Below are 115,343 nucleotides of genomic sequence, written 5' to 3'. Positions count from 1 at the left end.
TTAAAATAAATATGTTGTTGATTTATAGGGATAGCTACAATTGATGGTTGGATTATAGTCTAACTAGTCATAACTAACAAGAACTTCATTTTCAATGAGGAAAGTAACAAGGAAGATATTAGTAAGACTCAAGGTATGAGTATATAAGTATAATTTTAATGGTATTAATGATAAGATAAATTGTTGTAAGCCAAACAGTTTTAGCTAAAGGAGCGACGCATGTAATGGGATTTTTATCGAAAATTGTTGACGGCAATAAAAAAGAAACGAAACGCTTAGGTAAACTTGCAGATAAAGTACTCGCGTTAGAGGAAGATACTGCATTATTAACTGATGAAGAAATTCGTGAAAAAACTAAAGCGTTCCAAAAAGAATTATCCGAAATTGATGATGTAAAAAAACAAAATGATTATTTAGATAAAATTTTACCTGAAGCATATGCACTTGTACGTGAAGGCTCTAAGCGTGTATTTAACATGATACCTTATAGAGTACAAGTTATGGGTGGTATCGCGATTCATAAAGGCGATATCGCTGAAATGAGAACAGGTGAAGGTAAAACTTTAACAGCGACAATGCCAACTTATTTAAATGCGCTGGCCGGTCGTGGCGTTCACGTGATTACAGTCAATGAGTATTTATCAAGTTTTCAAAGTGAAGAGATGGCTCAATTATATAATTTCTTAGGTTTATCTGTTGGACTTAACTTAAATAGTAAGTCTACTGAAGAAAAGCGTGAAGCATATGCACAAGATATTACTTATAGTACTAATAATGAACTTGGCTTCGATTACTTAAGAGATAATATGGTGAATTATGCTGAAGAAAGAGTTATGCGTCCATTACATTTTGCAATTATTGATGAGGTCGATTCTATTTTAATTGATGAGGCGAGAACACCTTTAATTATTTCTGGTGAAGCTGAAAAATCTACATCATTATACACTCAAGCTAATGTATTCGCTAAGATGCTCAAAGCAGAAGATGACTATAATTATGATGAAAAAACAAAAGCCGTTCATCTAACTGAACAAGGTGCTGACAAAGCTGAGCGTATGTTTAAAGTAGACAATTTATACGACGTTCAAAACGTTGAAATCATTAGTCATATTAATACTGCATTAAGAGCTCATGTAACGTTACAACGCGATGTGGATTATATGGTTGTTGATGGCGAAGTACTTATTGTGGACCAATTTACAGGACGTACGATGCCTGGACGTCGTTTTTCTGAAGGATTGCACCAAGCTATCGAAGCTAAAGAAGGTGTTACGATTCAAAATGAATCTAAGACTATGGCATCTATTACATTCCAAAATTACTTCAGAATGTATAACAAATTAGCTGGAATGACTGGTACTGCAAAAACTGAAGAAGAAGAATTCCGCAACATATATAATATGACAGTAACTCAAATTCCTACGAATAAACCTGTCCAACGTGTTGATAAGGCAGATTTAATTTATATTAGTCAAAAGGGTAAATTTGACGCAGTAGTTGAAGACGTAGTTGAGAAGCATAAAAAAGGACAACCTATCTTATTAGGTACCGTGGCAGTAGAAACATCAGAATACATTTCTAATTTACTTAAAAAACGTGGTATCCGACATGATGTATTAAATGCGAAAAACCATGAACGCGAAGCGGACATCATTGCAAACGCTGGTCAAAAAGGTGCTGTAACCATTGCGACAAACATGGCTGGTCGTGGTACAGACATCAAACTTGGCGATGGTGTTGAAGAACTTGGTGGACTCGCTGTTATAGGTACTGAACGTCATGAATCTCGTCGAATTGATGACCAGTTACGTGGTCGTTCAGGACGTCAAGGTGATAGAGGTGACAGTCGTTTCTATCTATCACTTCAAGACGAATTAATGGTTCGTTTTGGTTCAGAACGTTTACAAAAAATGATGAATAGACTTGGTATGGACGATTCAACTCCGATAGAGTCTAAAATGGTTTCAAGAGCTGTTGAATCTGCTCAAAAACGTGTAGAAGGTAACAACTTTGATGCGCGTAAACGTATCCTTGAATACGATGAGGTGTTACGTAAACAACGTGAAATTATTTATAATGAACGTAACGAAATTATAGATAATGAAGATAGCTCTCAAGTAGTCAATGCTATGTTACGTTCAACATTACAACGTTCAATTAACTATTATGTTAATGAAGATGATGATAATCCTGATTATGCACCGTTTATAAACTATGTGAATGATGTCTTTTTACAAGAAGGAGACTTAGCGGAGTCTGAAATCAATGGTAAGGATTCTGAAGACATCTTTGAAGTTGTTTGGGCGAAAATAGAAAAAGCTTATGAGCGTCAGAAAGAAAAATTAGGCGATCAAATGAGTGAATTTGAACGAATGATTTTATTACGTTCTATCGATAGTCACTGGACAGATCATATCGATACAATGGATCAATTACGTCAAGGTATTCACTTGCGTTCATATGCACAACAAAACCCTCTTCGCGATTATCAAAACGAAGGCCATGAACTGTTTGATATTATGATGCAAAATATTGAAGAAGATACTTGTAAATATATCTTAAAATCAGTAGTACAGTTTGAAGATGATATTGAACGTGAAAAAACAAAAGATTTAGGTGAGGGTAAACATCTAACTGCTGAAGATGGTAAAGAAAAAGTAAAATCTCAACCCATTGTAAAAGGTGATCAAGTAGGGCGAAACGACCCATGTCCATGTGGCAGTGGTAAAAAGTACAAAAATTGCCATGGACAAGCATAAATCAACACTAAATGTTGCAATGTTCAATAATAAAGACTGAGGCATATTCTAATGGCTCGGTCTTTATTATTATTTTCTTGATACTAATGTCGTGACTTCAAACTTTTTAAGTTTGAATGTTAATTTTCATAAAGATGAATTTCATGTAAGATATAGTATGATAAATGCTAAAAGCGCTAAACATTCAGTAATAGGAGAGAAAATCAATGGAATTATCTGAAATTAAACGTAATATAGACGAATATCAAAATAATTTAAATCAAATTAGGGGGTCTCTTTGACTTAGAGAATAAAGAGACTAATATCCAAGAATATGAAGAGATGATGGCAGATCCAAACTTCTGGAATGATCAAAATAAAGCTCAAGAAATTATAGATAAAAATAACGCTTTAAAGTCGATAGTGAATGGGTATCACAATTTAGCCAATGAAGTTGATGATATGAGTGCAACTAGAGAATTGTTACAAGAAGAATATGATGAAGATATGAAAGAAGAACTTGAGAATACTGTCATTCAATTTAAAGATAAAATGGATCAATTTGAATTGCAATTACTTCTGGATGGGCCACATGATGCAAATAATGCCATACTTGAACTTCATCCAGGCGCCGGAGGAACTGAATCACAAGATTGGGCGAGTATGTTACTAAGAATGTATCAACGTTATTGTGAACAAAATGGCTTCAATGTTGAGACGGTGGACTATTTACCGGGTGACGAAGCAGGCGTAAAAAGCGTAACGCTATTGATTAAAGGTCATAATGCTTATGGTTACTTAAAAGCAGAAAAAGGCGTGCACCGATTAGTCAGAATCTCACCATTTGATTCCTCGGGTAGACGACATACGTCGTTTGCCTCTTGTGACGTGATTCCAGATTTCAATAATGATGAAATTGAAATAGAAATTAATCCGGATGATATAACGGTTGATACCTTTAGAGCTTCAGGAGCTGGTGGTCAGCATATTAACAAAACAGAATCAGCGATCAGAATTACTCACCATCCTACAGGTATTGTAGTCAATAACCAAAATGAACGTTCGCAAATTAAGAACCGAGAAGCAGCAATGAAAATGTTAAAATCTAAGTTATACCAACTAAAATTAGATGAACAAGAACGTGAAATGGCTGAAATTCGTGGTGAACAAAAAGAAATTGGGTGGGGAAGTCAAATACGATCTTATGTTTTCCATCCTTATTCAATGGTTAAAGACCATCGTACAAATGAAGAAACTGGTAAGGTTGATGCAGTCATGGATGGCGATATTGGGCCATTTATAGAAGCTTATTTAAGAAAAGAAATGGACAATGAAGAAGTTTAATAATTTAAGTTCCTCATTTATTAGTGTTAGTGACTAGTAAATGAGGTTTTTAATTTAATAAACATTAAGTAGGTAATGTTTTGTGTAATAAAATATCTAATAATAATATGTAATATGCAATTTATAATATTACCACATATAGTTTCAAACTTAGAAAAGTAACCCTTTACACCGTTATTGTAAAGATAGTTAGCGTTTTATATCGTGTTTTTGTAATCATTCTCTTTTTACTGTTATATTACATCGCTATAACATTAAACATCTCAAGCTTGGGGTGTGCTATATTTGAACTTGTAAATTTAAGAACAAACTAGCAAAGGAATGACAACTAGATGAAAAAAACGCTAACTGTAACTTTAAGTTCGATTGCAGCATTTTTTGCAATCAACACTGCAGCTAACGCTCAAGAATCAGAGGCGTCTCAACAGGACGTAAATTCACCAGACGTTGTTACAACGAATCAATCTAATTTAGGAACATATATAGTTAAAGCAGGAGATTGTTTATATAATATCGCAGTAGAACACGGCATCACTTTAGAACAATTATATACATTAAACCCAGGAATCCAACCGCTTATTTTCCCTGGTGATAAAATAGTTGTTTCAGAGAGTGGCGTTAATCCATCACAATTTGAAAGTGAAGAAATCTCTATTCCGCAAACTACATTTGAGTCAACTTCAACTGATGAATCAGGTGTTACTTATGAAAATTATGAAACACCAATCAATTTTTCTCAAACTTCTTATGATGGTTTAAGAAGTATTTCGAATGCAGGTAACCTATATACTGATGGACAATGCACTTACTATGCATTTAATCGTCGTGCTGAATTAGGAAAACCAATTGGTAGTTTATGGGGCAATGCTAGCAACTGGGCAGCATCTGCTAGCCAAGCTGGATTCAATGTAAATAACACACCTGAAGTAGGAGCTATATTCCAAAGCGCTCCTGGACAAAATGGTGCTGGTGCGTATGGACATGTAGGCGTTGTTGAGTCAGTAAATCCTAATGGTACATTAACTGTTTCTGAAATGAACTGGAACGGTGGCGTAAACGTTAAATCATATAGAACAATTTATAATCCAGGTTCTTACAATTATATTCACTAAAAGACTAAATTATAAAAGTGAAAAAGAAAAAATTAATATATGTATTTTAAACAAGGCTGTAACAGTGTTTATTGTTACAGCTTTTTTATTCAAGTTACACTATATGTCATCAACTTAATAAGTAAGCGATTTAAACTCTTATTGAAATTTAATTATCAAACAAGGATATTCTAAGATATATGCAAACTAGAATCTCTTACCTTTATAAAAAATTAATATATAAAAATATGAATTTACTTTCAATAATAAAATGGATTGATATAATAACTATAAGTAATTAGACAAATTTCGTTTACAGGGAGGTATCGTGATATGGGTGTACATCAATATTTTAAAAGACTTTCTGATTTAGAAAAATTAATAAGACTACCGGGTAAGTTTAAATATTTCGAACATAATGTCGCTGCCCACTCATTTAAAGTGACTAAAATTGCCCAGTATTTAGCAACTGTTGAAGAATATTATGGAAATGAAATCAATTGGAAAAGTCTATATGAGAAGGCGTTAAATCACGATTTCGCGGAAGTTTTTACCGGTGACATTAAAACCCCTGTTAAATATGCAAGCAGAGAATTAAAGAAACTATTCTCCCAAGTAGAGGAAGAAATGGTAGATACATTCATAAAAGAGGAGATTCCTGAACAATATCAAAAAGTATACAGAGAACGACTACAAGAAGGTAAAGATGATTCTTTAGAAGGTCAAATTCTCTCAGTGGCAGACAAAATTGATTTATTATATGAAACTTTTGGAGAAATTCAAAAACGTAACCCAGAACCTTTATTCTTTGAAATTTATGAAATGAGTCTAGAGACAATTATTCAATTTGATCATTTAAATTCAGTAAAAGACTTCATAGATAATGTTATTCCTGAAATGCTTACAGAAAACTTCATTCCAAGAACTGAGTTACGTGAAACGACTATGACAATCTTAAATAGAAGAAATGGGTGACGATAATGATTTGGTATGCATGTGCCGCCTTTTTTCCTTGTATATTAGTGGTATTATTTAGTGTTGTCACTAGAAGTAAATGGATAGGTACATTATTAACGCTAATATTAATAGGTACTTCGATTTATAAAGGTTTATTTCATAACGAATGGATTATATTTATAGATGTAGTGAGTCTTCTAGCAGGTTATTTAATCATTGATAAATTGAAATTTCATAAGAATCAAGATGATTCTAGTTAGGAAATATCAATATATAGAAAGCGTAAACAAATCTTTTGAAGGTTACAGAAGATTGTTTTATAGTATCTTTAAACGAGAAAGACTTAAATTAAATAACTTTTTAAACAAGCATGGTGTTTCACTATGTTTGTTTTTATTTTCAAAAAATCTCAAGCGAACAAACGTTTGCTTTAGTCGTTATAAATTTGTTAGAATAATACATAATGAAACTTAAGACTATAAACGTGAGTGTTAAATTTTAAATGAGTGAGAAATTAAATAGGAGGCGTATGTCAGAATGGTTGAACATGTTCCATTTAAGTTGAATTCTGAATTTGAACCACAGGGGGATCAACCTCAAGCGATACAAAAAATTGTTGATGGTGTGAATAATGGAAAACGTCATCAAACTTTACTTGGTGCGACAGGAACAGGTAAAACATTCACTATGAGTAACGTCATCAAAGAAGTCGGTAAACCTACATTGATTATTGCACACAATAAGACATTAGCTGGGCAACTTTATAGTGAGTTTAAAGAATTCTTCCCTGAAAATAGAGTAGAATATTTTGTAAGTTATTACGATTATTATCAACCAGAAGCTTATGTTCCATCAACTGATACTTTCATAGAAAAGGACGCCTCCATCAATGATGAAATTGACCAATTACGTCATTCGGCTACAAGTGCGTTATTTGAACGCGATGATGTAATAATTATTGCTAGTGTAAGTTGTATTTATGGTTTAGGTAATCCGGAAGAATATAAAGACTTAGTAGTTAGCGTTAGAGTTGGAATGGAAATGGATCGCAGTGAATTGCTACGAAAATTAGTAGATGTTCAATATACACGTAATGATATTGATTTCCAACGTGGTACTTTTAGAGTGCGTGGAGATGTTGTAGAGATTTTTCCTGCATCTAGAGAAGAAATGTGTATTAGAGTAGAGTTCTTTGGAGATGAAATTGATCGCATCAGAGAGATCAATTATTTAACTGGTGAAGTGATACGTGAACGTGAACATTTTGCTATTTTCCCAGCCTCTCACTTCGTAACTCGTGAAGAAAAGATGAAAGTTGCAATTGAACGAATTGAGAAAGAATTAGAAGAAAGACTTAAAGAATTACGCGATGAAAATAAATTATTAGAAGCTCAGCGACTTGAACAGCGCACGAATTATGATCTCGAAATGATGCGTGAAATGGGCTTCTGTTCAGGTATTGAGAATTATTCTGTTCACCTTACATTAAGACCTTTAGGCTCTACACCTTTTACATTGCTTGACTATTTTGGAGATGATTGGCTTGTAATGATTGATGAATCACACGTTACTTTACCACAAATTCGTGGTATGTATAACGGTGACAGAGCTCGTAAACAGGTGCTTGTAGATCATGGGTTCCGTTTACCAAGTGCACTTGATAATAGACCTCTAAAATTTGAAGAGTTCGAAGATAAAACTAAACAACTTGTATATGTTTCTGCTACACCTGGACCTTATGAATTAGAACATACTGATGAAATGGTTGAACAGATTATTCGTCCAACTGGCTTACTCGATCCTAAAATCGACGTTAGACCAACTGAAAATCAAATTGATGATTTACTCAGTGAGATTCAAGAACGGATAGATAGAGATGAACGTGTGTTAGTAACAACATTAACTAAAAAAATGAGTGAAGATTTAACCACATATATGAAAGAAGCGGGTATTAAAGTTAACTATTTACACTCTGAGATTAAAACATTAGAACGTATCGAAATTATTCGGGATTTGCGTATGGGAACTTATGACGCTATTGTAGGGATTAACCTGTTGAGAGAGGGTATTGATATACCTGAAGTGTCTCTAGTAGTTATACTTGATGCTGATAAAGAAGGATTTCTACGATCAGATCGTTCTTTAATTCAAACAATAGGTCGTGCTGCACGTAATGATAAAGGTGAAGTTATTATGTATGCAGATAAAATTACTGATTCAATGCAATATGCAATTGATGAAACGCAAAGACGTCGAGATATTCAAACGGCGCATAATAAGGAACACGGTATAACTCCTAAAACGATTAATAAGAAAATACATGATGTTATTAGTGCTACAGTAGAAAGTGATGAAACTAATGATCAGAAACAAACAGAACTACCTAAGAAAATGACTAAAAAAGAAAGACAAAAAACTATTGAAAATATAGAAAAAGAAATGAAAAAAGCAGCTAAAGATTTAGACTTCGAGAAAGCAACAGAATTAAGAGATATGTTATTTGAATTAAAAGCAGAAGGGTGACGTTTAAATGAAAGGACCGTCAATAGTCGTTAAAGGCGCACGTGCACATAATTTAAAAGGAGTAGATATTGAGCTACCCAAAAATAAACTTATTGTCATGACTGGACTTTCAGGCTCTGGTAAGTCTTCTTTGGCATTTGATACGATTTATGCAGAAGGACAAAGACGATATGTGGAGTCTCTAAGTGCATATGCACGTCAGTTTTTAGGACAAATGGATAAGCCAGATGTTGATACAATTGAAGGTTTATCACCTGCCATTTCTATTGATCAAAAGACAACTAGTAAAAATCCACGATCAACTGTTGCAACTGTAACTGAAATCTATGACTATATACGTCTGCTTTATGCACGCGTAGGTAAACCTTATTGTCCGAACCATGGAATAGAAATAGAATCTCAAACTGTTCAACAAATGGTGGATAGAATTCTAGAACTTGAAGAACGTACAAAAATCCAACTACTTGCACCTGTAGTATCTCATAGAAAAGGAACACACGAAAAATTAATTGAAGATATAGGTAAAAAGGGTTATGTACGCTTACGTGTCGACGGAGAGATTGTAGATGTCAATGAAGTGCCCGAACTTGATAAGAATAAAAATCATACTATTGAAGTAGTTGTCGACCGCTTAGTCGTTAAAGATGGAATTGAGACGCGTTTAGCAGATTCAATTGAAACGTCTTTAGAACTAGCGGAAGGTAACTTAACTGTTGATGTCATTGATGGTGATGAACTAAAATTTTCTGAAAATCATGCATGTCCTATTTGTGGATTCTCAATTGGTGAGTTAGAGCCAAGAATGTTCAGTTTCAATAGTCCATTTGGTGCATGCCCAACATGTGATGGTCTTGGTCAAAAACTAACAGTAGACATGGATTTAGTTGTTCCTGATAAAGATAAATCATTAAATGAAGGTGCAATTGAACCATGGGAGCCTACAAGTTCGGACTTCTATCCAACATTGTTAAAACGCGTATGTGAAGTCTATAAGATCAACATGGATAAACCATATAAAAAGCTGACAGATAGACAAAAGAATATCTTGATGCACGGTTCTGGAGATAAAGAAATTGAGTTTACTTTCACTCAACGTAATGGGGGCACACGTAAACGCAAAATGGTATTCGAAGGGGTTATTCCTAATATCAATCGACGCTACCATGAGTCTCCTTCTGAGTATACCCGTGAAATGATGAGCAAGTACATGACAGAACTTCCATGTGAAACGTGTCATGGTAAACGTTTGAGCCAAGAAGCTTTATCTGTCTATGTTGGCGGTTTTAATATTGGTGAAGTCGTGCAATACTCCATTAAAAATGCTTTGAATTATTATGAAAAGATTGAATTAAGTGAGCAAGACAGAGCGATAGCAAACCAAATCCTTAAGGAAATTATTTCAAGATTATCTTTCTTAAATAACGTAGGTTTGGAATATCTTACTTTAAATCGTTCATCTGGTACTTTATCAGGTGGGGAAGCACAACGTATTCGTCTTGCTACTCAAATAGGTTCAAGACTAACAGGAGTATTGTATGTATTAGATGAACCTTCAATTGGGCTACATCAAAGAGATAATGATCGCCTAATTAGTACATTAAAAGAAATGAGAGATTTAGGAAATACGTTAATTGTTGTTGAACACGATGATGATACGATGAGAGCAGCAGATTATTTAGTAGATGTAGGTCCAGGTGCAGGGAATCATGGTGGAGAAATTGTTTCAAGTGGTACACCTGCTAAAGTAATGAAAGATAAAAAATCATTAACTGGACAATATCTTAGTGGCAAAAAACGTATTGATGTACCCGAACATAGACGAGAAGTAACTAATAAGAAAATTAGCATAAAAGGTGCTAGAAGCAATAATCTTAAAAACGTCGATGTTGAATTTCCTTTATCAGTAATGACTGTTGTTACTGGAGTGTCTGGTTCTGGTAAAAGTTCATTAGTTAATGAAATTTTATATAAATCACTTGCCCAAAAAATTAATAAATCTAAAATAAAACCTGGAGATTTTGACACAATTGATGGTATTGATCACCTCGATAAGATTATTGATATTGATCAATCTCCAATTGGTAGAACTCCACGTTCAAATCCAGCCACTTATACAGGCGTTTTCGATGATATTAGAGATGTCTTTGCTCAAACGAATGAAGCTAAAATACGTGGTTATCAAAAAGGTAGATTTAGTTTCAATGTTAAAGGCGGACGTTGTGAAGCTTGTAAAGGTGACGGTATCATTAAAATAGAAATGCATTTTTTACCAGACGTTTATGTACCATGTGAAGTGTGTGATGGTAAACGTTATAATCGAGAAACCTTGGAAGTAACTTATAAAGGTAAAAATATTGCCGATGTATTAGAAATGACTGTTGAAGAAGCAACACATTTCTTCGAAAATATTCCAAAAATTAATCGAAAGCTTCAAACACTTGTTGATGTCGGCTTAGGTTATATTACTTTAGGACAACAGGCGACAACTCTTTCAGGTGGTGAAGCTCAACGTGTAAAATTAGCCTCTGAATTGCATAAGCGTTCCACAGGACGTTCTATTTATATCCTTGATGAACCTACAACGGGGCTGCACGTTGATGATATTAGCCGTTTGTTAAAAGTTTTAAATCGATTAGTAGAAAACGGTGATACAGTTGTGATTATTGAACACAACTTAGATGTAATTAAAACTGCAGATCACATTATTGATCTTGGACCTGAAGGTGGCGAAGGCGGGGGTACTATAGTTGGTACTGGTACTCCGGAAGAAATTGCTGAAAATAATGACTCTTATACTGGAACATATTTAAAACCTGTTTTAGAAAGAGACAGTATAGAATAAATAGCCAATTAGTAAAGATAACGCTTCAAAGTTTTAGTTAACCTTTACTAATGCTAACCAACTTTGATAGGCTAGGACATTAATATTGTCCTAGCCTTAATTCTTTATCATGATGATAGCTTTTAAAATTAAGATATATTCATTGTAAGTTTTTAATTCTTATTAACCATTGCAACAAGTCCATAGCTAATAAAGTTTTTTCTAAAGTATTTATTGAGATATGCAAGTTAAAGTGAGTGTTTTATAACTTTAATACAAGAATTCAAACCTATAATTTATTAATGGTTAAAATACTCACCTCAGATGTTAAAAAAATTTAACATTCATATATTTAAGTTAATGGTTATTTAAGAATATTTTAAAAGTTAAATCGTCATTTTAATATAGATTGTGAGTTCATTTTTGATATGATAATAGAATAGAGAATAGATACGAAGGGATATTATAATTTGAGGTGAACCCATGTTAACAACAAAAAGACTGGTTAATACACTTAATCTAGATTTAATCGCTGGGGAAAAAGGCTTAGATAGACCAATAAAAAATACGGATATATCACGTCCTGGTCTAGAAATGGCAGGCTATTTCTCTCACTATGCTTCAGATAGAATTCAATTGTTAGGAACTACTGAACTATCTTTCTATAATCTACTTCCTGATGATGAGAAAGAAGGAAGAATGAGAAAATTATGTCGACCTGAAACTCCAGCAATTATTGTGACGCGAGGATTGGAGCCCCCTGAAGAATTAATTTCTGCAGCAAAAGAACTAAATACACCTATTATTATTGCTAAAGATGCTACGACAAGTTTGATGAGTCGTTTGACTACATTTTTAGAGCATGAATTAGCTAAAACCACATCTTTACATGGAGTACTCGTCGATGTTTATGGAGTAGGTGTATTAATTACAGGTGATTCAGGTATAGGTAAAAGTGAGACTGCATTAGAATTAGTTAAACGTGGTCACAGACTTGTCGCTGATGATAATGTTGAAATTAAAGAAATCACTAAAGACGAATTAATAGGCAAACCACCTAAATTGATTGAGCATTTACTTGAGATTCGAGGACTGGGAATTATTAATGTTATGACTCTATTTGGTGCAGGGTCTATTTTGACTGAGAAACAAATTCGTTTAAATATTAATTTAGAGAATTGGAATAAAGATAAATTATATGATCGAGTTGGACTTAATGAGGAAACTTTGAAAATCCTCGATACTGAAATTACTAAAAAAACAATTCCTGTAAGACCTGGACGAAATGTTGCCGTAATTATTGAAGTTGCAGCGATGAATTATCGATTAAATATAATGGGAATTAATACAGCTGAAGAGTTTAGTGAGCGTTTAAATGAAGAAATCGTTCGCAATAGTCATAAAAGTGAGGAGTAGTACGAAATGGGTTTAACTCTAGGATACATTGATCCAATTGCTTTTAGTATTGGACCTATACATGTTCGTTGGTATGGAATTATTATCGCATGTGGTATATTACTGGGTTATTTTATTGCACAAGCTGCACTAAAAAATGTTGGCTTACATAAAGATACATTAATAGATATTATATTCTATAGTGCTATATTTGGTTTTATTGTGGCACGTTTATACTTCGTGATTTTCCAATGGCCATATTACATGCAAAATCCAGGTGAAATACCGAAGATATGGCATGGAGGTATAGCAATCCACGGTGGTTTAATTGGTGGATTTATTACAGGTGTTATCGTATGTAGGTCTAAAAATCTACACCCGTTACAAATCGGTGATATTGTAGCGCCAGGTATTATATTAGCTCAAGGTATAGGTAGATGGGGTAATTTTATGAATCATGAAGCCCATGGTGGACCTGTATCGAAGGCGTTTTTAGAACACTTACATTTACCGGATTTTATCATTAGAAATATGTATATCGATGGTCAGTATTATCATCCTACATTTTTATATGAATCTGCGTGGGATGTTCTCGGTTTTATAATTCTAATTAATTTGAGGAAACATCTAAAAATAGGGGAAACGTTCTTTATTTATCTTATTTGGTATTCAATTGGCCGATTCTTCGTTGAAGGACTGCGAACTGATAGTTTAATGCTTACAAGTCATATTAGAGTTGCACAACTCGTATCAGTCATTCTTATCGTTGTTAGCATTATTCTTATTGTATATAGAAGAGTTAAGTATCAACCTTCAACTTTTAAAAATTCTGGACCACTTCAATGGCCAGGTAAAAGGGCGTAGTGTGTATGGTGAGACGATTAAACAAACAAAAACGTTTCTCCATAAACCCTCTGTGGCAAGTTTATAAAATAGTGAGATTTCCTAAGGTTTTTAAACAAACTATTATTATTGAAATTTCTCGTTTTATACCAAGCATGCGTCTAAAACGCTCTATTTATCGCAAGTTTTTAAAAATGGCTATAGGTCAGAATACAGCATTTGCATATAAAGTTTTACCTGACTTGTTTTATCCAGAGTTAATTTCTGTTGGCAACAATAGTGTTATTGGTTATAATACAACAATATTAACGCATGAAGTACTTATTGATGAATGGCGACAAGGTAGAGTCACCATTGGGCATTATACATTGATTGGTGCGAATGTAACGATTTTACCAGGAGTTAGAATAGGAAACCATGTAAAAGTCGGAGCTGGTACGGTCATCACTAAAGATATACCTGATTATAGCTTTGTATTTGGTAATCCTATGCATATAAAAGTTGATAGAGGAGGTGACAATTAATGGCACGTGAAGACAATAAGATAATACCAATGATTTTCGACGAAACTTTTTACCGCAAAATGGCTATACAAAAATGGCAACAACAAGATTATAATAAAGCAGCAAATTACTATAGCAAAGTGCTCGAATTGTCACCTGAAGATTATGATATTCAATTACATTATGCACAATGTTTAACGAAAATAAATTTAGGTAGAAAAGCAGAGCAAATATTTTACGAAAATATTGTAAATGATTTTCATGTTGCAGATAGTTTCTATGAGTTAAGTCAATTAAATATAGAGTTGAATGAACCAAACAAGGCATTCTTGTTTGGTATTAATTATGTACTTTTAACAGATGATCAGGACTTTAGAGAAGTACTAGAAAAGACATTCGAAGTGACCTATACAAGTGAACATAAAATTGAATTAGAAGCACAATTATTTGCTACACAATTATTATTCCAATTTTTATTTTCACAAGGACGACTGAATGACGCGCGAGCATATATTCTAAGTCAAGATGAGCATATTCAATCCCATCGTGTTATACGTAATCTGCTTGCGATGTGCTATCTTTATTTAAGTGAATATGAAACAGCTAAAGAGATGTTTGAAGCGTTATTGAGTGAAGATAATTCAGATGTTCATGCCTTATGTCATTATACACTTTTACTTTATAACACAAATGAAATGGAGAAATATAAGAGGTATCTTAAAATATTAAACAAAGTTGTACCTATGAATGATGATGAAAGTTTTAAACTAGGAATTGTATTAAGTTATTTAAAACAGTATCAAGCATCTCAAAATTTACTTTATCCTCTATATAAAAAGGGTAAGTTTTTATCCATTCAAATGTATAATGCATTGAGCTTTAATTTTTATTACCTCGGAAATAAAGATGAAAGTGTAGAATTATGGAATAAATTACTACAGATATCTAAAGTAGATGTTGGTTATGCGCCATGGGTGCTTGAGGAAAGTAAATCTGTTTTTAACCAACGCATTCTTCCACTATTATTGGATGACGATAGTCATTATAGACTATATGGAATCTTTTTATTAAATCAACTCAATGGTAAAGAAATTCTTATGACAGAAGAGATTTGGTCAATCTTAGAATCAATGAATGATTATGAAAAATTATATCTAACGTATCTGGTACAAGGATTAACATTAAATAAATTAGATTTTATTCACAGAGGTATGTTGAAATTATATGAAATGGATTATTTTAAAAACGATACCTCACTATTTATTGACTGGATTGATCAAGCTGAAGCGATTATCTCTGAAAAAGTTGATTTAGCAGAGGTAGACAGATATTTAGCTGCATTTGTATATATGCACTATAAATATACCAATCACGCTATGACTAAAAAACAAATTATTGATTCTTTTGAAGTCACACGATATAAATTAGATAAAACCATTGCTTTTATTTTGAGCATATAAATTTAAGAAATAAATGGTATAGTATATAATGCGATAATGATTAATAACTAGGAGGCATTAAAAAATGACTGAAGTAGATTTTGACGTAGCCATTATCGGCGCAGGTCCTGCCGGTATGACAGCAGCAGTTTATGCATCTCGTGCAAATTTAAAAACAGTTATGATTGAACGTGGTATGCCAGGTGGTCAAATGGCCAACACTGAAGAGGTAGAGAACTTTCCAGGATTTGAAATGATTACGGGTCCAGATTTATCTACGAAAATGTTTGAACACGCGAAAAAATTTGGAGCAGAGTATCAATATGGAGATATTAAATCTGTAGAAGATAAAGGTGACTACAAAGTAATTAACTTAGGTAATAAAGAAATTACGGCTCATGCAGTGATTATCTCAACTGGTGCAGAATATAAAAAAATTGGTGTGCCTGGGGAACAAGAACTTGGTGGACGTGGTGTAAGTTACTGTGCTGTGTGTGATGGTGCCTTCTTTAAAAATAAACGATTATTTGTTATTGGTGGTGGCGACTCAGCAGTTGAAGAAGGAACATTCTTAACTAAATTCGCTGATAAAGTAACAATCGTTCATAGAAGAGATGAATTACGTGCGCAGAATATTTTACAAGAACGTGCTTTCAAAAATGAAAAAGTTGATTTCATTTGGAGTCATACTTTAAAAACAATCAACGAAAAAGATGGCAAAGTAGGATCAGTAACTTTAGAATCTACTAAAGATGGTTCGGAAGAAACGTACGATGCTGATGGAGTTTTCATTTACATTGGAATGAAACCTTTAACAGCACCATTTACTAATTTAGGAATCACAAATGAAACAGGATATATTGTCACTAAAGCTGATATGAGTACGAATGTCCCTGGAATCTTTGCAGCTGGTGATGTTCGTGATAAAGGATTACGTCAAATTGTAACTGCAACGGGAGACGGTAGTATTGCAGCTCAAAGTGCAGCAGATTATATCACAGAGCTTAAAGATAAATTAGAAGCTTAATCTACACAATCACATGTAGCTAGGACATTGATGTCGACAAGTAGTCGCTATCAATCGTTCTAGCTTTTTTGATTAATAAAGAAGATTCCTTTAGATATACTAGTATGATAAGATTAATTTAATTATATGAAGTAAGAGCGAAGAACTTAAATGGTGGTGACTTTAAAAAGTGAAAAATAGCGAAAATGAAATTGTTAAAAGTGAATTATTAGTTGTTACAGGCATGTCAGGAGCGGGTAAATCACTAGTGATACAAAGTCTTGAAGATATGGGGTTCTTCTGCGTAGATAATTTACCACCAGTTTTATTACCCAAATTTGTAGAACTCATGGAACAAGGAAATCCTTCTTTACAAAAGGTGGCAATTGCCATTGATTTAAGAGGGAAGGAGTTATTTAAATCTTTAATTAAAGAAATTGATATCATTAAAAGTCGTAATGATGTTATCGTAGACGTCATGTTTTTAGAGGCTAAAACAGAAAAACTTATTTCTCGTTATAAAGAATCAAGAAGAGCACATCCATTGAATGAAAATGGACAACGTTCTCTTATTGAAGCAATTAATGAGGAGAGAGAACATCTTTCTGAAATTAGAAGCATTGCAAACTTTGTTATCGATACGACGCTATTAAAACCTAAGGAATTAAAGCATCGGATCGCTAAATTTTATTTAGATGATAATTTTGAAACGTTTACGATTAATGTTACCAGTTTTGGTTTCAAACATGGGATTCAAATGGATGCTGATTTAGTATTCGATGTAAGATTTTTACCAAATCCATACTATGTAGAAGAACTACGCCCGCTGACTGGTCTTGATGATCTGGTCTATAACTATGTAATGAAATGGAAAGAAACTGAGATTTTCTTTGATAAATTAACAGACCTCTTAAAGTATATGATTCCAGGTTATAAAAAAGAAGGAAAGTCACAGCTTGTTATTGCTATAGGATGTACAGGCGGTCAACACCGATCAGTTGCTTTAGCAAAACGTTTAGGCGAATATCTTGATGAGGTTTTTGATTACAATGTCTATGTGCATCACAGAGATGCTCATATTGAAAGTGGAGAGAAAAAATGAAACAAATGAAAGTAGTACTTATCGGAGGAGGAACAGGCTTATCTGTTCTAGCAAGAGGATTAAGAGAATTCCCTATAGATATTACTGCTATTGTTACTGTCGCTGATAACGGCGGAAGCACAGGGAAGATTAGAGATGTTATGGATATACCTGCTCCAGGTGATATACGTAATGTTATCGCAGCGCTTAGTGATTCAGAATCAACGTTAACTCAACTTTTTCAATACCGTTTTGATGAAAATAAAGTCGACGGCCACTCACTAGGGAATTTGGTTATTGCAGGGATGACAAGTATAACTAATGATTTCGGTCATGCGATAAAAGAACTTAGTAAAGTTCTCAATATCAAAGGGCAAGTTATACCATCAACAAACACAAGTGTTCAATTGAATGCGGTCATGGAAGACGGAGAAATTGTTCGTGGAGAAACCAACATACCTAAAACAAATAAAAAAATAGATCGCGTCTTTTTAGAACCCGGGGATGTTGAACCTATGGAAGAAGCGGTTGAGGCTCTAGAACATGCAGATTTAATCGTTCTTGGGCCTGGTTCGTTATATACAAGTGTTATCTCTAATTTATGTGTTAAAGGGATTTCTGAAGCATTACTTCGCTCTAATGCACCAAAACTTTATGTTTCTAACGTAATGACTCAACCAGGAGAAACAGATAATTACGGTGTTAAAGAACATATAGATGCAATTTGCCAACAAGTCGGTGAAGATTTTATCGACTTTGTGATATGCAGTAATGAAAATTATAGCAAAGACGTTTTACGTAAATATGAAGAAAAAAATTCAAAACCAGTAGAAGTTCATAAAGAAGAGCTAAAAAACAAAGGTATAAGAGTTTTAACAGCTTCAAATTTAATTGAAATTTCTGACGAACACTTCGTACGCCATAATACTAAAATTTTATCAGGTATGATTTATGAGCTTGCACTAGAATTAACAAGCACAATTCAGTTTAACCCTAATGATAAACATAAATAGTGTTAGTGCAATATTTGTTATGATATGATAGCTTACGTGTGTTTTATCAAAGTAGTGTAATGTAATCTCTATGTCGACCATACATAGATCAAAATAGAGTTGATTTAGGAAGGAATGAGTATTCTATGAGCTTTGCATCAGACATGAAAAATGAATTAACACGTATTGAAGTTGATGAAGCAAATGCTAAAGCAGAGCTCAGTGCATTAATTCGTATGAATGGCGCACTTAGTTTATCTAATCAACAATTTGTAATTAACGTACAGACTGAAAATGCAACGACAGCACGACGAATATACTCTCTTATTAAACGAATTTTTAATGTAGAAGTTGAAATATTGGTTCGAAAAAAGATGAAACTAAAAAAGAACAACATCTATATTTGTCGTACAAAAATGTTAGCGAAAGAAATCTTAAATGATCTTGGAATACTTAAAGAGGGCATCTTTACCCATGAAATTGATCCTGACATGATTAAAGATGACGAAATGAGACGAAGTTATTTAAGAGGAGCCTTTCTTGCTGGTGGCTCAGTAAATAATCCTGAAACATCTTCTTATCATCTCGAAATCTTCTCGCAATATGAAAGTCACTCAGAAGGTTTGACTAAATTAATGAATAGTTATGAATTAAATGCAAAGCATCTTGAACGTAAAAAAGGTAGTATTGCTTATCTAAAAGAGGCTGAAAAAATTTCGGATTTTCTTAGTTTAATAGGTGGTTATCAAGCGTTACTGAAATTTGAAGATGTGCGCATTGTTAGAGATATGAGGAATTCTGTGAATCGGTTAGTAAACTGTGAAACAGCGAATCTAAATAAAACAGTGAGCGCAGCCATGAGACAAGTTGAGAGCATACAACTTATTGATCAAGAAATTGGTTTGGATAACTTACCAGACCGATTGAGAGAGGTAGCTAAATTACGAGTTGAACATCAAGAGATATCATTGAAAGAATTAGGTGAAATGATTTCAACTGGGCCAATATCTAAGTCAGGTATGAACCATCGACTAAGAAAACTTAATGAACTTGCAGATAAAATACGTAATGGAGAACAAATCGAAATGTAAGCATAGGTATTTTTGAAATAAATTCAAAAATACCTCATTTATGTTTAGAAGAGCAGGGTCATGTAAAATTTCATGAAACTACGTTTTATATCGTGTTTTATTAATAGACAAGACAAAAAAGAACGCCGTCATTACAGCGTTTTAAATAAAAAAATTGTGTGTAATTTAAAGTTAAAAGCCCCCTCGAGAGGAATTGAACCTCTATTATAAGAACCGGAATCTCATGTGTTATCCATTACACTACGAGGGGTAAATGAGGATAGAAACATTTTTCTGTACTAATAATAGTGATAACAGTACAATGAAAACGATAATTCTAGTTTACAAATCTTATAGTTAAGCGTCAAACTGAATTTTTAAATAGTAAGTTCAAAATTTTGACCATTTTTGACTTTTAAGGTAAAATAAAATTCAACAGTTATTAAAGGAGGAAAAATAGATGAATTTAATTCCTACAGTTATTGAAACAACAAATCGTGGTGAACGCGCATATGATATTTATTCCCGTTTATTAAAAGACCGTATTATCATGTTAGGTTCTCAAATTGATGATAATGTAGCTAATTCAATTGTATCTCAATTATTATTCTTACAAGCTCAAGACTCTGAAAAAGACATCTACTTATATATCAATTCACCAGGTGGTAGTGTTACAGCAGGTTTTGCTATTTACGATACAATTCAACATATTAAACCAGATGTTCAAACAATTTGTATTGGTATGGCAGCATCTATGGGATCATTCTTATTAGCAGCAGGAGCTAAAGGTAAACGTTTTGCATTACCAAATGCTGAAGTTATGATTCACCAACCTTTAGGTGGTGCACAAGGTCAAGCGACTGAAATCGAAATTGCTGCAAACCATATCTTAAAAACTCGTGAAAAATTAAATCGTATTTTAGCTGAGCGTACAGGTCAATCAATTGAGAAAATTCAACAAGATACTGATCGTGATAACTTCTTAACTGCTGAAGAAGCAAAAGAATATGGTTTAATCGATGAAGTCATGGAGCCAGAAAGTAAATAATTAAAAGCTAGAATATCTTTTAGTTAATTTTCTGTCACACTGTCTACAAAGTTACTAACTTTGTGGGCAGTTTTTTTATGTAGTTTTAGCTCAAGGCGTATTCTCGTTATAGGTTTCTTAAAAAATATTTCAATTAAAAAATTGCTTAGAGTGGGTGGAAAAAATCAACATTCAATACTTATAAAAAAAGAGACAACGATATTGTGAAAATTAAAAGTTGAGTTAACATGTTCAACTTGTTTATAAATCACAAATCATGTCTCTTAATCATTTTATTGCTTAGTGCTTCTTGTCTTTTATAAGTAATCGAAAAACTACAATGAATAATGTTAAACCTACAATTGTAAAGAGTAATGACATTAATATCATTGCAATTGTGTGATCAAATGCAAATATTCCATTCAATATTAATAAAATACTAGCAATAATTAACAAAATATAAGTTAATTGATTGTCTTTCATTTTATAAACCTTCTTCGTACGTTGTAATTTCTTAGGCTTTAACTAAATCATCTAACGCATTCTTTAAATTGTTAAACTTAAACTCAAAGCCAAGTGCGTGTAACTTATTTGGTAAAACCTTTTGAGTGTCTAAAACAACTGTTGACATTTCTCCAAGAACTAAACGCATTGCTAATTTTGGCGCCCAAGTTTCATGAGGTTTATGCATTGCTCTAGCTAAAGTATATCCAAATAAGTTTTGTCTTTCAGGGATTGGTGCTGTTAAATTGAAAGGACCGTGTGCATCTTTATTATCTATAGTAAATATAATACCTCTGATTAAATCATCTATGTGAATCCAAGAATACCATTGTTGACCTGAACCTAATTTACCACCTACATAAAAACGGTACGGTAATTCCATAGTTTGTAACGCTCCACCAGTATCAGAGAGAATAAGTCCAAATCTTCCTAAGACTACTCGTGTTCCGAAATCTTTAAATTTATTAGCGAAACGTTCCCATTGGTAAACAATATCTGATAGAAAATCAAAAGGTAAAGTTTGATATAATTCTGTATAACTATAATATAAATCAGGAGGATAATATCCCATAGCACTCGCGTTAAATAAAACTTTTGGTTTTTGAGTACGGCTTTCAAATAACTCATATAAAGCTTGTGTAGACTGAATACGACTAACCATCATGACTTGTTTATGTGATTTAGTCCAGCGTTTATTGAGCGTTGCACCTGCTAAATTGATAACTACATCTATATCAGGAACGTCATTTTGCCAGCCTTCTTTTGACCAATTGACGTAAGTAATTTTAGATTCATTAGATGTTTTATCTTGTCGGGTTAAAATAGTAATATGTGCATCCGTTTTTTTAATTTCCTTTACTAAATGTGAACCTACCATTCCAGTTCCACTAGTAATTAAGTATTGTTTCATCATTTCACCTCATTTTAAAAATAAAAGCGCTTACCTTATTGATAGTGATTATTAATATTCAAAAATTATACATTTTTTAGCCAATAAGATGTCAAATACTTTTATGAATTTGCATTTAAAATTAAAACATTTCAGTTATAATGAAATTGTACCTTCGATAATTAATTAAACATCTCTTAATTAGTATGAGTATACCCCATAATATACTAACGAAGGTAAATTTTGACTCCCTTTAGTAGTGGATCCATGCGAGCAACGTATGGGTCCTTTTTTATATTTTAAAATACATAAATCACTTTTTACAGAAAATGATTTCAATAGATTTTAAAGTCTCTTTAATTGTTTGATTAGTTTAATTTAAGGTTATTATCTATTAGATTGATGTAATATATTATTACCCAAGTAACCATTTAATTATTACAATGAGGGCTATAATTAATAATGTGATTATAAATCCAGCAATATGATTTGACTTACTGTCTTCATAATTATCATTTTTAATCATCATGTATTTCAAATTATTGTGAGATTTTTTATTTTGTGAATTCTCATTATTAAAGTCATACATTTAATCACGTACCATTCATGTTAAGTTTAGATTAAGAAATTAAAAATATAGTGTTTACTTATGAGTATGATGTTATCATATAAAAAATAGGCAAATGAAAACATACAGTTTTTAGTAAATTATAATTAATTGCTTTTAACTAGTAGTTAGTTCATTATATAAAGTTGAATTATAACTATATATTTCATTCAACTATAGTTATAAGGAAGGTTTTTTATTTTCAAAATGAATTATTGAACAATAAATATCGTAAAAATGAGCATAAAAAACAAACTTAAATTTTATTATATATGAATTCCTAATAATTGAAAGAGAGGTAAGTAAGGAATGAGTGGTTTGGCAAAAATAATTAGTACCATCATAGTATTACTTTTATTAATTGGCTTAGCATTTGGAATATTCTCTTTTGTAGACAGTTCTAAAAAAGCTAATGAGCGTCTTAACAGTGATAAAACTGAACAAAATGATAAGAAGAAAGATGACAAGAAAGATAAAGATCAAGATAAAGACAAAGATAAAAATAAGGATAATGACAAAGACAAATCTAAAGATACTAAAGTAAACAAAACACAACAAGCTCCGCAACAAACACAACAGACTCAACAAACGCGTCAAACACAACAAACACAAGAGACACAACAAACAAAGCAGTCAACACAACAAGCTCCAAGCACATCTGAGAAGACACAACAGACACCAACTCAACAAAGAAACACTCAAGAAAAGCAAAAAACTAAACAACAAAAGGCAGAACCACGCTCATCACAACAAACTCAAGAAGCACAAACAGATGAGAAGACAACTGAGCAGTCTAAGTCAGAAAGTAAAAATGATAATAAAACTCAAGAACAACCTAGTTCAGAAGAGAAATCATCATCTCAACAGCCTAGTTCACAACAATCAAGTTCACAACAACCAAGTTCTCAACAGGATAATAGAAAACAACAATCGCAATCAAATAGTAATACTAGCAATAGTAGTAATCAATCTGTTCAAAAAAACACGAGTCAAACTCAACAATCTAGTAATCAAAGCAGTAGCACTCAGGAACGTTCAAGTAATCAAAGCTCATCTAATAATAGCTCACAAAATTCAAAAGAAGATTAAAAAATTAAGCCAACGTCCTTTAATAAGGATGTTGGCTTTTAATATATTATTTAGAATAACCAATATACTAACCAAGATAATAAAAAGGAGATGAACATGATTGAAAAACACCCTATAGTACATCCACAACCTGTATGCGTACATCCATAAGAATATGTTTTCTTAATTATTCTTTCATCCTCAAATTGATAATCTTCATTGGTATGTTGATTTGATTTAAAATATTCATCATCTTTATAGCGCATATCGCTTGGGTCTATCACTTCTACTTTTTCGTTTGAATCTTTATTATTCTCATTTGTCATTTTGTATCCCTCTTCATGAAAAATCTTTGTCAACAATTTTAATTATAATTGAATTAATCAAGGATTTAAAACAGATGATTATATTTAATATAGCTTGGGTAAAATTATCTCGTAAAGGTAATAAAACAATAATTTAAACCTTTTGGAGCTCATAATGAACACTTCAAGGATGTAAACGTTTTATTATCAACTTTAATAATTATTAATAAAAATATGAGTTAATTTGCTTGCAATTTATTATACGCAATAGTACTATTGCAAGTGTAAAGAGGTTAATTTTTGTCCCAGGTGGGACTTAAAAAGTCAACCCATGGTTGTGAGTAGCCCCTCGATTACCTTTTTATAAAGATATAAGGAGGAAGGTAGTAGTGAAAGACTTAATAAAAGTTCAGCAAAAGCTCATACCTGACCTTGTTGACAAGATGTATCGACGTTTTTCGATTTTAACTACTATCTCTCAAAACCAACCAGTGGGTAGAAGAAGTTTAAGTGAACACATGGACATGACTGAAAGGGTCTTAAGATCTGAAACAGACATGTTGAAAAAGCAAGAATTAATTAAAGTTAAATCAACCGGTATGGAAATCACTCATGAAGGTACTGAAGTGTTATCGCAACTCAGTGATTACTTCAATGTTTATAGTGATGACCACAGAATGGCTAGAGCGATTAAAGAAAAGTTCAACATTAAAGATGTTCATGTCATTCCAGGTGATTCAGATTCGAATCAAACAGTTAAAAGAGAAATAGGAAGACAGGCTGGTCAGTTACTAGAAAGTATTTTATATGAAGATGCAATTGTTTCTGTAACTGGAGGATCCACGATGGCATACGTAAGTGAATCTATTCATTTACTACCATTTAATGTTTTCTTTGTTCCAGCTCGAGGTGGACTAGGTGAAAATATGGTCTACCAAGCAAATACTATTTCTTCTAGTATGGCTCAACAAGCTGGTGGATACTACACAACATTGTATGTACCAGATAATGTGAGTGAATCTACATATGACACTTTGATGTTAGAGCCATCAGTGATTCATACGTTAGATAAAATTAAACAAGCAAATGTTACAATTCACGGTATTGGTGATGCGCTGAAGATGGCGCATCGACGTCAATCACCAAAAGAAGTGATTGATAAACTTCAACATCATCAAGCCGTTGGAGAAGCTTTTGGATATTATTTTGATGCTCAAGGCAATGTGGTTCATAAAGTTAAAACGATTGGGCTACAATTAGAAGACCTTGAGAGTAAAGATTTTATCTTTGCTGTAGCAGGTGGACAATCTAAAGGAGAAGCAATTAAAGCTTATCTCTCTATTGCTCCAGACAATACTGTATTAATCACAGACGAAACTGCAGCGAAAGTTATTTTACAATAGTAATAAAAAGTTTAATACTTTTTAAATATCATTTTTAAAGGAGGCCATTATAATGGCAATTAAAGTAGCAATTAATGGTTTTGGTAGAATTGGTCGTTTAGCATTCAGAAGAATCCAAGATGTAGAAGGTCTTGAAGTAGTAGCAGTTAACGACTTAACAGATGACGAAATGTTAGCTCACTTATTAAAATACGACACTATGCAAGGTCGCTTCACTGGAGAAGTTGAAGTTATCGATGGTGGATTCCGTGTTAACGGTAAAGAAATTAAATCATTCGATGAACCAGATGCAAGCAAATTACCTTGGGGAGACCTAGACATCGACGTAGTATTAGAATGTACTGGTTTCTACACTGATAAAGATAAAGCACAAGCTCACATCGATGCAGGTGCTAAAAAAGTATTAATCTCTGCTCCAGCTACTGGTGATTTAAAAACAATCGTATTCAACACTAACCATGATGAATTAGATGGTTCTGAAACAGTTGTATCAGGTGCTTCATGTACTACTAACTCATTAGCACCAGTTGCAAAAGTTTTAAATGATGAGTTTGGTTTAGTAGAAGGTTTAATGACTACTATCCATGCTTATACTGGTGACCAAAATACTCAAGATGCTCCTCACAGAAAAGGCGACAAACGTCGTGCTCGTGCAGCAGCAGAAAACATTATCCCTAACTCTACAGGTGCTGCTAAAGCAATCGGTAAAGTTATTCCAGAAATCGACGGTAAATTAGACGGTGGAGCTCAACGTGTTCCAGTTGCTACAGGTTCATTAACTGAATTAACTGTAGTATTAGATAAACAAGATGTAACAGCTGATCAAGTAAATGAAGCAATGAAACAAGCTTCTGACGAATCATTTGGTTACACTGAAGATGAAATCGTATCTTCTGACGTTGTAGGTATGACTTACGGTTCATTATTCGATGCTACTCAAACTCGTGTAATGACTGTTGGTGACCGCCAATTAGTTAAAGTTGCAGCTTGGTACGACAATGAAATGTCTTATACTTCTCAATTAGTTCGTACATTAGCTCACTTAGCTGAACTTTCTAAATAATTGAAGCATAGTGTATAAGCACGTAATTCAAGTTATTTAAAGTACACATGTCGAGAGAGTAACTCTCTCAAACGTTCATAATTTGATTAGTGCTCTGTACTGTTTAATTAGATATATAAGCTTATGAGTAAGCGGGGAGCACAAACGCTTCTCCGCTTATTTTTATATAAAGTTTTCCTATTTAAAGGAGGAAATTAATAATGGCTAAAAAAATCGTTTCAGATTTAGATTTAAAAGGTAAAGTAGTTCTCGAACGTGCAGACTTTAATGTTCCGTTGAAAGATGGAGAAATCACTAATGATAACCGCATTGTTCAAGCGTTGCCAACGATTAAATACATTATTGAACAAGGTGGTAAATTAGTATTATTCTCTCACTTAGGTAAAGTGAAAGAAGAAAGTGATAAAGAAGGTTTATCTTTAAAACCAGTAGCAGATGATTTATCTAAAAAATTAGGTAAGGAAGTTACTTTCGTACCTGAAACACGTGGAGAAAAACTTGAAACTGCTATCAAAAATTTAAATGAAGGCGATGTATTATTAGTTGAGAATACTCGTTTTGAAGATATTGATGGTAAGAAAGAATCTAAAAATGATCCTGAATTAGGCAAATATTGGGCATCATTAGGTGATGTATTCGTTAACGATGCATTTGGTACAGCTCACCGTGAACACGCATCTAACGTAGGTATTTCTACTCATTTAGAAACAGCAGCTGGTTATTTAATGGAAAAAGAAATTAAATTTATTGGTGGAGTTGTTAACGACCCACACAAACCAGTTGTAGCTATCCTAGGTGGTGCCAAAGTTTCAGATAAAATTAATGTCATCAAAAACTTAGTTAATATCGCTGATAAAATTTTAATTGGTGGCGGTATGGCTTATACATTCATGAAAGCGCAAGGTAAAGAAATTGGTCTTTCGTTATTAGAAGAAGACAAAATTGACTTCGCTAAAGATTTATTAGAAAACAATGGCGATCAAATTGTCTTACCAGTAGATTGTAAGGTAGCTAAAGAATTCTCTAATGACGCGAAAATCACTGAAGTTTCAATTGATGATATCCCAGCTGATCAAGAAGCAATGGATATTGGTCCTAAAACTGTTGAACTATTTAATAAAGAATTACAAGGTGCACATACAGTAGTATGGAATGGACCTATGGGTGTATTTGAATTTAGTAACTTTGCAAAAGGTACGATCGGTGTATGTGAATCAATCGCTAACTTAAAAGATGCTACTACTATTATCGGTGGGGGTGATTCTGCAGCAGCAGCTATCTCACTAGGTTTCGAAGATGACTTTACTCATATTTCTACTGGTGGCGGTGCATCATTAGAATATTTAGAAGGAAAAGAATTACCAGGTATTAAAGCAATTAACGATAAATAATTGAATGAACCTCGCTCAGTTAAGGCGTAAGTTTTTAAATTTAATGATATGGGAAAAGGATGAATGAAAGCTTATATATGCTTTCTTTATCTGACTCATATGTCATCATTAAAATTTATTATCTTACAAATTTTTAAATTTAACACTAAATTATTAAGGAGTGTAATGAATGAGAACACCAATTATAGCCGGAAACTGGAAAATGAATAAAACAGTTCAAGAAGCTAAAGATTTCATAAATGAATTACCAACATTACCTGATCCTAAAGAAGTAGAATCAGTAATTTGTGCACCAACAATCCAATTAGATGCTTTAGTAACTGCTGTTAAAGAAGGTAAAGCACAAGGATTAAAAATCGGTGCTCAAAACGCATACTTCGAAGACAGTGGCGCATACACTGGTGAAACATCACCTGTAGCTTTAGCTGACTTAGGTGTTAAATATGTCGTGATTGGTCACTCAGAACGTCGTGATTATTTCCACGAAACTGATGAAGAAGTAAATAAAAAGGCTCACGCAATCTTTAATCATGGTATGACACCAATTATTTGTGTTGGTGAATCAGATGAAGAACGTGAAGCAGGTAAAGCAAATGAAGTAGTAGGTAATCAAGTTAAAAAAGCTGTTGAAGGCTTATCTGAAGATCAACTTAAAGAAGTAGTTATTGCTTATGAACCAATTTGGGCAATCGGCACTGGTAAATCTTCTACTTCAGAAGATGCTAATGAAATGTGCGCGCACGTTCGTAAAACATTAGCTGACTTATCAAGCCAAGATGTTGCTGAAGCAACACGTATTCAATATGGTGGTAGTGTTAAACCAAATAATATTAAAGAATATATGGCTCAATCAGATATTGATGGTGCATTAGTAGGTGGCGCATCATTAAAAGTTGAAGATTTCGTACAATTATTGGAAGGTGCAAAATAATTATGGCTAAAAAACCAACTGCCTTAATCATTTTAGATGGTTTTGCAAATCGTGAAAGTGAACATGGTAACGCTGTAAAATTAGCAAACAAGCCTAATTTTGATCGCTATTATGATAAATACCCAACTACACAAATTGAAGCGAGTGGTTTGGATGTAGGTCTTCCAGAAGGACAAATGGGTAACTCGGAAGTAGGTCACATGAATATTGGTGCAGGTCGCATTGTTTATCAAAGTTTAACTCGTATTAATAAATCTATCGAAGATGGGGATTTCTTTGAAAACGATGTATTAAATAACGCAGTTAAACATGTAAAAGATAATAATTCAGCACTACATGTATTTGGTCTATTATCTGATGGCGGTGTTCACAGTCACTATAAACATTTATTTGCAATCTTAGAATTAGCTAAAAAACAAGGTGTAGATAAAGTTTATGTTCATGCTTTCTTAGATGGACGTGACGTAGATCAAAAATCTGCACTAAAATATATTGAAGAAACTGAAGCTAAATTCAAAGAATTAGGCGTTGGCCAATTCGCTTCAGTATCAGGACGTTATTATGCGATGGACCGCGATAAACGTTGGGATCGTGAACAAAAAGCTTATAATGCTATCCGTAACTTCGAAGGTCCGACTTATGCTTCAGCCAAAGAAGGTGTGGAAGCTAATTACAACAATGATGTTACTGACGAATTCGTTGAACCATTTATCATTGATAATCAAAATAATGGTGTCAATGATGGTGACGCAGTTGTGTTCTATAACTTCCGTCCTGATAGAGCAGCTCAACTTTCAGAAATTTTCACTAATCAAGCATTTGATGGTTTCGAAGTTGAACAAGTTAAAGATTTATTCTATGCAACATTCACTAAATATAACGATGATGTAGACGCTGAAATCGTTTTTGAAAAAGTTGATTTACACAATACAATCGGGGAAGTTGCTCAAAATAATAACTTAAAACAACTACGTATTGCTGAAACTGAAAAGTATCCACATGTAACTTACTTTATGAGCGGTGGTCGTAACGATGAATTCGAAGGAGAGCGTCGTAGATTAATCGATTCTCCTAAAGTTGCGACATATGATTTAAAACCAGAAATGAGTGCTTATGAAGTTAAAGATGCTCTTTTAGAGGAATTAGATAAAGGCGATTTAGATTTAATTCTATTAAACTTTGCTAATCCTGACATGGTAGGACATAGTGGTATGCTTGAACCTACAATTAAGGCAATTGAAGCTGTAGATGAATGTCTAGGCGAAGTTGTTGATAAGATCCTTGAAATGGACGGTCATGCTATCATCACTGCTGACCATGGTAACTCTGATCAAGTGTTAACAGATGATGATGAACCAATGACTACGCACACTACAAATCCAGTTCCAGTAATTGTAACTAAAGAAGGCGTAACTTTACGTGAAACAGGACGTTTAGGAGATTTAGCTCCTACACTATTAGACTTGTTAAATGTAGAACAACCTTCTGATATGACTGGTGAATCATTAATTAATCACTAATACAGAATTTAGATGTTAAATTAAGGGAGGAAATTTAGTACTCCCGCATTTTACAACCTTGCTAATAAATTATTTTAATAAAATTATAAATAGGGCTATAATAGCTTTATAATATATTTAAAGGAGATATTAAACATGCCAATTATTACAGATGTTTACGCTCGCGAAGTCTTAGACTCACGTGGTAATCCAACAGTTGAAGTTGAAGTACTTACTGAAAGTGGTGCTTTCGGTCGTGCATTAGTACCATCAGGTGCTTCTACTGGTGAACACGAAGCAGTTGAATTACGTGATGGAGACAAATCACGTTATTTAGGAAAAGGTGTGACTAAAGCAGTAGAAAACGTTAATGAAATCATCGCACCAGAAATTGTTGAAGGTGAATTTTCAGTATTAGATCAAGTATCTATCGACAAAATGATGATTCAATTAGACGGTACAAATAATAAAGGTAAATTAGGCGCTAATGCTATTTTAGGTGTTTCAATCGCAGTAGCACGTGCAGCAGCTGACTTATTAGGTCAACCTTTATATAAATATTTAGGTGGATTCAATGGTAAACAATTACCAGTTCCAATGATGAACATTGTTAACGGTGGTTCACACTCTGATGCACCAATCGCTTTCCAAGAGTTTATGATTTTACCAGTTGGTGCTGAATCATTTAAAGAATCATTACGTTGGGGTGCTGAAATCTTCCACAACTTAAAATCTATCCTTAGTGAACGCGGTTTAGAAACTGCAGTTGGTGACGAAGGTGGATTCGCTCCTAAATTTGAAGGTACTGAAGATGCTGTTGAAACAATCATCAAAGCTATCGAAAAAGCTGGTTATAAACCAGGTGAAGATGTATTCTTAGGATTTGACTGTGCTTCTTCAGAATTCTATGAAAATGGTGTATATGATTACACTAAATTCGAAGGTGAACACGGTGCTAAACGTAGCGCAGCAGAACAAGTTGACTACTTAGAAGAATTAATTGGTAAATATCCAATCATCACTATCGAAGATGGTATGGATGAAAACGATTGGGAAGGTTGGAAGCAATTAACTGATCGTATCGGTGATAAAGTACAATTAGTAGGTGACGATTTATTCGTTACAAATACAGAAATCTTATCAAGAGGTATTGACCAAGGTATTGGTAACTCTATCTTAATTAAAGTTAACCAAATCGGTACTTTAACTGAAACATTTGAAGCAATTGAAATGGCTCAAAAAGCTGGTTACACAGCTGTAGTTTCACACCGTTCAGGTGAAACTGAAGATACTACTATTGCTGACATTGCAGTTGCTACTAACGCAGGTCAAATTAAAACTGGTTCATTATCAAGAACTGACCGTATTGCTAAGTATAATCAATTATTACGTATTGAAGATGAATTATACGAAACAGCTAAATTTGATGGAATTAAATCTTTCTACAATTTAGACAAATAATATCTCTAATATTAAATAAATGAGTTCACGCTTTAATCTTTAGGTTTCACGCCCTAAAGAACTTATAGACCCGTTACAGAGTTGAGGCTGTAATGGGTCTTTTTAATACTTTTATTACATCGTATCTCGTTTAATTTAACCCATTAAACTGATATAATAGTTAAAGTAATTTTAAAAAGGAGTACCATTATGGAAGATATAACAGATTCAAATGTTAGAGAAAAAAGATCTGGCCGCTTAATAGCAATGAGTTCTTTATTATTTTGTATTTTATTAATCATTCATCATTTTGTAGTTTTAGATGTAACAACCGCTAAATCATTGCTATCTTTAGCTGGTCAAAAGACTTCTGACACTGCAGTACATAATATTCTAAATAGTGATAGATATACAGGCGTAATGTACATTCTTGCATACTTAGCAGGAGTCGTGGCACTTTGGAATCGCCATCCATATTTATGGTGGTTTATGTTTGCTGTATATGTTTCTAATGCATTATTCACACTTGTTAATTTATACATGTTTGTTCAAGCCATTTTGGATGTTAAAAATGTTGTCGCAGTTTTACCTATACTCATTGTTGTAATTGGCTCTATTATTTTAGCGATTTATATGTTAGTTGTTTCGATAGCTAGAAAAAGTACTTTTAATAGATAGAAGTTTGATAACTCTATTAGAGATGTGTTATAATTCGTCTCGTATATAATGAACGGAGGACAATTTTTATGCATACATTAATCATCGTTTTATTAATTATAGATTGTATTGCATTAGTGACTGTTGTATTACTCCAAGAAGGTAAAAGTAATGGACTTTCAGGTGCTATTAGTGGTGGCGCGGAACAGTTATTTGGTAAACAAAAACAACGTGGCGTCGATTTATTCTTGCATAGATTAACAATTATTTTAGCTATTATTTTCTTCGTACTTATGTTCTGTATCAGTTACTTAGGTATGTAAGCCATAAGATAATGTATTAATGAAGTTAATGAATCTTAACCAAGTCTGATAGAAGATGTGATTAACAAGAACTATAATAACTCACAAATACTATCAGCCTGAGTCCGACGATATACTTGTCGGGCTTTTTTATTTTATAATGTATCATAATGATGTTTTTAATACCTATATATAAGGGAATAGTTCAAAGACGCTTAATAAGCATTATTGAAGTTCTTTTTATAATGAAAATTATGCTAATAGCAACCTGAAAGCAGACAAGATTAAATATAAAGAAATGAGTTCTCAATAAAAAAGGGAGAGGGATTCTAACCATGCAAATTAAACTACCAAGACCATTCTTTTTTGAAGAAGGAAAACGAGCTGTGTTATTATTACACGGTTTCACTGGCAACTCAGCTGATGTGAGACAATTAGGTCGTTATCTTCAGAAAAAGGGTTATACATCTTATGCACCTCAATATGAAGGGCATGCAGCACCGCCGGAGGAAATTTTAAAATCTAGCCCATATGTATGGTTTAAGGATGTTTTAGATGGTTATGACTACCTGGTTGAACAAGGCTATGATGAAATAGCAGTAGCAGGTTTATCACTAGGTGGGGTCTTCGCATTGAAATTAAGCTTAAATCGTGATGTGAAGGGTATTATAACGATGTGTGCTCCTATGGATGGCAAGACGGAAGACACTATTTATGATGGATTCCTTGATTATGCTCGTAATTTTAAAAAATATGAAGGCAAAGATCAGGAAACGATTGATAAAGAAATGAAAGACTTCCATCCTACTGAGACGCTTAAAGAACTTAGTGAAACTTTACTTCGTGGTAAAGAACAAGTAGACGAGGTTATTGAGCCTATTCTTGTTATACAAGCAGAACAAGATAAAATGATTGATCCTCAATCAGCGAATTATATATATGAACATGTTGATTCTGATGAAAAGGATATCAAATGGTATCATGAATCAGGACATGTAATTACAATTGATAAAGAAAAAGAACAAGTTTTTGAAGATGTATATCAATTTTTAGAATCATTAGATTGGACAGAATAATTAATTTAAAAGTAAGAAAGGAGGGGCATAATGAATTTAAAGCAATCCATCGAAGAAATAATTAAACAACCTGACTATGAACCCATGTCAGTGTCAGATTTTCAAGATGCGTTAGGTTTAAATAGTGCCGACTCATTTAGAGATTTAATTAAGGTGCTCGTTGAACTAGAACAAACGGGTTTAATCGAACGAACTAAGACAGATAGATATCAAAGGAAAGAATCAAGTAAGTCCAATTCTAAATTAATCAAAGGAACTTTAAGTCAGAATAAAAAAGGATTCGCTTTTCTTCGACCAGAAGATGATGAAATGGAAGATGTCTTCATTCCTCCAACTAAAATTAATCGAGCGCTAGATGGCGATACAGTAATTGTAGAACTTCAAAAATCTAGAGGAGAACATAAAGGTAAAGTTGAAGGTGAAGTTAAATCAATTGAGAAACATTCTGTCACTCAAGTGGTAGGAACATATAGTGAAGCAAAACATTTCGGTTTTGTTATTCCAGATGATAAACGAATTATGCAAGATATCTTCATTCCTAAAGGTCAAAGTTTAGGTGCTGTAGATGGACATAAAGTACTCGTTCAGATTACTAAATATGCTGATGGTACAGACAACCCAGAAGGTCATATTTCAGCAATACTAGGTCATAAAAATGATCCAGGTGTAGATATTTTATCTATCATTTACCAACATGGGATAGAAATTGAGTTTCCAGATAACGTGCTTAAAGAAGCGGAAGATGTTCCTGAAGAAATTGAACCATCTGAAATTGAAGGTCGTCGTGATTTAAGAAGTGATTTAACAATAACTATAGATGGTGCAGATGCTAAAGACTTGGATGATGCCATAGCAGTTAAGAAATTAAAGAATGGTAATACTGAATTGACTGTAAGTATCGCAGATGTAAGTTACTATGTGAAGGAAGATTCAGCTTTAGATAAGGAAGCATATGATAGAGCGACAAGCATTTATTTAGTAGACCGAGTGATTCCAATGATTCCTCATCGTTTAAGTAATGGTATATGTTCATTGAATCCGGAAGTCGACCGCTTAACGTTAAGTTGTCGTATGGAAATTAATGCACGTGGCGAAGTCGTTAATCATGAAATATTTGATAGCATGATTCATTCTAATTATCGTATGACTTATGATGCTGTAAATAAAATTATTACAGATCAAGATCCTCAAGTTCGTGCACAATATAAAGATTTGACGCCGATGCTTGATTTAGCGCAAGATTTATCTAATCGTTTAATCCAAATGCGACGTCGTCGTGGTGAAATTGACTTTGATATTAATGAAGCTAAAGTGCTAGTAAATGAAGAAGGTATTCCTACAGATGTTCAAATGCGTGAACGTGGTGAAGGTGAACGTTTAATTGAATCATTCATGCTAGCTGCTAATGAAACAGTGGCAGAGCATTTCAATAAAATGGAAGTACCATTTATCTATCGAGTACATGAGCAACCTAAGTCAGATCGCTTAAGACAATTCTTCGACTTTATTACTAATTTCGGTATTATGATTAAAGGTACTGGTGAAGATATTCATCCTACAACTTTACAAAACATTCAAGAAGAAGTTGAAGGTCGACCAGAGCAAATGGTTATTTCGACAATGATGTTGCGTTCAATGCAACAAGCGCATTATGACGATGTAAACCTTGGACATTTCGGCTTATCTGCCGAGTATTATACGCACTTTACATCTCCAATTCGTCGTTATCCTGATTTAACGGTGCATAGATTAATTCGTAAATATTTAATAGAGAACTCTATGGATAAAAAGGAATTACGACATTGGGAAGATACGTTGCCAGAACTTGCTGAACACACGTCTCAACGCGAGCGTCGTGCTATAGAGGCAGAACGTGATACAGATGAATTGAAGAAAGCTGAATATATGATTCAACATATTGGCGATGAATTTGAAGGTATCATTAGTTCAGTTGCTAACTTTGGTATGTTTATTGAATTGCCTAATACAATTGAAGGTATGGTTCATATTGCTAATATGACTGATGATTACTATAATTTTGATGAACGCCAAATGGCTCTTATAGGTGAACGCCAAGCGAAGGTGTTCCGCATTGGTGATGAAGTGAAAGTCAAAGTCACTCATGTTAATGTAGACGAACGCATGATTGATTTTCAAATTGTGGGTATGCCTTTACCTAAAAATGATAAATCCCAACGTCCAGCACGTGGTAAAACAATTCAAGCAAAAACACGTGGTAAGTCATTAGATAAGTCTAAAGATGACAATAATGGCAAAGGCAATAAAAAGAAACGCAAGCAACGTAAAGGTAAGAATGCACGTAAAAAAGATAAACAAGGTAAAACAAATCATAAACCATTCTATAAAGATAAAAGCGTGAAAAAGAAATCACGCCGTAAGAAAAAATAGTCATCAAAGATGAGGTGAGTATGAATGGCTAAGAAAAAAACTAAATCACCAGGTACTTTAGCGGAGAATCGTAAAGCAAGACATGATTATAACATTGAAGATACGGTTGAAGCGGGTATTGCACTGCAAGGTACCGAAATCAAGTCTATACGACGTGGAAGTGCAAACTTGAAAGATAGTTATGCTCAAGTTAAACGTGGTGAAATGTATTTAAATAATATGCATATTGCTCCATATGAAGAAGGTAATAGATTTAATCATGATCCTTTACGTTCTCGTAAATTATTATTGCATAAGCGTGAAATTATTAAATTAGGAGAACGTACACGAGAAATTGGCTATTCTCTAATCCCATTAAAACTTTATTTAAAGCATGGACAATGTAAAGTTTTATTAGGCGTTGCACGAGGTAAGAAAATTCACGATAAACGTCAAGCTTTAAAAGATAAAGCGATGAAACGTGATGTCGATCGTGCGATAAAAGCCCGTTATTAAGCATGCGTATTGCTTAAACGGGTGCCATTTGGTATGATTAATGATGTTGTTATTTAAATGAATGACGCATATTGTCATACCAAATTGTTTGTATTATTATTTGTCATTAATATTATTTCGGGGGCGTTTTTGGATTCGACAGGGGTCCCTCGAGCACACTAAGCGTGTCGGAGGGTTGTCTCCGACATCAACACATTTCAGTAAATATAACTGACAAATCAAACAATAATTTCGCAGTAGCTGCGTAATAGCACACTGCATCGCCTAACAGCATCTCCTACGTGCTGTTAACGCGATTCAACCCTAGTAGGATATGCTAAACACTGCCGTTTGAAGTCTGTTTAGAAGAATACTAATCAAACTAGCATAATACTGGTTGTCTGTTGCTTACTATTATGCGAAATGAATCAATAGACTACACACGTAGAAAGGTGTGTATCAGGACCTCTGGACGCGGGTTCGAATCCCGCCGTCTCCATTATATAGCCTGCAATCCATGTGGTTGTGGGATTTTTATTTTTGTTGCCCCAATATTGCCCCAGATATGCCCCAGCACATAAAAAAGACACTACCAATATAAGTAAGTAGTGTCTCATAAATATTTAACTATTTCTTTTTGCGTACTAGGGTACAAATGTCCGTATCTATTATAAACTTCATTGCTATCAGCATGTCCTAGTCTTTGAGCTATTACCATGATACTTGCACCATGATTGACTAGCATAGACGCATGGCTATGTCTCAACTCATGAATTACAATTCTAGGGAACGTCTGACCCTCTGGAAGTTGGTCATCTAACACTTTTAATGCAGTAGTAAACCAACGATCAATGGTTGATTCACTGTATGCTTTGAAGAATGTACCGAATAATACATAATCATCTTTATATATATTGTTTTCTTTGTACCATTTTAAATATTCTTTTATGTCATTCATCATATGAGCAGGTAAGTATATATCACGTATTGCTGCTTTTGTTTTAGGGGCTGTCACTTCACCGTGATAGTCCGTTTTGTTTATATGGATAAAATCATCATCGTAGTTAATATCGCGCCATGTGAGGGCTCTAATTTCGCCCTTACGTGCTCCAGAATAAAACAGTAGCTTAAAGAATAACTTTTGTTGTTGTGTAGCTAATGCTTCATAGAACTGGTTAAATTGTTCTAACGTCCAATAGTTCAAACGCTTATTTGATTCTATTTCAAAGTTACCTACTAAAGAGGCTACATTTTGTTTTAGATCATGAAACTTCATAGCATGATTAAGTAACGATACTAAGAACACGTGCATTTTCTTTAGGTACTCTCCAGAGTGTCCCTCTTTTAACTTTGTATTCTGAAACTTCATAACATCTTGTGTAGTCATATTAAAGACGTCCATAGACTTAAAATAAGGTAGCAAATGGTTGTTTGTATGTGTCTTTAATGCTTTAACACTTGATGACTTGCGACGTGCAGAATACCACTCTATATACTCATCTACGAGCTTATCAAAGGGCAGTTTGTTTAACTGTCCTACACCCTCTAACTCGTCCATAATTTCATTACATTTCTTCAACGCTTCTTTACGTTGTTTAAAGCCACTCTTTTTTATTTCTTTACGTTGATTCTTCTTATCATAGTATTTAATACGAAAGTAATAAGTACCACGTTTAGCGTCTTTATATATATTGTGGGATAAATTTAAGTTATGTAACATTTTTATGCCTGCTTGTAAAAAGTATTTTATTGGAGTCTTCGATGTAATTTATAGTATTACTAGTTTTGAGTTTATTAACATAAAACTCTTTTTGTGTAATCTTGAAATTATTTATATATAAAATACCAGATGAAATAATGTGAAAAGCGTCTTTTATTATTACATAAGAAATTTGATTTGAAGATATTTTTATACCTTTACCCATTAATTCTAAAATTTCATCTTTATTGATTTTGAGTATAGTGTCTATAAAATAAACATGAGTTAAATATGCTATTTCATTATCTACGTCAGAATTGATGGGTAAAAATAAATTTAGGTAGTTAAACTTTCTTAAATCAATAGTAATTTTAACTTCAGAACTATGATCTTTTAATATGTTTAACTGTAAATCTATTTCATATTGAACAGAAAATTCATATTCTGTTCCATCTATATTCATATTACAGACTAATTGTTTAAAATCATAAGACGCATTGTAATCAACTCCTACTTCAGAACTACGTAATTTTTCATTTTTTGCAGATATTTCTATAAAGTCAAAAGTCATTGAAAATAAATTTTTGATATCTACATTCATAACTCTAGAAATTTTTTCAAGTGTTTCAAATTGAACTCCTCTACTTTTTCCATTTATTAATAATCCTAAAGAATTTCTTGATATTCCAGTTTTTTCGCTTAATTCACTAATAGTCATATCTTTATCTTTTAAGTGTTTCTTTAACTCAAAGTTTAGCATTATTCTCCACCTTTCTAATTGAATATAACACATAAATGTGTCTTTTTGAATTTAAAATGAAAACTTCACTTGACATTATTGTTATGACAACTATATAATTCAACTATAATAAAAAAAGACATATAAACTTGTCTTTTGTGTTAGGAGGGTATAAATGGCAAATTTAGCTTATCCTATGTTGTACATCACTAGGAAAGAAAACGGTGATACTCAAAAGAAAGTTGCTACCAAACTTGGTATTAGTCCACAACGTTATCAGTTAAAAGAAAGTGGCAAAGCAATTTTTAATTTAAATGAGTGTCAGATTCTTTCAGAAATGTACGACATGCCAATTGATGAATTATTTAGTTCTAAAATTAAAGTTAATTTTTAAAGGAGGTGAGGGTTAATGAAACTATATATTTTGATTTCTGTACTAGCTATAACAATTGGTTGCTTATATGCATACTCTATTGATTTTATTCATGGGATTGCAATAACTGCACTAATACAAACTTTAACATTACCAATTGCTGATAAGTATAAATACAAAAAGGAGAATTAATAAAATGAATCAAGAACAAATTGATGTATTAGAACACGTAAAATATCAACTTAAAACAAGTATTTATAATCACTTTGAAAGCTATGAGCACACCGAGTTTAAAGACGGTCAAGAAGTAGTTTCACAAATTAATCGAGAAAAACATCTTGAATTAATAATGAAATGGGCAGTCCAAGAGTTAGAGAAAAATTTTAATATCAATGAGGAGAATGAATAAGATGAATAAATTAAATAACAAAGATTATAAAAATATTGAAGGCAAATTGAATTACGATCATATCGTAAATGGCAAAAAGCATATTAAAAAAATGACGAAACTATTACAAAAACGTCGTAACAAAGATATTTCAATTATTAAAAAAATGTACCCTTATTTAAATAATAATGAGATTTTAGAAATCACTAATGATTATCAAGAATACAAAAATCTTGTTCAAGCTACTGAAACTTTTACAGATTTCCCTATCATTTACGAAGATTCTAATATTAGTAAATTCTTAACTAAAGACGATATTGAAGAATTAAAATTAGCTATTGAAGAAATGCTAGTTTTTGTTGAAAGATTGGAGGACGTAAAATAATGAAACTATTTAAAAAGAAGTACGACCATAAAAAAGTAAATCGTGTGAAAGATATTGTGTTATATACGTCATATGCTTTCGAGGCTAAAACTTATGATGAAGCTATTGAGTTATTAAAAAATAATAATAAACAAAAAGCTATTGAACTTATGTATGAAAGATTAGTGGAAGCTCAAAAGAATGAGTATGAAATGAGATTACAAATAGAAAAAGCGTCATCTGATATGAATAGTTTGGCGACTAGATCAGATAACGCTGAGTAAGTGCAATTTGCAAATCAAAAGCACAGGAATAATATAACATTTCTGTGCTTACCTTTTAAATAATAAAGTGAAAGGCTGATTAAATGGACGAAGTTTCTTTATATAAAAAACATTATCAATTCCATTCTAAATTAGATAATGTTGATACACCTAATTTATCTCGTATAAAAGAAATTAGTAAACGAATTTACTTTGCTGCAATTACAACAGAAAAACAAATTTTTAATAATAAAGGAAGTGTTTATCACCAAACAAAAGATGAATTTGCAGGTGATTACATTAATAACCTTACTTTAGATTATACCATAAAACCTAGAGAAATAGGTGCAGTCTATGGAACTATCTCTGTTAAAACAACAGTAGAGAACGGTGAGGAGAATAAAGAGGCACATTTTAAGCCTAGTAAAACAAATAGCTATGCAAAGTTCATTATTGATCTAATTACTGAAAAAGTCATCTACTCAAAAGAGTTGGATAGCTTTATCAAATTAAATAGCAATCAATATGAAATTATAGATAATACTAATTTTTTATTAGAGTATCCAGTAGACAATAAGTATCATATTAATGATTTTCTTGATGTAATGCTAGAAGTCTACAAAGAGTATTTCATTAATGATTATCAATATAATATTTATCCTTACGCTATCGCAGGTAATGACTGGGTATACGATTGCAAAGAATTGGAATTTGTAAATAAGAAAATCTCTAATAACGATTACTACATTATTAAATATGATGTAGATAAGAAAAATATAAACACTCAATTAGCACAAAAATTCTTTGACTTAGTAAGCGACAATGAACGCAGTAAGAATAATTTAATGTTGATACATGCTTATACTATGTATCGAAAAATGAAACTTATTCAAGCTGAAAAATGGTTCTTAATCAAAGACTTTGGGCGATCTGGTAAGGGTTTATTTATGGAAACTTTCGAGAAACTTCTAAATGTAAACAAAGTCAATTTTGATAGTTTATTATCATCTGGCTTTGAGGCTGCAAATGAATGGCTTAACTTTTATGGTGCAGATATTGCTCATGCAAATGAAACAGGCGAAATTAATAAAGGTATGATGAGAATATTACGCAAAATAGCTACTGGTGAGAATATTTCAGGGCGTGGCATACAACGAAATAACGTTAAGTTTAAAAATAATGCAGTGTTAATTTTAGATACTAATGAAAGTGTTGATACTGGTGAAATTACAGCAAATAGAACACGTACAGTTAAGATTGCATTTAAGGATAGACCAAAGAACGAAACCGATGAAGAACGTTATAAAGTATTTAAACCATTTTGGGACTTTGTTAAGCCTAACGGGAAAAACTCAGTCAATGCGTCAGTATCATTTTTAATATTAAGTCTTGAGTATCTTAAACAAATAGGCAGAGAATTTAAGTTCAATAACGTAACACTTAAAAACTATTACACCGAAGATGAATTGACGGACACTCAAATCTTAATACTAGAAACGTTATCTAAACAGGACTTCATTTTTTCAGGTGATGAGATACTACAAAAAACTATTGAAGAAGATTATAAAAATCTGAGATATAAAAAAGCAAAAGAAGATATGAAAAAAATAGGTGTAGCTATCAATAAGCAAAAATGGATAGAGGGACAAAATACTAAAGTTCATATTGTAGAAAATAAAGAACTATTCAAAATGGCTTTAGATTTAATTGAAACTTAAGTTAGTTTAACTCTTACTAACCTTTGTACTAACTTTGAAATTACTTTAATAACAGGCACTAACCTTTATAACTTAAATATTATTTAGCGTATTTTATATATAAATAAATAGATGTATGTATAGAGAAAAGAATGAGTTAAAAGGGTTAGTGTTCTATTGGAGGTATTCTCATGAAAATGTACAATGCTGCAAAGTATCTTCTTAGTAAAGATGTGCAAGTTGTACCCTTAAACGATAATAAAAAGCCAACAGTATCATTTAAGAATATAACTATTGATGATGATTTTATAGATAACAATTTTTTAGCATATGCAAAGACAAATGTATTAGGTGTCCTTACTCGTGGTTTATGGTGTATCGACATTGATATTAATCATGTAAATGGTGAAAGTGGCTTTGATAGTTTGAAAGACATTCCTTACTATGCTGAGTTTGTTTCTAATGCACAAAATACGCTAGTGCAGACAACAGCAAGTGGGGGAAAGCATGTAATATTTAAAAAACGTGATGGTGTTGAATACGCTCAGAAAATAGGATATTTACCATCAGTAGATATTAAAGCACATGATAATAACTATTTTGTATTAGCTGGAAGTAAAACAGCTAAAGGGCTATACACTAGTAATAAGAAACCAGTAATCACTTATGATGGTGAATTTGAAGATCGCATATTTTCAAAACGTGGAAATTATCTACAACAGACTATGGAAAAGTTCTCAGTAAAAAGCGTGTTGCCTAACCACAATTTCAATCATTTACAACATACTGGCAAAGGTGGACTAGGTAAAGAGGCATACAATCGTGTAATCAATGGTGAAAGCGTAGAACGTAATAATGATGTATATAAAGCTATTAGTTACGCTTTACAATGTAACGTGGATATAGAGCCTCTAAAGGTGATTATTGGTGATGTTAAAGCAAATGGTGATGAATTTACTTTAGAAGAGTGGGAGGCTTCATATAATAGTGCAAGAAACTCATTACGAATTTAATATAGATGATGAATTAAGAAAACTAGGTTTATTAGTTGGAATATCCGAAGAAATGTACTACTGCTCAATTAGTCGAATATCAACATTGTATCTTGAAAACTTTGGGACTAAATGGGTAGCATGGCGTGAAACTTATGATTTTAAGAATGATAAAAGAGTATCGCACAGAATAATAGCAAATGGCAGTTTTGAATTAGTAGCTGCAAGAACTAAAAACTATTTAAACTACATTAAAAGAAAGCAGGGAATAAAATGAACGTTGAAATTATAGCAAATGAATTTGAAACTAGAGCAGCAACACTATTAAGATATTTTACTGGTTTATGTGAAAGTAGTTATAAATTACCTTTTGCATTTAAGATATATAACGATCCGTTTAATATTGTGTATTTGATGAGCAAAGGGAAGATGTATTCTCATGTATTAATAAAAGATTGTGAAGTGAGAAAAACTTTTGAGATTGCGTCAGAAAAGCATACTGAGAAACTCATTGAGAGCATTGAGGGGCATTATACTGGATATGATTTATATGATGGAACACATGACACTATAAGCGATATGATGGCTAGTTTCATGTTTGATAATGAGTATTTTATGTACGGGCTAGAAACCTTTGCAGAAAGTAACAATAGTGACATGTTCGATTACATGAGTAAAGATTTCAATATAGATGAACTTGAAGGCGTTCAAACTAGTAATGCAGATGTTATAGGTAATATGGAGGCATTGTATCAGTTAGCTACTGGAATTAATGAACCAGCACCAGAATTAGTTGAGGGGCTTAAAATCATTACTGAGTTTATCCAGAATGAGAAGGCTAATGAAGTTGATAGTAAAGTGTTAATCGAACGATTAAATGAATTGAAACACTCTTATTACAATGGAGTGAGCCAATGACAATAATTGATAAAGATATTAAAGACTTAAATCTAACTGATGATGTGTTGATAGAATTTTTAAAACTAAATGAAGAAGATTATACGCTAAATAGTAATGAATATGTATTGATAGATCATCATGATAATGTAGTAGGTAACTTATTGCCATTGGTCGTTGCATTAGATTTAAATAAATCATATGTAACATGTGAGTGTGTAGAAGTTGCTACTATTACTTACTATGATAAAAATATTATTCCAACTATTCCTTACAAGTGGGATAACAGCAAAGCTAAGTATATTAATATTTGCTTAGAATTAGAACAGGTAGAAGAACATTTTGAGTTTGCAGCATGGAAATTATATTGTGTGTTGAATGGTATCAACTTAAAAAACTATGATAAATATAAGTGGGTGCTAGAAAGAATTAAGAGAACGCCTGATGATATGCCTAATGCAGATATGCCGATAAGTCGAGCATATGAGATTGCTCAATTACCTAAAAATCTGATTGAACGTACTTATAATGTAAATGGTAAATCTAAACCTATTTATAAGATGAATATTAAACAAATTAAAAATCTAAAAGAATATGTATAAATTTATAGGTCATGCACTTAGTAGGTGCATGGCTTTTTTTATATATAAATCGTAATCGTTAAGTTTTGTTAATGATTTTAGCATTAATTTAAGCCAAATGAGAACATTCGTTCTATTATTGAAAGTCTATGAATTAGTGTGAAAAGGCTTTATGGAGCTTTTTAATGGACTATATAGAGATTGTTAAGAAGTTATTTAAATCTTATAAAAATAGAACATTTGTTTGTTATTTAGGTGTAAATTTAGTATAATAGTGTTAGGAAGTAAATGACTTCTATATATCGGACAAAAATAAGGATTGAATAGTTGTGGTTTTAGTTATTGTCTATATAGTGCCTCCTCATTAAAGATGAAAAGAGGAATAATTTATGACAATGACAATTGAAAAAGAATTAACGAGCGATCATATCAGAGTATTAAACGTATTACGCAACACTAAGCGCGAGATTATTACTAAGCAAAATATATTTAATCAATTGAATATGGAATTTAACCGAAACAACGATAGATGGTTAAGAAATACGATTAATAGTTTAGTAGTTGATTATGGTTATCCAATCGGATATAGCTATAAAAAAGATGCAAGAGGTTATTTCATGGTTAAATCTGAGGAACAGAAAGAATTAGCCTTAAGAAGTATCAAGCGCCATATCGAAGGTAGTTTAAAGCGATATGAGGCGTTAAAGAAAACTGAGATTTAAGGTGATGTAGTGAGTGCAGCGATTGAAATTATTCAAGAGAAAGTTAGCGATTACGAATTGTTCACTAGATTTAATATTTACTACATTCAATCAAGAATAGCACTCATAGAAAGTGATATAGAAGATATGTATAACCGAACTACACCTAGTTTATGCAGTGATACTGTATTAGAAAGTATTTACTATGAGAGCTATTCCGTTGAAAATCTAGCAATCGCTATATTAGAAGAACGTCAGAAATTAGAACGGTATAAGAGGAAAAGTCAAAGCGAGTTAAACGCCTTTTATACTGTTCTAGGGCGTTTCTCTACTAAAGAACAAAAGTATATTAAAGATTATATTAATACACGCTCAGAGGCTCATATGAATGTGGTAGAGCGTTTTAAGATTGAACTATACAAATATATTCAAACAAATAGAAATGAGCGTAATAAAGGTATAGAAAACAATTATTCATATATAAATGACAAGCGTCAAAAAGTAAAGACTTATCCTCATAAGTTGACGCTTAACCAAGATAAAGCACTCAGGGAAAAAGAAGATGGTGCTACTGAAAAGAGTATGAATAATGATGAGTTTGTAGCAAAGTTGAATGATCTAGATAAGAAAGCATTTAAGGAATTTATCTATAACAGAAATGAAAATAATATCGACTTTGAGAAAGTTTTAATATTGCTGCAAACTATCCCGAAAAGATTAACAGATAGAGAAATTAAAAAGCCATACAACTACATAAGAGAAATAGGCTTAAAAACTAACTGAAATGAGGTATATATGTGAAAACTGCTAAACACTTTGATGAATACAATGAATATGTATCAGGTCAAAGAGAAAATATTAATAAACTTGAAGATGAGCGTCAAGAGTTATCACAACGAATTAAAGAAGATAAAGAGAAATATAAAGATTTAATTGCCAGCTCAAAAGATGATGAGGCTGATGCACTATATTCAACATTCGATAAGAATGAGCAGAAGCTCAAAGCATTACAGAAACGCCTAGAGACAAAGCAAGAAGTATTTGACGAGGCAAGACGTAAAAAAGCTATTGAGATTCTCAAGCATCAGGGAGAGCTTCCTCGCTTATACCAAGAGGACAAAGAACGTATATTATCTAAATTTGTGCCAATTATTAAAGAATATAACAAAGTGATAGAAGAAATCGAAGCGTTAAACGATGAATATGAAGATGAGTTTTACAGATATGTAAAACTATATGATTTGGAAGATTTTGAAGAAGATAATGAAGCAAGAGACGAAATAAAAAATTACTTTAGTCCAAACCAATACAGTAACTATGTCGGTGCTGATAAGTTACCATTCATTGATACAAGAAATAAATTGAGAAATAGAGGTGCTAAATAATGGCTAGAAAATACAATTTAGATAAAGTTTATAATTATATTATGACTGAAACAACACTTTCTGGAGAGGAATGCAGTGATCTACTAGATGTTGTAGAAGAACAATTTTCTCAAAATATCAAAGCGCAACGTAAAGATGAGTTAGCTCAACAATCAAAGGCTAGTAAAAGATTTTCAGATTTAGCTAAAGCAAATCGAATTATTAAAGATAAGTAAATTTTTCCTTTTAATAATTATTGAAAAGGAGGTAAAACATGAGCAAATTAAATCCCAGACAAGAGAAGTTTGTGGCTGAGTATTTAAAGACGTTGAATATGACACAAAGTGCAATTAAAGCTGGCTATAGTCCTCATACTGCAAGTGAACAGGGAAGTAGGCTGCTAAAGAATAAGAAAGTAGCTAAGTATATTGATGAGCAACGTAAGAGAATTATTGACGAAGGCGTATTATCAGCGAATGAGCTATTGCATATTCTTAGTAATGCAGCAGTAGGTGATGAGAGTGAAGTAAGAGAGGTCGTCGTTAAACGTGGGGAGTTTCAACGCAATCCCGATACTGACAGAATGAACTTAGTTTATAACGAACATGTAGAAATGGTAGAAGTACCTATCAAACCTAGTGACCGTTTACGTGCTAGAGATATGTTAGGTAAGTATCACAAGTTATTTACTGATAAAAAAGAACTATCTTATGACACACCAGTATTTATTAATGTAGGTGAATGGGACGGCGATGAAGAAGAACAACAGCAATTAATTGATTCTGTAGGAGAGGAACACCCTAATAGACCTATATTAGTAGACAATATACCTACAAAGGATTAATGAAAGTACTTGAATTATTTCAATATTTGCTAACAAGTTTAGTTTTCAAGATATGTACAATTTAGTAATTATAACACTAATAGTTACTGATAATATCGAACGAGTTGATGCGGAGAATAAAAAGATACTTAGAGAAGTTGAGTAAACAATATCCAAATTCTAAATAACTTATCAATGATATTAAAATAAAGTAGAGAAACAAGATTAATAAAGACGTGGGTAGTCCTAGCGACTGCCCTCTTTTTTTATGTTATAATTAAATATATCATCGGTATCCATTCCGACTAACAGAGGCCTTACTTGCGTTTAGCAGTGAGTAACTGACTGTTCGATTAATAGACGTCTAGTAACCGTATCTTAATTGGTACGGTTTTTTATCCTAATGATAAGAACGCAAGCTATTTTAATTGAATAGATAATAAAATTTGGTATAATGATTACTAGGTTGTTATAACCTTTTTCAGTGTGATTGTTGAATTTTATATAATTTAACTTGCGCTACGGTTTACTTTAAAACCGTAGCGTTTTTTATTTGAAAAACTAAAGTATTGTGTTATTATGTTAATTACGAACTTCATGATTCATACCTATTACTCCCTAAAAATTTTATATTTATTTGTCAAGTTTAATTCCCCTATAGTAAAAATGTTGATTCCAATAAAGTATATTTTTATATTAAGCTTGATTCAATAAATAAGACTGCCGTACAAGGTGGTCTTATTTTTATTAGAAAATCACTTTAATAATATTAGCTACAAAATGAAATAAAATGCGTAATAATTATGGTATAATATACCTAGTATTAAAATAATCGTTATGATTAGTGACATTTATTTTCTAATAAATTATATTTCCCAACCACGTCAATAAAAGGCGTGGTTATTTTATTCACGTGTCAAATACGTGTCAAAATAGTTATATTTACTTAGGTTTATTTATAAAACAAAACGCTAAAAACAGCGTAGTTAAGTCATCCTCTTATATATCACGATATTAAAGTTTCTCAGTAAGGCTATGAGCATTAAAGAGAACATTGTTATTACTTAAACCGATCTAATGATTGATGAAGAGGTAGTAATATGGAATGGACTTCATGCAGCAGAGAGAGTAGGCATAATATTACCTTTTAATTTAATGTTGGTTAAGAACGGTGTAGATAGGCGCATAGTACCATCTATAAAGTTGAATGATGATAGGATATTTATTTATCCGAATAGATAGCGTTGGGCTTATTTACGATAGGGTTGATGTGAACAAAGTTGTACCTACGTTTATTGATGATATAGGGAGATTTGAGGAGTAATAAAAAGATTGAATTTTTTGTCGTATATATTGTATTTATGCTTTCAATATTAATAAGAAATAATTATGCTTTTTGATATAAATAAAAGCCTTCTCTATTTTTTATAGAGGAGGCTTTGTTATTAAATATGAATATGTCCTTTTGGGTAATGATATTTTCTAGGGCTTCTTGGAGGAATAAAAGCTCTTGCCATAGTTAATAAGCCCACTTTACCAAATAGCATAACAATCACGATAATTAGTTGTGTTAAGCCGTTATATTCAGATGTTAGATCCATAGTCAAACCAACAGTTCCAAAAGCGGATATAACTTCAAACAATATTTTAACTAATGGTATGCTTGGATTAATAATTGTTAATAAAAAAGTAATAACGAATATGAAAATAATAGAAATGTTAATTGTCACGATAGATAATTTAATATATTTGTCAGATATTTCTCTATTAAATAAAGAGACAGTATTTTCTTTACGTATAGCATTTAAAACAAAAATAAAAACTATTGCAAATGTCGTTACTTTAATACCTCCAGCAGCACTAAGAGGTGCTCCTCCAATAAACATAAGTGCCATTAATAATAAAGAGGTAGGAGTTTTAATATTTCCCATATCAATACTATTGAAACCGGCTGTTCTTGTCGTTACCGATTGAAATAGGGCATTGCCTATTTTTTCAATCAATCCCATATTATTTAAAGTATTGGATTGTTCTAATAAAAAGAATAATATAGCGCCAAAAATAATTAAAACAAAAGTAGTTGAAAGTACCACTTTTGAATGAAATGAAAGCTTATTAAGTTTTTTGCAGTTAATCAAATCAACAAGTACGAAATGTCCTAATCCACCTAGAACTATTAAAAGGGGGACAGTAATGATAACTACTGGATCGTTAGAAAAGTCTATTAGATTATTTTTAAATAAGGCAAAACCAGCATTATTAAAAGCTGATACAGCAGTAAATAAACTTATGAATAATCCTTGTCCAATTCCAAATTTAGGTATAAATGATAGACTTAAACAAAATGCACCTATCAACTCTGTAATAAAACTATAAATTGCTAAATGCTTAATTAATTTGACAACTCCTCCAGCTTCATCTATGTTCCATGTGACCATAATTAAAAATCTGTTTTGTAGTGAAACCTTTTTATTTAAAAACACAAATACGAGCATTGTTACGGTAACAATACCAAGCCCACCGATTTGTATTAATAATAATATAACTACTTCTCCAAGTATGTTAAATTGGGCTCCTATATCAACTGGAGAAAAACCCGTAACAGTGAAAGCGCTAGAAGCAATAAAAAGAGCGTCTATAAAGGTTATAGGTTTTTTACCAGTATAGGGTAAATAAAGTAAGATAGCCCCTACAAGCGTCGTTGAAAAAAAGAGCATTAAATAAAAGTACAATGATTTATTAGCTTTATTCATGATTTATACTCCAATATTTATATTCTATTTTGATAAGTAGATAATATCATAAATATAACAACCATAGAATAACAATTAATTAGAAAAAGAATGAAGTTTAACTTAGAATGATAAAGTAAATGATTAGCACACGGACAAGTTAGATATTTCATTTTAAACGTCACTAATATAGTGAGAGGTGTTTTTTGTATCATAAGACGCTGAGAAACGTTCTGTGTTGCAGTGAGAAAATAATTTATATAATATTGCATGTAATATTATAATTAAGATATACTGAATAACAATTAAAGTATTAAAGAAAATAAAACTAAAAATGAAAGGTTAAGAAAGCTATAAATAGAGTAAAATACTTTAAATAAATTTTGCTGGGGAGAGATATTTAAATGTATGATGAGTTAAAAAATAAACCAGATCTTAGAAAATCAGTTACTCATATCACATTAAGTATTACAGTGCTAACTACAATTGCAGTTATAATTAGATTGTTTACCAAAAATCCTTCAGAAACTTGGGTAAGTGCCCTTAATATTGCTGGAACAATTTCAATTGTATATTATATGGGGATATTCAATTCAAAATTTACATACTTAAAGTGGCTTGCGATTTCTAAAAAGTTTAGTTATAAAATATTTCTAATATTTATAGCTATCTTTTTCTTCGCTTTCCCTTTTGTACTATTGTTTGCCCACAATTTATCTGTGAATATATTTCACACTGAAAATATTTTAGTAAATTATATTAGTAGGATTTTCGTAATAATAATTATGAATTTTATATTCATCTTAATGCATGCAATGGCTTTTACCATGATTATACTATTGCTAATGGCAGTTGCATCAAGAAGAATTATAAAAAAAGATAAATCAAATATATAGTAACGTATAATACCTGAAAGATAGAATATAAGTGATTATAGTTGTTTTCTTAAAAGCTTTTGGATAGTTATTAAATATTAATATGGTAATTAAAAGAGCAAAAAAAAGGGCATAATTTTGATAATAAGGGCAAGTGTATGAATGTAGTATAATCAGACTTATTCTTTGCCCCAAATTTCTTTTGTTTTTTCAATTTTAACATTTTACACACAACTGAATAGAGAATGTAAACGTTGCTATAACAATACTTATAGCGTATTTTATATGAATAGATAATCGCTTTAATGAACTCCCGCCGTCTCCATATGATTGAAACCCGCAGCCTATATGGTTGTGGGTTTTATTTTTTATACGTATTATTTTAATTAACTGTATTTTTAAAAGATTAGGGGAATTCATATGTCATTAACTAGAAGAAAAATTGAGAAAAAAGATTATCATAAGGTATTAGATATTTGGGAGAAGTCTGTAATTAGCACTCATGATTTTTTAAAAGAAAAAGATAGATTAGAGTTAAAAACTGAAATACCGAATTATTTAAATAATGTTGAAGCTTATTTTTGGTGTGATGACGATGAAATTATTGGATTTTCAGGTACAAACGACCAAAATCTAGAAATGTTGTTCATAGATCCTAAGTATTTTAGAAAGGGCTATGGAACTCAAATACTTCAAACTCTAATTCGTGAAGACCAAGTAAGATATGTAGAAGTTAATAAAGAGAATTATAACGCGGTTAAGTTCTATCAAAAGAATGGTTTTGAAAAATATAAAGAATCTCTAAAAGATCAACAAGGAAGAGATTATCCTATATATTATCTTAAGTTATAATTAAGTGATGCTTAAGTTCAATATAAATATTGAATGTGAATATTAAACGGAAAGTTTGATTTATTTGTAAAAAAGTCATGGATGCTAAGTAAAGGTATAGCATTCATGACTTTTTGTGATTCTAAAATCCTCTTTGGGTATTAGTATTTGTTTGTCCTTGTGAGTTATTCATGCTTTGGCTATTATTTGCAGATTGGTTGTTGCCAGTTGAATATTGTTGTTGATTATTCTGTGATGGTTGTTGTCTTTGGGAATTATTTTGTTGTGTATTGTTAGTTTGATTTTGTTGTTGGTTTTGTTGTTGGTTTTGTGAATTAGCTTGATTGTTATAAGAATTTTGGTTATTGCCGTTAGTATTGTTAGCGTTATTAGCATTATTATTTTGAGGTTGAGTTGAAGTATTGTTTGCTTGTGATGCGCTATTAGATGATTGTTGATTAGTTTGTTTATTTTTAGGTTTTGAATCCTTACTTTTTGAACTTTTATCTTTGCTTTTCTTACCTAATTTACTGTCTTTAATGTTATCTTTAGCGTTATTAACTTTTTTATCACCTTTTGAATCTTTTTTATCCGACTTTTTAGATTCCGTTTTTGAACTGTTTTTATCTGAATCTTTTTTATCTGAATGATCACTATGACTACATGCACTTAGCACTAAAAAGCTTGATAATAATACGGCAAAAAATTTCTTCATTAAATTTCACTCCTAAAATAATGATTTTATTGTGATAATTTTTCTTTACCCAAAATCGTTAAATCTAATTTAAAATTAATGTAAAATTTTAAAAGAGTTATTTGTATATGAAATAAAAAAGCCCCTCTATTGAAAGAGGGGAAGATAATTAATTATTTTTTGTTACCAAATAAACCTTTGAAGAATTCGATTGCTTTTTTGATTAAGTTAACGATGAACATTTGACTCACCTCCTATGTATTTGTTAGCTGTAGTATATTATTATTAGAGTAATTTTTGTTAATTATTTCAAAAGTAGTAAAAAATTATTCATAAATGTAGTTTTTTAGTATATATTTAATAACTTTGAATTCTTTTATGTTAATTCTAAAAATTAATAACAAATTTATTCAATATTTATTATAAGGATACTAGGGATTTATTATATAAAAAAAGTACCCTTCAATAATGAAGGGCACCACTACTACTCAAAAATATTATTTACCAAATACGTCTTTAAAGAATTGAATTCCTTTTTTTAATAAATCAAAGATGAACATTTATAAGCACCTCCAATTAATTGATTATGTGTATATCATATAGCAAGTATTGGAGATTTTGGTGGTTAATGCGCAAATAATTATATATGGTTCTTTTGTGTGAAAAAATTAAAAATTGAGATAATTTTGAATTCCTAACTGTATAATTTTATTTAATTTCTACTTTAGCTACTTATTTTTGTGCAATTTAAAAAGTCACATTAACTATAACTTTATCTTTGTGATAATCATTTTATTTAATAGTTATGGTATATGTGATGATAAATAGTTATCTTTAAAAATTTGAAATATAAATTAATTTAAGAAATTCCTGGAAAAGACTTTACTTATTTCAAAATAAGCGTATAGTGAATGTTAAGTAATAAAGAACGTGAAGTTGATTGTGGAATTATTTTTATAGAATATTCTCTTTTAATTAATGGATTTGTTACAAATATTTAGTGCAACAGCACATGGAGGTATTCTATATGAATAACGGTACAGTTAAATGGTTTAATTCAGAAAAAGGCTTTGGATTCATCGAAAGAGAAAATGGCGGGGACGTATTCGTTCATTTCTCAGCAATCGTAGAAGACGGTTATAAGTCTTTAGAAGAAGGTCAAAACGTTGAATTCGACATTGTTGAAGGCGAACGTGGTGAACAAGCAGCGAACGTTGTTAAAATGTAATTAAAAGTTTTAAAGCCCTCTTAGGAGGGCTTTTTTTTGTAAGATGGTATCCTTAATCTAATAAAATGCTAAAATATATAAACCAGTAAATTTTCAATATAAATAAGTATAAGGAGAAATACATGCATAAAGCAAAAATGATATTGAATGAAGTACCAACGATGTTGAAGTCATTGAAGAACATTTTCAATATTATCAATGGGAATAAAGATTACTATAATCCAAAAATTGATATGAAAAAAGAAGATGATAATCTTAATGGGAAAAAAATTATCTTTTTAGGGTCTTCTATAACTTATGGTGCGGCTTCGAAAGGAATCTCTTTTGTTGAATATCTCACAACAGAATATGAAGTAAAAGGAATCAAAGAGGCTAAATCAGGCACAACATTAGCTGGGAAAAATGTAAATAGTTATTTAAATCGACTCAGAAAGTTAAATTTTGTGAATACTAAAATTGATGCTGTTGTAATACAGTTATCTACGAATGATGCAAGATTTGGTTATGAAATTGGTGAAATGAGTCAGTCTTTTGACCTTGAAAGTTTTGATACTGAGACGACATTAGGTGCGATTGAATATATTATTAAGTATGTTCATACTAAATGGCATTGTCCAATCATCTTTTATACCTGTATTAGAGAAAATGATCTAACTTATAAGCAGTTAGTTAATCATCTTTATCCACTTAAAACAAAATGGGATATACATATTATTGATATTTTTAATAATGATGAAATTAATAAATTAGCTGAAAGTGATAAAGAAATGATGGCAGATGATTCACATCCAACCAAAAAAGGTTACCGTTATTTATATACACCTATCTTAGTAAAACAATTAGATGAGATATTATAAAAAAAGCTGCATATCGCAGCTTTTTTAATTTCTTATTTATATAGGCCCAAAGTGATATCCTTTTTGAATTATTTTGTCTTCATTATAAAAAAATCGCCTGTACAGCGCTTTAATAATGACGAAAATTAAAGTCTGTACGGCGACAACAAGAAGTAATGTTAAACACTCACAGAGTGCAACACATATAGAGTACCATAAAACTATATTTATGGCTATTTTATTAGTTTGACAATAATAAAATAATTATTAAAGTTCTGTTAACATAAATTGATAATTCATTAAATATAGAATTATCGCAATTTTTAAAGATTACGTATTGTTGTTATCAAATATACAAATTTCTTCTTGTTCTAGGCTTACTGAAACATATAAATGACTGTCATAAATATTCACATCATTTTCATTAGATAAGTTAATTTCAGCAAGTATTTTAAATGCACCATTATCTAATGGTTCTACAATTGATAATTCACCCTCATTTTTTTGAATTAAAAATTTGCGATTTGAATGATTATCAATTTTCCAATTATCCATTAAAAATCACCTTACTAAAAATACTAACCAAAGCTTTTTTCAATTTCTGTAAAAGCTTTGGTAGTTAATTTAATATTATAAATCGTTTGATCTTCAATATCACCTTCAAGATAGCCATCTTCTATAAGTACTTTACAGTTATGAATAAAATCTTCATATTCACGGTCACAGAAATAATCATCTTGAGTAGTTATAGAATCTTTGAAGTCGTTAGATTGTTCTTCAGATAATCCTTCATTTGAACGTTCCATATATAATTTATAAAACTTTGCGACTGTATATTTTTGTTCTTTAGTTAATTCATCCATATATTAATCCCTCCACACAAAATACATATCACTTTATACCCTAGATACGTACTTGTAGAAACGCTGAAAAAAATGATTTTTAATAAAAATTTTTATATGTAGGTAGAAGGTCATTTGAGTTTATTTTGCTTTTTTTATACCTTTTTCTACAGCGTTCGCAAACTTATAAAAATCTCTAGTATATTTTTTAGGATTACCTCGCGTTGTTTTATCTAATTTATGATGTTTGAAAAATTCCTCGCGCTGTGCAGTGGTCAATTCGAGTTGTACTCCTGAATCTGTATCATTTTTATTTACAAAATTATCATCAGATTGCGCATTAATTTCTTTCGGACTCTCTTTAACGGTAAAATCTTTCTTACGTAATGCCTTCGCAATCGCTTTTGCCATTTTAGTATCTTTTCCACCTATATACACGATAGGGTCATCTCCAGAAGAACCATGAATTGAAATTGTCTCATTCGATTTTTCTAACATATTAATTAATTTCGGTTCATCGTAATTCGTTGAAGTCACGTGAAGTTGATCATTATTATGTTTACGTAAACCTTCAAAAGAATAAAAGTTATATTTACCTACGTTCGATACACGTCTTGCAAGTTCTGTTGTACCTGGTTCTATTCCACCACCGTGAATGGCTGTAAGTAAAATATTATTATCCTTTCTATGTTTCGTCACAATTCTCCAATCCTTGTTTTTAGTGGTATTCTTTTTTAATTCTTCAAAATCACTATAGCGATCGCTTGAAGGTTTAGAAGCTGATTTTCTAGTGTTATAGAAAATCAAAACCACTACTATGATAGTGATGACAATTAACGCTATAGCTAAATAATAAAGTATGGAATATAGACTGCCTTTATTGCTCATTATATCTCCTTTGTTTTCAATAATTTAACTCACAAATGATAACAATGATTTTATTAAATAAACAAGTATTTCATCTTTTATTTTCTATATAAAAATAATTGAACTTACTTTAATAGGGTAAACAATTATTGTTAATTCAATGTATTTTTTATTTTAAAAATAATTTACGAAGGTGATAAAGTGGAGGACATTCAGATTAAAAGTGCTCAATCAAGTGACAAAGAAGGAGGAAGATTAACTCATTTAGCCATTGATGAAATGGCACAAGTTATTTTAGGAGAGACATCGAATGAACGATTAAATAAACAGTTACAGCAATTATGGCAAAAGAAGGGTAACCGATTTAGTCATGATATTTCTTATGTAGCAAAAGAAGAGGGACAAGTTTTAGGTGCTATAACTTGTACCTCATTAGTCAAATTAGAAAAATCAATGTTTCAAACTGTGCTTGAAATCATCAAAATGAAAAAATTGAAATCATTAAAAATTATTTTATCCAATTTCAAAAAGATATATTCTCTAATTACAATGGATGAAGGAGAGAAAGATGAATTTCATGTGAGTATGCTTGCAACTCTCCCGAAAGCCAGAGGTAAGGGCGTTGGTACGAAATTATTAAAATTTGCTGAACGTCTTGCTATCAATGATGGTTTTGACAAAATTTCATTAACAGTAGTTCAAGATAATAAGAAAGCTCTAAGCGTCTATAAAAAATTCGGTTTTTCGATTGTAGGAGAAATCAATCAATCGCCATTTTATTTATTTAAGATGAGAAAGAATCTTTAGTGAAAGTTCTAAGTGATATCCAAACTAAAGCGATATTTTCTAAAAATATTATGAATTAATTAAATAATTAGATTGTTTTCACACTCCCTTAACAATAATGTGCTATTTTATAATAAAGGGATGTGATGTTGTTATGGATAAAGATTTATTAAGAAGATATTTGAATGATGATAGTTTTAAAGCAGTCGCGGTGGTCGTTGGAAATAAGAAAATCGTATTGGAGAATGATATTCACGTCGATTATGAAAATGAGATTATCATCTATCCGCTTAAGAATTGCACACGAATTATCCCATTTAGCTCTATTTCTTATTTAGACCTTTTAGATAGAAATGAGCAATTCGTTAACTATTTTAAAGAAGTTTAATTTTATAAAAACCCTCCTTAAACAATAGGTTATTCATTTACCTTAACTATTGTCTGGAGGGTTTAATTTTTAATATTTTTAACTAACTTTAAACGATAGTCATGTGTAAAATTATCTTTTAATGCATATGGTGAAATGATGTATAATCCATGATCACTTACAGCATTTTTATCTACACCGTATTTGTAAGCTTGATAAATTATTTTAGTGCAATAAGTGAATTTTTGACTTTTCAAATTTAGCGTAACGAGATATCGGCTATCACTATTTTCGTAATTACGTTTTACCCAATTTGCTGCTTTTTGACCAGCATCTGGTTTTACACTACGATACACTTTTATCCAATCGTCTTTTCCAGTACCGAAACACCGTTGATATGATTCAAATGATTCGGTTATAGGTTGATCACCAGGGCCTTCAATTTGAAGCACAGTATCTTCATCTATGGCTATACTTGAATGGCCGAAGAACCCGAATAATACAGGGCCTTTAGTAATGATAATGTCGCCCGGTTTAAGTTTAAATTCTTTAGTGTCTATGCTTTCATAAGATTCTTTATCTTTATTGAAGACGTTTATTGAAAATAAAATTAAAAGTACTATAACCAAAGTTATAAATAGAATGGTAAGTTTATATTTAGTTTTCATTTATAGTGAAAACTCCTTCATTAAATATACTAAATTAATTATTATATTAAATGACTCTATATGTAAAATAAACTTCATTTTCAAAAATAAAAAAGCTAAGTCAAAATTAATGACTTAGCTAAAAATCAACATTAGCATGAGCTAACTGAATTCAAAGGCGAATTGCAATTAATATCCGCTCTACTAAAAAAGGTTACAATCCGAAAATGAGTGTGTATATAAGCATAGCAAATCCAAAAATCAAGAATATTACAGTAAATCCTAAATAAGATTCTTTTCTTTCTTCTTTCTTAGTCTTAAGCATAATTGTTAAAATAATAGCTCCAGCGACAATAAATATAATTGCTAGCCATAACAATATTTGAAAATGCAAACTCACAATGATTCCCTCCTTATCTCAGTGTTACTTAATTACAAGAAGTCGTAAAAAATAGGATAAATATAGTAAAGTGCTAATACTATATTTATGAAAAATATAATTTCGCTTAGCAAATCAGTGTAAATAATAGCTATTATTAGACTAGTGAATAAAGCGACGCCACAAATACATAATCCTGGTATCAACCATAATTGATTATCAACATTTGCGTTATAAGTTATAAGCACATTAAAGGCTATAAATAATATGGTCAATAAAATATTAATCACATTTATACTAAATATTTTCATAGGTGGCCACCTCATTAGACACGTATAGCATAAAGTCTTTTACATACTATAATATCATTAATTACTCACAGGTAAATCAATTACTTTTAATTATATACAATTTACATTTTAATTTACTCATACTCATAAGATATTGTAAAACAAATGAATTAGAAAGTTTACTAAATTTGTAAATGATGAAGTATTTTGTGAGAGTTTTGGACTCATTTAGGTCATGAAAAGTTAATTGTATTTAAGAGTAAATGATTACTAAATAAGAAACCAATAAAGATTATGAAATATTTTAAATGTAATTATATGTGATGAATTTTAAAAGAGCATAATAAAAAAAGTGCAAAAGTAAAATTTTGCACATAGACAATCTCGAGTAATTTGGTATGATAAAGAGTAATACTATATAACTTAGCTATTAATAAGTGGAAAAGGGGTTGAGGTGGAATGACTTTTTATGATTTTATTTTAGGTTTTATAAATGATGATACACCTTTAGGTAGTTTAGCAAATTATATTTTAGATGATATTCATTTTCCCCGTGAAGAAAAAAACAATAAAGCCATTCGTGCATACGTGCTTGATCACTATAGAGACCATCAGTTAATTGAAAGTACGAATAGAGCAATTAGTTTATATAAATTAATTTGAGTAATACCAATTATGAGTATTAAGCGCTTCCCATACATCTTTAGTCTTGAAATTAACTTCGTTATTTCTTATAGAAAAAGGTTCAATAAGATCTTTGTCTAACCATTCATTAATCAATTCTTTTGGAACGCCATCTAATAACATATCAGTTTTACTAATAATAAAACATTCCCAGTCTAACGAAACTGAATTATGATTTACATAATTGCATTGATTATGACTATCCATAATAGACACTCCTTTAGTAAATGTAAATCTGATGTTAAGTTATACCCATACTCACAAATTTAAAACAATTTAATATGCAGATAAGCAAATATGTATATTATTAGAAGTCGTTTACATCTCATTTTCATAATGATTAAATGAATATTGAAATAGAAATTGTATAGAATGCTAAATAGTAAAAGTAAGTCATTGTAGTGAAGAGGTGTTTATTATGACTAAAACATTATATTTAATGAGACATGGTCAAACAGTTTTCAATTTAAAAGGAAGAATTCAAGGTGCGAGTGATTCGCCATTAACAACATTAGGGGTTAGGCAGGCTCAGTCTGCTAAAGGTTATTTTGAAAAGCATCATATTACATTTGATACAATAGTATCGTCATCACAAGAACGTGCCTGTGAAACTCTTGAAAATGCAGTGCCTAACCAAAATTATAAAAGATTAAAAGGTATTAAAGAATGGGGTTTTGGTTTATTTGAAGGAGAGAGTATTGAGTTATTAAAGGCAATTAAAAAGCCTGAGAATTTATATGGTGATTATGTAGTACCCTTTGGTGGTGAATCAAAATCTGAGGTTGAATCCAGAGTTTATGAAACACTTGAGGATGTCGTCGCTAATCAAACTAATCAAACAGCTTTGGCAGTAAGCCATGGTAGTACGATCGGTTTATTTATTAGAAAGGTGTTAGGTAATCAAGAGGGTAGTACTTATGATATCGGTAATTGTCATATCTTAAAATTTGAATATGATGATAATCAATTTAAATTCATAGAAATCATTGATCCTACAAACTAAAAATAATAAGCTCAAGTCCTTAAATAGCTATATTATGGGCTTGAGCTTATTTGTACTAAAAAAGAAGTTGACACAATTTTTTAATGATTAAAATTGCAACAGCTATAATGATAATGCAAGATAACTTGTTTATCACAACTAATAATTTACCTGATTTATCGATTCTTCCCACTGATTTACCTAATAAAGCTAAGAAGATAAACCAAATCCATGAAACAAATATACATGTTAAAGTAAAAGCGAATTTGTTATTTCCTTCGTAAGCGGACGCACTTGTACCTATAACGCCAATAGTATCCATAATTGCATGTGGATTTAATAAAGAGACAGATAAAGCAAAACTTATTTGTTTTGTTGTAGATAGTCCACCTTCTTGTTTAATAGGATCGGGCGTTTCATTCCAAAGCGTCCATGCCATATAAAGCAGAAAAATAAGTCCAATAATGTAGATTACGATTTGTAAAAGAGGTAGTGACATTAATACTAAAGAAACACCGATAACCGCTAAGCTAATTAGTATAGAATCACATATTCCTGCTGTAATAACTGCTGGGAAGGCTTTAATTAGCTTAGATTGATTTGCTCCTTGATTAAAAACGAAAACATTTTGTGCGCCTAAGGGTAAGATTAACCCTATAGCTAAGAGAAAACCGTGTATTACTGCTTCGCTCATAAAGGGGATCACCAGCCTTTAAAGATTGAAAATTCTGATAATTTAAGCTAATTATAACTTTTAAAAATAATAATGTCTAACACTTATGTATATTTATAAAAACTAAATCATAGCGGAAACATACGCCCGCAGATAGGGTATCTTCCATACCCCATTTACGCATGTTTTAAATAAACTTTCTTAAGAATTCGATGGAATGTCAGAAGTATAGTAAATGAGCCAATTCTCATCTAAATATTCATCCCCAATTTTACTAGCATTTTTTTCAAAGGCTAAATTTTCAAACCCGAGAGAACTGAAAAATATTTTAGCACTTATGTTATTTGAAGCGATTGTGGTCATCAACATTTCAATACCTTGTGTTTTAGCGAATTCAATTATGTGATTAATGAGCTCTCTATTAATAATTTCATCATTATCTTTAACAAAATTATTCTCTAAAACGGCTTTATGACGCTTTTCAACAAATTTTATTTGCTTTAACGTACATGTTGCAACAAGATGATTGTTATCAAATGCGCCGAAAACGTTTAAATACTTTGTTTCTTCCGAGAGAATAGAGTTTAGACATTCTTCAGTAACATGTTCTAAATAATATTGATCCCAAGCATAATTATGATAGCCGTTTGACATTAATTCTTTATAAGATTCTAAATCATCAGTATTTAATACACGGATATTTTTCATGTTGGCCTCCAGGTTCAAAGAAAATAAAAACATATTTAATATCTTTAGACTAAGATACTTATCAAATACATAATAAAAGAATTATTAAAAATACGCAATAATCGTTTTATATTAACAAAAAGCATTTGTGATAATTTAATTATGTGGAAATTCAAATTATAAAAATATTATTTTGAAATTTCATCTATATCCATATCTTAAAAGGGTTTAACTACATACTATTTTATCAGATATTGTAATCATACAGTTATGTTTACTAAATCTTAATAAAAAATTTTAATAAACTTAAGTTTGAAAATTTCTGTTAGAAATGTACTGTTTAGAAAGAAAAAAGCTACCAACACTTCTTTTACAAAGGTTGGTAGCTATAAGTAACACTTAGATATTTAATTGAAATGACTAAAATGATTAATCAATAACTTCTACTTTTAGATTTACATCAATGTTACCGCGAGTTGCTTTTGAATATGGACAGAATTCATGTGCATCTTGTAAATATTTTTCAGCATCTTCTTGAGATAAAACATTTTTAACTTTTGCATCAATATCTACACTCAATTTAGGACTCTCAGCGTTTGGATCGTCCTCTAAACGTACTGTTAGAGTAACTTCTGGTTCAGCATCACGTACTTTGTTTTGTTTTAAAATAAGATCAAAAGCACCATTAAAGCATGAAGCGTAACCTGCTGCAAATAATTGTTCAGGATTTGTAGCATTTCCATCAGCTTGTTGTGGTGGTAATACATCAACATTTATTGCGTTATCGTCAGTGTGTACATGTCCTTTACGTCCACCAACGTTTGTAGCTTTAGTTTCATATTGAACTGCCATTATTATTACCTCCTAAATCTTTATATATTTTTACCATACCCAGTGCTAGATTTTTTAAATCATGATTAAATTCTTTAAATAAAAATCAATCTCCCAATCATCATTTGTAAGTTGTGAATAAATTAATATAAAATAATCTTAATATTATTCTTATGAATAGAGGGATATCATGACGCAAGTAGATGTTGCAGTAACCATTTCGCCAGAAGAAACAATAACGCAATTGTGCTTAGATGAATTAATAAAATATAAAGACTATATAGATATCGTAGAACTACGAATAGATCAGTGGGAGAACTTTGTTATTAAAAATGTTGATACTGTGATTCAACAGTTAAGAGGATTGAATTTGGATTTTAAGATTTTAGTGACTTATCGTACCTCTAAACAAGGTGGTAAAGGAAATGTTGAAGAAACAACTTATATAGATATTCTTAAGCTATTGATTGAATATGCCCAATTTGAATTACTTGATATTGAATGGAGTGGATCTATAAATACAGATCAATATGCTCAATTAATCACTGATGCTCAAGAAAAGAATTTAAACGTAGTGTTATCGCATCATAATTTTGAAGAAACACCATCATTAGAAGAGATTAAATTTATATATTACAAAATGCAAAAATTAGCACCACAATATTTAAAACTTGCAGTAATGCCAAACAATAAAGAAGATGTACTACATTTATTAGAGGCGATGAGTGTGACTTCTGATAATACACCTTATAAAGTTATCGGAATATCTATGTCTCATCTAGGATTAGTAAGTCGTGTTGCACAAGGGGTGTTTGGGGGATCAATTTCATACGGTTGCTTAGGTGAGCCACAAGCTCCTGGTCAAATTCATGTTAAAGCTCTGAAACAACAGCTTGAATTTTATCAATGATAAACGAATAAGTTGAATTTAACGGTTTTGTGACTTATAATTGATAATTGTTATCAACGAACGTAGAAGGAGCGAATTAAAGTGGAATTACAAGAAGCTATATCTAATAGAAGAAGTATAAAAAAATTTAAACATGATATGGTGATTGACGATAAGGCATTATATGATGCTATCGAAAAAGCTACCGACGCTCCAAATCATGGAATGCGTGAACCTTGGAGAGTCGTTCATGTTTCAAAAGACAAATTAGGTGATTTTAGTCATGACATTACTCGATTTGCATTTCCAGATCATCCCGAAAAAAGAGAAGATCATTATAATGCTGTAACAAATTTAGGTGGTTTATTATTACTCATTTTGAAAAATGATCCTAGACAAAGACAAAACAGAGAAAATCACTTTGCATTTGGAGCATTTGCTCAAAATTTAATGTTGTTACTTTACGAAGCGGGAATTGGCACATGTTGGAAAACACCTCACTATATTTTTGAACCTAAAGTACGTAGAGCTTTAGATATTCAAGATGATGAAATTTTAGCTGGTTTCATGTATCTAACGGATTTAGAAGTTGAGCCAACTAAAGCTAAACGTAAAAATAAAAATTTAATCACTAAGTTTGAGTAATTATTTTAATTTTCAAAGTACCTAAAAAAGAGCTTTCTCTACTTTAAATTTGTAGAGAAAGCTCTAATTTTATTTTTATTGATTTAAGTTTTCATCTAGGAAAGATTCGACTTGTTCTGGTGATTTCGCATTAGCCGAATGTAAATGCGCTAATTTTTCGCCATTTTGGAAAATTAAGATGCTTGGTATACCCATAACATCATTTTCAGTAGTAACATCTTCTAACTCATCACGATCTACTACATACCAATGATAGTTATTATATTTTTCTGTAATAGGGTCAATCCACATATCCATTGCTTTACAATCTGGACACCAATCTGCTTCGAATTTGATAATAACTGGTTCTTTACTATTGATTGTAGAATTAAAGTCTTCTGTTTTATGAATACCTTGCATAGTTATATGCTCCTTTTCACTATTAGTAAATTTATTATAACCAATGATATCTTTTTTATAAAAATATTAGCTTAAAAAGTAGAGCGTTTTCCTAAAGAAAATGATATATTTGTCTTAATAAAGAGAAGGAGGTAACAAACGAATGATTAAATTTTATCAATATTCAAATTGTACGACTTGTAAGAAAGCCGCTAAATTTTTAAATGAATATGGTGTGAGCTATGAACCTATTGATATCGTACAACACACACCTACTAAAAAAGAATTTGAAGATATCATTGAAAAAACAGGTGTTGAAGTAAATAAACTATTTAACACTCATGGCGCTAAATATCGTGAACTTAATTTGAAAGATAAACTTAAAGACATGTCAGATGATGAAAAATTAGATTTATTAGCATCTGATGGAATGTTGGTAAAACGTCCATTAGCTATCTCTGGAGAAAAAATCACTTTAGGATTTAAAGAAGATCAGTATAAAGATACTTGGTTATAGTATTTAAATATTTATTTTAAAAGTGAACATTAAAAACTGAAATGATGCGAATATGATATTTTACATAAATAAACACGAATTTTATCATATTAAATCTTTTAGATATTAGTTGATTGAACAATATCAGTGTGGCATCATTAAAATGTAATTAATAATTAGGAGGGGATTCTCGTGGCAGTACCGAGCGAATTTAAATATTCTAAAGAACATGAATGGGTTAAAGTAGAAGATAATGTAGCTACTATTGGTATCACAGAATATGCTCAAAATGAATTAGGTGATATCGTATTTGTTGAATTACCTGAAACAGATGAAGATTTAAATGAAGGCGATACTTTTGGTAGTGTTGAATCAGTTAAAACTGTATCAGAATTATATGCGCCTATCTCAGGTAAAATCGTCGAAGTTAACGACGAATTAGAAGATAGTCCTGAATTTGTTAACGAATCACCATATGAAAAAGCATGGATGGTAAAAGTAGAGATTAGTGATCAAAGTCAATTAGATCAATTATTATCAGCAGAGCAATATTCTGAGATGATTGGTGAATAGTATGTTTAAACTCCTCGATTAATATAATCAAGGAGTTTTTTTTAGATTAACTTAGAAACACTTAGCACTAAAGTGCTAAGTGAAAAAAGGAACGCCTGAGCTAAAGCTCACGCATAAGAAACACTAACCACTAAAGTGGTAAGTGTTTCTAAAAATGTTTAGTTTTTGAGGATTCTGTGAATGATGTAAGTGACAGTTAACTATCGACTCTTAGAAGGTGGATTGACATGACTATTGTGAATAAAGTTATCATTGTTGAAGGTAAGTCGGATAAGAAACGAGTGCAACAAGTTATTGCAGAACCAGTAAGTATTATTTGTACCCATGGGACCATGAGTATAGATAAAATCGATGATATGATAGAATCACTTTATGGCAAACAAGTTTATGTTCTTGCAGATTCTGATGATGAAGGAGAAAAAATTAGAAAATGGTTTAAGCGATATTTAAGCGAAAGTGAACATATATATGTTGATAAAACATATTGTGAAGTAGCTAAATGTCCTAAAAACTATTTAGCTAATGTTTTAAATAGATACGGATTCGCAGTGCGAAAAGAGAAGAATCTAATGCCTAATTTAAACACTGAAAGGTTAGTTTTAGTTAATGAGTAGTACAATCGATCTCGAAGATATAACAGAAAACTATAATGAAGATAAACATCTTATATTTGGATATACACCTATGTGTGGGACATGTAAAGTCTCAGAAAGAATGTTAGATATTGCTAATGATATATTACAGCTGCCTATTAAGAAGGTAGATTTAAATTTTCATCCGGATTTTAGTAAAGAAAAAGAAATAATGTCAGTTCCTGTTCTATTGGTAATGAATAAGGACAAAGAAGAAAATAGAATCTATGCATTTCAATCAGTTCCTTATTTGTTAGAAAATTTAAAATAATTATTGACGAAACTCTAGTACGATGGTAGGATTAATACAAATTAAATGATGCGACAACTCTTATCGAGAGAGGTGGAGGGATGTGCCCTATGAAGCCCGGCAACCGTCTGATATAGAAATGGTGCCAATTCACATAAAGTTCAACTTTAGAAGATGAGAGAAAGAAGATTTTTAGAATGCTTTCTCAACTCTCTATAAGTTGAGAAAGCATTTTTTAATTTATATATGCAATTTAAGGAGGCTATTAACGTGATTGAGTTAAATCAAATAGTTAAACGATATCATACTAAGAACAAAGATGTTCTTGCAGTTGATCACGTTGATTTAAATATTGAATCAGGCTCAATTTTTGGCGTTATTGGTTTCTCTGGTGCTGGTAAAAGTACACTAATTAGAATGTTCAACAACTTGGAATCTCCAACTTCAGGAGATGTAATAATTGACGGGGACAATATTAGTAAATTATCTAAATCAGAGCTACGAAAAAAACGACAAAAAGTAAGTATGATTTTCCAACATTTCAACTTATTATGGTCAAGAACCGTTTTAAAAAATATCACATTTCCACTTGAAATCGCAGGAGTCCCAAGTGGTAAAGCGAAGCAAAAAGCACTCGAATTAGTAGAATTGGTAGGTTTGAAAGGACGAGAAAGTGCTTATCCATCAGAGTTATCTGGGGGACAAAAACAAAGAGTAGGTATTGCTAGAGCATTAGCAAATGATCCTGATGTTTTACTTTGTGATGAAGCTACAAGTGCTTTAGACCCTCAAACAACTGACGAAATTTTGGACCTATTACTTAAAGTAAGAGAACAGCAAAATCTAACTATCGTTTTAATTACTCATGAAATGCACGTAATTAGACGTATATGTGATGAAGTTGCTGTAATGGAAAGCGGTAAAGTAATAGAGCAAGGTAAAGTAAGTGAAGTGTTTGAGAATCCTCAACACGCGGTTACAAAACGCTTTGTTAAAGACGATTTAAATGATGATTTTGAAGATTCTTTAGATGAATTAGAACCATTAGCGAGTGACTCTTACATAGTGAGATTGAACTTTACTGGTGATAATGCAACTGAACCTATTGTTTCGTATATCACGAAAACACATAATATTGACGTTAATATTCTGGAAGCTGACATCAAGAATACTAGAAATGGTTCTATAGGATTCTTAGTGATACATATTCCACACATTAATAATGATAGCTTTGAACATTTTAAAAATGATCTTCATGAGCAACATGTGAATGTGGAGGTGTTGAGACATGGGTAAGTCTTATGGCGAAATTTTTCATGAAATGTTTACAATGCCTAATGTTCAATGGCCAGATGTATGGCAAGCTATTTTAGAAACGCTGTATATGACAATTGTTTCTACTATTTTTGCCTTTATATTTGGTTTGATTTTAGGTGTGTTACTTTTCCTATCTGCGAAGAGTCATTCACCAGCAGCTCGAATTTTCTATACAATTGTCTCATTTATAGTGAACTTATTTAGAGCCATTCCGTTCATTATTTTAATTTTATTACTCATACCATTTACGAGTGTCATCTTAGGTACTATTAGTGGACCGACAGGAGCATTACCTGCACTTATAATTGGTGCAGCTCCATTCTATGCTCGTTTAGTAGAAATTGCATTTAAAGAAATTGATAAAGGTGTAATTGAAGCGGCTTGGTCAATGGGAGCTAACACATGGACTGTTGTACGCAAAGTACTACTTCCTGAAGCGATGCCAGCTTTAGTCTCAGGTATTACTGTAACCGCTATTGCTTTAGTTGGTTCAACTGCCATAGCAGGTGTAATCGGGGCAGGTGGTTTAGGTAACTTAGCATACTTAACAGGATTTACTAGGAATCAAAATGATGTCATATTAGTTTCAACTGTATTCATTTTAATTATTGTATTTATAATTCAATTCCTTGGGGATTGGCTTACAAATAAAATTGATAAACGCTAAAGAAAAGGGGAAAAACGTTCAATGAAAAAAATTTTAGGTATTATTTTAGTTTTGGCATTAACAGTTGCTTTAGCTGCTTGTGGTAGCGGTGGTGACAAAGAGAAAACAATCACAGTAGGTGCTTCTCCAGCCCCTCACGCTGAAATTTTAGAAAAAGCTAAACCATTACTTGAGAAAAAAGGTTATGACTTAAAGATTAAAACAATTAACGATTACACTACACCTAATAAATTATTAGATAAAGGTGAAATCGACGCAAACTTCTTCCAACATACACCATACTTGAAAACTGAAAGTAAAGAAAAAGGATACAAAATTGAATCTGCTGGAGATGTAGAATTAGAACCTATGGCAGTTTACTCTAAAAAATATAAAAGTTTGAAAGATTTACCTAAAGGTGCAACGGTCTACGTTTCAAATAATCCTGCTGAACAAGGACGTTTCTTAAAATTCTTTGTGGATGAAGGCTTAATTAAACTTAAAAAAGGCGTTAAGATTGAAGACGCTAAATTTAGTGATATCGAAGAGAATAAAAAAGATATCAAATTTAATAACAAACAATCAGCCGAATACTTACCAAAAATTTACCAAAATCAAAAAGCTGATGCAGTCATCATCAATTCTAACTACGCAATTGACCAAAAATTAAGTCCTAAAAAAGACTCAATTGCCTTAGAGAAAGCCAAAGATAATCCTTATGCTAACTTAATTGCAGTTAAAAAAGGACATAAAGATGATAAGAAAATTAAAGCTTTAATGGAAGTTCTTCAATCTAAAGAAATCAGAGATTATATCGATAAAAAATATGATGGTGCAGTCGTACCAGCTAAGTAACACAAAAGATCACTTTCTTAACGCATATGTTAAGAGAGTGATCTTTTTATTTAAATTTTATACTACTCTATAAAGAATACCTACACCGAGACCACCGTATCCCATTTGATAATCAAATTTTAAGACTTCTATATTTGGATTTTGTTCTAAAAAACGATTAACTTTCTTATTAAGTCCACCTTCAGTCATAGATGTAATATTGACAAATTTCATAACTACACTCCTTAAAAAGCTTTTGGTAATTTTAGTATATGAAAATCACTGTATAAAGCAATCCTTTAAAATAAAAAATTAAGCTATTATCATTACATTGATGTTTATTCTAGATTTTAGAGGGTATAAATTATAAAGATAAAGTCATAAGGAGGAAATTACAATGGCTGAAGATAATAAATTTGAACAAGCTAAAGGTAATATTAAAGAAACAGTAGGTAACGCTACAGATAATAAAAATTTAGAACAAGAAGGCAAAGAAGATAAAACTTCAGGTAAAGCTAAAGAAGTTGTTGATAACGCTAAAGAAAAAGCTAACGATGTAATTGATAAATTTAAAGGCGACAAATAAATTTGTCTCGTTACTTTTAAAAAGCCCTCAGGTACAGAATCGTACGTGAGGGCTTTATTGTGTTAAAAATATTAAAATTTATTGATTATCTGATTTTGCTGTAATTAGTCCTAAGGTAAAACTAACAATAAAGCCTATAATTATTGTTAAAAATGAGATTATCCAAACTAGACCATTTTCAGGAAAGCCTGGGAAAACTGCATAAATTGAACCAATTATAAATCCAATAATCAATGCGAACGTCATCGTTGTGTGATGATGTAGGAAGTACTGAATCATACGGCTAGACAGCATAAATCCTGTCAAAATACCTAATCCAACGATGATTAAAATAGGTAATGCTGTGAAATTTAATTTCACTAGCTCAGAGATTGAAAACATTACCGTCCCATAGGCACCAAATACTAATAACATAAAAGATCCAGAGATTCCGGGTAATAACATTGCACTTGAGGCGAACATACCAGCTATAAAATATTTAATAATAAGACCAAAAGATAGAGTTAATGTTTCGCCAGAATGTTTATCACCATTATTAAGAAGTGTAATGATGACCAAAATAATAATTCCAATTAAAATCATTAGATAGTGCTTGGTTTTAAAGGTTTGTTTAAAGTTAGAAGTTTTTAGTAAGTATGGAATGATTCCAATAATCAATCCTGTGAAAAAGAACATAGTTGGAATTTCGTGATAGCTTAATAAATAGTTGAATAAGTTGCTTAATAAAGCGATGGCTAAACCCATTCCTAATAAAATAGGAAGTAAAAATTTAAAACTCGGCCAAAAACGTTTCGAGAACAGTCCGCTTACAGAACTAATAAAATCATCATAGATACCTAGCAGTAAAGCTATTGTTCCACCACTTACACCAGGAATTAAATCACTTGTACCCATGCCAAAACCTTTAAGAATATTCGTCCATTTGAAGTTGTTCATGAATGGCTCCTTTCATTTAAGATTTAAAGGTTAAACTGCATAATATCACAAAATTCAAATTTTAGGGAAACAAACCCTTTATTTTGTCTAAAAATTGGCTATTGAGAAATTGAGCTTATCTTTATCATTTAATGAAATTTTACGAGTTAAATAAAAATAATTTTATTTAAAGAATTAATCTAAATAAACGGTTTAAAAAGTTTATATTAGTTCTTAAGTGCGTTATAATAAAGAGAATTGAAATTCACTAAGTCTTTTTGACTACAGATTAAAATTATTATAAACTAGTTAAGAAACTTTATATTTTACGGAGGGAATATAAATGTCATCAACATTAGAAATCAAAGACCTACATGTGTCTATTGAGGATAAAGAAATTTTAAAAGGTATAAACTTAACTGTAAATACAGGAGAAATACACGCAATTATGGGCCCTAACGGCACTGGTAAATCAACATTATCATCTGCAATCATGGGACACCCAAGTTATGAAGTGACACAAGGGGAAGTATTATTAGACGGCGTTAATATTTTAGAATTAGAAGTTGATGAAAGAGCTAAAGCAGGTTTATTCCTAGCAATGCAATATCCTTCAGAAATCACTGGTGTTACAAATGCTGATTTCATGCGTTCTGCTATTAATGCTAAACGTGAAGAAGGACAAGAAATTAATTTAATGCAATTTATCAAGAAATTGGATAAAGAGATGGATTTCTTAGATATTGATCAAGATATGGCTCAACGTTACTTAAACGAAGGTTTCTCTGGTGGGGAGAAAAAACGTAACGAAATTCTACAATTAATGATGTTAGAACCGAAATTCGCTATTCTAGATGAAATTGATTCTGGTTTAGATATTGATGCTTTAAAAGTTGTATCTAAAGGAATTAATCAAATGCGTGGTGAAGACTTTGGTGCATTAATGATTACGCACTATCAACGTTTATTAAACTACATCACACCTGATAAAGTGCATGTTATGTATGGTGGTAAAGTAGTTAAATCTGGTGGCCCAGAGCTAGCTAAACGCCTTGAAGAAGAAGGTTATGAATGGGTTAAAGAAGAATTTGGTGCAGCTGAATAGTCGTCAATAGGACTTTTTACAATGAGATGTTCACTTTTAATGATGAAAATGAACATACTAAGCAAATTATATTTCATCAAGTAGGAGGCAAAGAAAGTTATGACAACTGAAACTTTGAACATTTCTGAAGAACAACTTGTTGATTATTCAAAAGCGCACAATGAACCTTCTTGGATGACAGAATTACGTAAAAAAGCGTTGAAATTAACAGAAACTTTAGAAATGCCAAAACCTGATAAAACAAAATTACGAAAATGGAATTTTGATACATTTAAACAACATGAAACAAAAGGCAGTGCATATGAAAACCTTAGCGAATTACCAGAATCAGTAAAACAAATTATCGATGTTGAAAACTCTGAAAATTTAGTGATTCAACACAATAACGATTTAGCTTATAGTCAAGTGTCAGACCAAGCTAAAAAAGATGGTGTCATTATTGAAGGTTTATCAGAAGCATTGGTGAATCACAGTGAATTAGTTCAAAAATACTTCATGACTAAAGCTGTAGATATTGATGAACATCGTTTAACAGCGCTACACACTGCATTAATGAATGGTGGTATATTTGTATATGTACCTAAGAATGTTGTAGTTGAACATCCAATTCAATACGTTGTACTTCATGACGACGATAATGCAAGTTTCTATAATCACGTTATTCTTGTTACTGAAGAAAGTGCAGAAGTAACTTATGTAGAGAATTATTTATCTAATGCAAATGGTGAAGATAATCAAATTAATATTGTTTCAGAAGTGATTGCAGGAGCTAATTCTAATGTCACTTATGGCTCTGTAGATTACTTAGATAAAGGTTTTACCGGTCACATTATTCGTCGTGGTACAACTGAAGCAGATGCCTCTATTAATTGGGCATTAGGCTTAATGAATGAAGGTAGTCAAATTATTGATAATACTACTAACTTAATTGGTGATCGTTCAACAAGTGAATTGAAATCAGTTGTAGTTGGAACAGGTGACCAAAAAATTAATTTAACATCTAAAATTGTTCAGTATGGTAAAGAAACTGACGGTTATATCTTAAAACATGGCGTAATGACAGAAAATGCATCTTCAGTGTTTAATGGTATTGGTTATATTAAACACGGTGGTACTAAATCTATCGCTAATCAAGAATCTCGTGTACTAATGCTATCTGAAAATGCACGTGGTGACGCTAACCCTATCTTATTAATTGATGAAGACGATGTTGAAGCAGGTCACGCTGCGTCAGTAGGTCGAGTTGACCCTGAGCAACTTTATTACTTAATGAGTCGCGGTATTTCAAGAACTGAAGCTGAACGTTTAGTTATACATGGTTTCTTAGACCCAGTAGTTCGTGAATTACCAATTGAAGACGTTAAACGTCAATTAAGAGAAGTTATTGAACGTAAAGTTTCTAAATAAATCTTTAATTTAAATTTTCAAAAATTATTAACCCAATAAAACGAGATTTTTAACTATAGAAAGGTCGTGAATATAGTGGCCGAAAAAACTTTTAATGTGAACAATGTCATTAAAGATTTCCCGATTCTTGAACAACAAGTTAACGGAAAGCGCTTAGCGTATCTTGATTCAACTGCTACAAGTCAAACGCCTGTTCAAGTGTTAAATGTATTAGATGATTATTATAGACGTTATAACTCTAACGTCCACCGTGGTGTTCACACTTTAGGATCACTAGCAACAGATGGCTATGAAAGTGCTCGTGAAACTGTTCGTCGATTTATTAATGCTAAATATTTTGAAGAAATTATTTTCACTAGAGGGACAACTGCATCAATCAATATTGTTGCACGTAGTTATGGTGACGCTAACGTCGAAGAAGGCGATGAAATAGTTGTGACTGAGATGGAACATCACGCGAATATTGTTCCATGGCAGCAATTAGCTAAGCGTAAAAATGCATCACTAAAATTTATCCCAATGACTAATGAAGGCGAACTTAGAGTAGATGACATTAAAGAAACAATAAATGAAAAAACTAAGATTGTAGCTATTGCACATGTATCAAACGTCTTAGGTACAATTAATGATGTTAAAACGATTGCAGACATCGCACATGAACATGGTGCTATTATTAGTGTTGATGGCGCTCAAGCCGCACCACATATGGCCTTGGATATGCAAGATATTGATGCTGATTTTTATAGTTTTAGTGGACATAAGATGTTAGGACCTACAGGTATTGGTGTTTTATATGGTAAACGTCAATTACTTAAAGATATGGAACCTGTAGAATTCGGTGGAGATATGATTGATTTTGTTAGTAAATACGATGCTACTTGGGCCGATTTACCAACGAAATTTGAAGCTGGAACACCTCTTATTGCACAAGCTATTGGTTTAGGTGAAGCGATTCGTTACATTGAAGACCTTGGCTTTGATGCTATACACAAGCATGAGAAAGAGCTGACTGAATATGCATACGATCAAATGTCTGCAATTGAAGGTTTAGAAATATATGGACCACCTAAAGATCGTCGAGCAGGTGTGATTACTTTCAATCTTTCAGATATTCACCCTCATGATGTTGCGACAGCAGTTGATACTGAAGGTGTGGCTGTCCGAGCTGGACATCACTGTGCACAACCACTAATGAAATGGCTTAATGTATCCTCAACTGCACGAGCAAGTTTCTATGTTTACAACACTAAAGAGGATATTGATCAGTTAGTTCAAGCATTGAAACAAACGAAGGAGTTTTTCTCTTATGAATTTTAATAATTTAGATCAACTATATCGATCTGTAATTATGGATCATTATAAGAACCCTAGAAATAAAGGTGTTTTAGATAACGGCTCAATGACAGTGGATATGAATAACCCTACATGTGGTGACCGTATTCGTCTAACATTCGATATTCAAGACGGTATAATTAATGATGCAAAGTTCGAAGGAGAAGGTTGCTCAATTTCTATGTCAAGTGCATCAATGATGACAGAAGCGGTAAAAGGTCATTCTCTTGCTGAAGCTATGCAAATGAGCCAAGAATTCACTAAGATGATGCTCGGTGAAGACTATGAAATTACGGAAGAGATGGATGACATTGAAGCATTACAAGGTGTATCTCAATTCCCAGCACGTATCAAATGTGCAACTCTTGCTTGGAAAGCTCTAGAAAAAGGTACAGTTGAAAAAGAAGGTAAAGCAGAAGGCACAACTGAAGAAGAATAATTAATTATTAATATCTTCTTCAGTGTGTTTTAAAATGAATCGGGTAAACTTAAATTATAGCAATTATGTAGTCTTTAGATGACTACAGTATGTTGTTATAATATATATTACAACTTTAAAGAATAGTCATTTTTAAGTATTACACTTTTAACTATATAAATTAAAAATCTCATGCGCACGTTGTTTATTAATTATCAATTCAAGGAGTGATTAAAATGGCTAAAAAAGCACCTGATGTTGGAGATTATAAATATGGTTTCCACGAAGAGGATGTGTCCATTTTCAGATCAGAGCGAGGTTTAACAGAAAATATCGTTACTGAAATTTCTAAGATGAAAGAAGAACCGCAATGGATGTTAGATTTCCGTCTTAAAGCATTGAAATTATTCTATAAAATGCCTATGCCACAATGGGGTGGAGACTTATCAGAATTAGACTTTGATGATATTACTTATTATGTTAAACCATCAGAGCATACAGAACGTTCTTGGGATGAAGTTCCTGAAGAAATTAAACGTACGTTTGACAAATTAGGTATTCCTGAAGCTGAACAAAAATATTTAGCTGGTGTATCTGCACAATATGAATCAGAAGTTGTTTATCACAACATGGAGAAAGAATTAGAAGAAAAAGGAATTATCTTCAAAGATACTGATAGTGCATTACGTGAAAATGAAGATTTATTCAGAGAATACTTTGCATCTGTTGTACCTGCTGCAGATAATAAATTCGCGGCATTAAATTCAGCAGTATGGTCAGGTGGATCATTTATCTATGTACCGAAAAACGTTAAATTAGATACACCTTTACAAGCATACTTCCGTATTAACTCTGAAAATATGGGTCAATTTGAGCGTACTTTAATTATTGCGGATGAAGGTGCATCAGTAAACTATGTTGAAGGTTGTACTGCACCAGTTTATTCAACAAGCTCATTACATTCGGCTGTTGTTGAGATTATAGTGCATAAAGATGCGCATGTTCGTTACACAACTATTCAAAACTGGGCAAACAATGTCTATAACTTAGTTACTAAACGTACTTTTGTTCATGAAAATGGTAACATGGAATGGGTAGACGGTAACTTAGGTTCTAAGTTAACAATGAAATACCCTAACTGTGTATTACTAGGTGAAGGTGCTAAAGGTAGTACATTATCAATTGCTTTCGCTGGTAAAGGTCAAGTTCAAGATGCCGGTGCTAAAATGATTCATAAAGCTCCTAATACATCTTCAACTATCGTTTCTAAATCCATCTCTAAAAATGGTGGTAAAGTTATTTATCGTGGTATCGTTCACTTCGGACGCAAAGCTAAAGGTGCACGTTCAAATATTGAATGTGATACGTTAATCTTAGATAATGAATCTACGTCTGATACAATTCCATATAATGAAGTATTTAATGACAATATTTCATTAGAACACGAAGCTAAAGTGTCTAAAGTGTCAGAAGAACAATTATTCTATCTTATGAGTCGTGGTATTTCTGAAGAAGAAGCCACTGAAATGATTGTTATGGGCTTCATTGAACCATTCACTAAAGAATTACCAATGGAATATGCAGTAGAAATGAACCGATTAATCAAATTCGAAATGGAAGGTTCAATCGGCTAATTATACACTAAAGTTACGAATTTAATAATTTAGAATATTAAACCTGTCATCAACCTTATATCAGAGTTGTTGGCAGGTTATTTATTTGATTCATTTATTGTCATAGTGGTTTATCGTTTCGAATGTTTATTTCTTGGGAAATAGTGTATAAAAGTTTACAATGATTATTTTATAAGGAGAATACATCATGATTGTCTCGATTATCATTTTATTTTTAGTTTCGTTTTTCTTCTCTGGAAGTGAAACGGCATTAACTGCTGCTAATCGTACTAAGTTTCAAACTGCTGCGAAGAATGGTGACAGAAAAGCTAAAGGACTTTCAAAATTATTAGATAAACCCAATGAATTTATTACGACTATTCTTATAGTTAATAACGTAGCAAATATTATTTTACCTATTCTAGTAGCTATTTTAGCTATTCGAAAGGGAGTCAATATTGTCGTTGCTTCTGTAATTATAATTATATTAATTATTTTAATTTCAGAGGTTATTCCGAAATCAATTGCTGCGACATTTCCAGATCAAATTTCACGTTTGGTTTATCCAATTATCAATATTTTAGTTATTATTTTAAAGCCTATCACATTCGTATTGAATAAAATGACAGACGGTATTAATCATTTGTTTTCTCGAGGAAAACCTGTGGAAAAGCGTTTTTCAAAAGAAGAAATACGTACATTATTAAATATTGCAGGACGAGAAGGTGCATTTAATGAAGTTGAAAATGCACGTTTGCAAAATGTGATGGACTTTGAAAAATTAAAGATAACTGATGTAGATACAACACCACGCGTGAAGGTAGTGGCATTTTCAAAAGAAGTCACTTATGATGAAGCATATGAAACAGTTATGAATGAACCTTATACAAGGTATCCGGTGTATGATGAAGATATTGATGATATTATCGGTGTATTTCATTCAAAATATTTATTAGCATGGAGTAAGCATAAAGACGATAAAATTACGAATTATGTATCGAGCCCACTATTTGTAAACGAGCACAATCGAGCGGAATGGGTGCTTCGTAAAATGACTGTGACGCGTAAGCATTTAGCGATTGTGTTGGATGAATATGGTGGTACCGATGCGATTGTGTCACATGAAGACTTAATTGAAGAATTACTAGGCATGGAAATTGAGGATGAAATGGATCAAGAAGAAGAAGAAAAATTAAAAAATCAAAGACTTCCTCAAAGTATGAAAGGCCGATAACTTTATTAAGAAGGGTGAAACATGATGTGGAATGAAAATGGAATGACGAAAGTATTGGGCATACAATATCCTATCATTCAAGCAGGAATGGCTGGTAGTACGACGCCTCACCTAGTCTCAACTATTAGTGAACGTGGTGGTTTAGGCACAATCGGTGCAGGTTATTTTAATGCTGAAAAGTTGGAAAATGAAATGTTAGAAGTGCAACGATTGACTGATAAACCTTTTGGCGTGAATCTCTTTGTTCCTAGTAAAAATCGTTATCTACCAGACCAAATTAATCATATGAATGCTTGGTTGAAACCATATAGACGTGCATTTAATTTAGAGGAACCTGTTGTCAATGTCACAGAGGATATACAGTTTAAACAAGCGATTGATTTAATTATTAAGTATCGTGTGCCTGTATGTTGTTTCACATTCGGTATTCCTGATGAAGAAACAATTCAAAAACTTAAAGAAGCAAATGTCACTTTAGTCGGTACAGCTACAAGTGTTGATGAAGCAATTGAAAATGAGCGTTCAGGAATGGATATCATTGTCGCACAAGGCAGTGAAGCAGGTGGACACAGGGGTTCATTTTTAAATCATGGCGATGATGAGCCTATGATAGGAACAATGTCGCTTGTACCTCAAGTGGTAGATAATGTGACGGTACCGGTGGTAGCTGCAGGCGGAATTATGGACGGTAGAGGTTTGCTTGCGAGCATGATGCTTGGCGCACAAGGTGTGCAAATGGGTACAGCATTCCTGATTTCTGATGAAAGTGCTGCGAGTGATTTATTAAAAAATGCTATTCTAGGAAGCAAGGAAACAGACACTGTAGTTACTAAAGTATTTAGTGGTAAGTATGCACGAGGGATTCATAATGAGTTTATTGATGAAATGAATCAGTTTGATGGCGAAATTCCTGATTATCCAATTCAAAATCAACTGACTAATAGTATCAGAAAAGCTGCAGCTCAAGATGGTAATAGAGAACTTACACATATGTGGAGTGGACAATCTTCACGTCTTGCTGAGAAAATGCATGCTGCAATGATAATGGATAGAGTCATATCGCAAGTGAATAAGAAATTACAACTTATATAGATATAGTTCAATTAAGAGAGGGAAAGCATCCGTTGATAATAACGGAGTATCCTTCTCTTTTTTATATGAAAATCATCGATTTTTATAATAATAAAGAATATGTAAATTTTAGCTTGTTCGAGTGAACCACTCTATTATAGTGTGGTATCATGTTGATGGTGATAAAAATGATAGAAATAGGTCTTACTGGTTGGGGAGACCATGATACATTATATGAGGATTTAGACCGCAAAAGTGACAAGTTAAAGACTTACGCTAGTCATTTTCCCATAGTGGAATTAGATGCCTCATATTATGCAATTCAACCAGAACGAAACATAATGAAATGGATAAATGAAACGCCTAAACGTTTTCAATTTATTGTAAAAATACACCAAGCATTAACCCTTCATGCAGATTATAAAGAATATGCGGAAACACGTAGTGAATTATTTGAACAATTTAAAGAGATGCTTGAGCCTCTTAAAGAGCATAATAAACTTGCGATGGTCCTAGTTCAATTTCCACCATGGTTTGATTGCAACGCTCAAAATATTAACTACATTTTATATGTAAGAAAGCAATTAGAGGAAGTTCCTATGTGCGTGGAGTTCCGACATCAATCTTGGTTCGATGATCGTTTTAAAGAGCAAACTTTATCATTTTTAACAGATCATCAAATTATACATTCTGTTGTTGATGAACCTCAAGTAAAAGAAGGTAGTATTCCTCTCGTTAACAGAATTACAAACCAAGTAGCTTTTGTACGTTATCATGGCCGTAATCGTCATGGATGGACGAAAAAAGATATGACAGATCAAGAATGGCGAGATGTTAGATATTTGTATGATTATAATGAAGAAGAACTTGAAGATTTAGCACAAAAGGTTAAAATCCTAAATCAAAAAGCTAAAAAAGTTTATGTAATTTTTAATAATAATTCTGGTGGACATGCAGCTCAAAATGCTAAAACATATCAAGACATACTAGGTATTGATTATGAAGGTTTAGCTCCACAACAATTAAAATTATTTTAAGAGGCGAATATCATGTTATTAACTATTATTTTACTTGTTTTAATAGGTGGACTCTCAGCAATCTTAGGGTCAATTGTAGGTATAGGAGGCGGCATAATTATTGTGCCGACGCTTGTATATTTAGGAGTAAATCATCATATACTTCATGGCATCACTCCACAGATTGCTATTGGTACATCTTCAGTTATCCTTATCGTTACAGGATTATCATCTTCATTAGGTTATTTAAAAACGAAACAAGTTGATATAAAAAACGGTTCTATTTTTCTTTTTGGCTTATTACCAGGATCGCTCATAGGTTCATTTTTGAGTCAATTTTTAACTTTAGATTCATTTAACTTATACTTTGGTATTTTTATGATTTGTGTAGCAATATTGCTTATGGTGCGTCATAAAATTAAACCTTTCAAAATATTTGATAAACCACAATATGAACGTACATATGTTGATGCAGAGGGTAAAACCTATCATTACAGTGTGCCACCATTCTTTGCATTTGTCGCAACTTTATTTATAGGTATACTTACCGGTTTATTTGGTATAGGTGGAGGAGCTCTAATGACTCCATTAATGCTCATTGTATTTAGATTTCCACCACATGTTGCTGTAGGAACAAGTATGATGATGATTTTCTTTTCAAGTGTAATGAGTTCTATTGGACACATTGTACAAGGTCATGTTGCTTGGGGTTATTCAGTGGCATTGATTATTTCTAGTATTATTGGAGCGCAAATTGGAGTTAAAGTGAATCGTTCACTTAAATCAGATACTGTAGTCATGCTACTAAGAACAGTCATGTTATTATTAGGCGCATATTTAATAATTAAATCTCTCTTGTAATACTCTAAGCACTTCTACTTTTAGATAGAGATGTTAAATGCTAAAGTAACTAATAAGTATAATTGATTGATTAATTTGAGAGGGGGACGTGTCATGGAATTAACAATTTATCATACAAACGATATTCACAGTCACTTAAATGAATATGCCCGTATTCAATCTTATATGGCTAGCCATCGACCACAACTTCAACATCCCTCCCTTTATTTAGATATTGGTGATCATGTAGATTTATCAGCCCCTGTCACAGAAGCAACGATTGGTAAAAAGAATATTGAATTACTTAATCAAGCACATTGTGATATTGCGACGATTGGTAATAACGAAGGTATGACGATTTCTCATGAAGCACTACAAAATTTATACACTGACGCGAATTTTAAAGTCATATGTGCAAATGTGTTTGATGAGAAAGGATATTTACCTAATCATATAACGTCTTCATATATTAAAGAAATTGAAGGTAGTCGTATATTATTTATGGCTGCAACAGCACCATTCACTCCTTTTTACAGAGCACTGGATTGGGTTGTGACTGATCCATTAGCGGCAATTAAAGATGAAATTGAAGCTCATAAGGGTCAATTTGATATTTTAATTGTTATGAGCCATGTGGGTGTTTTCTTTGATGAGAAATTATGCCAAGAAATTCCTGAAATTGATGTCATTTTCGGGAGTCATACACACCATTACTTTGAAAATGGTGAATTTAACAATGGCGTACTTATGGCCGCAGCTGGGAAATATGGTCATTTCTTAGGAGAAGTCAACCTAACCATCGAACATGGTAAAGTCTCTGATAAAAAAGCGAAATTACATCCTCTCGATGCGTTACCACAAGTTGAAACGCACTTTGAAGAAGAAGGTAAAGCTTTATTAAGTGAGCCTGTCATTGACCATCATGTTAAATTACTGAAAAAAACGGATGTCATTACCGAAACTTCTTACTTATTAGCAGAGAGTGTTTATGAATTTACGCATGCAGATTGTGCATTAGTGAATGCTGGGTTAATTGTGAATAGTATAGAGGCTGATAAAGTCACGGAATATGATATTCATCGTATGTTACCGCATCCGATTAACTTAGTGAGGGTTCGTTTAACCGGTGACGAATTAATTAAAGTCATTCAAAAGAGCCAAAAACAGGAATACATGCATGAACATGCTCAAGGCTTAGGTTTTAGAGGTGACATTTTCGGTGGTTATATTCTTTATAATCTAGGATTCATAGAATCTGAAAATAGATACTTCATAAATGGTGAAGAAATTCAAACAGATCATCAATACACGTTAGGTACTGTCGATATGTATACATTTGGTAGATATTTCCCAATTTTAAAAGGCTTGCCAACAGATTATATCATGCCAGAATTTTTAAGAGACATTTTCAAGGAAAAGTTGCTTAGATTTTAAATTTAACGTATATTAGATTTTAATTTATTGTTAATTTCGTTATAATAAACGAAGAGATATTAAACAGGAGGGTATGCGTTGTTATGGCGACTAAAAATGAAGAAATTTTGCGTAAACCAGATTGGTTGAAGATTAAGCTTAACACGAACGAAAACTATACTGGTCTCAAAAAGATGATGCGTGAGAAAAATTTACACACAGTTTGTGAAGAAGCAAAGTGTCCAAACATACACGAATGTTGGGGAGCTAGACGTACAGCTACGTTTATGATTCTAGGGGCTGTTTGTACAAGAGCTTGTCGATTCTGTGCGGTTAAAACTGGTTTGCCGAATGAATTAGATTTAAATGAACCAGAACGTGTCGCTGAATCAGTAGAGTTAATGAACTTAAAACATGTGGTTATTACTGCAGTTGCTCGTGACGATTTAAGAGACCAAGGCTCAAATGTCTACGCTGAAACAGTGCGTAAAGTTAGAGAAAGAAACCCATTTACAACGATTGAGATTTTACCATCGGATATGGGTGGAGATTATGAAGCGCTTGAAACCTTAATGGCTTCAAGACCAGACATTTTAAATCATAATATTGAAACAGTTCGTCGCTTAACGCCTAGAGTACGTGCCCGTGCTACGTACGATCGTACGTTAGAATTTCTACGTCGTTCTAAAGAACTACAACCTGATATTCCAACGAAATCTAGTCTTATGGTCGGCTTAGGGGAAACAATGGAAGAAATTTATGAAACAATGGATGATTTACGTGCAAATGATGTAGACATCCTTACAATAGGACAATACTTACAACCTTCTCGTAAACATCTTAAAGTTGAGAAATATTATACACCATTAGAATTTGGTAAAATGAGAAAAGTTGCTATGGATAAAGGCTTCAAACATTGCCAAGCAGGTCCACTTGTACGTAGTTCATATCACGCAGATGAACAAGTTAACGAAGCAGCTAAAGAAAGACAACGCCAAGGTGAAGAACAATTAAGTAAATAAGATGTAATATATATTCTGAAACTTAGGTTGGTTCGTCATCAACCTAAGTTTTTATATTAATTAGATTAGGTGAAACGATGATTAAAGTAGAAGAACAATACTTTGAATTAATTGAAGAATATAGAGATTGTTTCAATGAGGAAACATTTGCAGCGAGATACTCAGATATTTTAAATAAGTATGATTATGTAGTTGGTGATTTTGGTTATGATCAATTACGTTTAAAAGGTTTTTATAAAGATAGTAATAAGAAAGCTGAGATAAGTAAACGGTTTTCAAGTATTCAAGATTACATACTAGAATACTGTAATTTTGGTTGCCCATATTTTGTAGTACGACATATACCCGAAAATGAACTAGTAGACGAAGTAGAGGATGAAGCGGATCTTATAGATAAACTTCATGATGTTAAAATACAACCTACCATTCAAGATACTGAGAAAACACAAGATACTGAAGATAAATAAAGGCCCATTAAGTCGAGCACTATATCTCGATTTAATGGGCCTTTATGATTTATAAGTAGATATATATCATTTTTGCTCATTGTTGTAGTGGTATGATTACGTTCTTGTTAACAGATATATTTAATGAATCACTTCGTTCAAGTATCCAATAATTTCATCGCCTTCTTCTTTTGTGACACCAAGTATATGTGCAATATAGCCTTCTTCTTCAATATCATCTGTTCCTATAATTCCGAATTTATTTGTTTGCATATTTAATACGAGTGTTTTCCCATAGTGTCTGTCAGTTTGAACGAGCATTAAATCATAACGACTGTGTTCTCCAACAAACCCTACGAACTGAACTTGGCTTTGTTCTTCGTCATCATATAAGTACATATCAATCATGCGTTATGCGCTCCTTTATTTTCCAAAAAGTGTTACGTCTAAGTATAACGACAAATGAAGACGACTGCAAAATTATGATATGATAAGCATGATAGATGTATGAAGAGGTGACGAACGAATGTATTTCGTAGATAAAGAAAAATTGACACAGAAATTGACCTATTTACAAGGTTTGACAGAGGATTATGATAAAAATAAAGAAAATCATTATGCGTATGAACGTATTGCTCAAATGTTAATCGAATCATCAGTAGATATTGGAAATATGATTATAGATGGGTTTATTTTAAGAGATCCAGGTAACTATAAAGACGTGATTGATATTCTAGAATTAGAAAATGTAATTTCTAAGGAAACTCAAACCCATATTAATGACACTGTAGATGTCAGAAAACAATTTGCACACAATTATACAGAATTAAATGTAAAAGAAATCATGCCTTTATTTGATAAATCATTGCCATATTATAAGGAATTTATCAAAGAGGTTGCACAATTTCTTGAAAGTGAGAACGTTCCAATTACTGCATTTGGAAAAGGGGAGAACCAATAGTGAAGAATTATAAAGCCTATTTAATCGATTTAGATGGTACGATGTACAAAGGTACAGATGAAATCGATGGAGCGGCACAATTTATAGATTATTTGAATCGCAATGAAATACCACATTTATATGTTACAAACAACTCAACGAAGACGCCGGACCAAGTTGTTGACAAACTTCGTGAAATGAAAATTGATGCGAAACCTGAGGAAATTGTGACTTCAGCACTTGCTACTGCTGACTTTATTTCAGAAGAACACCCAAATGCATCAGTTTACATGCTTGGTGGTAATGGCTTGAAAACAGCTTTAACTGAAGCAGGATTAACTGTAAAAGCTGATGAACATGTAGATTATGTGGTGATTGGTTTAGATGAAGAAGTTACATATGAGAAACTTGCAGTAGCCACATTAGGAGTTAGGAATGGTGCTAAATTCCTCTCTACTAATCCTGACGTCTCCATTCCTAAGGAAAGAGGGTTCTTACCTGGAAATGGCGCTATTACAAGTGTTGTTAGTGTTTCTACTGGGGTACAACCACAATTTATTGGTAAACCTGAAACGATAATTATGGATAAAGCTCTAGAAATACTAGGTTTAAATAAAGAGGATGTAGCCATGGTAGGAGACTTGTATGATACAGATATTATGTCAGGTATTAATGTAGGCATTGATACGATTCACGTTCAAACAGGCGTATCTACTTACGAAGAAATTCAAACTAAAGAAGTACCACCCACACATTCTTTCGCAGATTTAAATGTTGCTATCACTGAACTTGAAAAGTAACCCATAGTACTGTGTAATAATTTTCTAAGGTAAACATTAAATAATAGATGTATAAATAAACTGGGGTGAGTGGATGAACAAAATACTAATTACTCGAAAGATTCCTCAAAAATTTATTGAACAATTAGAACAAATCGGCGATGTCGTCATGTGGGATAAAGAATTAACACCAATGCCTAGAGAAACATTTTTAAGTGAAGTTAAAGACGCTACTGCCTGTTTTATTACTTTAAGTGAAAGCGTAGACGAAGAAGTATTGACAGAAGCGTCTGACCTTAAAATTATTGCAAATATGGCTGTAGGTTATGACAACATAGATGTCGTCAGAGCGAATGATCATGACATTACTGTAACTAACACACCTGATGTATTAACTGAAACGACTGCTGAATTAGGTTTTACACTTATGTTAACAGTTGCTAGACGCATTATTGAAGCGGAAAGATATGTGCAAGAGGGTCAATGGCAAAGCTGGGGGCCTTATTTACTTTCCGGAAAAGATGTTCACGGTTCGACAGTAGGTATATATGGTATGGGCGGTATTGGTAGAGCGTTTGCACGTCGTTTAAAAGGTTTTAATACTCGTATTTTATATCACAACCGTACTCAGAATCCAGAAGCTGAAAAAGAGTTAGATGCGACGTACGTTTCGTTTGAAACTTTATTAAAAGAAAGTGACTTTGTCATTTGTACAGCACCGTTAACACCACAAACTGAGAATCAATTTGATTCAAAAGCATTCAATTTGATGAAGAATGATGCCATTTTCATTAATATCGGACGAGGTGCCATTGTTGATGAAACTGCATTGGTTGAAGCGCTACGAAATCATACTATTTTAGGTTGTGGACTTGATGTATTGCGTCAAGAACCTATCGATGTGAATCATCCTCTATTGAAACTTGATAACGCGGTGATTGTACCTCATATTGGAAGCGCATCACGTCTCACAAGAGATCGAATGGTACAACTTTGTGTTAATAATATTTTAGCTGTTTTAAATCATCAACTACCTATCACTCCGGTAAAAGTTAATAACTAAAAAGGTTTTTTAAACTCACGCAATCTAGGGATAATTATCCTTTTGAGGTTGCGTGAGTTTTTAGTGATTTAATCTAACAATTTTGTTAGTCGGTATGTAATTGTTTATTAGATGTTTTAGTCTTAAAATAATGATGTTCTAATAAAAAGAGGAACTTAAGTCTTTCCCAATGCGTGACGAAAAAATGTTTTACAAAGTCTTGATATCAAAGTGAAACATGCAATAATTATAAAAATAGAATTGAATTATAATTCAATTGTGACTATAATGAATTGTAAAACAAAAATATAGAAGTAGCATTGTATTTTTATGTTAACGATTCGAGAAAGCTTTAAATTTTGACGAATATATTTTTATATGTAAGATGATTGTTTATATACATATCAAACAATCTAAGTTTAAGAGGTGCTATATGAAAACTAAAAGTAAAGAACCTAATAAGTATTATGAAAAAATGAAGCCTTACTTACTTACATTATTATATTTAGCTATATTTATAGCTTTATACTTAATATATGGTAGTGGCGATACACATAATAACTTCATTTATAATGAATTTTAATGAGGGAGAGTAATGATGGCAGAAATTATTAATACGTTAAATCATTTCGCTAAAGAACAGCCAGATAAGATAGCTGTTAGACATATAGAAGATGTCTTGACTTATAAAGAATTAGATGAAGCTTCAAGTAAGTTAGCACATCAATTACAAGATGGTAAAAAACCAATGGTATTATATGGACACATGTCTCCGTATATGATTGTCGGGATGTTAGGAGCAATTAAAGCGGGTTGTGGTTATGTACCTATCGATACATCAGTACCAGAAGAACGTGTAAAAATGATTATCGAAAAAGTTCAACCAGAATTTATTTTTAACACTTCAGATGAAACTTTAGAGCAATCTATCGGAAAAGAAATTTCTATTAAAGATATTCAAGACTCACAAGATCCTGTTATTTTTGATAGTCAAATGAAATATAACGATGTTGTGTATACTATCTTTACATCTGGTTCGACAGGAGAACCTAAAGGGGTTCAAATCGAATATGCAAGTCTCGTTGAATTTGCCGAGTGGATGGTATCACTGAATGGAGCTGGACAAGGTCAAGAATGGCTAAACCAAGCACCATTCTCATTTGATTTATCGGTCATGGCGATATATCCATGCTTAACGTCCGGTGGTACTCTTAATTTAGTGGATAAAGATATGATTAAAAAACCTAAACTGTTAAATGAGATGTTAATGAACACACCAATTAATGTTTGGGTATCTACTCCTTCATTTATCGAAATGTGTTTATTATTACCAAATCTTAATGAGAAGCAATATAATAGTTTAAATCATTTCTTCTTCTGCGGGGAAATTCTACCTCATAGAACAGCTAAAGCTTTAGTAAGTAGATATCCAAGTGCCACAATTTACAACACGTATGGACCTACAGAAGCTACAGTGGCTGTAACAAGTATTCAAATCACTCAAGATGTATTAGAGCAATATAATCCTCTACCAGTAGGCGTATCACGACCAGGTACAACATTATCAACTACTGATGAAGGTGAGCTTGTTATTGAAGGACAAAGTGTGAGTTTAGGTTATCTTAAGAATGAGGAGAAGACTACAGCGGTTTTCAACTTTGAAGATGGTACCAGAACTTATCACACTGGAGATAAGGCTAAAGAAGAAGATGGATTATGTTTTATTCAAGGACGTATCGATTTCCAAATTAAGTTAAACGGTTATCGAATGGAATTAGAAGAAATTGAAACGCAATTACGTCAATCACAATATGTAAGAGAAGCAATTGTCGTACCAGTTTATAAAAATGGTAAAGTTGTACATCTTATCGGTGCTGTTGTACCTTATGATAGAGTTGAAGACAACTTAGAAATGACAACGAATATCAAACATGAACTTAAATCACGCTTACCAGAGTATATGATTCCGAGAAAGTTCGAATGGATGGAACAATTACCACTTACTTCAAATGGTAAATTAGATCGTAAGAAGATTGCAGAGGTAGTTAACGGATGATTCCATATGGAACGTTTACCTTCTTCTTAATTGCTTTTATTGTGCTTATACCAGTTATAATACTCGGATTTTTAGGTAAGCGTAGTTATATTTATAACGGTATAAGTACCGCCATTATGATTGTACTTATCTTTTCTTCAGATAAACACAATCTTCTTGGTCAAAAGTATTTAAGTGTGCACTTGTTAAGTTTTATTATTTATGTAATTTGGCAAGTCGCATTAATCATGTTCTATTATAAGTCTCGTCAAAAGAATAATACATTTGCTAAATTTACTACTGTCATGGTGTTATCTATCCTACCATTAGCGATTGTGAAGATTCTTCAAAGTTCATGGTTAGGCGGACATCAGATTCATTTTCATGAAAGTAAATTAATCGAATTTGTCGGATTCTTAGGTATATCCTACGTAACATTTAAAAGTGTTCAACTTATTATGGAAATTAGAGATGGTTCAATTAAAGAGATCAAAGTTTGGAAGTTAATTCAATTTATTTCATTCTTCCCAACAATTTCTTCTGGACCAATTGATCGTTATAAACGTTTTGTTAAAGACGATAAGAAGGTGCCTACAGGTGGAGAGTATAGAGAGCTTGTTCTTAAAGCCATCCACATGATTATGTTAGGGTTCTTGTATAAATATATTATTGCGTACTTTATTCAAGTGTATGCAGTTAACCCATTACAAATGAACTTACACGGTTTCACACATATGTGGCTTTATATGTATGCATACAGCTTATACTTATTCTTTGACTTTGCAGGATATAGCTTGTTTGCGATTGCAGTAAGTTATTTATATGGAATTAAAACACCACCGAACTTTAATCAACCATTTAAAGCTAAAAATATTAAAGATTTCTGGAACAGATGGCATATGACTTTATCGTTCTGGTTTAGAGATTGCATTTACATGAGATCATTATTCTATATGTCTCGTAAGAAGTTATTAAAAAGTCAATTTGCAATGTCTAATATGGCATTCTTCTTAAACTTCTTTATTATGGGCATATGGCATGGTCTTGAAGTATATTACATTGTTTATGGTTTATACCATGCGGCATTGTTCATAGGGTATGGTTATTATGAACGCTGGCGTAAAAAACATCCACCACGTTGGCAAAATGGATTTACTACAGCATTGAGTATTATCATTACTTTCCATTTTGTAACATTTGGATTCTTAATTTTCTCAGGTAAATTTATTTAATAAAGGAGTAATTAATTATGGAATTTAGAGATCAAGTTTTAGACTTATTAGCAGAAGTAGCTGAAAATGATATTGTAAAAGAAAACCCAGATGTAGAAATTTTTGAAGAAGGTATTATTGATTCTTTCCAAACTGTAGGTTTACTTTTAGAAATTCAAAATAAATTAGATATTGAAGTATCTATTATGGATTTTGATAGAGATGAGTGGGCAACTCCTAATAAAATTGTAGAAGCTTTAGAAGAGTTACGATGAAATTTAAACCTTTCTTACCTATCTTAATTAGTGGTGTGATATTCGTTATCTTCGTCCTATTGCCAGCAAGCTGGTTTACGGGCTTAGTAACGGATAAAACGCTAGCTGATAATAGAATTTCTTTAACAGATCAAGTATTAAAAGGCACGCTCATTCAAAATAAACTATTTGAGTCAGATAAGTATTATCCAATATATGGTTCAAGTGAACTTGGTAAAGATGATCCTTTTAATCCAGGTATTGCATTGAATAAACATAATTCAAGCAAACAAACGTTTTTACTCGGGACTGGAGGATCAACGGATTTGATTAATGCAGTTGAATTGGCATCACAATACGATAATCTCAAAGGGAAGAAATTAACATTTATTATTTCTCCTCAATGGTTTACCAATCACGGTTTAACAAATCAAAACTTTGATGCTCGTATGTCACAAACTCAGATCAACCAGATGTTCAATCAAAAAAATATGCCTGCTGACTTAAAGAAACTTTATGCTCAACGATTATTACAATTTCCGCATGCTCACAATAAATCATATTTAAGAGAGCAAGCGAAACATCCAGGGGAAGTTTCAGGTAACTATATTTCTGCATTTAAAGAAAACCAACTTATAAAAATTGAAGCAATTAAATCTCTATTCTCATTTAAAAAGCCTCCATTAGCACATGTTAAACCTGCTACTGAAGAAGATGCATCTTGGAATGAGATGAAAGATAAGGCTATAGATATTGGGAAGGCTAATACTAAAACTAACAAATTTGATATTAGAGACCCATACTGGAAGTTAATTAAAGAGAATAAACGTAAAATAAAACGTGATTATGAATTTAATATTGATTCTCCAGAATTCCAAGACTTACAATTATTAGTGCAAACTCTGCATGAAGCAGGTGCAGATGTACAGTACGTAAGTATTCCATCAAATGGTAGATGGTATGATCATATCGGTATAGATAAAGATAGACGTGAGTCTATTTATAAAAAAATCCATTCTACTGTAGTAGATAATGGTGGTAAAATTTATGATATGACAAATAAAGATTATGAGAAATATGTAATTAGTGATGCTGTTCATATTGGATGGAAAGGTTGGGTGTATGTAGACCAACAAATTGCTAAACATATGGATGGTAAAGATCCTAAAAATCATAAAGTTGATTACTCCAAGAATCAGCCACCAAAAAAAGACCACAAAGCCCATGACCATCACGAAAAGAAGCATCATGATGAATAATTTATAATAATCAAGCCAGAGACTACAAATAAGTAGTTTCTGGCTTTTTAAATATAAACGTTGTCAAATTTTCAAAAGTAAATCAAAACTATATGTTAATGAAGAGTATAAAATATAAAAGAAGCAGTAAGATAATTTCTAATAAAAATTATCTTACTGCTGTTAATTTGAGAATAACATCCCAGACTCAATCTATACTCATATATTCGATTAGAATACTTGTTCTACCTCGATAACACCAGGAACTTCTTCATGTAGTGCACGTTCAATTCCGGCCTTTAAAGTGATTGTAGAACTTGGGCATGTACCACAAGCACCGTGTAATTGTAATTTAACAATACCATCTTCGACGTCAACAAGTGTACAGTCACCGCCGTCGCGTAATAAAAATGGACGTAAGCGTTCAATGACTTCAGCTACTTGATCGAACATCGTTGCGTTTTCAGTAGGCATGTGACATGTCTCCTTTCAAGTCATTTATTTCATAATCATTATTAATTCATTATAATAGATTCAGTAGTAAAAATCTATAAAACAAGATGGGGGATTTTTAATGACTAAAATAAGTGTTGTGGTTTATGGAGCTGATGTAATTTGTGCAAGTTGTGTTAACGCACCAACATCGAAAGATACATATGAATGGCTTCAACCTTTGCTAAAACGGAAGTTTCCAGAACATCATTTTGAATTTACATATATTGACATTAATCGAGATACAGAGAATTTAACAGATCATGACGAACAGTTTATTGAAAGAATTCAAGAAGACGAATTGTTTTATCCATTAGTAACGATGAACGATGAGTATGTTGCTGACGGTTACATTCAAATGAAACCAGTTGTACGCTTTATAGAAACGCATTTTGAAGCGTAGTTTAATACAGAAATAAAGGCAAGTTCTTAAATGAGTAGAACTTGCCTTTAATAAGTGATTTAACCATTATGATATTTATAAAGCCAAAGCACACCAGATTTTAAAATTGAAGCTAAACGACCAGTGACTGTACGATCCATTATATATGCGAAACCTTGTTTATCTCCAAGAGAACCTAAGAAGCCTTGGATTTTAATTTCAGGCATCTTATCTGGTAGTGATTCATTATTCCATTGTTTTTTGAGTACATCGGCAATTTGATCACCTTGTAGCTCGGCTAATTGTGCACTAGGTGCATGAGGAAGATCTGCACAATCTCCTACTACATACACATTTTTATAAGTTGGAACTTGATGGTATTGATTAAGAATGACACGTCCTGTATTGCTTAAATCGATTGGTAAGTTACGTACAACTTCAACAGGTTGTATTCCTGCTGTCCAAACTACTAAATCAATATCTTCAGGTTGACCGTTATTATATATCTTACCGGGTTCAACGCGATCAATAACTGAATTTGGTACTACAGTAACGTCGTGTTTAGAAAACCACTTTGATATGTATTTACTTAGCTTTTCAGGGAAATTTCTTAAAATACGAGGGCCTCTATCGTATAGAAGAATCTCTAAATCTGAACGACTTTCACGTAATTCACTTGCTAATTCGATACCACTAAGTCCAGCTCCTACAATTCCTACACGCGCACCGGTAGGTAATTCACTGATACTATGAAAGGTTTCACGTGATTTAGATAATGTTTGAATGCTATGTGTATATTCTTCAGCGCCAGGAACATTATGGTATTTATCTTCACAACCAAGCCCTATAATGAGTTCGTCGTAGTCGATTTTAGAATTGCCTACAGAAATGATTTGTTCCTCTAAATTAATATCATTGATTTCACCATATACTGTATTAATTTGTTTATTATCTGGAAATTGCATACGTACGTCTTTGTCTGATTTTGTACCTGCTGCTAGTGCATAGAATTCAGGTTTTAATCCATGGAAAGGCATTCGATCGACTAACGTCACTTGATACCCCTCGGGAATTGAATTTGGTAAGATACGTGACATAATTCGCATATTACCATAACCCCCGCCTAGTAAAACTAAGTTTTTCATTTTTTATACCCCTTTATTCAATTTGTTTAATTTTTGAAAAATTATTGAGATCCTTTGAGACTATCTTTTAAAATGTGCCCGTTTACACTATAGATAGTTAACGATTTACTTTCTTAACCCCTGAATTGAAAGTAAATATATATATCTTCATTATATCGGTTTTTCAAAATGACTACAAACAAATGTAGAATACAATTTAATTTTTAGAAATAAGGGTATACCATACATGATGGAAATCATCAAGCTGACCGATAGGCATATGATTAGTAACTTTGTTATAATGTTAAGACTAATAAAATAGTAAGAAGGTGTCTTATGTTTCCGTTAGTAGAATTTTGTGTGTCGAACATGGCAAAGGGCGGAGATATCGTCTATGAAAAATTGGAAAATGATCCAGACGTAGATGTATTAGAATACGGATGCTTGCAAAATTGTGGCATGTGCTCTAGTGGGTTGTATGTACTTGTCGATGGTGATATTGTTGAAGGTGATTCGCCAGAGGATTTATTAAACAATATTTATAAACACATTGAAGAAAACGATATTACAAATATGTTTTAATATATAACATAAATTAGCAATAAAATGATGTAGAAATTATAAAATTTCTTTGAGAAATTGGGAGGTAAATTGTATGCCAACAGTAATCTTAACTGAAGCAGCTGCATATGAAGTAAAAGATATGTTAGAAAGTAATGATATGGCAGATGGCTATTTAAAAATTAAAGTGAATGGTGGCGGTTGTACAGGGCTCACATATGGAATGTCTGCCGAAGAAGCCCCTGGTGAGAACGATGAAGTATTAGAATACTTTGGACTTAAAGTACTTGTTGATAAATATGATGCACCAGTTTTAAATGGTACAACAATTGATTTCAAACAATCACTTATGGGCGGTGGCTTCCAAATAGATAACCCAAATGCAATAGCATCCTGTGGTTGTGGAAGCTCATTCAAAACGGCTAAAGTATCAGGTAACCCTGAACAATGCTAAATAAGTCAAACCAAAGAATAGTATTAAATGATGTAAAAAGATTTTAGGCAATCCTGGAAACAGGTTGCCTATTTTTTTATATTATTTGGATGTTTTACAACGTTTCTATGGCATTTGTGAGAACTACGTTAGTTAAATTAAAATCTTCACAATCTAACTCTGTTGTAGCTTGAAAATGTAGCGTAAAAGCTATAAAATTAGAATTGGATTAAAAATTGTCTTTTGTGTGAACAACTAAAGATTTAACCTTGATAAAAGACGTAATAATTTAAGATGTCGACGAAGTCTATAACGATAGGGCAATTTACCTTGTCATAAGTTTATAGCCTTTATCTTCATTTTGGTTAAAATATTATGAAAGCTTAGGTGAATTAGAGATGGCTCAAGATCGTAAGAAAGTGCTAGTTTTAGGTGCCGGTTATGCTGGTTTACAAACAGTTACTAAATTACAAAAAGAAATTTCTGCAGACGAAGCAGAAATTACTTTAATTAATAAGAATGAATATCACTATGAATCAACTTGGTTACATGAAGCTTCTGCTGGTACAATCAATTATGAAGATTTATTATATCCAGTTGAAAGTGCTGTAAAACAAGATAAAGTTAACTTCGTAGTTGCTGAAGTAACAAAAATTGACCGCAATGCTAAACGCGTCGAAACTGACAAGGGAGTATATGACTACGATATCTTAGTAGTAGCTTTAGGTTTCGTAAGTGAAACATTTGGCATTGAAGGTATGAAAGACTATGCTTTTCAAATCGAGAACGTATTAACTTCTCGTAAATTATCTCGTCACATTGAAGATAAATTTGCTAATTACGCAGCTTCTAAAGAAAAAGATGATAAAGATTTATCAATCTTAGTAGGTGGGGCTGGCTTCACTGGAATTGAATTCTTAGGTGAATTAACAGATAGAATTCCAGAATTATGCAGTAAATATGGTATCGATCAAAGTAAAGTTAAATTAACTTGCGTTGAAGCGGCACCAAAAATGTTACCAATGTTCTCTGATGAACTTGTAAACTACGCGGTTAATTACTTAGAAGACCGTGGTGTAGAATTCAAAATTGCCACTCCAATTGTTGCTTGTAACGAAAAAGGTTTCGTTGTAGAAGTAGATGGAGAAAAACAACAATTAGAAGCTGGTACTTCAGTATGGACTGCTGGTGTACGCGGTAGTAAGTTAATGGAAGAATCATTTGAAGGTGTTAAACGTGGTCGTATCATTAATAAGCAAGATTTAACTATCGAAGGTCACGATGATATTTTTGTTATTGGTGATTGTTCAGCATTCATTCCAGCTGGTGAAGAACGTCCATTACCAACAACTGCACAAATTGCTATGCAACAAGGTGAACATGTTGCCAAAAATATCAAACATATCTTAAATGGTGAATCTAAAGAAGACTTCCAATACGTAAATCGTGGTACAGTATGCTCATTAGGTGCTCATGATGGTGTAGGTATCGTTTACGGTAGAGATATTACTGGTAAAAAAGCTGCATTAATGAAAAAAGTTATTGATACACGTGCCGTATTCAAACTCGGTGGTATCGGCTTAGCATTCAAAAAAGGTAAATTCTAAACTAAGCTAATTATATATAAATGTATTTCACCCTTCTGTTTATTAAGCAGGAGGGTTTTTTAATAGGAAACCTATAATACGATATACATAAATGGAGGTATTTTATGAACATTTACATCAATGAAAAATCTAACACATATATTGAAACGCTCATCGTGGGATTACCAGAACACATTAATCAATTAAGAGACATTAAATATAAGAATCAATCAATTATTGAACAACTTGAGACGTTGAAGCAACATCATATTATTGGAAGCTCGGTTGGAAAGATATCTTCCACTTTGCTTTACATAAATGATCAGCCAAAGCGCTTGTTAACAGTGGGATTAGGTAATCTTAAAGAGCTTTCTTATCAGCGATTATTAAAAGTTTGGGGATATACGTTTCAGTATTTAAAACAAGAACATATTAATGAAGCTGAAGTTCTTATAGATACATTTATGTCTAAACATAATGATGTAGTAGAGGTGGCTAAAACTCTCGGATTGCAGAGTGAACAATCCATTTATCAATTTGATAATTATAAATCAGATAAAAAAGCGCCTTATCAACCATCTATTTATATACAAACTGAACATGATGAGATTGCTTCTGATATTAATGAAGGTCAACAACTAGGGATGTCTATTAATTTAGCACGTGAGCTAAGTCAAATGCCTCCTAACATATTAACACCACAATATTTTGCTGAAGAAATTGAGGGTCATTTTAAAGATAAAAAGGTATCAGTAGATATTAAAGATGCGGAAACAATTGTATCAGAGGGCTTTGGGCTTTTACATGCAGTCGGAAAAGGTTCGGTGAATGGTCCTCGTTTAATAACAATAACTTACAATGGCGGAAAGTCGAATGATGCACCCATTGCTTTAGTAGGTAAAGGTATTACATATGACTCAGGTGGATATAGCATTAAATCTAAAATCGGTATGCAGACGATGAAATTCGATATGTGTGGGGCCGCAAACGTTGTTGGAATGATAGATATTATCGAGAGATTAAAATTGCCAGTTAATGTAGTGGGAGTTATTGCTTCAGCTGAGAATATGATTAATGAAAAGTCTATGAAACCAGATGATGTTTTTACCTCACTCAGCGGCGAAACTGTTGAAATGTTAAATAGTGATGCTGAAGGACGTATGGTGCTAGGTGATGCCGTTACATATGCTACGCAATTTCAACCACAACTTATTATGGATTTCGCCACTTTAACTGGTGCAGCAATTGTGGCACTTGGAGAGGATAAAGCAGCTGCTTTTCACTCTCACGCTAAAAATGAAATCAACAGTCTGTTAGATATAGCTAAATCAGTAGATGAAAAAGTGTTTGAATTACCTATCACAGATACTGAAAAGCAGTTAATTAGAAATTCAGACATAGCAGACTTAGTCAATCATACGAATGGACAAGGTAAAGCATTATTTGCAGCAGCATTTATTACGCATTTTAGTGGTCAGACACCCCATATCCATTTTGATATTGCAGGACCAGCTACGATTAATAAATCAACTTTTAAAGGTCCAAAAGGGCCAACAGGTTATATGATTCCTACAGTAGTAGAATGGTTGAAACAACAATACCAGTAACATCCTTATAATTGTAAAGATGATGTTCATTATGTGTGAAAGCATAATAGTATGTAATTAGTAGTTCTGAGGTTTTCCACAATTGACTTTAATTGAAGAATGTTTTTAACAAATATTTCATCACTTACCATCTCGTGACATAAATGACTTGGTTTAAAAGAAGCTTGAATCTAGCACACTTTTAATCCAGTCATTGATTACGAGTAGGATAATTAAGACTACAACAATAAAATATTTTGCATCATATTTTATATTGACATTAAATTTGTGTCTTGGTACTATTTAAAACATAAATACTTTAGTTCGATAGAGTGGTAAAGGATGGGGAGCGACATGATCAATGCAGTTGTTATAGCAGTTATATTAATGATCGTCTTATGTTTATGTAGACTCAATGTAGTCATTAGTTTATTTATAAGTGCACTCATAGGTGGTTTAATTTCTGGTATGAGTGTAGAGAAAGTCATCAGTGTTTTTGGGAAGAATATTACCGATGGAGCAGAGGTTGCTTTAAGCTACGCTTTACTAGGTGGTTTTGCAGCACTCATTTCTTATAGCGGGATTACTGATTATCTCGTTGGAAAAATTATTGAAGGCATCCATTCAGAAAATAGCAGACTTTCACGTATAAAAGTAAAAGTTATTATTATTCTTGCTTTATTAGCAATGAGTATTATGAGCCAAAATCTTATTCCAGTACATATAGCTTTTATTCCAATAGTTATTCCTCCATTAATTAGTTTATTCAATGATTTAAAAATTGATAGACGACTCATTGGTTTAGTAATCGGATTTGGTTTATGCTGGCCTTACGTTTTACTTCCATATGGCTTTGGTCAAATCTTCCATCAAATCATTCAAAGTGGTTTCCAAAAAGCGCATCACCCAATTGAATTCAGTATGATTTGGAAGGCGATGTTAATTCCTTCAATGGGATATATTGTAGGACTTATATTAGGGTTTATCGTGTATCGTAAACCAAGAAACTACGTACAACGTAATGTTGATGAACGTGAAACAGTCACTGAATTAAAGCCTTATGTTTTAATCGTGACAATCATTGCGATTTTAGCGACATTTATTGTCCAAACTTTTACAGATTCAATGATTTTTGGTGCGCTTGCAGGTGTGCTCGTCTTCTTTATTTCTAGAGTTTATAAGTGGTACGAACTAGATGAACAGTTTGTTGATGGTATTAAAATTATGGCGTATATTGGGGTAGTAATACTGACAGCTAACGGCTTTGCAGGGGTTATGAATGCAACGGGTGATATTGATACATTGGTTAAAGATTTAACAAGTATCACTGGTGATCATAAATTAATTAGTATTATTGTCATGTATATTATTGGTCTTATTGTTACTTTGGGTATCGGTTCTTCATTTGCAACGATACCAATTATCGCATCATTATTTATACCATTCGGCGCATCTATTGGTCTTGATACTATGGCGCTTATCGCCTTAATTGGTACGGCAAGTGCTCTTGGTGATTCAGGTTCACCAGCGAGTGATTCTACTTTAGGCCCAACGGCAGGACTCAATATCGATGGACAGCACGATCATATACGAGATACGTGTATTCCGAACTTCTTGTTTTATAATATACCTCTAATTATTTTTGGTACGATTGCAGCTATGGTACTATAAAACTTGAAATGAGGTGTGTAAAGCGTGACCAATCTTTTGGAGACATTTGAAATGCATGTTGAAGAAGAGGATGAAGGTGTTGTAATAATTTCAATGCCTGTTACAGACAAGGTTAAACAACCATTCGGATATTTACATGGGGGTGCAAGTCTCGCCTTAGGTGAAACAGCATGTTCTTTGGGTGCTGCTAATTTAATAGATACAACTCAATATATTCCTCTTGGCTTAGAAATGAATGCTAACCACATACATTCAACAAAAGAGGGACGTGTCACAGCAATTGCTAAGATCATACATCAAGGTCGTACAACACAAGTATGGAATGTTGAAATCAAAAATGACTCGAATCAATTAATTAGTATTATGCGTGGCACTATTGCTATCAAATCAATCAAATAAAAAAATGCTCCTTTTAATGGTTTAAAGACGATTTAGTCTACATTAGAGGGAGCACTTTTTTAGTTTATGATATCTTTTTATTTAAACGATGTAATGCTTTACTAATTCTCTCAGCACCTTCTTTTCCACCCATGATATTTCTCGCAAAGGGTCCCAATTCTAAATCAGCAAGTCCCCCCACAACAAACAATTGAGGTAGCCATTCAAGTTCATCACTTAATGAAGGATAGCCACACGAATTTAATGGGGCTTGTTCATCATAGATAAGATGTTGAATCAAAGGTTGATTACAGATTTTATTAACAAAGCCAGTGGCAAGTAAAATATGATGATATTTATAATGACAACCATTGGAAGTGATAGTCTTATCATTGATTTCATCTATAGGTGAATGATGAATCATTAACCGACCCGCTTGTTCTTGTTTCTTCAATCGTAAAAATAACTCCATAGGCATTGAGCCCTTATGACGTTCTTCATTAATGACGTTTAAACGCGCTTCTGGTGAAGATATTGCTAGCAAGTGATTCATGCGTTTTGGGCCCAACCACCCAGGATCTGCATCAAAATCATGTATTTCAATGTTTTTATTAAGCCATAAATGTAATTTATTATTATTTTCTTGACGATTAATTTTAACGTTAAATGTGCTGCTGAAATCCCTGAACCAACAATATGATTAGCTTTTTCTTCAATTGTTTGATCATAATTCTTATCAAATATATGAGTCACTTTAGGTTTACTAATAAATTGCGAAGGTATAAATGGTTGATGATTACATCCATTTGCAATAACTACGCAATCGGTAAGGATTGACTCCCCGTTATGTAATTCAATTTGCCATTTACCTTGTTGATTACTCATAATTTTAGAAGCAATGCTTTGAATATGACTTTTATTTAAATCGTATTGATGTACTAAATCATGAATATGATGCATAAACATATCTCTTTGAGGACGTTTATATGGGCCGTAATATGCCGAAGTATATTGATTTAATTTAGCATATTGTTTTAAATGAAAAGGTTGGGGATGTATATGATGCACAAATGGCGATCTTAAGAAAGGCATACTTATACGTTTGGTATACTCGTTGAATTGTTCACATAGGGAAGGATAAGGATCAATAATAGTTAGTTGATTGCTACTTATTCCTTCATTTCTTAGTTTAATTGCTACAGTTGTACCTTGAATTCCGCCACCAATAATAGTCCAATGCATGTAAAGCACTCCCTTAACTTTCTTAATTTTAAATCGAAATAATTACGATTTAAATCATATCACATTTTATGCATATAGACAAAAGACTATTGATGTATTATGTCGTATAAAAAAACTCTAAGGAAATATGTTTTATTATTTCCTTAGAGTTTTAGAACTATAATTTTGTATCATTCATATCTTCTTTAATTTCATCAACTTTTGTATCTTTACTGTAAGGTGTTTGAATATTGTAGGCTGCTTTCATAATCATGTGACTAGAAAGTGGACCAGTTATGAAAACGAAGATAATGCCGATGATTAATTGCATATTGACGTAGCCTTCAGTGCCGATGAAATACAGGAAGGCACCAAAGAGTAGAAACATCGCCCCAAGTGTTGCTGCTTTACCAGCAGCATGGGCACGTGAGTAAACATCTTTTAGTCTGATTAAGCCTATCGCTGCAAAGGCACTAATCAAAGCACCTAACATGACAAAGATTACGGCAATACTAATGATGATCGTTGTTATCATGTTTAATCACCTTACCTTCATCCATAAATTTAGAAAAAACTGCAGTACCTAAGAAAGCTAGTATACCTACCATTAAAATAACTACAAGCATGTATTTAATATTTAATAAAATACTAAATAGGGCAATCACAGCCATCAACTGTAGTCCAATAGCATCAAGTGCAACAACACGATCGGCTAAAGAAGGGCCCAGAATGACACGTACTAACATGGCTAACATTGAAGCTACAACAATAATTAATGCAATAATAATGAAAATATTATGTGTCATTCGTTTTCACCCACCTTTCTTACTACCTTTTCTAATGAAGTTTTTATACTTTCAACTTCTTCCTCTTTAGTACTAAAGTCAATCGCATGAATGTATATTTTCCTACGATCATCACTAATGCCTAATACCACAGTTCCTGGGGTTAACGTAATAAGATTTGAAAGTAAGACAATTTGCCAGTCTGTCTTAAGATCTGTTTCATACACGAAAAAACCTGGTTTATTCGTGATATTTGGTTTGAGGATGATTTTCAGAACATCGAAATTCGCTTTAATCAGTTCACTTAAAAATGTAAGAATTAATACAATAATGCGATAAATCCTTACTAAATAAAAGCGACCTGGCATTACCCGATGTAGGAGGTAAACAAGTATAAGACCAAATAGAAATCCTAGAACAAAGTTATTTAACGTGTAACTATCAGTTACAAATAACCAAATGATAGCGACCAATAAATTGACGATAAATTGTGCGGCCATATTACTTACCTCCTAAAACGTTGTGAATATAGATATTTGGATCAGTGAAAGTTTCAGAACCTTCTTTAACTATAGGGAACAGTAAGTCAGCGGACAAGCCGAATAATACTGTAATAATAGTTGAAATAACGGCGATAGTTGTTAAGTAATTGACGTTCACTTTGCGTGTCATATCATAACCTTTTGCTTCACCGAAGAAACCTTTGAGAAAGATACGTATGACTGAATATAGAACGATTAAGCTTGATAATAAGACAATGATACCGCTTAGGTAGAATCCCTTTTCAAAAGTGGCCTGTACAATATAAAACTTCCCATAGAAACCACTCAATGGTGGTATGCCTGCTAGACTGAGTGCAGCAATAAAGAATGTCCATCCTAATACAGGATAGCTCTTGATTAGACCACCGAAATGTCGCAAGTCTGTTGACTTAGTTATCTTATACATAACGCCTATAAGTAAGAATAGTGAAGCTTTCACTAGCATATCGTGAATAGTGTAGTAAATAGCACCCATCATGCCACTTTCATTCATCATTGATACACCGACTAAGATGACACCAACTGCAATCATAATGTTATATAGAATGATTTTTTTAGTATCATAATAAGCTATGGCACCTACACATCCGAAGATGATTGTAAGTAAAGCTAAGAATAGAATGACGTAGTGTGAAAAGCTAACCGTACTATTAAAGAATAAGCTGAGCGTTCTAGCTATAGCGTAGACGCCCACTTTAGTAAGCAGGGCTCCAAAGAATGTGATAATGGCTACAGGTGGTGCGTAATATGCGCCTGGCAACCATACGTACATAGGGAAGACGCCAGCTTTAGTTGCAAAGACAAAGATAAATAAGATGAATACGATATTGACTAAGCCACTATCATGAACTGATAAACTAGATAATCTTTCACTAATATGCGCCAAGTTAAGTGTTCCAACTACTGAATAAAGTATCGCTACACCCATAACAAAGAATGAAGAAGAAACAACATTAACTAGAACGTATTTAATCGTTTCTTGAAGTTGAATTTTTGTCGTTCTAACGACTAGTAAACAATAAGAAGACATTAGGAAGACTTCAAAGAACACGAACATATTAAAGATATCACCAGTAGTGAAAGCGCCGATAATACCGATTAACATAAACATAATTGAAAAGTAGTAATAATATCGTTCTCTTTCAATGCCTATAGAACGATAGGAATATAAAATTACTATAACCGTTATAATAATACTTGTGATAATAAGTAAAGCACTAAAAACATCTAATACAAAGACAATGCTGTATGGCGCTTTCCATGAACCTAAATCTACTTTTAAAGGTCCTGAATGTAATACATTTTTTAAATTAAAAAGAGCTACAATCAATGTCAATATTGATCCAGCAAGTGCCACGTAACGTTTAATTAGCGGACGCTTTCCGATAAAGATAAGCAAGATTGCAGTCAAAATAGGTATCACAAGTGTTAAAACGAGCAAGTTACTTTCCGTCATCTTCAGGTGCTCCTTTCATACGCTCAACATTATCTGTTCCAAGTTCCTTATAAGTTCTAAATGCAAGTACTAGGAAGAATGCTGTTGTAGCAAATGCGATAACTATTGCAGTAAGGATTAGTGCTTGAGGTATAGGATCAACATAGCTGGCTGTTCCTTTTTCATAGATAGGAACAGTACCATGTTTCAATCCACCCATAGTAATTAAAAATAAATTTGCTGCGTGTGTTAGTAAAGTAGTCCCCATAATAATTCGTATCAAACTTTTAGACAAAACGAGATAGACACTTATTGCTGTGAGAATACCACTAACAAATATCATGATAATTTCCACTATTCGTTCTCTCCAATCGAAATAATAATAGTCATTACAGTTCCTACTACTGCACAAAGTACCCCAAAATCAAAGAACATTGCCGTTGTCATATGCATGGGTTCTAGTAGGGGAAGCGGTATATCAAAAGTGACATGTGTGAAAAAGTTTTTAGACATAAACCAGCTTGCAATGGGTGTACCTACGCAAAACAGTAGGCCTATGCCAATTAAAACTTTGAAGTCCAGAGGAAAAATTTTACGCATTGTTTTTACATCGAATGCGATTGTAATGACTAATAGCGCACTCGCAAACAATAAACCTCCAACGAAGCCACCCCCGGGTGTATAGTGACCTGCTAGAAATAATGAGAAACCGAAGACGATGACCATGAAGAAAATGACAACAGCGGCGTATTGAAACATTAAGTTATTCTTTTGTCTATTCATGGTCATTCACCTCGCTTGATTGATTTCTTTGTTTAAGTCGAAGTTTAATCATCGTATAAACACCTAAACCAGCTATACCTAGTACGGATGACTCAAATAAAGTATCCATGCCACGGAAGTCGACAAGTATAACGTTTACCATATTTTTACCATGAGCTAAATCATATACATGGTCTTGGTAGTATTTTGTAATTGAAGAAAAATGTCTGTTTCCATATCCGATTAAACCTAGAATAATGACTACTAAACCAACACCAGCAGAAATCATTGCATTGTTAATTTTGAACGCTGGCGACTCATTATAACGATTTAAATTTGGCAAATGATAGAAACATAATAAGAATAAAGCCGTAGAAATAGATTCAACAACAAACTGAGTTAAAGCTAGGTCAGGTGCTTTAAAGAATATAAATAATACTGAAATTGCATAACCTACAGCACTTAGCATAATAATGCTAAAGAGTCGTGATTTAGCAAATATAATTAAAAGTGAGGCAACGAGTAAGAATAGTACAATGCCACCTTCAAAAATTCTGAACTGACTTACATTTTTAAAATTAATACTAAATGGAACGCTGATTAAAGTCACTACTGTAAGTAGTATTAAAATACCGAATATAATGACTAAGTTATTTCTAGAGAAACCAGTAACATAGCTATTGGTCATATTTTCAGAATAACCTGGAATCTTGAGTCCCATAGTATCGTACCAATGATTAAATTTAAGTTGATTAGGTTGAGCTTCTAATAATCGCACCCAATAGCTAAATGTAATGATAAGTAATATACCTATAATATATATAGCTATTGTTGAAATAAATGCTGGTGTAATTCCATGGAAAAGATGGAACTCTGCAGTTATTCCTGTAGATTGACTCACTGATTGAGTTGCAGGCTCGATAATAGATTGCGTTAAAGTGCTTGGGAAAAGTCCAAATACAATAACTAAAAGAGTTAAAATAATTGGAGATAAAAGCATTAAAATTGATGATTCATGTGCAGATTGTGGTAAACTTTCACGCTTATATTTACCAAAGAATATATGCATAATAAATTTAATTGAATACACGAAAGTGAAAATACTACCTACAATCGCTATGATTGGGAATATAAAGCCTAAAGTACTGAGGCTCATTAAATTCGCATGTGTCACATCAATCATTGCTTCTAAAAATTTTTCTTTTGATAAGAAGCCGTTAAATGGTGGAACTCCAGCCATACTTAATGCAGTAATAACTGTGATAGTAAATGATATAGGCATGATTGTAAGTAATCCACCTAATTTTCTTACATCTCGAGTACCTGTAGAGTGATCAACACCACCAGTAATCATGAATAATGCACCTTTAAATGTTGCATGGTTGATTAAATGGAAAATGGCAGCAATGAAACCTGCAACATAAACTTGGCTATCAGTACCATTGTAGTGATAGCTCACTGCACCTATACCTAACATGGACATAATCATTCCAAGTTGAGATACAGTTGAAAATGCCAAAATGCCTTTTAAATCTTGTTGTTTTGTGGCATTTAATGAAGCCCAAAAAAGTGTGACTAATCCTACTAAAGTGATTGTCCATACCCAACCTTCAGATATAGCAAAGATGGGCGTCATTCTTGCTATTAAATACAGTCCAGCTTTAACCATTGTAGCTGAATGAAGGTAAGCACTTACTGGTGTAGGTGCTTCCATTGCATCAGGTAGCCAAATGTAAAATGGTACTTGAGCTGATTTAGTAAACGCGCCAATCATGACTAATACCATTGCCAAGATAAAGAAAGGACTATTTTGTATGTCACTTACTTTTTCAATCATCGTTTGAATGCTGAATGTATGGGCGGCTAACGATAATAGGATAATTCCTCCTAATAAGCTTAATCCGCCTAAAACGGTAATAATTAGTGATTTTTGCGCACCATAAATTGATGCTTTTTTCTCTCTCCAAAATGAGATAAGTAAAAAACTTGAAAATGAAGTTAACTCCCAAAATAAATATAAAATAATTAAATTATCTGAAAGTACAACTCCTAGCATTGCACCCATAAATAGTAATAAATAACAATAAAAATTCCCAAGTTGCTCAGATTTACTTAAGTAGCCAATGGAATATAAAACAACCAAGCTACCTATGCCTGTTATAAGGAGGCTAAAGAGTAATCCAAGGCCATCCACAAATAGATTAAAATTCATTCCAAAATGTGGCATCCAATTTAAGGTTTTCATTACTGTATTACCTGACTTCGTAATAGAAATCATAGATAAGAAATAGATAAATAAGAGTATTGGAACAGGTAATACAAACCATCCTAAGTGTATACGTTTAACGAACCGATACAGGATAGGAATAATGAGTGCGAATATTAACGGTAATAGTACCGCAATATGTAACAAACTCATTATGTTGTCCTCCTTTAAAAAATATTTATGACTTACATTATACATGAATGCTCTTAGTCTGAAAAACCTCTTAATCGCTTGAAGGCATTGATTTTGAGGGACTGTTAAATAAGAAGAAACACGTTAAATTTCACAGAAAAAAATTTAAGTTTTGTAAACGTTCACGACATTTTTAAAAGAATTTTAGACAAATTCTCTTTTATATTGAATTGAATAATCCTCTTTAAGTTCATTTAAATTTTTAAGTGAGAGACGTGCATGTTCAGAATCATCATCCTTTAATTGATGTTCTAAATCTGTAATAGCTTGTTGAAGTGAATCCTCGTAATTCATTTCTTCTACATTGAATTCTCGTAGCTGTGAACGTTTTGCATATCGTTTTTCAAAGTGGCTTAAAGCCTTACGCTCATGAAAGAAGACACCTTTAGTTTCGTTAGGATTATGTAAATCACCTTGTTTAGGGTGTTTAATGACTTGTTCAACTTGTACTAAAACTTGATCGTCATTCTCTTCTCTAATAGTTACACCATAACTACCAGTCTTGTGAGAAAATCGATATAACATGCTATATTCCTTCCTTTCAAATGTGTTAAGATATGCTTATATCATAACATGAATGGAGAATTTAAATGGCGAACTATCCTCAGTTAAATACAGAGATTCAAGATAACGAAATTAAAGTCGTTATGCATACAAATAAGGGAGATATGACTTTTAAACTTTTCCCAAACATTGCCCCTAAAACAGTTGAAAATTTTGTGACACATTCTAAGAACGGATATTATGATGGCGTGACATTCCATAGAGTAATCAATGATTTTATGGTTCAAGGTGGCGACCCAACTGCTACTGGTATGGGCGGTGAAAGTATCTATGGTGGAGCATTCGAAGATGAATTCTCTTTAGAAGCTTTCAATTTATACGGTGCACTTTCAATGGCAAACGCTGGACCAAATACTAATGGTTCTCAATTCTTTGTAGTCCAAATGAAAGAAGTTCCTGAAAATATGCTAAATCAATTACTTGATGGTGGCTGGCCTCAACCTATAGTTGAAGCTTATGGTGAAAAGGGTGGTACACCTTGGTTAGACCAAAAACACACAGTATTTGGTCAATTGATTGATGGGGAATCTACTTTAGAAGATATCGCTAATACTAAAGTAGGCGCTCAAGATAAACCAGTTTATGACGTGGTTATCGAATCTATCGACGTTGAAGAATAAGATTAAACGTTAAAATGTTTTAAATGAATTAAAGCTTTAAGTCATTATATGTCTGGTTGATGTATATGACTTAAAGCTTTTTTTGTAGCTTTAAAATAGATTAAAAAGGTACGCGTTACACAACAATTTTTAGAATAATTGAAATTTATTATCGTTTTAGTTAGTCCATAAAAATGATTTATGCTATGATATGTGTGTTAAGAAAAATCGAAATAAGGGGTTATCACGTTGAATAATCACTATAAAGTAGGTCAACATATCAAGGTACGTGTGACTGGTATTCAACCGTATGGCGCATTTGTTGAGACCCCTGACCATACTGAAGGACTAATCCATATCTCTGAAATCATGGATGACTATGTCCATAACTTGAAGAAATTTCTATCTGAGGGACAAATTGTAAAAGCTAAAATTTTATCCATCGATGATGAAGGAAAATTAAACTTGTCTTTAAAAGATAATGATTACTTTAAAAATTATGAACGTAAAAAAGAAAAACAGTCAGTCTTAGATGAAATAAGAGAGACGGAAAAGTATGGGTTTCAAACACTTGAAGAACGCTTACCGGTCTGGATCAAACAGTCTAAACGTGCCATTCGTAACGACTGAATGACTGTACATTCGTGCCAATATGTGATGAGCTCACTAAGAGTAATTCATCGCATCATAACGATAATCTTTACGATATATAGTCGTAGGATTATCGTTTTCTTTTTGTCTTAAAAGCAATTTTTAATTTATAAATTTAAATACGTTCTATCTTTGAAAATATAAAAAGTGATACAAAGGAACACAGATTTAAGAAATCTGCGTAATCTCAACTAATTACCTTTCTAAAGGTAAAGTTTCGATAAAAATGCACGTGCAAGCAAAAAATTAGAGATATTTAAAACTTGCATGATATAGTCGTGACAACATAAAAACAAGGAGAGTATTAACACATGAATAATAAATATAAATCTTTATTCGAACCACTCGTGTTACCTAATGGTGTAGAATTGAGAAATCGTTTTGTTTTAGCTCCATTAACTCATATTTCATCGAATGATGATGGAACGATTTCTGATGTAGAAATTCCATATATTGAAAAACGTTCTAAAGATGTAGGACTTGCTATTAATGCTGCAAGTAATGTTAATGATGTTGGGAAAGCTTTCCCAGGACAGCCCTCAGTAGCTCATGATTCTGACATTGAAGGCCTAAAAGAACTTGCAAAAGCAATGAAGAAAAATGGTGCGAAAGCAATAGTACAAATTCACCATGGTGGTGCTCAAGCTTTACCTAATCTAACACCACAAGGTGATGTTGTCGCACCTAGTCCTATTACACTCAAGAGTTTTGGTCAGCAAGAACCTCACGAAGCGCGTGAGATGACTTCTGACGAAATAGAACAAACGATTAAAGATTTTGGAGAAGCAACAAGAAGAGTGATTGAGGCAGGTTTTGATGGTGTAGAAATCCATGGCGCGAATCATTACCTTATCCACCAATTTGTGTCACCTTATTATAATAGAAGAAACGATGTTTGGGCAGATAATCTTAAATTCCCAATGTCAGTTATAGAAGAAGTTGTTAAAGCTAAAAAAGAATATGCTAATGATGACTTCATAGTGGGTTATAGATTGTCACCTGAAGAAGCAGAATCTCCAGGTATATCAATGGAAATTACTGAACAACTTATCAATCAAATTGCGAATCAACCGTTAGATTATATTCATATTTCTCTCATGGACGTTAATTCTGAAACACGAGATGGTAAATACAAAGGTGAAAATCGTCTTAAACTGATTCATCATTGGATTAATGGTCGTATGCCTCTTATTGGTATTGGATCAATATTTACACCTGAAGATGCGTTAAATGCCATTGACAATGTCGGTGTAGAACTTGTTGCGTTAGGTCGTGAAATTCTTCTTGATTATGACTTTGTCGGCAAAATTAAAAATGGACAAGAAGATGAAATTATTAGTGAGTATGATCCGAATAGAGAAGATCGTCATGAGTTACCACCAAATTTATGGAAACAATTTGATGAAGGATTCTATCCATTGCCTCGTAAAGATAAATAAACATTTCAGTACTAAACCAAGTTCCAACTTAATAGAGGGACTTGGTTTATTTTTTTATTCTAAAAGGTTGTAAGTTATAAATTAAAAGTTGTGGAAATATTGTAAATTTTGCTTGTAAATTGTAGCAATATTGTGTCATTATATTTGTAAGGGCTTTCAAAGATGTTGGTGTTCACTTTTGATGTGCTTAATTATTGATTTAAAATAGCCGACGCAAAAATTTTTAGAGGGTATTTCATTTTCAATAAAATAAAGCTTGAGAGCCGTTAGAAATCAGTTATGATATTGTTAATAAGTTTCATAATTTTGATAACAAAGGGGAGATATTATGACTAAATCTGAACAAATTATTGAATTGACTAACCACTATGGTGCACATAACTATGTACCACTTCCAATCGTTATTTCGGAAGCGGAAGGTGTATGGGTTAAAGATCCAGAAGGAAATCAATATATGGACATGCTTTCAGCTTATTCTGCGGTAAATCAGGGACACCGTCATCCTAAAATTATTCAAGCTTTGAAAGAACAAGCAGATAAAGTGACTTTAGTTTCTCGCGCATTTCATAGTGATAACTTAGGGGAATGGTATGAGAAAATTTGCAAATTGGCTGGTAAAGATAAAGCATTACCTATGAATACTGGTGCTGAAGCAGTCGAAACTGCATTAAAAGCAGCTCGACGTTGGGCTTATGATGTTAAAGGGATTGAACCTAACCAAGCCGAAATCATAGCGTTTAATGGTAACTTCCATGGTCGTACAATGGCTCCAGTATCACTTTCATCAGAAGCTGAATATCAACGCGGTTATGGTCCTTTACTAGATGGTTTCCATAAAGTTGATTTTGGTGATGTTGATAAGTTGAAAGAGGCAATTAATGAGAACACTGCAGCGATTTTAGTTGAACCTATTCAAGGGGAAGCTGGTATTAATGTACCACCAGAAGGTTATCTTAGAGAGATTAGAGAATTATGTGATGAACACAATATTTTATTTATTGCAGATGAAATCCAAGCAGGTCTAGGTCGTTCTGGTAAACTATTTGCTACAGATTGGGATAATGTTAAACCAGATGTCTACATTTTAGGAAAGGCTTTAGGCGGAGGCGTGTTACCAATTTCTGTAGTTTTGGCAGATAATGAGGTGCTTGATGTATTTACACCAGGATCACACGGTTCAACATTTGGAGGTAATCCGCTTGCTTGTGCAGTTTCTATTGCAGCATTAGATGTAATTATAGATGAAGACTTGCCGGGCCGTTCATTAGAACTAGGTGAATACTTCAAGGGTGAGCTTCAAAAAATTGAACATCCTTCAATTAAGGAAGTTCGCGGAAGAGGTTTATTCATTGGTATAGAGCTTAATGAAAGTGCTAGACCATATTGTGAAGCCTTAAAAGAAAAAGGTTTATTATGTAAAGAAACGCATGATACAGTAATTAGATTTGCACCACCATTAGTTATCACTAAAGAGGAATTAGACCTAGCATTAGATAAAATTAGAAGTGTATTTGAGTAAGTTCAAAAACTTGTAACATTCGCTTTGTAAACCCTTTAAAAAGCGTATACTTGTGTTACAATAAAATTTGAAAGCGAAATCATTAGTTAAAAAGAGGCGAATAGGATCATGACTGAGAATAATAATTTAGTGACTTCCACTCAAGGGATTATTAAAGAAGCATTACACAAATTGGGATTTGACGATGGAATGTACGATCTTATTAAAGAACCATTAAGATTTTTACAAGTTCGCATTCCAGTTCGCATGGATGATGGTACAGTTAAAACTTTTACTGGATATCGTGCACAGCATAATGACGCCGTTGGACCTACTAAAGGTGGGGTACGTTTCCACCCAGAAGTTGATGAAGAAGAAGTTAAAGCGTTATCAATGTGGATGACGTTAAAATGCGGTATCGTTAACTTACCGTATGGTGGTGGTAAAGGTGGTATCGTTTGTGACCCACGTCAAATGAGTATTCATGAGGTTGAACGATTATCTCGTGGGTATGTAAGAGCTATTTCTCAATTCGTTGGACCAAATAAGGATATTCCAGCACCAGACGTATTTACTAACTCACAGATCATGGCATGGATGATGGATGAGTATAGTGCACTAGATAAATTTAACTCACCAGGTTTCATCACTGGTAAACCTATCGTTTTAGGTGGTTCAGAAGGTCGAGACCGTTCAACAGCTTTAGGTGTTGTTATTGCAATTGAACAAGCAGCCAAACGTAGAGGTATGAATGTTAAAGACGCTAGAGTAGTTATTCAAGGTTTTGGTAATGCTGGTAGTTTCTTAGCTAAATTTTTATATGACTTAGGTGCCAAAGTAGTTGGTATTAGTGATGCTTATGGTGCATTACATGACCCTAATGGTTTAGATATAGATTATCTATTAGATCGTCGTGATAGTTTCGGTACAGTGACTAACTTATTTGAAGAAACAATCTCTAACCAAGAATTATTTGAATTAGATTGTGATATTTTAGTACCTGCTGCAATCTCTAATCAAATTACAGAAGATAATGCGCATGATATTAAAGCTGACATTGTTGTTGAGGCGGCTAATGGTCCAACAACTCCAGAAGCTACACGTATTTTAACTGAAAGAGGTATTTTACTTGTTCCAGACGTATTAGCAAGTGCTGGGGGAGTGACAGTATCTTATTTCGAGTGGGTACAAAATAACCAAGGTTACTACTGGACAGAAGAAGAAGTTAATGAAAAATTACGTGAAAAATTAGTCACTGCATTTGATACAATTTATGAATTAGCTCAAAACAGAAAAATTGATATGAGACTTGCCGCGTATATTGTAGGTATTAAACGTACAGCAGAAGCTGCTCGTTATCGTGGTTGGGCTTAATATTTACAACTATATAAAGAAAGTGATAGGCAAACCTGCAACTTGTAATGAGTTGTAGGTTTTTTAAAGTTAAGAACCAGTTGAGAACTTCCGAAAAATATAAATAAATCTAGATATTTCAGTTTAAACAAGAAGCACTGATTAAACTGATGATAAATCTTTGTGAGGGTTTTAACGACATATTAAAAGACCTTGTGACATAATTTAACTATCTCACAAAGTCTTTTTTAATAGGAGATTATTATTGTTGTTTTGAAACTGCTTTATATAAATCAGCATAGTTAGTGAAGACGCCATCTACACCATACTGATTTAAACGTCTCATATCATTAACTTTATTTACTGTATACGGGTGTACTAGGAAACCTAAATCTTTTAAGTGTCTAGTATTTTTTATATTCAAGTCCGTGTATTCTGGACCGACACCCACTGCATATGATTTAATCGCTTTTAAATCTTGTTCTGAAGCGTTTGTTAATTCGAATTTATTCATTAGTTTAATTAAAGGTACATTCGGATTCATTTGATGTAATTTTTGTAAGCTATCTCCGGAAAATGATTGCAACATCACATGTCCATTTTTTAATGAACTATTTGTTAACATACCATGTTGATTTAGAGTATTAAGTAATTGTTTTTCCATTCCTGGATAAACATTCGGTGATTTTGTTTCAATATAATAGTTGGCATTTTTGCCATATCTATCTAAAATTTCATCTAACGTTGGTACTTTTGCATTTTTATAGTTCTTGTTGGCATATTTAGGATTTGCTTTGTTAAACCAACTTCCAGCATCAAGCTGTTTTAATTGTTTTAAAGTATAATGATCTACGCGTCCATGGCCATTTGTAGTACGATTTACCGTTTCATCATGCATGGCAACTAAATGACCATCTTTCGTACGTTGTAAATCAATTTCTATGTAAGAGGCGCTTAATTCATTATGACTTTTATCATAAGATTGATAAGTATGTTCAGGTGCATAACCACTTGCACCTCTATGAGCTATAGTTGTATATTTTTCTCCTGTAGGATTAGTAGCCCAGTGAGGATGTGAATCGTTTGTTTTTCCACTTACTGAATCAGATTCAGGTTGACGTTTAAAATGATTATCTTGAGTTGTATTAGTTGTTTGTTGTGTTTGACTTTGATTGGCTTTAACTCCTTTAGTATTAAGGAAGTTAGAGGTAGTAATACAAATGATACCTATAAATAGCACGACCAAACTCGTCAAAACTATTCTTTTAGATTTGAACATAAAAACATCCTTTCAAATTGATGTGATAAATATAAATTACACCATTTTAAAAGGATGAAAAAGAGAATGCGATAAATTTTATATAAAATTTACTAACTTCAAATATTATTAAAAAACTTAATTAATATTTAACAAATTTCGAAGGTATCATAACAACATTCAATCATATTTCAAAGATATTAAGCTAATAATGATTTTGCTACATTCAATTGATGTTTAACGGAATCTTGTCCTGTTGAGCCGTAACTTTTACGACGTTTTAAACAATTTTCAGGATTTAAATAGTCATAAATATCTTCATTAATGCTAGAATGTTGTGCTTGATACTCTGATAGTGGTACATCAAGAAGATAAATACCTTTGTGAATACAATTTAGCACGATTTTACCAACAATTTCATGTGCAGTTCTAAAAGGAACCCCTTTACTTACTAAGTAATCTGCAAGCTCAGTGGCATTTGAAAAATCTTTTTTTACAGTTTCACTTAATCGATCAGTATTAACAGTCATTGAAGCTATCATACCTTCAAAGATGCGTAGAGAACCTTTGACCGTATGAATTGCATCGAATAAACCTTCTTTATCTTCTTGTAAATCTTTGTTGTAAGCTAGAGGCAAACCTTTAAGCGTAACTAGCATACTCATTAAGTGACCTGTCGTTCGTCCAACTTTCCCTCTAATTAATTCTGCCATGTCTGGGTTCTTCTTTTGAGGCATAATAGATGATCCAGTTGAAAAAGCATCTGATAGTGTTATAAATTTAGCTTCATCCGTAGACCAGAAAATAATTTCTTCAGCAAAACGAGATAGATGAACCATAGTTAATGAAATATTATGCAACGTTTCGATAATGTAATCACGGTCGCTCACTGCATCGAGACTATTTTCATAAATATTAGCAAAATCTAAAAGAGCTTGTGTTTCATGTCTATCTATTGGGTGAGTTGTACCACTTAAAGCAGCAGCGCCTAGTGGTGATATATCGATACGTTTCAGACTATCATTGAA

Annotated in this window: 127 protein-coding genes, 1 tRNA gene, 1 other RNA gene, 1 pseudogene and 1 riboswitch (1 of these 131 running past the window's edge); of the genes and pseudogenes, 94 read left to right on the top strand and 36 right to left on the bottom strand. The window is 32.4% G+C overall.

Annotated elements, in window-relative coordinates; all coding sequences use genetic code 11:
- Positions 1-224 precede the first annotated feature (224 nt).
- The 15 genes from secA to whiA all read left to right on the top strand — a co-directional run bounded on the left by secA (position 225) and on the right by whiA (position 19,824).
- A complete protein-coding gene (gene secA, locus HMPREF2706_RS09970) occupies positions 225-2,759 on the top strand; it encodes a preprotein translocase subunit SecA (RefSeq protein ID WP_023350656.1) in 2,535 nt (844 codons plus the stop codon).
- Between the two features lie 206 nt (positions 2,760-2,965).
- Positions 2,966-4,082, top strand: a protein-coding gene (prfB, locus tag HMPREF2706_RS09965) for a peptide chain release factor 2 (RefSeq protein WP_096389352.1) whose coding sequence is annotated in 2 segments (ribosomal slippage) — positions 2,966-3,037 and positions 3,039-4,082 — 1,116 coding nt in all. Because the reading frame shifts where the segments join, the coding sequence is not laid out codon by codon here.
- A gap of 332 nt (positions 4,083-4,414) precedes the next feature.
- Positions 4,415-5,194 carry a COG3942 and LysM peptidoglycan-binding domain-containing protein gene (locus HMPREF2706_RS09960; protein WP_023350653.1) on the top strand — a complete coding sequence of 260 codons (780 nt, stop codon included), beginning with the start codon at positions 4,415-4,417 and terminating at the stop codon, positions 5,192-5,194.
- A 312-nt stretch (positions 5,195-5,506) separates the two neighbouring features.
- Complete coding sequence (locus tag HMPREF2706_RS09955) at positions 5,507-6,148, top strand: YfbR-like 5'-deoxynucleotidase (protein WP_002433218.1); 642 nt, start codon at positions 5,507-5,509, stop codon at positions 6,146-6,148.
- 5 nt (positions 6,149-6,153) lie between these two features.
- Positions 6,154-6,390 carry a CsbA family protein gene (locus HMPREF2706_RS09950; protein WP_070862361.1) on the top strand — a complete coding sequence of 79 codons (237 nt, stop codon included), beginning with the start codon at positions 6,154-6,156 and terminating at the stop codon, positions 6,388-6,390.
- A 277-nt stretch (positions 6,391-6,667) separates the two neighbouring features.
- Positions 6,668-8,653: an excinuclease ABC subunit UvrB gene (gene uvrB / locus HMPREF2706_RS09945; RefSeq protein WP_049428758.1), complete on the top strand. Its 1,986-nt coding sequence runs from the start codon at positions 6,668-6,670 to the stop codon at positions 8,651-8,653.
- 7 nt (positions 8,654-8,660) lie between these two features.
- The gene (uvrA, locus tag HMPREF2706_RS09940; RefSeq protein ID WP_070862360.1) at positions 8,661-11,495 is read left to right on the top strand and encodes an excinuclease ABC subunit UvrA; all 2,835 of its coding nucleotides are present in this window, start codon (positions 8,661-8,663) and stop codon (positions 11,493-11,495) included.
- A 462-nt stretch (positions 11,496-11,957) separates the two neighbouring features.
- The gene (gene hprK / locus HMPREF2706_RS09935) at positions 11,958-12,890 is read left to right on the top strand and encodes an HPr(Ser) kinase/phosphatase (RefSeq protein WP_049428756.1); all 933 of its coding nucleotides are present in this window, start codon (positions 11,958-11,960) and stop codon (positions 12,888-12,890) included.
- Between the two features lie 6 nt (positions 12,891-12,896).
- The gene (gene lgt / locus HMPREF2706_RS09930) at positions 12,897-13,733 is read left to right on the top strand and encodes a prolipoprotein diacylglyceryl transferase (protein WP_030061172.1); all 837 of its coding nucleotides are present in this window, start codon (positions 12,897-12,899) and stop codon (positions 13,731-13,733) included.
- Positions 13,734-13,741: 8 nt separating this feature from the next.
- Entirely contained in the window at positions 13,742-14,236 is a 495-nt protein-coding gene (locus HMPREF2706_RS09925) for an acyltransferase (protein WP_030061174.1), read from the top strand.
- The gene (locus HMPREF2706_RS09920; protein WP_023350650.1) at positions 14,236-15,675 is read left to right on the top strand and encodes a tetratricopeptide repeat protein; all 1,440 of its coding nucleotides are present in this window, start codon (positions 14,236-14,238) and stop codon (positions 15,673-15,675) included. The genes HMPREF2706_RS09925 and HMPREF2706_RS09920 overlap by 1 nt, the downstream gene beginning before the upstream one ends.
- A gap of 64 nt (positions 15,676-15,739) precedes the next feature.
- Positions 15,740-16,681, top strand: coding sequence for a thioredoxin-disulfide reductase (trxB, locus tag HMPREF2706_RS09915; RefSeq protein ID WP_023350649.1), 942 nt, complete (start codon positions 15,740-15,742; stop codon positions 16,679-16,681).
- 169 nt (positions 16,682-16,850) lie between these two features.
- Positions 16,851-17,762: an RNase adapter RapZ gene (gene rapZ / locus HMPREF2706_RS09910; protein WP_002432991.1), complete on the top strand. Its 912-nt coding sequence runs from the start codon at positions 16,851-16,853 to the stop codon at positions 17,760-17,762.
- Positions 17,759-18,754, top strand: a complete 996-nt coding sequence (gene yvcK / locus HMPREF2706_RS09905; RefSeq protein ID WP_030061177.1) for a gluconeogenesis factor YvcK family protein — start codon at positions 17,759-17,761, stop codon at positions 18,752-18,754. Before rapZ ends, yvcK begins: the two co-directional genes overlap by 4 nt.
- A gap of 125 nt (positions 18,755-18,879) precedes the next feature.
- Complete coding sequence (gene whiA, locus HMPREF2706_RS09900) at positions 18,880-19,824, top strand: DNA-binding protein WhiA (protein ID WP_002433095.1); 945 nt, start codon at positions 18,880-18,882, stop codon at positions 19,822-19,824.
- Between the two features lie 178 nt (positions 19,825-20,002).
- Here whiA and HMPREF2706_RS09895 read toward each other — a convergent pair.
- A tRNA-Arg gene (locus HMPREF2706_RS09895) sits at positions 20,003-20,074 on the bottom strand.
- 189 nt (positions 20,075-20,263) lie between these two features.
- Between HMPREF2706_RS09895 and clpP the strand changes: the two genes are divergently transcribed.
- Positions 20,264-20,851, top strand: a complete 588-nt coding sequence (clpP, locus tag HMPREF2706_RS09890) for an ATP-dependent Clp endopeptidase proteolytic subunit ClpP (protein WP_002433484.1) — start codon at positions 20,264-20,266, stop codon at positions 20,849-20,851.
- 279 nt (positions 20,852-21,130) lie between these two features.
- On the opposite strand, the gene HMPREF2706_RS09885 is transcribed toward clpP, so the two are convergent.
- Both HMPREF2706_RS09885 and HMPREF2706_RS09880 read right to left on the bottom strand, forming a co-directional pair.
- Positions 21,131-21,313 carry a hypothetical protein gene (locus HMPREF2706_RS09885; RefSeq protein WP_030061180.1) on the bottom strand — a complete coding sequence of 61 codons (183 nt, stop codon included), beginning with the start codon at positions 21,311-21,313 and terminating at the stop codon, positions 21,131-21,133.
- A 31-nt stretch (positions 21,314-21,344) separates the two neighbouring features.
- A complete protein-coding gene (locus HMPREF2706_RS09880; RefSeq protein WP_070862359.1) occupies positions 21,345-22,244 on the bottom strand; it encodes a TIGR01777 family oxidoreductase in 900 nt (299 codons plus the stop codon).
- 895 nt (positions 22,245-23,139) lie between these two features.
- On the opposite strand from HMPREF2706_RS09880, the gene HMPREF2706_RS09875 reads away from it, so the two are divergent.
- Positions 23,140-23,919 (top strand): hypothetical protein, encoded by a 780-nt coding sequence (locus HMPREF2706_RS09875; protein ID WP_030061182.1) that lies wholly within the window; start codon positions 23,140-23,142, stop codon positions 23,917-23,919.
- Between the two features lie 50 nt (positions 23,920-23,969).
- Here the strand turns inward: HMPREF2706_RS09875 and HMPREF2706_RS09870 are convergent, their stop codons facing one another.
- Positions 23,970-24,224, bottom strand: a complete 255-nt coding sequence (locus HMPREF2706_RS09870; RefSeq protein WP_049428752.1) for a hypothetical protein — start codon at positions 24,222-24,224, stop codon at positions 23,970-23,972.
- A 368-nt stretch (positions 24,225-24,592) separates the two neighbouring features.
- Between HMPREF2706_RS09870 and HMPREF2706_RS09865 the strand changes: the two genes are divergently transcribed.
- The 12 genes from HMPREF2706_RS09865 (at position 24,593) to ssrA (ending at position 37,350) form a co-directional block, all read left to right on the top strand.
- On the top strand, positions 24,593-25,606 hold the full coding sequence (locus tag HMPREF2706_RS09865; protein ID WP_030061186.1) for a sugar-binding transcriptional regulator: 1,014 nt from the start codon (positions 24,593-24,595) through the stop codon (positions 25,604-25,606).
- A gap of 52 nt (positions 25,607-25,658) precedes the next feature.
- Entirely contained in the window at positions 25,659-26,669 is a 1,011-nt protein-coding gene (gene gap / locus HMPREF2706_RS09860) for a type I glyceraldehyde-3-phosphate dehydrogenase (RefSeq protein ID WP_002432992.1), read from the top strand.
- A gap of 200 nt (positions 26,670-26,869) precedes the next feature.
- The gene (gene pgk, locus HMPREF2706_RS09855) at positions 26,870-28,060 is read left to right on the top strand and encodes a phosphoglycerate kinase (protein WP_002433372.1); all 1,191 of its coding nucleotides are present in this window, start codon (positions 26,870-26,872) and stop codon (positions 28,058-28,060) included.
- A gap of 169 nt (positions 28,061-28,229) precedes the next feature.
- Positions 28,230-28,991, top strand: a complete 762-nt coding sequence (gene tpiA, locus HMPREF2706_RS09850; protein WP_023350645.1) for a triose-phosphate isomerase — start codon at positions 28,230-28,232, stop codon at positions 28,989-28,991.
- Between the two features lie 2 nt (positions 28,992-28,993).
- On the top strand, positions 28,994-30,511 hold the full coding sequence (gene gpmI / locus HMPREF2706_RS09845) for a 2,3-bisphosphoglycerate-independent phosphoglycerate mutase (RefSeq protein ID WP_002433081.1): 1,518 nt from the start codon (positions 28,994-28,996) through the stop codon (positions 30,509-30,511).
- A 135-nt stretch (positions 30,512-30,646) separates the two neighbouring features.
- Positions 30,647-31,951, top strand: a complete 1,305-nt coding sequence (gene eno / locus HMPREF2706_RS09840; RefSeq protein WP_002432982.1) for a surface-displayed alpha-enolase — start codon at positions 30,647-30,649, stop codon at positions 31,949-31,951.
- A gap of 198 nt (positions 31,952-32,149) precedes the next feature.
- Positions 32,150-32,608, top strand: coding sequence for a hypothetical protein (locus HMPREF2706_RS09835; RefSeq protein ID WP_030061190.1), 459 nt, complete (start codon positions 32,150-32,152; stop codon positions 32,606-32,608).
- A 68-nt stretch (positions 32,609-32,676) separates the two neighbouring features.
- Entirely contained in the window at positions 32,677-32,910 is a 234-nt protein-coding gene (gene secG / locus HMPREF2706_RS09830) for a preprotein translocase subunit SecG (RefSeq protein ID WP_002433475.1), read from the top strand.
- A 314-nt stretch (positions 32,911-33,224) separates the two neighbouring features.
- The gene (locus HMPREF2706_RS09825) at positions 33,225-33,965 is read left to right on the top strand and encodes an alpha/beta hydrolase (RefSeq protein WP_002433145.1); all 741 of its coding nucleotides are present in this window, start codon (positions 33,225-33,227) and stop codon (positions 33,963-33,965) included.
- A 30-nt stretch (positions 33,966-33,995) separates the two neighbouring features.
- Complete coding sequence (gene rnr / locus HMPREF2706_RS09820) at positions 33,996-36,374, top strand: ribonuclease R (RefSeq protein ID WP_049428747.1); 2,379 nt, start codon at positions 33,996-33,998, stop codon at positions 36,372-36,374.
- A 24-nt stretch (positions 36,375-36,398) separates the two neighbouring features.
- Positions 36,399-36,869, top strand: coding sequence for an SsrA-binding protein SmpB (gene smpB, locus HMPREF2706_RS09815; RefSeq protein ID WP_002433363.1), 471 nt, complete (start codon positions 36,399-36,401; stop codon positions 36,867-36,869).
- A 119-nt stretch (positions 36,870-36,988) separates the two neighbouring features.
- Positions 36,989-37,350, top strand: a transfer-messenger RNA (tmRNA) gene (gene ssrA / locus HMPREF2706_RS09810).
- 111 nt (positions 37,351-37,461) lie between these two features.
- Here ssrA and HMPREF2706_RS09805 read toward each other — a convergent pair.
- Together HMPREF2706_RS09805 and HMPREF2706_RS09800 are read right to left on the bottom strand one after the other, a co-directional pair.
- Entirely contained in the window at positions 37,462-38,568 is a 1,107-nt protein-coding gene (locus HMPREF2706_RS09805; protein WP_070862358.1) for a site-specific integrase, read from the bottom strand.
- The gene (locus tag HMPREF2706_RS09800; protein WP_070862357.1) at positions 38,558-39,307 is read right to left on the bottom strand and encodes a helix-turn-helix domain-containing protein; all 750 of its coding nucleotides are present in this window, start codon (positions 39,305-39,307) and stop codon (positions 38,558-38,560) included. The genes HMPREF2706_RS09805 and HMPREF2706_RS09800 overlap by 11 nt, the downstream gene beginning before the upstream one ends.
- Before the next feature lie 154 nt (positions 39,308-39,461).
- Here HMPREF2706_RS09800 and HMPREF2706_RS09795 point away from each other — a divergent pair, with 154 nt between their 5' ends.
- The 15 genes from HMPREF2706_RS09795 to HMPREF2706_RS09730 all read left to right on the top strand — a co-directional run bounded on the left by HMPREF2706_RS09795 (position 39,462) and on the right by HMPREF2706_RS09730 (position 47,750).
- A complete protein-coding gene (locus tag HMPREF2706_RS09795) occupies positions 39,462-39,680 on the top strand; it encodes a helix-turn-helix transcriptional regulator (RefSeq protein WP_070862356.1) in 219 nt (72 codons plus the stop codon).
- A gap of 15 nt (positions 39,681-39,695) precedes the next feature.
- On the top strand, positions 39,696-39,851 hold the full coding sequence (locus HMPREF2706_RS12245; RefSeq protein WP_165764327.1) for a hypothetical protein: 156 nt from the start codon (positions 39,696-39,698) through the stop codon (positions 39,849-39,851).
- Between the two features lie 4 nt (positions 39,852-39,855).
- Positions 39,856-40,068: a type II toxin-antitoxin system antitoxin TscA gene (gene tscA / locus HMPREF2706_RS09790; RefSeq protein WP_002505679.1), complete on the top strand. Its 213-nt coding sequence runs from the start codon at positions 39,856-39,858 to the stop codon at positions 40,066-40,068.
- A gap of 1 nt (position 40,069) precedes the next feature.
- A complete protein-coding gene (locus tag HMPREF2706_RS09785; RefSeq protein ID WP_070862355.1) occupies positions 40,070-40,432 on the top strand; it encodes a pathogenicity island protein in 363 nt (120 codons plus the stop codon).
- Entirely contained in the window at positions 40,432-40,695 is a 264-nt protein-coding gene (locus HMPREF2706_RS09780) for a hypothetical protein (protein WP_070862354.1), read from the top strand. The genes HMPREF2706_RS09785 and HMPREF2706_RS09780 overlap by 1 nt, the downstream gene beginning before the upstream one ends.
- 83 nt (positions 40,696-40,778) lie before the next feature.
- Positions 40,779-42,392, top strand: coding sequence for a phage resistance protein (locus HMPREF2706_RS09775; RefSeq protein ID WP_070862353.1), 1,614 nt, complete (start codon positions 40,779-40,781; stop codon positions 42,390-42,392).
- A 170-nt stretch (positions 42,393-42,562) separates the two neighbouring features.
- Complete coding sequence (locus HMPREF2706_RS09770; protein WP_070862352.1) at positions 42,563-43,384, top strand: bifunctional DNA primase/polymerase; 822 nt, start codon at positions 42,563-42,565, stop codon at positions 43,382-43,384.
- Positions 43,359-43,640: a pathogenicity island protein gene (locus HMPREF2706_RS09765; RefSeq protein WP_070862351.1), complete on the top strand. Its 282-nt coding sequence runs from the start codon at positions 43,359-43,361 to the stop codon at positions 43,638-43,640. The genes HMPREF2706_RS09770 and HMPREF2706_RS09765 overlap by 26 nt, the downstream gene beginning before the upstream one ends.
- Entirely contained in the window at positions 43,637-44,281 is a 645-nt protein-coding gene (locus HMPREF2706_RS09760; RefSeq protein WP_070862350.1) for a pathogenicity island protein, read from the top strand. The genes HMPREF2706_RS09765 and HMPREF2706_RS09760 overlap by 4 nt, the downstream gene beginning before the upstream one ends.
- A complete protein-coding gene (locus tag HMPREF2706_RS09755) occupies positions 44,278-44,862 on the top strand; it encodes a hypothetical protein (protein ID WP_070862349.1) in 585 nt (194 codons plus the stop codon). The genes HMPREF2706_RS09760 and HMPREF2706_RS09755 overlap by 4 nt, the downstream gene beginning before the upstream one ends.
- 368 nt (positions 44,863-45,230) lie before the next feature.
- Complete coding sequence (locus HMPREF2706_RS09750) at positions 45,231-45,563, top strand: pathogenicity island protein (RefSeq protein WP_070862348.1); 333 nt, start codon at positions 45,231-45,233, stop codon at positions 45,561-45,563.
- 9 nt (positions 45,564-45,572) lie between these two features.
- The gene (locus HMPREF2706_RS09745) at positions 45,573-46,325 is read left to right on the top strand and encodes a hypothetical protein (protein ID WP_070862347.1); all 753 of its coding nucleotides are present in this window, start codon (positions 45,573-45,575) and stop codon (positions 46,323-46,325) included.
- Positions 46,326-46,339: 14 nt separating this feature from the next.
- Positions 46,340-46,927, top strand: coding sequence for a pathogenicity island protein (locus tag HMPREF2706_RS09740; protein WP_070862346.1), 588 nt, complete (start codon positions 46,340-46,342; stop codon positions 46,925-46,927).
- Complete coding sequence (locus tag HMPREF2706_RS09735; RefSeq protein ID WP_070862345.1) at positions 46,927-47,142, top strand: hypothetical protein; 216 nt, start codon at positions 46,927-46,929, stop codon at positions 47,140-47,142. The genes HMPREF2706_RS09740 and HMPREF2706_RS09735 overlap by 1 nt, the downstream gene beginning before the upstream one ends.
- Before the next feature lie 38 nt (positions 47,143-47,180).
- Complete coding sequence (locus HMPREF2706_RS09730) at positions 47,181-47,750, top strand: terminase small subunit (protein WP_070862344.1); 570 nt, start codon at positions 47,181-47,183, stop codon at positions 47,748-47,750.
- Positions 47,751-49,174: 1,424 nt separating this feature from the next.
- On the opposite strand, the gene HMPREF2706_RS09725 is transcribed toward HMPREF2706_RS09730, so the two are convergent.
- Positions 49,175-50,482: a TrkH family potassium uptake protein gene (locus HMPREF2706_RS09725; RefSeq protein ID WP_070862343.1), complete on the bottom strand. Its 1,308-nt coding sequence runs from the start codon at positions 50,480-50,482 to the stop codon at positions 49,175-49,177.
- Between the two features lie 383 nt (positions 50,483-50,865).
- Here HMPREF2706_RS09725 and HMPREF2706_RS09720 point away from each other — a divergent pair, with 383 nt between their 5' ends.
- Positions 50,866-51,357: a hypothetical protein gene (locus HMPREF2706_RS09720; RefSeq protein WP_070862342.1), complete on the top strand. Its 492-nt coding sequence runs from the start codon at positions 50,866-50,868 to the stop codon at positions 51,355-51,357.
- A gap of 399 nt (positions 51,358-51,756) precedes the next feature.
- The gene (locus HMPREF2706_RS09715) at positions 51,757-52,188 is read left to right on the top strand and encodes a GNAT family N-acetyltransferase (RefSeq protein WP_049428715.1); all 432 of its coding nucleotides are present in this window, start codon (positions 51,757-51,759) and stop codon (positions 52,186-52,188) included.
- A gap of 121 nt (positions 52,189-52,309) precedes the next feature.
- On the opposite strand, the gene HMPREF2706_RS09710 is transcribed toward HMPREF2706_RS09715, so the two are convergent.
- Together HMPREF2706_RS09710 and HMPREF2706_RS12475 are read right to left on the bottom strand one after the other, a co-directional pair.
- Positions 52,310-52,882 (bottom strand): hypothetical protein, encoded by a 573-nt coding sequence (locus tag HMPREF2706_RS09710; RefSeq protein WP_030061196.1) that lies wholly within the window; start codon positions 52,880-52,882, stop codon positions 52,310-52,312.
- A 152-nt stretch (positions 52,883-53,034) separates the two neighbouring features.
- Positions 53,035-53,103, bottom strand: a complete 69-nt coding sequence (locus HMPREF2706_RS12475; protein WP_095658921.1) for an epsilon family phenol-soluble modulin — start codon at positions 53,101-53,103, stop codon at positions 53,035-53,037.
- 785 nt (positions 53,104-53,888) lie between these two features.
- On the opposite strand from HMPREF2706_RS12475, the gene HMPREF2706_RS09705 reads away from it, so the two are divergent.
- Both HMPREF2706_RS09705 and HMPREF2706_RS09700 read left to right on the top strand, forming a co-directional pair.
- Positions 53,889-54,089, top strand: coding sequence for a cold-shock protein (locus HMPREF2706_RS09705; RefSeq protein ID WP_002433447.1), 201 nt, complete (start codon positions 53,889-53,891; stop codon positions 54,087-54,089).
- Positions 54,090-54,211: 122 nt separating this feature from the next.
- On the top strand, positions 54,212-54,946 hold the full coding sequence (locus tag HMPREF2706_RS09700) for an SGNH/GDSL hydrolase family protein (RefSeq protein WP_030064980.1): 735 nt from the start codon (positions 54,212-54,214) through the stop codon (positions 54,944-54,946).
- Between the two features lie 309 nt (positions 54,947-55,255).
- Here HMPREF2706_RS09700 and HMPREF2706_RS09695 read toward each other — a convergent pair whose 3' ends face one another.
- The 3 genes from HMPREF2706_RS09695 to HMPREF2706_RS09685 all read right to left on the bottom strand — a co-directional run bounded on the left by HMPREF2706_RS09695 (position 55,256) and on the right by HMPREF2706_RS09685 (position 56,655).
- The gene (locus HMPREF2706_RS09695) at positions 55,256-55,480 is read right to left on the bottom strand and encodes a hypothetical protein (protein WP_002433282.1); all 225 of its coding nucleotides are present in this window, start codon (positions 55,478-55,480) and stop codon (positions 55,256-55,258) included.
- Positions 55,481-55,503: 23 nt separating this feature from the next.
- Positions 55,504-55,788, bottom strand: coding sequence for a hypothetical protein (locus HMPREF2706_RS09690; protein ID WP_030064982.1), 285 nt, complete (start codon positions 55,786-55,788; stop codon positions 55,504-55,506).
- 120 nt (positions 55,789-55,908) lie between these two features.
- Positions 55,909-56,655, bottom strand: a complete 747-nt coding sequence (locus tag HMPREF2706_RS09685; protein ID WP_023350637.1) for a poly-gamma-glutamate hydrolase family protein — start codon at positions 56,653-56,655, stop codon at positions 55,909-55,911.
- Positions 56,656-56,835: 180 nt separating this feature from the next.
- Here HMPREF2706_RS09685 and HMPREF2706_RS09680 point away from each other — a divergent pair, with 180 nt between their 5' ends.
- Entirely contained in the window at positions 56,836-57,441 is a 606-nt protein-coding gene (locus HMPREF2706_RS09680; RefSeq protein WP_002433231.1) for a GNAT family N-acetyltransferase, read from the top strand.
- Positions 57,442-57,574: 133 nt separating this feature from the next.
- Complete coding sequence (locus HMPREF2706_RS09675) at positions 57,575-57,808, top strand: hypothetical protein (protein ID WP_070862341.1); 234 nt, start codon at positions 57,575-57,577, stop codon at positions 57,806-57,808.
- Positions 57,809-57,870: 62 nt separating this feature from the next.
- Here HMPREF2706_RS09675 and lnsA read toward each other — a convergent pair whose 3' ends face one another.
- From lnsA to tsaA, 3 genes are all read right to left on the bottom strand, one after another.
- Positions 57,871-58,455 carry a lipoprotein N-acylation protein LnsA gene (gene lnsA / locus HMPREF2706_RS09670; RefSeq protein ID WP_070862340.1) on the bottom strand — a complete coding sequence of 195 codons (585 nt, stop codon included), beginning with the start codon at positions 58,453-58,455 and terminating at the stop codon, positions 57,871-57,873.
- 193 nt (positions 58,456-58,648) lie between these two features.
- Positions 58,649-58,834: a type II toxin-antitoxin system toxin TsaT gene (tsaT, locus tag HMPREF2706_RS09665; protein WP_002433387.1), complete on the bottom strand. Its 186-nt coding sequence runs from the start codon at positions 58,832-58,834 to the stop codon at positions 58,649-58,651.
- Between the two features lie 32 nt (positions 58,835-58,866).
- A complete protein-coding gene (gene tsaA / locus HMPREF2706_RS12410) occupies positions 58,867-59,124 on the bottom strand; it encodes a type II toxin-antitoxin system antitoxin TsaA (RefSeq protein WP_023350634.1) in 258 nt (85 codons plus the stop codon).
- 438 nt (positions 59,125-59,562) lie between these two features.
- On the opposite strand from tsaA, the gene HMPREF2706_RS09655 reads away from it, so the two are divergent.
- Entirely contained in the window at positions 59,563-59,766 is a 204-nt protein-coding gene (locus HMPREF2706_RS09655) for a sterile alpha motif-like domain-containing protein (RefSeq protein WP_002432976.1), read from the top strand.
- On the opposite strand, the gene HMPREF2706_RS09650 is transcribed toward HMPREF2706_RS09655, so the two are convergent.
- Positions 59,758-59,994, bottom strand: coding sequence for a hypothetical protein (locus tag HMPREF2706_RS09650; protein ID WP_070862339.1), 237 nt, complete (start codon positions 59,992-59,994; stop codon positions 59,758-59,760). The two genes, HMPREF2706_RS09655 and HMPREF2706_RS09650, sit on opposite strands and share 9 nt — an antisense overlap.
- A 211-nt stretch (positions 59,995-60,205) precedes the next feature.
- Here HMPREF2706_RS09650 and HMPREF2706_RS09645 point away from each other — a divergent pair, with 211 nt between their 5' ends.
- Positions 60,206-60,790, top strand: a complete 585-nt coding sequence (locus HMPREF2706_RS09645) for a histidine phosphatase family protein (protein ID WP_023350633.1) — start codon at positions 60,206-60,208, stop codon at positions 60,788-60,790.
- 55 nt (positions 60,791-60,845) lie between these two features.
- Here HMPREF2706_RS09645 and HMPREF2706_RS09640 read toward each other — a convergent pair whose 3' ends face one another.
- The 3 genes from HMPREF2706_RS09640 to HMPREF2706_RS09630 all read right to left on the bottom strand — a co-directional run bounded on the left by HMPREF2706_RS09640 (position 60,846) and on the right by HMPREF2706_RS09630 (position 62,981).
- On the bottom strand, positions 60,846-61,463 hold the full coding sequence (locus HMPREF2706_RS09640) for a LysE/ArgO family amino acid transporter (protein ID WP_030064988.1): 618 nt from the start codon (positions 61,461-61,463) through the stop codon (positions 60,846-60,848).
- 180 nt (positions 61,464-61,643) lie between these two features.
- Positions 61,644-62,150 (bottom strand): GNAT family N-acetyltransferase, encoded by a 507-nt coding sequence (locus HMPREF2706_RS09635; protein WP_030064990.1) that lies wholly within the window; start codon positions 62,148-62,150, stop codon positions 61,644-61,646.
- A gap of 408 nt (positions 62,151-62,558) precedes the next feature.
- On the bottom strand, positions 62,559-62,981 hold the full coding sequence (locus tag HMPREF2706_RS09630; protein WP_002433175.1) for an organic hydroperoxide resistance protein: 423 nt from the start codon (positions 62,979-62,981) through the stop codon (positions 62,559-62,561).
- Positions 62,982-63,150: 169 nt separating this feature from the next.
- Here HMPREF2706_RS09630 and aroD point away from each other — a divergent pair, with 169 nt between their 5' ends.
- Positions 63,151-63,870, top strand: coding sequence for a type I 3-dehydroquinate dehydratase (gene aroD, locus HMPREF2706_RS09625; RefSeq protein WP_030064992.1), 720 nt, complete (start codon positions 63,151-63,153; stop codon positions 63,868-63,870).
- An 81-nt stretch (positions 63,871-63,951) separates the two neighbouring features.
- The gene (locus HMPREF2706_RS09620) at positions 63,952-64,494 is read left to right on the top strand and encodes a nitroreductase family protein (protein WP_030064994.1); all 543 of its coding nucleotides are present in this window, start codon (positions 63,952-63,954) and stop codon (positions 64,492-64,494) included.
- Between the two features lie 75 nt (positions 64,495-64,569).
- Here HMPREF2706_RS09620 and HMPREF2706_RS09615 read toward each other — a convergent pair whose 3' ends face one another.
- Entirely contained in the window at positions 64,570-64,893 is a 324-nt protein-coding gene (locus HMPREF2706_RS09615) for a thioredoxin family protein (protein ID WP_002433224.1), read from the bottom strand.
- Between the two features lie 142 nt (positions 64,894-65,035).
- Between HMPREF2706_RS09615 and HMPREF2706_RS09610 the strand changes: the two genes are divergently transcribed.
- The 7 genes from HMPREF2706_RS09610 (at position 65,036) to HMPREF2706_RS09580 (ending at position 69,641) form a co-directional block, all read left to right on the top strand.
- The gene (locus tag HMPREF2706_RS09610; protein ID WP_002433128.1) at positions 65,036-65,389 is read left to right on the top strand and encodes an arsenate reductase family protein; all 354 of its coding nucleotides are present in this window, start codon (positions 65,036-65,038) and stop codon (positions 65,387-65,389) included.
- A gap of 171 nt (positions 65,390-65,560) precedes the next feature.
- Entirely contained in the window at positions 65,561-65,941 is a 381-nt protein-coding gene (gcvH, locus tag HMPREF2706_RS09605) for a glycine cleavage system protein GcvH (protein ID WP_002433083.1), read from the top strand.
- 227 nt (positions 65,942-66,168) lie between these two features.
- The gene (locus tag HMPREF2706_RS09600) at positions 66,169-66,555 is read left to right on the top strand and encodes a toprim domain-containing protein (RefSeq protein WP_002452796.1); all 387 of its coding nucleotides are present in this window, start codon (positions 66,169-66,171) and stop codon (positions 66,553-66,555) included.
- Positions 66,548-66,844 carry a thioredoxin family protein gene (locus HMPREF2706_RS09595; RefSeq protein WP_002433313.1) on the top strand — a complete coding sequence of 99 codons (297 nt, stop codon included), beginning with the start codon at positions 66,548-66,550 and terminating at the stop codon, positions 66,842-66,844. Before HMPREF2706_RS09600 ends, HMPREF2706_RS09595 begins: the two co-directional genes overlap by 8 nt.
- Positions 66,845-66,901: 57 nt before the next feature.
- Positions 66,902-67,004, top strand: a riboswitch (SAM riboswitch).
- Positions 67,005-67,093: 89 nt separating this feature from the next.
- Entirely contained in the window at positions 67,094-68,119 is a 1,026-nt protein-coding gene (locus HMPREF2706_RS09590) for a methionine ABC transporter ATP-binding protein (RefSeq protein WP_002433504.1), read from the top strand.
- Positions 68,112-68,807 (top strand): methionine ABC transporter permease, encoded by a 696-nt coding sequence (locus tag HMPREF2706_RS09585; protein WP_002433122.1) that lies wholly within the window; start codon positions 68,112-68,114, stop codon positions 68,805-68,807. Before HMPREF2706_RS09590 ends, HMPREF2706_RS09585 begins: the two co-directional genes overlap by 8 nt.
- A gap of 21 nt (positions 68,808-68,828) precedes the next feature.
- Complete coding sequence (locus HMPREF2706_RS09580; RefSeq protein WP_030065000.1) at positions 68,829-69,641, top strand: MetQ/NlpA family ABC transporter substrate-binding protein; 813 nt, start codon at positions 68,829-68,831, stop codon at positions 69,639-69,641.
- 57 nt (positions 69,642-69,698) lie between these two features.
- Here the strand turns inward: HMPREF2706_RS09580 and HMPREF2706_RS12240 are convergent, their stop codons facing one another.
- Entirely contained in the window at positions 69,699-69,854 is a 156-nt protein-coding gene (locus tag HMPREF2706_RS12240) for a hypothetical protein (protein ID WP_002433227.1), read from the bottom strand.
- 163 nt (positions 69,855-70,017) lie between these two features.
- On the opposite strand from HMPREF2706_RS12240, the gene HMPREF2706_RS09575 reads away from it, so the two are divergent.
- Positions 70,018-70,206 carry a CsbD family protein gene (locus tag HMPREF2706_RS09575; RefSeq protein ID WP_002433364.1) on the top strand — a complete coding sequence of 63 codons (189 nt, stop codon included), beginning with the start codon at positions 70,018-70,020 and terminating at the stop codon, positions 70,204-70,206.
- A gap of 78 nt (positions 70,207-70,284) precedes the next feature.
- Here the strand turns inward: HMPREF2706_RS09575 and HMPREF2706_RS09570 are convergent, their stop codons facing one another.
- On the bottom strand, positions 70,285-71,142 hold the full coding sequence (locus HMPREF2706_RS09570; RefSeq protein ID WP_030065002.1) for a polyprenyl-phosphate transporter PopT: 858 nt from the start codon (positions 71,140-71,142) through the stop codon (positions 70,285-70,287).
- 322 nt (positions 71,143-71,464) lie between these two features.
- Between HMPREF2706_RS09570 and sufC the strand changes: the two genes are divergently transcribed.
- The 12 genes from sufC to HMPREF2706_RS09510 all read left to right on the top strand — a co-directional run bounded on the left by sufC (position 71,465) and on the right by HMPREF2706_RS09510 (position 84,059).
- Positions 71,465-72,226 (top strand): Fe-S cluster assembly ATPase SufC, encoded by a 762-nt coding sequence (gene sufC, locus HMPREF2706_RS09565; RefSeq protein WP_049426859.1) that lies wholly within the window; start codon positions 71,465-71,467, stop codon positions 72,224-72,226.
- 99 nt (positions 72,227-72,325) lie between these two features.
- Positions 72,326-73,633: a Fe-S cluster assembly protein SufD gene (gene sufD, locus HMPREF2706_RS09560; RefSeq protein WP_023350627.1), complete on the top strand. Its 1,308-nt coding sequence runs from the start codon at positions 72,326-72,328 to the stop codon at positions 73,631-73,633.
- A gap of 66 nt (positions 73,634-73,699) precedes the next feature.
- The gene (locus tag HMPREF2706_RS09555) at positions 73,700-74,950 is read left to right on the top strand and encodes a cysteine desulfurase (protein ID WP_176744845.1); all 1,251 of its coding nucleotides are present in this window, start codon (positions 73,700-73,702) and stop codon (positions 74,948-74,950) included.
- Positions 74,940-75,404: a Fe-S cluster assembly sulfur transfer protein SufU gene (sufU, locus tag HMPREF2706_RS09550; RefSeq protein WP_070862338.1), complete on the top strand. Its 465-nt coding sequence runs from the start codon at positions 74,940-74,942 to the stop codon at positions 75,402-75,404. The genes HMPREF2706_RS09555 and sufU overlap by 11 nt, the downstream gene beginning before the upstream one ends.
- Before the next feature lie 215 nt (positions 75,405-75,619).
- Positions 75,620-77,017 carry a Fe-S cluster assembly protein SufB gene (gene sufB / locus HMPREF2706_RS09545; protein WP_049426864.1) on the top strand — a complete coding sequence of 466 codons (1,398 nt, stop codon included), beginning with the start codon at positions 75,620-75,622 and terminating at the stop codon, positions 77,015-77,017.
- A gap of 187 nt (positions 77,018-77,204) precedes the next feature.
- The gene (locus tag HMPREF2706_RS09540) at positions 77,205-78,230 is read left to right on the top strand and encodes a hemolysin family protein (protein WP_030065005.1); all 1,026 of its coding nucleotides are present in this window, start codon (positions 77,205-77,207) and stop codon (positions 78,228-78,230) included.
- Between the two features lie 24 nt (positions 78,231-78,254).
- On the top strand, positions 78,255-79,322 hold the full coding sequence (locus HMPREF2706_RS09535) for an NAD(P)H-dependent flavin oxidoreductase (protein ID WP_049426938.1): 1,068 nt from the start codon (positions 78,255-78,257) through the stop codon (positions 79,320-79,322).
- Between the two features lie 167 nt (positions 79,323-79,489).
- A complete protein-coding gene (locus tag HMPREF2706_RS09530) occupies positions 79,490-80,338 on the top strand; it encodes a DUF72 domain-containing protein (RefSeq protein WP_030065006.1) in 849 nt (282 codons plus the stop codon).
- A gap of 12 nt (positions 80,339-80,350) precedes the next feature.
- A complete protein-coding gene (locus HMPREF2706_RS09525) occupies positions 80,351-81,178 on the top strand; it encodes a sulfite exporter TauE/SafE family protein (protein ID WP_002433256.1) in 828 nt (275 codons plus the stop codon).
- 93 nt (positions 81,179-81,271) lie between these two features.
- Positions 81,272-82,591 (top strand): bifunctional metallophosphatase/5'-nucleotidase, encoded by a 1,320-nt coding sequence (locus HMPREF2706_RS09520; RefSeq protein WP_049426870.1) that lies wholly within the window; start codon positions 81,272-81,274, stop codon positions 82,589-82,591.
- Positions 82,592-82,674: 83 nt separating this feature from the next.
- Positions 82,675-83,592, top strand: coding sequence for a lipoyl synthase (gene lipA, locus HMPREF2706_RS09515; RefSeq protein ID WP_002433269.1), 918 nt, complete (start codon positions 82,675-82,677; stop codon positions 83,590-83,592).
- A 77-nt stretch (positions 83,593-83,669) separates the two neighbouring features.
- The gene (locus HMPREF2706_RS09510; RefSeq protein WP_030065008.1) at positions 83,670-84,059 is read left to right on the top strand and encodes a YutD family protein; all 390 of its coding nucleotides are present in this window, start codon (positions 83,670-83,672) and stop codon (positions 84,057-84,059) included.
- A 120-nt stretch (positions 84,060-84,179) separates the two neighbouring features.
- Here HMPREF2706_RS09510 and HMPREF2706_RS09505 read toward each other — a convergent pair whose 3' ends face one another.
- Complete coding sequence (locus HMPREF2706_RS09505) at positions 84,180-84,446, bottom strand: DUF3055 domain-containing protein (RefSeq protein ID WP_030065009.1); 267 nt, start codon at positions 84,444-84,446, stop codon at positions 84,180-84,182.
- A gap of 118 nt (positions 84,447-84,564) precedes the next feature.
- Here HMPREF2706_RS09505 and HMPREF2706_RS09500 point away from each other — a divergent pair, with 118 nt between their 5' ends.
- The 8 genes from HMPREF2706_RS09500 (at position 84,565) to dltD (ending at position 91,558) form a co-directional block, all read left to right on the top strand.
- Positions 84,565-84,999, top strand: a complete 435-nt coding sequence (locus HMPREF2706_RS09500; RefSeq protein ID WP_002433111.1) for a DUF86 domain-containing protein — start codon at positions 84,565-84,567, stop codon at positions 84,997-84,999.
- Entirely contained in the window at positions 84,999-85,778 is a 780-nt protein-coding gene (locus tag HMPREF2706_RS09495; RefSeq protein WP_049426873.1) for a TIGR01457 family HAD-type hydrolase, read from the top strand. The genes HMPREF2706_RS09500 and HMPREF2706_RS09495 overlap by 1 nt, the downstream gene beginning before the upstream one ends.
- Before the next feature lie 73 nt (positions 85,779-85,851).
- The gene (locus HMPREF2706_RS09490) at positions 85,852-86,820 is read left to right on the top strand and encodes a 2-hydroxyacid dehydrogenase (RefSeq protein ID WP_023350620.1); all 969 of its coding nucleotides are present in this window, start codon (positions 85,852-85,854) and stop codon (positions 86,818-86,820) included.
- A 412-nt stretch (positions 86,821-87,232) separates the two neighbouring features.
- The gene (locus tag HMPREF2706_RS09485; protein WP_002433492.1) at positions 87,233-87,382 is read left to right on the top strand and encodes a teichoic acid D-Ala incorporation-associated protein DltX; all 150 of its coding nucleotides are present in this window, start codon (positions 87,233-87,235) and stop codon (positions 87,380-87,382) included.
- A gap of 15 nt (positions 87,383-87,397) precedes the next feature.
- Positions 87,398-88,855 (top strand): D-alanine--poly(phosphoribitol) ligase subunit DltA, encoded by a 1,458-nt coding sequence (gene dltA / locus HMPREF2706_RS09480; protein WP_070862337.1) that lies wholly within the window; start codon positions 87,398-87,400, stop codon positions 88,853-88,855.
- The gene (gene dltB / locus HMPREF2706_RS09475; protein ID WP_049426880.1) at positions 88,852-90,066 is read left to right on the top strand and encodes a D-alanyl-lipoteichoic acid biosynthesis protein DltB; all 1,215 of its coding nucleotides are present in this window, start codon (positions 88,852-88,854) and stop codon (positions 90,064-90,066) included. Before dltA ends, dltB begins: the two co-directional genes overlap by 4 nt.
- Positions 90,067-90,083: 17 nt before the next feature.
- Positions 90,084-90,320 (top strand): D-alanine--poly(phosphoribitol) ligase subunit 2, encoded by a 237-nt coding sequence (gene dltC / locus HMPREF2706_RS09470; protein WP_002433359.1) that lies wholly within the window; start codon positions 90,084-90,086, stop codon positions 90,318-90,320.
- Positions 90,317-91,558, top strand: coding sequence for a D-alanyl-lipoteichoic acid biosynthesis protein DltD (dltD, locus tag HMPREF2706_RS09465; protein WP_030065018.1), 1,242 nt, complete (start codon positions 90,317-90,319; stop codon positions 91,556-91,558). The genes dltC and dltD overlap by 4 nt, the downstream gene beginning before the upstream one ends.
- 210 nt (positions 91,559-91,768) lie before the next feature.
- Here dltD and HMPREF2706_RS09460 read toward each other — a convergent pair whose 3' ends face one another.
- Entirely contained in the window at positions 91,769-92,011 is a 243-nt protein-coding gene (locus tag HMPREF2706_RS09460) for a NifU family protein (protein WP_002433501.1), read from the bottom strand.
- Between the two features lie 100 nt (positions 92,012-92,111).
- On the opposite strand from HMPREF2706_RS09460, the gene HMPREF2706_RS09455 reads away from it, so the two are divergent.
- Complete coding sequence (locus HMPREF2706_RS09455) at positions 92,112-92,432, top strand: YuzD family protein (RefSeq protein WP_002433267.1); 321 nt, start codon at positions 92,112-92,114, stop codon at positions 92,430-92,432.
- Between the two features lie 59 nt (positions 92,433-92,491).
- On the opposite strand, the gene HMPREF2706_RS09450 is transcribed toward HMPREF2706_RS09455, so the two are convergent.
- Entirely contained in the window at positions 92,492-93,556 is a 1,065-nt protein-coding gene (locus tag HMPREF2706_RS09450) for an NAD(P)/FAD-dependent oxidoreductase (RefSeq protein ID WP_030065026.1), read from the bottom strand.
- 315 nt (positions 93,557-93,871) lie between these two features.
- Here HMPREF2706_RS09450 and HMPREF2706_RS09445 point away from each other — a divergent pair, with 315 nt between their 5' ends.
- From HMPREF2706_RS09445 to HMPREF2706_RS09420, 6 genes are all read left to right on the top strand, one after another.
- Positions 93,872-94,117: a YuzB family protein gene (locus HMPREF2706_RS09445; protein ID WP_030065028.1), complete on the top strand. Its 246-nt coding sequence runs from the start codon at positions 93,872-93,874 to the stop codon at positions 94,115-94,117.
- Between the two features lie 73 nt (positions 94,118-94,190).
- Positions 94,191-94,550: a HesB/IscA family protein gene (locus HMPREF2706_RS09440; protein ID WP_002433168.1), complete on the top strand. Its 360-nt coding sequence runs from the start codon at positions 94,191-94,193 to the stop codon at positions 94,548-94,550.
- A gap of 377 nt (positions 94,551-94,927) precedes the next feature.
- On the top strand, positions 94,928-96,136 hold the full coding sequence (locus HMPREF2706_RS09435; RefSeq protein WP_002469921.1) for an NAD(P)/FAD-dependent oxidoreductase: 1,209 nt from the start codon (positions 94,928-94,930) through the stop codon (positions 96,134-96,136).
- 104 nt (positions 96,137-96,240) lie between these two features.
- Positions 96,241-97,722, top strand: coding sequence for a M17 family metallopeptidase (locus HMPREF2706_RS09430; RefSeq protein WP_037548536.1), 1,482 nt, complete (start codon positions 96,241-96,243; stop codon positions 97,720-97,722).
- Positions 97,723-98,055: 333 nt separating this feature from the next.
- On the top strand, positions 98,056-99,372 hold the full coding sequence (locus HMPREF2706_RS09425) for a Na+/H+ antiporter family protein (RefSeq protein ID WP_037548539.1): 1,317 nt from the start codon (positions 98,056-98,058) through the stop codon (positions 99,370-99,372).
- A 24-nt stretch (positions 99,373-99,396) separates the two neighbouring features.
- Complete coding sequence (locus HMPREF2706_RS09420) at positions 99,397-99,771, top strand: PaaI family thioesterase (RefSeq protein WP_002433169.1); 375 nt, start codon at positions 99,397-99,399, stop codon at positions 99,769-99,771.
- A 64-nt stretch (positions 99,772-99,835) separates the two neighbouring features.
- On the opposite strand, the pseudogene HMPREF2706_RS09415 reads toward HMPREF2706_RS09420, so the two are convergent.
- The 9 genes and pseudogenes from HMPREF2706_RS09415 to kapB all read right to left on the bottom strand — a co-directional run bounded on the left by HMPREF2706_RS09415 (position 99,836) and on the right by kapB (position 107,478).
- Positions 99,836-100,992 (bottom strand): annotated as a pseudogene (locus HMPREF2706_RS09415) (FAD/NAD(P)-binding protein).
- Positions 100,993-101,149: 157 nt separating this feature from the next.
- On the bottom strand, positions 101,150-101,506 hold the full coding sequence (mnhG1, locus tag HMPREF2706_RS09410) for a Na+/H+ antiporter Mnh1 subunit G (protein WP_030065040.1): 357 nt from the start codon (positions 101,504-101,506) through the stop codon (positions 101,150-101,152).
- Entirely contained in the window at positions 101,484-101,777 is a 294-nt protein-coding gene (gene mnhF1, locus HMPREF2706_RS09405) for a Na+/H+ antiporter Mnh1 subunit F (RefSeq protein WP_002433123.1), read from the bottom strand. Before mnhF1 ends, mnhG1 begins: the two co-directional genes overlap by 23 nt.
- Entirely contained in the window at positions 101,774-102,256 is a 483-nt protein-coding gene (mnhE1, locus tag HMPREF2706_RS09400) for a Na+/H+ antiporter Mnh1 subunit E (RefSeq protein ID WP_002433263.1), read from the bottom strand. The genes mnhF1 and mnhE1 overlap by 4 nt, the downstream gene beginning before the upstream one ends.
- A gap of 1 nt (position 102,257) precedes the next feature.
- Entirely contained in the window at positions 102,258-103,754 is a 1,497-nt protein-coding gene (gene mnhD1, locus HMPREF2706_RS09395) for a Na+/H+ antiporter Mnh1 subunit D (protein WP_049426885.1), read from the bottom strand.
- The gene (gene mnhC1, locus HMPREF2706_RS09390) at positions 103,741-104,088 is read right to left on the bottom strand and encodes a Na+/H+ antiporter Mnh1 subunit C (RefSeq protein ID WP_030065043.1); all 348 of its coding nucleotides are present in this window, start codon (positions 104,086-104,088) and stop codon (positions 103,741-103,743) included. The genes mnhD1 and mnhC1 overlap by 14 nt, the downstream gene beginning before the upstream one ends.
- Positions 104,088-104,516, bottom strand: a complete 429-nt coding sequence (gene mnhB1, locus HMPREF2706_RS09385; RefSeq protein ID WP_037548550.1) for a Na+/H+ antiporter Mnh1 subunit B — start codon at positions 104,514-104,516, stop codon at positions 104,088-104,090. Before mnhB1 ends, mnhC1 begins: the two co-directional genes overlap by 1 nt.
- Positions 104,509-106,914 (bottom strand): Na+/H+ antiporter subunit A, encoded by a 2,406-nt coding sequence (locus HMPREF2706_RS09380; protein WP_070862336.1) that lies wholly within the window; start codon positions 106,912-106,914, stop codon positions 104,509-104,511. The genes mnhB1 and HMPREF2706_RS09380 overlap by 8 nt, the downstream gene beginning before the upstream one ends.
- Before the next feature lie 183 nt (positions 106,915-107,097).
- Complete coding sequence (kapB, locus tag HMPREF2706_RS09375) at positions 107,098-107,478, bottom strand: sporulation phosphorelay system protein KapB (RefSeq protein ID WP_002433108.1); 381 nt, start codon at positions 107,476-107,478, stop codon at positions 107,098-107,100.
- Between the two features lie 65 nt (positions 107,479-107,543).
- Between kapB and HMPREF2706_RS09370 the strand changes: the two genes are divergently transcribed.
- The 5 genes from HMPREF2706_RS09370 (at position 107,544) to HMPREF2706_RS09350 (ending at position 113,078) form a co-directional block, all read left to right on the top strand.
- Positions 107,544-108,137, top strand: a complete 594-nt coding sequence (locus tag HMPREF2706_RS09370) for a peptidylprolyl isomerase (RefSeq protein ID WP_002433133.1) — start codon at positions 107,544-107,546, stop codon at positions 108,135-108,137.
- A gap of 228 nt (positions 108,138-108,365) precedes the next feature.
- Positions 108,366-108,746, top strand: a complete 381-nt coding sequence (gene ygs / locus HMPREF2706_RS09365; RefSeq protein WP_002433374.1) for a S1 domain-containing post-transcriptional regulator Ygs — start codon at positions 108,366-108,368, stop codon at positions 108,744-108,746.
- 332 nt (positions 108,747-109,078) lie between these two features.
- Complete coding sequence (locus tag HMPREF2706_RS09360) at positions 109,079-110,206, top strand: NADH-dependent flavin oxidoreductase (protein WP_030065046.1); 1,128 nt, start codon at positions 109,079-109,081, stop codon at positions 110,204-110,206.
- Positions 110,207-110,534: 328 nt separating this feature from the next.
- The gene (locus tag HMPREF2706_RS09355; protein WP_023350605.1) at positions 110,535-111,725 is read left to right on the top strand and encodes an ornithine--oxo-acid transaminase; all 1,191 of its coding nucleotides are present in this window, start codon (positions 110,535-110,537) and stop codon (positions 111,723-111,725) included.
- 108 nt (positions 111,726-111,833) lie between these two features.
- Complete coding sequence (locus HMPREF2706_RS09350; RefSeq protein WP_023350604.1) at positions 111,834-113,078, top strand: Glu/Leu/Phe/Val family dehydrogenase; 1,245 nt, start codon at positions 111,834-111,836, stop codon at positions 113,076-113,078.
- 241 nt (positions 113,079-113,319) lie between these two features.
- On the opposite strand, the gene HMPREF2706_RS09345 is transcribed toward HMPREF2706_RS09350, so the two are convergent.
- Positions 113,320-114,297 carry a glycerophosphodiester phosphodiesterase gene (locus HMPREF2706_RS09345; protein WP_371106844.1) on the bottom strand — a complete coding sequence of 326 codons (978 nt, stop codon included), beginning with the start codon at positions 114,295-114,297 and terminating at the stop codon, positions 113,320-113,322.
- A gap of 218 nt (positions 114,298-114,515) precedes the next feature.
- Positions 114,516-115,343 carry the 3' portion of an argininosuccinate lyase gene (gene argH / locus HMPREF2706_RS09340; protein WP_030065050.1) on the bottom strand. Its footprint extends 549 nt past the window's final position, so only the last 828 of its 1,377 coding nucleotides appear in the window; its start codon lies off the right edge, out of view; its stop codon occupies positions 114,516-114,518.

Origin of the sequence: Staphylococcus sp. HMSC067F07, from assembly GCF_001837405.1 — a bacterium.
Lineage (GTDB): Bacteria > Bacillota > Bacilli > Staphylococcales > Staphylococcaceae > Staphylococcus > Staphylococcus capitis.
This window is presented reverse-complemented; position numbering and strand designations above follow the sequence as displayed.

What these genes read in the sequence shown, in the direction of transcription:
- HMPREF2706_RS09580 (WP_030065000.1), top strand. Translation starts at nt 68,829, where the DNA reads ATGAAAAAAATTTTAGGTATTATTTTAGTTTTGGCATTAACAGTTGCT.
- HMPREF2706_RS09615 (WP_002433224.1), bottom strand. Translation starts at nt 64,893, where the DNA reads ATGCAAGGTATTCATAAAACAGAAGACTTTAATTCTACAATCAATAGT.
- trxB (WP_023350649.1), top strand. Translation starts at nt 15,740, where the DNA reads ATGACTGAAGTAGATTTTGACGTAGCCATTATCGGCGCAGGTCCTGCC.
- sufU (WP_070862338.1), top strand. Translation starts at nt 74,940, where the DNA reads ATGAATTTTAATAATTTAGATCAACTATATCGATCTGTAATTATGGAT.
- HMPREF2706_RS09715 (WP_049428715.1), top strand. Translation starts at nt 51,757, where the DNA reads ATGTCATTAACTAGAAGAAAAATTGAGAAAAAAGATTATCATAAGGTA.
- HMPREF2706_RS09755 (WP_070862349.1), top strand. Translation starts at nt 44,278, where the DNA reads ATGACAATAATTGATAAAGATATTAAAGACTTAAATCTAACTGATGAT.
- HMPREF2706_RS09750 (WP_070862348.1), top strand. Translation starts at nt 45,231, where the DNA reads ATGACAATGACAATTGAAAAAGAATTAACGAGCGATCATATCAGAGTA.
- HMPREF2706_RS09885 (WP_030061180.1), bottom strand. Translation starts at nt 21,313, where the DNA reads ATGAAAGACAATCAATTAACTTATATTTTGTTAATTATTGCTAGTATT.
- HMPREF2706_RS09490 (WP_023350620.1), top strand. Translation starts at nt 85,852, where the DNA reads ATGAACAAAATACTAATTACTCGAAAGATTCCTCAAAAATTTATTGAA.
- HMPREF2706_RS09780 (WP_070862354.1), top strand. Translation starts at nt 40,432, where the DNA reads ATGAAACTATTTAAAAAGAAGTACGACCATAAAAAAGTAAATCGTGTG.
- HMPREF2706_RS09880 (WP_070862359.1), bottom strand. Translation starts at nt 22,244, where the DNA reads ATGAAACAATACTTAATTACTAGTGGAACTGGAATGGTAGGTTCACAT.
- hprK (WP_049428756.1), top strand. Translation starts at nt 11,958, where the DNA reads ATGTTAACAACAAAAAGACTGGTTAATACACTTAATCTAGATTTAATC.
- sufB (WP_049426864.1), top strand. Translation starts at nt 75,620, where the DNA reads ATGGCTAAAAAAGCACCTGATGTTGGAGATTATAAATATGGTTTCCAC.
- HMPREF2706_RS09530 (WP_030065006.1), top strand. Translation starts at nt 79,490, where the DNA reads ATGATAGAAATAGGTCTTACTGGTTGGGGAGACCATGATACATTATAT.
- mnhE1 (WP_002433263.1), bottom strand. Translation starts at nt 102,256, where the DNA reads ATGGCCGCACAATTTATCGTCAATTTATTGGTCGCTATCATTTGGTTA.
- mnhB1 (WP_037548550.1), bottom strand. Translation starts at nt 104,516, where the DNA reads ATGAATAGACAAAAGAATAACTTAATGTTTCAATACGCCGCTGTTGTC.
- HMPREF2706_RS12240 (WP_002433227.1), bottom strand. Translation starts at nt 69,854, where the DNA reads ATGAAATTTGTCAATATTACATCTATGACTGAAGGTGGACTTAATAAG.
- HMPREF2706_RS09370 (WP_002433133.1), top strand. Translation starts at nt 107,544, where the DNA reads ATGGCGAACTATCCTCAGTTAAATACAGAGATTCAAGATAACGAAATT.
- dltD (WP_030065018.1), top strand. Translation starts at nt 90,317, where the DNA reads ATGAAATTTAAACCTTTCTTACCTATCTTAATTAGTGGTGTGATATTC.
- eno (WP_002432982.1), top strand. Translation starts at nt 30,647, where the DNA reads ATGCCAATTATTACAGATGTTTACGCTCGCGAAGTCTTAGACTCACGT.
- HMPREF2706_RS09455 (WP_002433267.1), top strand. Translation starts at nt 92,112, where the DNA reads ATGACTAAAATAAGTGTTGTGGTTTATGGAGCTGATGTAATTTGTGCA.
- HMPREF2706_RS09505 (WP_030065009.1), bottom strand. Translation starts at nt 84,446, where the DNA reads ATGATTGATATGTACTTATATGATGACGAAGAACAAAGCCAAGTTCAG.
- whiA (WP_002433095.1), top strand. Translation starts at nt 18,880, where the DNA reads ATGAGCTTTGCATCAGACATGAAAAATGAATTAACACGTATTGAAGTT.
- HMPREF2706_RS09735 (WP_070862345.1), top strand. Translation starts at nt 46,927, where the DNA reads ATGGCTAGAAAATACAATTTAGATAAAGTTTATAATTATATTATGACT.
- secA (WP_023350656.1), top strand. Translation starts at nt 225, where the DNA reads ATGGGATTTTTATCGAAAATTGTTGACGGCAATAAAAAAGAAACGAAA.
- HMPREF2706_RS09445 (WP_030065028.1), top strand. Translation starts at nt 93,872, where the DNA reads ATGTTTCCGTTAGTAGAATTTTGTGTGTCGAACATGGCAAAGGGCGGA.
- gpmI (WP_002433081.1), top strand. Translation starts at nt 28,994, where the DNA reads ATGGCTAAAAAACCAACTGCCTTAATCATTTTAGATGGTTTTGCAAAT.
- HMPREF2706_RS09825 (WP_002433145.1), top strand. Translation starts at nt 33,225, where the DNA reads ATGCAAATTAAACTACCAAGACCATTCTTTTTTGAAGAAGGAAAACGA.
- HMPREF2706_RS09380 (WP_070862336.1), bottom strand. Translation starts at nt 106,914, where the DNA reads ATGAGTTTGTTACATATTGCGGTACTATTACCGTTAATATTCGCACTC.
- HMPREF2706_RS09600 (WP_002452796.1), top strand. Translation starts at nt 66,169, where the DNA reads ATGACTATTGTGAATAAAGTTATCATTGTTGAAGGTAAGTCGGATAAG.
- HMPREF2706_RS09705 (WP_002433447.1), top strand. Translation starts at nt 53,889, where the DNA reads ATGAATAACGGTACAGTTAAATGGTTTAATTCAGAAAAAGGCTTTGGA.
- HMPREF2706_RS09675 (WP_070862341.1), top strand. Translation starts at nt 57,575, where the DNA reads ATGGATAAAGATTTATTAAGAAGATATTTGAATGATGATAGTTTTAAA.
- HMPREF2706_RS09720 (WP_070862342.1), top strand. Translation starts at nt 50,866, where the DNA reads ATGTATGATGAGTTAAAAAATAAACCAGATCTTAGAAAATCAGTTACT.
- mnhG1 (WP_030065040.1), bottom strand. Translation starts at nt 101,506, where the DNA reads ATGATAACAACGATCATCATTAGTATTGCCGTAATCTTTGTCATGTTA.
- HMPREF2706_RS09920 (WP_023350650.1), top strand. Translation starts at nt 14,236, where the DNA reads ATGGCACGTGAAGACAATAAGATAATACCAATGATTTTCGACGAAACT.
- HMPREF2706_RS09460 (WP_002433501.1), bottom strand. Translation starts at nt 92,011, where the DNA reads ATGCCTACTGAAAACGCAACGATGTTCGATCAAGTAGCTGAAGTCATT.
- HMPREF2706_RS09510 (WP_030065008.1), top strand. Translation starts at nt 83,670, where the DNA reads ATGATTAAAGTAGAAGAACAATACTTTGAATTAATTGAAGAATATAGA.
- HMPREF2706_RS09440 (WP_002433168.1), top strand. Translation starts at nt 94,191, where the DNA reads ATGCCAACAGTAATCTTAACTGAAGCAGCTGCATATGAAGTAAAAGAT.
- HMPREF2706_RS09760 (WP_070862350.1), top strand. Translation starts at nt 43,637, where the DNA reads ATGAACGTTGAAATTATAGCAAATGAATTTGAAACTAGAGCAGCAACA.
- tsaA (WP_023350634.1), bottom strand. Translation starts at nt 59,124, where the DNA reads ATGAAAATATTTAGTATAAATGTGATTAATATTTTATTGACCATATTA.
- HMPREF2706_RS09710 (WP_030061196.1), bottom strand. Translation starts at nt 52,882, where the DNA reads ATGAAGAAATTTTTTGCCGTATTATTATCAAGCTTTTTAGTGCTAAGT.
- HMPREF2706_RS09450 (WP_030065026.1), bottom strand. Translation starts at nt 93,556, where the DNA reads ATGAAAAACTTAGTTTTACTAGGCGGGGGTTATGGTAATATGCGAATT.
- lipA (WP_002433269.1), top strand. Translation starts at nt 82,675, where the DNA reads ATGGCGACTAAAAATGAAGAAATTTTGCGTAAACCAGATTGGTTGAAG.
- HMPREF2706_RS09595 (WP_002433313.1), top strand. Translation starts at nt 66,548, where the DNA reads ATGAGTAGTACAATCGATCTCGAAGATATAACAGAAAACTATAATGAA.
- HMPREF2706_RS09630 (WP_002433175.1), bottom strand. Translation starts at nt 62,981, where the DNA reads ATGGCAGTTCAATATGAAACTAAAGCTACAAACGTTGGTGGACGTAAA.
- HMPREF2706_RS09655 (WP_002432976.1), top strand. Translation starts at nt 59,563, where the DNA reads ATGACTTTTTATGATTTTATTTTAGGTTTTATAAATGATGATACACCT.
- HMPREF2706_RS09785 (WP_070862355.1), top strand. Translation starts at nt 40,070, where the DNA reads ATGAATAAATTAAATAACAAAGATTATAAAAATATTGAAGGCAAATTG.
- HMPREF2706_RS12245 (WP_165764327.1), top strand. Translation starts at nt 39,696, where the DNA reads ATGAAACTATATATTTTGATTTCTGTACTAGCTATAACAATTGGTTGC.
- HMPREF2706_RS09435 (WP_002469921.1), top strand. Translation starts at nt 94,928, where the DNA reads ATGGCTCAAGATCGTAAGAAAGTGCTAGTTTTAGGTGCCGGTTATGCT.
- HMPREF2706_RS09725 (WP_070862343.1), bottom strand. Translation starts at nt 50,482, where the DNA reads ATGAATAAAGCTAATAAATCATTGTACTTTTATTTAATGCTCTTTTTT.
- HMPREF2706_RS09635 (WP_030064990.1), bottom strand. Translation starts at nt 62,150, where the DNA reads ATGAAAAATATCCGTGTATTAAATACTGATGATTTAGAATCTTATAAA.
- tpiA (WP_023350645.1), top strand. Translation starts at nt 28,230, where the DNA reads ATGAGAACACCAATTATAGCCGGAAACTGGAAAATGAATAAAACAGTT.
- HMPREF2706_RS09540 (WP_030065005.1), top strand. Translation starts at nt 77,205, where the DNA reads ATGATTGTCTCGATTATCATTTTATTTTTAGTTTCGTTTTTCTTCTCT.
- kapB (WP_002433108.1), bottom strand. Translation starts at nt 107,478, where the DNA reads ATGTTATATCGATTTTCTCACAAGACTGGTAGTTATGGTGTAACTATT.
- HMPREF2706_RS09800 (WP_070862357.1), bottom strand. Translation starts at nt 39,307, where the DNA reads ATGCTAAACTTTGAGTTAAAGAAACACTTAAAAGATAAAGATATGACT.
- HMPREF2706_RS09520 (WP_049426870.1), top strand. Translation starts at nt 81,272, where the DNA reads ATGGAATTAACAATTTATCATACAAACGATATTCACAGTCACTTAAAT.
- aroD (WP_030064992.1), top strand. Translation starts at nt 63,151, where the DNA reads ATGACGCAAGTAGATGTTGCAGTAACCATTTCGCCAGAAGAAACAATA.
- HMPREF2706_RS09585 (WP_002433122.1), top strand. Translation starts at nt 68,112, where the DNA reads ATGGGTAAGTCTTATGGCGAAATTTTTCATGAAATGTTTACAATGCCT.
- HMPREF2706_RS09485 (WP_002433492.1), top strand. Translation starts at nt 87,233, where the DNA reads ATGAAAACTAAAAGTAAAGAACCTAATAAGTATTATGAAAAAATGAAG.
- HMPREF2706_RS09695 (WP_002433282.1), bottom strand. Translation starts at nt 55,480, where the DNA reads ATGGATAATTGGAAAATTGATAATCATTCAAATCGCAAATTTTTAATT.
- HMPREF2706_RS09575 (WP_002433364.1), top strand. Translation starts at nt 70,018, where the DNA reads ATGGCTGAAGATAATAAATTTGAACAAGCTAAAGGTAATATTAAAGAA.
- sufD (WP_023350627.1), top strand. Translation starts at nt 72,326, where the DNA reads ATGACAACTGAAACTTTGAACATTTCTGAAGAACAACTTGTTGATTAT.
- HMPREF2706_RS09700 (WP_030064980.1), top strand. Translation starts at nt 54,212, where the DNA reads ATGCATAAAGCAAAAATGATATTGAATGAAGTACCAACGATGTTGAAG.
- HMPREF2706_RS09775 (WP_070862353.1), top strand. Translation starts at nt 40,779, where the DNA reads ATGGACGAAGTTTCTTTATATAAAAAACATTATCAATTCCATTCTAAA.
- tscA (WP_002505679.1), top strand. Translation starts at nt 39,856, where the DNA reads ATGAATCAAGAACAAATTGATGTATTAGAACACGTAAAATATCAACTT.
- HMPREF2706_RS09870 (WP_049428752.1), bottom strand. Translation starts at nt 24,224, where the DNA reads ATGACAAATGAGAATAATAAAGATTCAAACGAAAAAGTAGAAGTGATA.
- HMPREF2706_RS09425 (WP_037548539.1), top strand. Translation starts at nt 98,056, where the DNA reads ATGATCAATGCAGTTGTTATAGCAGTTATATTAATGATCGTCTTATGT.
- smpB (WP_002433363.1), top strand. Translation starts at nt 36,399, where the DNA reads ATGGCTAAGAAAAAAACTAAATCACCAGGTACTTTAGCGGAGAATCGT.
- HMPREF2706_RS09570 (WP_030065002.1), bottom strand. Translation starts at nt 71,142, where the DNA reads ATGAACAACTTCAAATGGACGAATATTCTTAAAGGTTTTGGCATGGGT.
- HMPREF2706_RS09795 (WP_070862356.1), top strand. Translation starts at nt 39,462, where the DNA reads ATGGCAAATTTAGCTTATCCTATGTTGTACATCACTAGGAAAGAAAAC.
- dltC (WP_002433359.1), top strand. Translation starts at nt 90,084, where the DNA reads ATGGAATTTAGAGATCAAGTTTTAGACTTATTAGCAGAAGTAGCTGAA.
- HMPREF2706_RS09950 (WP_070862361.1), top strand. Translation starts at nt 6,154, where the DNA reads ATGATTTGGTATGCATGTGCCGCCTTTTTTCCTTGTATATTAGTGGTA.
- HMPREF2706_RS09360 (WP_030065046.1), top strand. Translation starts at nt 109,079, where the DNA reads ATGAATAATAAATATAAATCTTTATTCGAACCACTCGTGTTACCTAAT.
- pgk (WP_002433372.1), top strand. Translation starts at nt 26,870, where the DNA reads ATGGCTAAAAAAATCGTTTCAGATTTAGATTTAAAAGGTAAAGTAGTT.
- HMPREF2706_RS09610 (WP_002433128.1), top strand. Translation starts at nt 65,036, where the DNA reads ATGATTAAATTTTATCAATATTCAAATTGTACGACTTGTAAGAAAGCC.
- HMPREF2706_RS09770 (WP_070862352.1), top strand. Translation starts at nt 42,563, where the DNA reads ATGAAAATGTACAATGCTGCAAAGTATCTTCTTAGTAAAGATGTGCAA.
- HMPREF2706_RS09500 (WP_002433111.1), top strand. Translation starts at nt 84,565, where the DNA reads ATGTATTTCGTAGATAAAGAAAAATTGACACAGAAATTGACCTATTTA.
- HMPREF2706_RS09355 (WP_023350605.1), top strand. Translation starts at nt 110,535, where the DNA reads ATGACTAAATCTGAACAAATTATTGAATTGACTAACCACTATGGTGCA.
- HMPREF2706_RS09690 (WP_030064982.1), bottom strand. Translation starts at nt 55,788, where the DNA reads ATGGATGAATTAACTAAAGAACAAAAATATACAGTCGCAAAGTTTTAT.
- HMPREF2706_RS09650 (WP_070862339.1), bottom strand. Translation starts at nt 59,994, where the DNA reads ATGGATAGTCATAATCAATGCAATTATGTAAATCATAATTCAGTTTCG.
- lnsA (WP_070862340.1), bottom strand. Translation starts at nt 58,455, where the DNA reads ATGAAAACTAAATATAAACTTACCATTCTATTTATAACTTTGGTTATA.
- HMPREF2706_RS09430 (WP_037548536.1), top strand. Translation starts at nt 96,241, where the DNA reads ATGAACATTTACATCAATGAAAAATCTAACACATATATTGAAACGCTC.
- HMPREF2706_RS09535 (WP_049426938.1), top strand. Translation starts at nt 78,255, where the DNA reads ATGTGGAATGAAAATGGAATGACGAAAGTATTGGGCATACAATATCCT.
- HMPREF2706_RS09730 (WP_070862344.1), top strand. Translation starts at nt 47,181, where the DNA reads ATGAGCAAATTAAATCCCAGACAAGAGAAGTTTGTGGCTGAGTATTTA.
- HMPREF2706_RS09875 (WP_030061182.1), top strand. Translation starts at nt 23,140, where the DNA reads ATGAGTGGTTTGGCAAAAATAATTAGTACCATCATAGTATTACTTTTA.
- mnhF1 (WP_002433123.1), bottom strand. Translation starts at nt 101,777, where the DNA reads ATGACACATAATATTTTCATTATTATTGCATTAATTATTGTTGTAGCT.
- rnr (WP_049428747.1), top strand. Translation starts at nt 33,996, where the DNA reads ATGAATTTAAAGCAATCCATCGAAGAAATAATTAAACAACCTGACTAT.
- mnhD1 (WP_049426885.1), bottom strand. Translation starts at nt 103,754, where the DNA reads ATGACGGAAAGTAACTTGCTCGTTTTAACACTTGTGATACCTATTTTG.
- yvcK (WP_030061177.1), top strand. Translation starts at nt 17,759, where the DNA reads ATGAAACAAATGAAAGTAGTACTTATCGGAGGAGGAACAGGCTTATCT.
- HMPREF2706_RS09685 (WP_023350637.1), bottom strand. Translation starts at nt 56,655, where the DNA reads ATGAGCAATAAAGGCAGTCTATATTCCATACTTTATTATTTAGCTATA.
- HMPREF2706_RS09805 (WP_070862358.1), bottom strand. Translation starts at nt 38,568, where the DNA reads ATGTTACATAACTTAAATTTATCCCACAATATATATAAAGACGCTAAA.
- HMPREF2706_RS09955 (WP_002433218.1), top strand. Translation starts at nt 5,507, where the DNA reads ATGGGTGTACATCAATATTTTAAAAGACTTTCTGATTTAGAAAAATTA.
- sufC (WP_049426859.1), top strand. Translation starts at nt 71,465, where the DNA reads ATGTCATCAACATTAGAAATCAAAGACCTACATGTGTCTATTGAGGAT.
- uvrA (WP_070862360.1), top strand. Translation starts at nt 8,661, where the DNA reads ATGAAAGGACCGTCAATAGTCGTTAAAGGCGCACGTGCACATAATTTA.
- dltB (WP_049426880.1), top strand. Translation starts at nt 88,852, where the DNA reads ATGATTCCATATGGAACGTTTACCTTCTTCTTAATTGCTTTTATTGTG.
- uvrB (WP_049428758.1), top strand. Translation starts at nt 6,668, where the DNA reads ATGGTTGAACATGTTCCATTTAAGTTGAATTCTGAATTTGAACCACAG.
- lgt (WP_030061172.1), top strand. Translation starts at nt 12,897, where the DNA reads ATGGGTTTAACTCTAGGATACATTGATCCAATTGCTTTTAGTATTGGA.
- secG (WP_002433475.1), top strand. Translation starts at nt 32,677, where the DNA reads ATGCATACATTAATCATCGTTTTATTAATTATAGATTGTATTGCATTA.
- HMPREF2706_RS09960 (WP_023350653.1), top strand. Translation starts at nt 4,415, where the DNA reads ATGAAAAAAACGCTAACTGTAACTTTAAGTTCGATTGCAGCATTTTTT.
- HMPREF2706_RS09350 (WP_023350604.1), top strand. Translation starts at nt 111,834, where the DNA reads ATGACTGAGAATAATAATTTAGTGACTTCCACTCAAGGGATTATTAAA.
- dltA (WP_070862337.1), top strand. Translation starts at nt 87,398, where the DNA reads ATGGCAGAAATTATTAATACGTTAAATCATTTCGCTAAAGAACAGCCA.
- gap (WP_002432992.1), top strand. Translation starts at nt 25,659, where the DNA reads ATGGCAATTAAAGTAGCAATTAATGGTTTTGGTAGAATTGGTCGTTTA.
- HMPREF2706_RS09525 (WP_002433256.1), top strand. Translation starts at nt 80,351, where the DNA reads ATGTTATTAACTATTATTTTACTTGTTTTAATAGGTGGACTCTCAGCA.
- HMPREF2706_RS09645 (WP_023350633.1), top strand. Translation starts at nt 60,206, where the DNA reads ATGACTAAAACATTATATTTAATGAGACATGGTCAAACAGTTTTCAAT.
- clpP (WP_002433484.1), top strand. Translation starts at nt 20,264, where the DNA reads ATGAATTTAATTCCTACAGTTATTGAAACAACAAATCGTGGTGAACGC.
- HMPREF2706_RS09640 (WP_030064988.1), bottom strand. Translation starts at nt 61,463, where the DNA reads ATGAGCGAAGCAGTAATACACGGTTTTCTCTTAGCTATAGGGTTAATC.